The 115343-nt window shown below is 41.0% G+C and carries 86 protein-coding genes, 1 tRNA gene and 7 pseudogenes; 36 read left to right on the top strand and 58 right to left on the bottom strand.

The genetic code is table 11. The annotated features are described in order from the left end of the window. Positions 1 to 19: 19 nt before the first annotated feature. The 4 genes from AACU32_RS18665 to AACU32_RS18650 all read right to left on the bottom strand — a co-directional run bounded on the left by AACU32_RS18665 (position 20) and on the right by AACU32_RS18650 (position 3206). The gene (locus AACU32_RS18665; RefSeq protein ID WP_096602184.1) at positions 20 to 886 is read right to left on the bottom strand and encodes a hypothetical protein; all 867 of its coding nucleotides are present in this window, start codon (positions 884 to 886) and stop codon (positions 20 to 22) included. Positions 887 to 888: 2 nt separating this feature from the next. After that, on the bottom strand, positions 889 to 1200 hold the full coding sequence (locus AACU32_RS18660; RefSeq protein ID WP_096602182.1) for a DUF1622 domain-containing protein: 312 nt from the start codon (positions 1198 to 1200) through the stop codon (positions 889 to 891). Next, the gene (locus AACU32_RS18655) at positions 1187 to 1528 is read right to left on the bottom strand and encodes a DUF1622 domain-containing protein (protein WP_339378064.1); all 342 of its coding nucleotides are present in this window, start codon (positions 1526 to 1528) and stop codon (positions 1187 to 1189) included. Before AACU32_RS18655 ends, AACU32_RS18660 begins: the two co-directional genes overlap by 14 nt. 121 nt (positions 1529 to 1649) lie before the next feature. After that, positions 1650 to 3206, bottom strand: coding sequence for a GMC oxidoreductase (locus tag AACU32_RS18650; RefSeq protein ID WP_096602178.1), 1557 nt, complete (start codon positions 3204 to 3206; stop codon positions 1650 to 1652). Between the two features lie 424 nt (positions 3207 to 3630). Between AACU32_RS18650 and AACU32_RS18645 the strand changes: the two genes are divergently transcribed. Then, the gene (locus AACU32_RS18645) at positions 3631 to 4410 is read left to right on the top strand and encodes a hypothetical protein (protein WP_096602176.1); all 780 of its coding nucleotides are present in this window, start codon (positions 3631 to 3633) and stop codon (positions 4408 to 4410) included. Positions 4411 to 4629: 219 nt separating this feature from the next. Here AACU32_RS18645 and AACU32_RS18640 read toward each other — a convergent pair whose 3' ends face one another. The 11 genes from AACU32_RS18640 to AACU32_RS18590 form a co-directional block, all read right to left on the bottom strand. Beyond that, positions 4630 to 5019, bottom strand: coding sequence for a type II toxin-antitoxin system VapC family toxin (locus AACU32_RS18640; protein ID WP_096602174.1), 390 nt, complete (start codon positions 5017 to 5019; stop codon positions 4630 to 4632). Further along, the gene (locus AACU32_RS18635; protein WP_096602173.1) at positions 5009 to 5236 is read right to left on the bottom strand and encodes a hypothetical protein; all 228 of its coding nucleotides are present in this window, start codon (positions 5234 to 5236) and stop codon (positions 5009 to 5011) included. The genes AACU32_RS18640 and AACU32_RS18635 overlap by 11 nt, the downstream gene beginning before the upstream one ends. A 108-nt stretch (positions 5237 to 5344) precedes the next feature. After that, a complete protein-coding gene (locus tag AACU32_RS18630; RefSeq protein ID WP_339378063.1) occupies positions 5345 to 6697 on the bottom strand; it encodes a 2Fe-2S iron-sulfur cluster-binding protein in 1353 nt (450 codons plus the stop codon). Between the two features lie 43 nt (positions 6698 to 6740). Further along, positions 6741 to 7559 carry an MIP/aquaporin family protein gene (locus tag AACU32_RS18625; protein WP_339378062.1) on the bottom strand — a complete coding sequence of 273 codons (819 nt, stop codon included), beginning with the start codon at positions 7557 to 7559 and terminating at the stop codon, positions 6741 to 6743. Then, positions 7559 to 8356 carry a glucose 1-dehydrogenase gene (locus AACU32_RS18620; RefSeq protein ID WP_096602171.1) on the bottom strand — a complete coding sequence of 266 codons (798 nt, stop codon included), beginning with the start codon at positions 8354 to 8356 and terminating at the stop codon, positions 7559 to 7561. Before AACU32_RS18620 ends, AACU32_RS18625 begins: the two co-directional genes overlap by 1 nt. Before the next feature lie 278 nt (positions 8357 to 8634). Then, positions 8635 to 14784, bottom strand: coding sequence for an ATP-binding sensor histidine kinase (locus AACU32_RS18615; protein WP_096602169.1), 6150 nt, complete (start codon positions 14782 to 14784; stop codon positions 8635 to 8637). Between the two features lie 100 nt (positions 14785 to 14884). Then, on the bottom strand, positions 14885 to 16456 hold the full coding sequence (locus tag AACU32_RS18610) for a Na+/H+ antiporter (RefSeq protein WP_096602167.1): 1572 nt from the start codon (positions 16454 to 16456) through the stop codon (positions 14885 to 14887). A 256-nt stretch (positions 16457 to 16712) separates the two neighbouring features. Further along, positions 16713 to 18056, bottom strand: a complete 1344-nt coding sequence (locus AACU32_RS18605; RefSeq protein ID WP_096602165.1) for an SCP2 sterol-binding domain-containing protein — start codon at positions 18054 to 18056, stop codon at positions 16713 to 16715. Between the two features lie 90 nt (positions 18057 to 18146). Beyond that, the gene (locus AACU32_RS18600; protein WP_339378061.1) at positions 18147 to 18605 is read right to left on the bottom strand and encodes a methyltransferase family protein; all 459 of its coding nucleotides are present in this window, start codon (positions 18603 to 18605) and stop codon (positions 18147 to 18149) included. Between the two features lie 144 nt (positions 18606 to 18749). After that, entirely contained in the window at positions 18750 to 19208 is a 459-nt protein-coding gene (locus AACU32_RS18595; RefSeq protein WP_096602162.1) for a MarR family winged helix-turn-helix transcriptional regulator, read from the bottom strand. Positions 19209 to 19526: 318 nt separating this feature from the next. Continuing rightward, entirely contained in the window at positions 19527 to 19883 is a 357-nt protein-coding gene (locus AACU32_RS18590) for a response regulator (RefSeq protein WP_096602160.1), read from the bottom strand. A 289-nt stretch (positions 19884 to 20172) separates the two neighbouring features. Between AACU32_RS18590 and AACU32_RS18585 the strand changes: the two are divergent. The 3 genes and pseudogenes from AACU32_RS18585 to AACU32_RS18575 form a co-directional block, all read left to right on the top strand. After that, a pseudogene (locus tag AACU32_RS18585) lies at positions 20173 to 21723 on the top strand (ATP-binding protein); the annotation flags it as partial. 350 nt (positions 21724 to 22073) lie between these two features. Next, the gene (locus AACU32_RS18580; RefSeq protein ID WP_096602156.1) at positions 22074 to 22841 is read left to right on the top strand and encodes a response regulator; all 768 of its coding nucleotides are present in this window, start codon (positions 22074 to 22076) and stop codon (positions 22839 to 22841) included. Positions 22842 to 22884: 43 nt separating this feature from the next. Next, a complete protein-coding gene (locus tag AACU32_RS18575) occupies positions 22885 to 23931 on the top strand; it encodes an AI-2E family transporter (RefSeq protein ID WP_096602154.1) in 1047 nt (348 codons plus the stop codon). Between the two features lie 53 nt (positions 23932 to 23984). Here the strand turns inward: AACU32_RS18575 and AACU32_RS18570 are convergent, their stop codons facing one another. From AACU32_RS18570 to AACU32_RS18550, 5 genes are read right to left on the bottom strand one after another with little or no spacing between them, the layout of a single operon-like run. Beyond that, the gene (locus tag AACU32_RS18570) at positions 23985 to 24584 is read right to left on the bottom strand and encodes a hypothetical protein (RefSeq protein WP_096602152.1); all 600 of its coding nucleotides are present in this window, start codon (positions 24582 to 24584) and stop codon (positions 23985 to 23987) included. Continuing rightward, on the bottom strand, positions 24581 to 25927 hold the full coding sequence (locus tag AACU32_RS18565; protein ID WP_096602150.1) for a DUF2254 domain-containing protein: 1347 nt from the start codon (positions 25925 to 25927) through the stop codon (positions 24581 to 24583). Before AACU32_RS18565 ends, AACU32_RS18570 begins: the two co-directional genes overlap by 4 nt. Next, complete coding sequence (locus AACU32_RS18560) at positions 25924 to 26931, bottom strand: mechanosensitive ion channel family protein (RefSeq protein ID WP_096602148.1); 1008 nt, start codon at positions 26929 to 26931, stop codon at positions 25924 to 25926. The genes AACU32_RS18565 and AACU32_RS18560 overlap by 4 nt, the downstream gene beginning before the upstream one ends. Before the next feature lie 33 nt (positions 26932 to 26964). Continuing rightward, on the bottom strand, positions 26965 to 27780 hold the full coding sequence (locus tag AACU32_RS18555; protein WP_096602146.1) for an ion transporter: 816 nt from the start codon (positions 27778 to 27780) through the stop codon (positions 26965 to 26967). Between the two features lie 8 nt (positions 27781 to 27788). Continuing rightward, entirely contained in the window at positions 27789 to 29072 is a 1284-nt protein-coding gene (locus tag AACU32_RS18550; protein WP_096602144.1) for a TIGR00341 family protein, read from the bottom strand. A gap of 494 nt (positions 29073 to 29566) precedes the next feature. Between AACU32_RS18550 and AACU32_RS18545 the strand changes: the two genes are divergently transcribed. Next, the gene (locus AACU32_RS18545; protein WP_096602142.1) at positions 29567 to 30481 is read left to right on the top strand and encodes an S-layer homology domain-containing protein; all 915 of its coding nucleotides are present in this window, start codon (positions 29567 to 29569) and stop codon (positions 30479 to 30481) included. Between the two features lie 133 nt (positions 30482 to 30614). On the opposite strand, the pseudogene AACU32_RS18540 reads toward AACU32_RS18545, so the two are convergent. Next, positions 30615 to 31649 (bottom strand): annotated as a pseudogene (locus AACU32_RS18540) (DUF389 domain-containing protein). A gap of 1198 nt (positions 31650 to 32847) precedes the next feature. Between AACU32_RS18540 and AACU32_RS18535 the strand changes: the two are divergent. The 3 genes and pseudogenes from AACU32_RS18535 to AACU32_RS18525 form a co-directional block, all read left to right on the top strand. After that, a complete protein-coding gene (locus tag AACU32_RS18535; protein ID WP_339378059.1) occupies positions 32848 to 33168 on the top strand; it encodes a Pb-reticulocyte-binding protein in 321 nt (106 codons plus the stop codon). Between the two features lie 157 nt (positions 33169 to 33325). Next, positions 33326 to 33715, top strand: a complete 390-nt coding sequence (locus AACU32_RS18530) for a hypothetical protein (RefSeq protein WP_096602140.1) — start codon at positions 33326 to 33328, stop codon at positions 33713 to 33715. Positions 33716 to 33905: 190 nt separating this feature from the next. Next, positions 33906 to 34316 (top strand): annotated as a pseudogene (locus AACU32_RS18525) (hypothetical protein); the annotation flags it as partial. On the opposite strand, the gene AACU32_RS18520 reads toward AACU32_RS18525, so the two are convergent. The 4 genes from AACU32_RS18520 to AACU32_RS18505 form a co-directional block, all read right to left on the bottom strand. Further along, the gene (locus tag AACU32_RS18520; protein WP_096608067.1) at positions 34303 to 34596 is read right to left on the bottom strand and encodes an HNH endonuclease; all 294 of its coding nucleotides are present in this window, start codon (positions 34594 to 34596) and stop codon (positions 34303 to 34305) included. The pseudogene AACU32_RS18525 and the gene AACU32_RS18520 sit on opposite strands and share 14 nt — an antisense overlap. Before the next feature lie 1176 nt (positions 34597 to 35772). Continuing rightward, the gene (locus AACU32_RS18515; protein ID WP_339378058.1) at positions 35773 to 36120 is read right to left on the bottom strand and encodes a TnsD family Tn7-like transposition protein; all 348 of its coding nucleotides are present in this window, start codon (positions 36118 to 36120) and stop codon (positions 35773 to 35775) included. A gap of 191 nt (positions 36121 to 36311) precedes the next feature. Further along, positions 36312 to 36725, bottom strand: coding sequence for a hypothetical protein (locus AACU32_RS18510; protein WP_096602136.1), 414 nt, complete (start codon positions 36723 to 36725; stop codon positions 36312 to 36314). Next, the gene (locus AACU32_RS18505) at positions 36725 to 37513 is read right to left on the bottom strand and encodes a ParM/StbA family protein (protein ID WP_339378057.1); all 789 of its coding nucleotides are present in this window, start codon (positions 37511 to 37513) and stop codon (positions 36725 to 36727) included. Before AACU32_RS18505 ends, AACU32_RS18510 begins: the two co-directional genes overlap by 1 nt. Before the next feature lie 46 nt (positions 37514 to 37559). On the opposite strand from AACU32_RS18505, the gene AACU32_RS18500 reads away from it, so the two are divergent. Further along, on the top strand, positions 37560 to 37889 hold the full coding sequence (locus AACU32_RS18500; protein ID WP_096602134.1) for a hypothetical protein: 330 nt from the start codon (positions 37560 to 37562) through the stop codon (positions 37887 to 37889). A gap of 50 nt (positions 37890 to 37939) precedes the next feature. On the opposite strand, the gene AACU32_RS18495 is transcribed toward AACU32_RS18500, so the two are convergent. From AACU32_RS18495 to AACU32_RS18430, 14 genes are all read right to left on the bottom strand, one after another. Continuing rightward, a complete protein-coding gene (locus tag AACU32_RS18495; RefSeq protein ID WP_339378056.1) occupies positions 37940 to 38164 on the bottom strand; it encodes a hypothetical protein in 225 nt (74 codons plus the stop codon). 10 nt (positions 38165 to 38174) lie between these two features. Further along, positions 38175 to 39497: a type IV secretory system conjugative DNA transfer family protein gene (locus tag AACU32_RS18490; RefSeq protein WP_096602130.1), complete on the bottom strand. Its 1323-nt coding sequence runs from the start codon at positions 39495 to 39497 to the stop codon at positions 38175 to 38177. Between the two features lie 4 nt (positions 39498 to 39501). After that, positions 39502 to 40056 carry a histidine kinase gene (locus tag AACU32_RS18485; RefSeq protein ID WP_339378055.1) on the bottom strand — a complete coding sequence of 185 codons (555 nt, stop codon included), beginning with the start codon at positions 40054 to 40056 and terminating at the stop codon, positions 39502 to 39504. 20 nt (positions 40057 to 40076) lie between these two features. Further along, positions 40077 to 41903, bottom strand: a complete 1827-nt coding sequence (locus AACU32_RS18480; protein WP_096602126.1) for a hypothetical protein — start codon at positions 41901 to 41903, stop codon at positions 40077 to 40079. 40 nt (positions 41904 to 41943) lie between these two features. After that, the gene (locus AACU32_RS18475; RefSeq protein ID WP_339378054.1) at positions 41944 to 42591 is read right to left on the bottom strand and encodes a hypothetical protein; all 648 of its coding nucleotides are present in this window, start codon (positions 42589 to 42591) and stop codon (positions 41944 to 41946) included. A gap of 111 nt (positions 42592 to 42702) precedes the next feature. Further along, positions 42703 to 44319, bottom strand: coding sequence for a TrbI/VirB10 family protein (locus tag AACU32_RS18470; RefSeq protein ID WP_096602122.1), 1617 nt, complete (start codon positions 44317 to 44319; stop codon positions 42703 to 42705). Beyond that, the gene (locus AACU32_RS18465) at positions 44319 to 45107 is read right to left on the bottom strand and encodes a hypothetical protein (protein WP_096602121.1); all 789 of its coding nucleotides are present in this window, start codon (positions 45105 to 45107) and stop codon (positions 44319 to 44321) included. The genes AACU32_RS18470 and AACU32_RS18465 overlap by 1 nt, the downstream gene beginning before the upstream one ends. Positions 45108 to 45117: 10 nt before the next feature. Next, positions 45118 to 46143 (bottom strand): hypothetical protein, encoded by a 1026-nt coding sequence (locus AACU32_RS18460; protein ID WP_096602119.1) that lies wholly within the window; start codon positions 46141 to 46143, stop codon positions 45118 to 45120. Between the two features lie 16 nt (positions 46144 to 46159). Next, a complete protein-coding gene (locus tag AACU32_RS18455) occupies positions 46160 to 46873 on the bottom strand; it encodes a hypothetical protein (RefSeq protein WP_096602117.1) in 714 nt (237 codons plus the stop codon). A gap of 8 nt (positions 46874 to 46881) precedes the next feature. Further along, on the bottom strand, positions 46882 to 49602 hold the full coding sequence (locus AACU32_RS18450) for a hypothetical protein (RefSeq protein ID WP_096602115.1): 2721 nt from the start codon (positions 49600 to 49602) through the stop codon (positions 46882 to 46884). 11 nt (positions 49603 to 49613) lie between these two features. After that, positions 49614 to 49949 (bottom strand): hypothetical protein, encoded by a 336-nt coding sequence (locus AACU32_RS18445; RefSeq protein WP_096602113.1) that lies wholly within the window; start codon positions 49947 to 49949, stop codon positions 49614 to 49616. 22 nt (positions 49950 to 49971) lie between these two features. Next, a complete protein-coding gene (locus AACU32_RS18440; RefSeq protein WP_339378052.1) occupies positions 49972 to 50556 on the bottom strand; it encodes a hypothetical protein in 585 nt (194 codons plus the stop codon). A gap of 622 nt (positions 50557 to 51178) precedes the next feature. Continuing rightward, positions 51179 to 52201, bottom strand: coding sequence for a ParB/RepB/Spo0J family partition protein (locus AACU32_RS18435; protein ID WP_096602109.1), 1023 nt, complete (start codon positions 52199 to 52201; stop codon positions 51179 to 51181). A 192-nt stretch (positions 52202 to 52393) separates the two neighbouring features. Next, positions 52394 to 52522, bottom strand: coding sequence for a hypothetical protein (locus AACU32_RS18430; protein ID WP_339378051.1), 129 nt, complete (start codon positions 52520 to 52522; stop codon positions 52394 to 52396). 216 nt (positions 52523 to 52738) lie between these two features. Here AACU32_RS18430 and AACU32_RS18425 point away from each other — a divergent pair, with 216 nt between their 5' ends. Continuing rightward, the gene (locus AACU32_RS18425) at positions 52739 to 53092 is read left to right on the top strand and encodes a helix-turn-helix domain-containing protein (RefSeq protein ID WP_096602103.1); all 354 of its coding nucleotides are present in this window, start codon (positions 52739 to 52741) and stop codon (positions 53090 to 53092) included. Positions 53093 to 53195: 103 nt separating this feature from the next. On the opposite strand, the gene AACU32_RS18420 is transcribed toward AACU32_RS18425, so the two are convergent. Continuing rightward, positions 53196 to 53417 (bottom strand): hypothetical protein, encoded by a 222-nt coding sequence (locus AACU32_RS18420; protein ID WP_339378049.1) that lies wholly within the window; start codon positions 53415 to 53417, stop codon positions 53196 to 53198. 1054 nt (positions 53418 to 54471) lie between these two features. On the opposite strand from AACU32_RS18420, the gene AACU32_RS18415 reads away from it, so the two are divergent. After that, the gene (locus AACU32_RS18415) at positions 54472 to 54732 is read left to right on the top strand and encodes a hypothetical protein (RefSeq protein WP_045872712.1); all 261 of its coding nucleotides are present in this window, start codon (positions 54472 to 54474) and stop codon (positions 54730 to 54732) included. Here AACU32_RS18415 and AACU32_RS18410 read toward each other — a convergent pair. The 4 genes from AACU32_RS18410 to AACU32_RS18395 all read right to left on the bottom strand — a co-directional run bounded on the left by AACU32_RS18410 (position 54725) and on the right by AACU32_RS18395 (position 57752). Then, positions 54725 to 55846, bottom strand: a complete 1122-nt coding sequence (locus AACU32_RS18410) for a tyrosine-type recombinase/integrase (protein ID WP_096602099.1) — start codon at positions 55844 to 55846, stop codon at positions 54725 to 54727. The two genes, AACU32_RS18415 and AACU32_RS18410, sit on opposite strands and share 8 nt — an antisense overlap. A 152-nt stretch (positions 55847 to 55998) precedes the next feature. After that, positions 55999 to 56071 (bottom strand) — tRNA-Ala (locus AACU32_RS18405). Between the two features lie 56 nt (positions 56072 to 56127). Then, positions 56128 to 56850, bottom strand: a complete 723-nt coding sequence (locus AACU32_RS18400; RefSeq protein ID WP_096602097.1) for an HAD family hydrolase — start codon at positions 56848 to 56850, stop codon at positions 56128 to 56130. Further along, on the bottom strand, positions 56847 to 57752 hold the full coding sequence (locus AACU32_RS18395; protein ID WP_096602095.1) for a class I SAM-dependent methyltransferase: 906 nt from the start codon (positions 57750 to 57752) through the stop codon (positions 56847 to 56849). The genes AACU32_RS18400 and AACU32_RS18395 overlap by 4 nt, the downstream gene beginning before the upstream one ends. A gap of 281 nt (positions 57753 to 58033) precedes the next feature. Here AACU32_RS18395 and AACU32_RS18390 point away from each other — a divergent pair. From AACU32_RS18390 to AACU32_RS18370, 5 genes and pseudogenes are all read left to right on the top strand, one after another. Further along, a pseudogene (locus tag AACU32_RS18390) lies at positions 58034 to 58507 on the top strand (RtcB family protein); the annotation flags it as partial. Between the two features lie 363 nt (positions 58508 to 58870). Beyond that, positions 58871 to 59539: an LAGLIDADG family homing endonuclease gene (locus AACU32_RS18385; RefSeq protein ID WP_096602093.1), complete on the top strand. Its 669-nt coding sequence runs from the start codon at positions 58871 to 58873 to the stop codon at positions 59537 to 59539. Then, positions 59539 to 60258 (top strand): annotated as a pseudogene (locus AACU32_RS18380) (RtcB family protein); the annotation flags it as partial. The gene AACU32_RS18385 and the pseudogene AACU32_RS18380, both read left to right, overlap by 1 nt. Positions 60259 to 60347: 89 nt before the next feature. Beyond that, positions 60348 to 61229: an ATP-grasp domain-containing protein gene (locus AACU32_RS18375; protein WP_096602091.1), complete on the top strand. Its 882-nt coding sequence runs from the start codon at positions 60348 to 60350 to the stop codon at positions 61227 to 61229. A gap of 144 nt (positions 61230 to 61373) precedes the next feature. Continuing rightward, the gene (locus tag AACU32_RS18370; RefSeq protein WP_096602089.1) at positions 61374 to 62891 is read left to right on the top strand and encodes a thioredoxin-like domain-containing protein; all 1518 of its coding nucleotides are present in this window, start codon (positions 61374 to 61376) and stop codon (positions 62889 to 62891) included. Positions 62892 to 63063: 172 nt separating this feature from the next. Here AACU32_RS18370 and AACU32_RS18365 read toward each other — a convergent pair. Next, a pseudogene (locus tag AACU32_RS18365) lies at positions 63064 to 63429 on the bottom strand (DUF4352 domain-containing protein); the annotation flags it as partial. A 573-nt stretch (positions 63430 to 64002) separates the two neighbouring features. On the opposite strand from AACU32_RS18365, the gene AACU32_RS18360 reads away from it, so the two are divergent. The 6 genes from AACU32_RS18360 (at position 64003) to AACU32_RS18335 (ending at position 72904) form a co-directional block, all read left to right on the top strand. Next, positions 64003 to 64338: a KGK domain-containing protein gene (locus AACU32_RS18360; RefSeq protein ID WP_096602085.1), complete on the top strand. Its 336-nt coding sequence runs from the start codon at positions 64003 to 64005 to the stop codon at positions 64336 to 64338. Between the two features lie 76 nt (positions 64339 to 64414). Continuing rightward, positions 64415 to 64765: a DUF952 domain-containing protein gene (locus tag AACU32_RS18355; RefSeq protein ID WP_096602079.1), complete on the top strand. Its 351-nt coding sequence runs from the start codon at positions 64415 to 64417 to the stop codon at positions 64763 to 64765. 38 nt (positions 64766 to 64803) lie between these two features. Further along, positions 64804 to 64992 carry a DUF4089 domain-containing protein gene (locus AACU32_RS18350; RefSeq protein ID WP_096602076.1) on the top strand — a complete coding sequence of 63 codons (189 nt, stop codon included), beginning with the start codon at positions 64804 to 64806 and terminating at the stop codon, positions 64990 to 64992. Then, the gene (locus tag AACU32_RS18345; RefSeq protein WP_096602073.1) at positions 64989 to 66362 is read left to right on the top strand and encodes an AtzE family amidohydrolase; all 1374 of its coding nucleotides are present in this window, start codon (positions 64989 to 64991) and stop codon (positions 66360 to 66362) included. The genes AACU32_RS18350 and AACU32_RS18345 overlap by 4 nt, the downstream gene beginning before the upstream one ends. A gap of 368 nt (positions 66363 to 66730) precedes the next feature. Continuing rightward, positions 66731 to 70984: a PAS domain-containing protein gene (locus AACU32_RS18340; RefSeq protein ID WP_096602070.1), complete on the top strand. Its 4254-nt coding sequence runs from the start codon at positions 66731 to 66733 to the stop codon at positions 70982 to 70984. Between the two features lie 402 nt (positions 70985 to 71386). Continuing rightward, positions 71387 to 72904 (top strand): EAL domain-containing protein, encoded by a 1518-nt coding sequence (locus AACU32_RS18335; RefSeq protein ID WP_096602067.1) that lies wholly within the window; start codon positions 71387 to 71389, stop codon positions 72902 to 72904. 391 nt (positions 72905 to 73295) lie between these two features. Here the strand turns inward: AACU32_RS18335 and AACU32_RS18330 are convergent, their stop codons facing one another. Further along, entirely contained in the window at positions 73296 to 76061 is a 2766-nt protein-coding gene (locus AACU32_RS18330; protein ID WP_096602064.1) for a CHAT domain-containing protein, read from the bottom strand. Positions 76062 to 76779: 718 nt separating this feature from the next. Between AACU32_RS18330 and AACU32_RS18325 the strand changes: the two genes are divergently transcribed. Both AACU32_RS18325 and AACU32_RS18320 read left to right on the top strand, forming a co-directional pair. After that, positions 76780 to 80892: a BTAD domain-containing putative transcriptional regulator gene (locus AACU32_RS18325; RefSeq protein ID WP_096602058.1), complete on the top strand. Its 4113-nt coding sequence runs from the start codon at positions 76780 to 76782 to the stop codon at positions 80890 to 80892. 335 nt (positions 80893 to 81227) lie between these two features. Further along, on the top strand, positions 81228 to 82532 hold the full coding sequence (locus AACU32_RS18320; RefSeq protein ID WP_096602055.1) for a phthiocerol/phthiodiolone dimycocerosyl transferase family protein: 1305 nt from the start codon (positions 81228 to 81230) through the stop codon (positions 82530 to 82532). 324 nt (positions 82533 to 82856) lie between these two features. Here AACU32_RS18320 and AACU32_RS18315 read toward each other — a convergent pair whose 3' ends face one another. After that, the gene (locus AACU32_RS18315; protein ID WP_096602052.1) at positions 82857 to 83462 is read right to left on the bottom strand and encodes a DedA family protein; all 606 of its coding nucleotides are present in this window, start codon (positions 83460 to 83462) and stop codon (positions 82857 to 82859) included. A gap of 149 nt (positions 83463 to 83611) precedes the next feature. On the opposite strand from AACU32_RS18315, the gene AACU32_RS18310 reads away from it, so the two are divergent. Together AACU32_RS18310 and AACU32_RS18305 are read left to right on the top strand one after the other, a co-directional pair. Beyond that, entirely contained in the window at positions 83612 to 84394 is a 783-nt protein-coding gene (locus tag AACU32_RS18310) for an ABC transporter permease (RefSeq protein ID WP_096602049.1), read from the top strand. A 427-nt stretch (positions 84395 to 84821) separates the two neighbouring features. Further along, positions 84822 to 85079, top strand: a complete 258-nt coding sequence (locus AACU32_RS18305; protein WP_339378048.1) for a hypothetical protein — start codon at positions 84822 to 84824, stop codon at positions 85077 to 85079. Here the strand turns inward: AACU32_RS18305 and AACU32_RS18300 are convergent. Beyond that, positions 85066 to 85587 (bottom strand): annotated as a pseudogene (locus tag AACU32_RS18300) (Uma2 family endonuclease); the annotation flags it as partial. The gene AACU32_RS18305 and the pseudogene AACU32_RS18300 sit on opposite strands and share 14 nt — an antisense overlap. A gap of 134 nt (positions 85588 to 85721) precedes the next feature. On the opposite strand from AACU32_RS18300, the gene AACU32_RS18295 reads away from it, so the two are divergent. The 4 genes from AACU32_RS18295 (at position 85722) to AACU32_RS18280 (ending at position 88557) form a co-directional block, all read left to right on the top strand. Further along, positions 85722 to 86444 carry a pyridoxine 5'-phosphate synthase gene (locus AACU32_RS18295; protein WP_096608066.1) on the top strand — a complete coding sequence of 241 codons (723 nt, stop codon included), beginning with the start codon at positions 85722 to 85724 and terminating at the stop codon, positions 86442 to 86444. A gap of 179 nt (positions 86445 to 86623) precedes the next feature. Beyond that, positions 86624 to 87340 carry a SnoaL-like polyketide cyclase gene (locus AACU32_RS18290; protein WP_096602046.1) on the top strand — a complete coding sequence of 239 codons (717 nt, stop codon included), beginning with the start codon at positions 86624 to 86626 and terminating at the stop codon, positions 87338 to 87340. 63 nt (positions 87341 to 87403) lie between these two features. After that, positions 87404 to 87733: an MgPME-cyclase complex family protein gene (locus tag AACU32_RS18285; protein ID WP_096608065.1), complete on the top strand. Its 330-nt coding sequence runs from the start codon at positions 87404 to 87406 to the stop codon at positions 87731 to 87733. Between the two features lie 182 nt (positions 87734 to 87915). Beyond that, the gene (locus AACU32_RS18280) at positions 87916 to 88557 is read left to right on the top strand and encodes a hypothetical protein (protein WP_096608064.1); all 642 of its coding nucleotides are present in this window, start codon (positions 87916 to 87918) and stop codon (positions 88555 to 88557) included. A 121-nt stretch (positions 88558 to 88678) separates the two neighbouring features. Here AACU32_RS18280 and AACU32_RS18275 read toward each other — a convergent pair whose 3' ends face one another. The 3 genes from AACU32_RS18275 to folD form a co-directional block, all read right to left on the bottom strand. After that, complete coding sequence (locus AACU32_RS18275; RefSeq protein ID WP_096602043.1) at positions 88679 to 89146, bottom strand: divergent PAP2 family protein; 468 nt, start codon at positions 89144 to 89146, stop codon at positions 88679 to 88681. A 146-nt stretch (positions 89147 to 89292) separates the two neighbouring features. Then, positions 89293 to 90222: a geranylgeranyl diphosphate synthase CrtE gene (gene crtE, locus AACU32_RS18270; RefSeq protein ID WP_096602040.1), complete on the bottom strand. Its 930-nt coding sequence runs from the start codon at positions 90220 to 90222 to the stop codon at positions 89293 to 89295. A gap of 118 nt (positions 90223 to 90340) precedes the next feature. Next, entirely contained in the window at positions 90341 to 91231 is an 891-nt protein-coding gene (gene folD / locus AACU32_RS18265; RefSeq protein WP_096602037.1) for a bifunctional methylenetetrahydrofolate dehydrogenase/methenyltetrahydrofolate cyclohydrolase FolD, read from the bottom strand. A 267-nt stretch (positions 91232 to 91498) separates the two neighbouring features. Here folD and AACU32_RS18260 point away from each other — a divergent pair, with 267 nt between their 5' ends. The 3 genes from AACU32_RS18260 to AACU32_RS18250 all read left to right on the top strand — a co-directional run bounded on the left by AACU32_RS18260 (position 91499) and on the right by AACU32_RS18250 (position 93994). Beyond that, entirely contained in the window at positions 91499 to 91903 is a 405-nt protein-coding gene (locus tag AACU32_RS18260; protein ID WP_096602034.1) for a hypothetical protein, read from the top strand. Positions 91904 to 92391: 488 nt separating this feature from the next. Next, positions 92392 to 92820 carry an NUDIX hydrolase gene (locus tag AACU32_RS18255; protein WP_096602032.1) on the top strand — a complete coding sequence of 143 codons (429 nt, stop codon included), beginning with the start codon at positions 92392 to 92394 and terminating at the stop codon, positions 92818 to 92820. Between the two features lie 139 nt (positions 92821 to 92959). Then, on the top strand, positions 92960 to 93994 hold the full coding sequence (locus AACU32_RS18250; RefSeq protein WP_445223228.1) for an AI-2E family transporter: 1035 nt from the start codon (positions 92960 to 92962) through the stop codon (positions 93992 to 93994). Between the two features lie 313 nt (positions 93995 to 94307). Here the strand turns inward: AACU32_RS18250 and AACU32_RS18245 are convergent, their stop codons facing one another. From AACU32_RS18245 to AACU32_RS18235, 3 genes are all read right to left on the bottom strand, one after another. Continuing rightward, positions 94308 to 95684, bottom strand: a complete 1377-nt coding sequence (locus AACU32_RS18245) for an ATP-binding protein (RefSeq protein ID WP_339378046.1) — start codon at positions 95682 to 95684, stop codon at positions 94308 to 94310. A gap of 424 nt (positions 95685 to 96108) precedes the next feature. After that, positions 96109 to 99723, bottom strand: coding sequence for a CHAT domain-containing tetratricopeptide repeat protein (locus AACU32_RS18240; protein WP_096602026.1), 3615 nt, complete (start codon positions 99721 to 99723; stop codon positions 96109 to 96111). Between the two features lie 263 nt (positions 99724 to 99986). Next, on the bottom strand, positions 99987 to 103721 hold the full coding sequence (locus AACU32_RS18235; protein ID WP_096602024.1) for a CHAT domain-containing tetratricopeptide repeat protein: 3735 nt from the start codon (positions 103719 to 103721) through the stop codon (positions 99987 to 99989). Between the two features lie 213 nt (positions 103722 to 103934). Between AACU32_RS18235 and AACU32_RS18230 the strand changes: the two genes are divergently transcribed. Both AACU32_RS18230 and AACU32_RS18225 read left to right on the top strand, forming a co-directional pair. Further along, positions 103935 to 104309 (top strand): type II toxin-antitoxin system RelE/ParE family toxin, encoded by a 375-nt coding sequence (locus AACU32_RS18230; RefSeq protein WP_096602020.1) that lies wholly within the window; start codon positions 103935 to 103937, stop codon positions 104307 to 104309. Further along, on the top strand, positions 104306 to 104632 hold the full coding sequence (locus tag AACU32_RS18225; protein WP_096602017.1) for a helix-turn-helix domain-containing protein: 327 nt from the start codon (positions 104306 to 104308) through the stop codon (positions 104630 to 104632). The genes AACU32_RS18230 and AACU32_RS18225 overlap by 4 nt, the downstream gene beginning before the upstream one ends. Before the next feature lie 44 nt (positions 104633 to 104676). On the opposite strand, the gene AACU32_RS18220 is transcribed toward AACU32_RS18225, so the two are convergent. Next, complete coding sequence (locus AACU32_RS18220; RefSeq protein ID WP_096602014.1) at positions 104677 to 105063, bottom strand: hypothetical protein; 387 nt, start codon at positions 105061 to 105063, stop codon at positions 104677 to 104679. A gap of 53 nt (positions 105064 to 105116) precedes the next feature. Between AACU32_RS18220 and mutS the strand changes: the two genes are divergently transcribed. Next, the gene (gene mutS, locus AACU32_RS18215) at positions 105117 to 107759 is read left to right on the top strand and encodes a DNA mismatch repair protein MutS (RefSeq protein ID WP_096602011.1); all 2643 of its coding nucleotides are present in this window, start codon (positions 105117 to 105119) and stop codon (positions 107757 to 107759) included. A gap of 393 nt (positions 107760 to 108152) precedes the next feature. On the opposite strand, the gene adhE is transcribed toward mutS, so the two are convergent. The 3 genes from adhE to pflB form a co-directional block, all read right to left on the bottom strand. Next, positions 108153 to 110834, bottom strand: a complete 2682-nt coding sequence (adhE, locus tag AACU32_RS18210; RefSeq protein ID WP_096602008.1) for a bifunctional acetaldehyde-CoA/alcohol dehydrogenase — start codon at positions 110832 to 110834, stop codon at positions 108153 to 108155. Positions 110835 to 110971: 137 nt separating this feature from the next. Then, positions 110972 to 111775 (bottom strand): pyruvate formate-lyase-activating protein, encoded by an 804-nt coding sequence (pflA, locus tag AACU32_RS18205; RefSeq protein ID WP_096602005.1) that lies wholly within the window; start codon positions 111773 to 111775, stop codon positions 110972 to 110974. Positions 111776 to 112418: 643 nt separating this feature from the next. Further along, positions 112419 to 114647, bottom strand: a complete 2229-nt coding sequence (gene pflB / locus AACU32_RS18200) for a formate C-acetyltransferase (protein WP_096602002.1) — start codon at positions 114645 to 114647, stop codon at positions 112419 to 112421. Positions 114648 to 115343 lie beyond the last annotated feature (696 nt).

The following is a 115343-nucleotide window of genomic DNA, read 5'->3' as shown; positions in this document are numbered from 1 at the left end:
CAAGTAGGACTGTGAATCATCAGAGTTTTGATGCTTGAAGCAAGGCTTTTGAAGCTGGGAAAGCAGAGTTTAAAAAAGCTGTGATTTGCTGGCGCTGCATATCTGGTTCACTAGTTAATTTAGAAGCAGTTAGAACTGCACCAACCCAGTTTTGAGTGTGCCAAAAACCATTACCATCAAGGGGTAGAAGATTTTCAGAGTTGGGGTAAGGATAAGGAGAAACATACCAATACGGTTCGTTGTAGCTGGTATCTCCTGGTGACATCCCAATTCCTACAGTCATCGGTTCTCCGTTTTTAGTGCCACCAAGAGTAATGAGTGTGGCGATATCAAAGTGATGAGGCCAAATATGGATAGCAGATGCTTCCTCTGTGATCGCAACTATTTCTTGTAAAATTTGATTGGTATTGGCGTAGTAATTTGCTAGTTCCTGTCGTCCAAATTGTCCACTGTTAGCATCGAAAGTTGCACCATAAGCAATAACATGGTCTGGAAAATCTGCTCGTGGATAGGTAGGAAGCTCAATATTGCTAACATTAACACCTAATTTAGCAATCTCCTGTTTGTGCCAATCCAAAGCATCTTTCATGGTTTGTTGATGTAGGGGAAAAGTTGCAATTGTATCACTTTGTTTATCTAAAATTATTGCAGTGAGGCTAACTGGATCTAGTGCAACTCGAAAGGGTTTTATTGTCCGAATTAACTTTCCGACAAACACTTCTAATTCAGGATGCCATTGCAAACTTGTGTGACTGTAGTCTGGTAGGGGTTCTGCAAGAGCAGATCCAATAATACTAATGAACTGAACTGCATAGTGCATTTGCAATCTAGTTTCAATCAATTCTTGGGGTTTATTTTTGCCTATAGGTTGCCATAGATTACTCATAATTAACTTCCTTTGATTACAATAATCCGTGCTTTTTCCCAAACAAAAATTTTCTTGAGAAAGGTGCGGAGTGCAAGTAAAAATCCAAAAATCAGAATTTGTTGCCAGGTTCTCAGGTCTATCATCCTTAACAGAGAAGCGGAAAGCATAAAACTCAAACTGTTAATTACTCCTTCAGCAACCATAAGCCTTGAACGGTCAACATGGCGATGAGGAATCAGAAAAAGCGTGGCAGTGATAACATAAGCAGCAATCATTAAAGCTCCAATTATCTGAATTATCCCTGCCCATACAGAGAAACTAAAAAGATTCATTGGTCACAATATTATTTTTCTTTGTGGCTTGCTCGATTTCTTTACTTAAGAAGTAATTAAGAACTGTTCTTAAAGCAATGATGGCAGCCAATTTACCAATATCATCCCAAGTTGGAGCAATTGTGCTACGCAGGATATCAGCAGCCAGTGCAAATTCAAGGGAAAGAGCCAACCATTTACCAAGTGATAATCGAATTTGCTCTTTAGCACGATCCATATTTTTACGGTAATTAAAATAAAGCATTATGGTTTTGACTGTGGCTTCTAAGACCGCAAAACCAATGATGATCCCAGTCAAACTATCAATTAATGTTGCTAACGAAGTCATCAAATTGGTAATTAGATATTCCATAATGCTTGATTTCATTCATTCCGAAAAATGTTATCAAAAACTATTATTGAACCACAGAGAACGCAGAGAACACAGAGTCAGAGAAAAGAGAGAGTGATTATTTCATTCTTTCTATCAAGCGATCGCCTACTCGCAAAGCGTTGGCAATAATTGTTAGTGTAGGATTAACAGCACCACTAGAACAAAAGAAGCTGCCATCAACAATGTAAAGGTTATCTATATCATGTGTGCGGCAATCTAGATCTAACACTGAAGTTTTAGGATCTTCGCCAAAACGTGCAGTACCAACCTGATGTCCTACGCCATCTAATGGTAATTTACCTGTATAAGTTTTGCCTGCTCCCACAAAATAGGCACAATTCGGCATGATTTCTTGACCGCACTCAATGGACTTGATAATCTCAATCCAGCGTGTTTCTAGACGGTTATAGGATTCGCTGTTGTTTTCAGTATATTCAAGGATAATTTTGTCGCCATCAACACGCACATGGTTATTGGGGTTGGGTAAGTCTTCCACCGTTAACCACCAGTCAATCGAATGAGTTGCAACTTGTTCAGGTGTCAGAGGTGCATAAGCCTCTGGATTACCTTCTAGTGCTTCTTTGCTGACTTTACCCAGAGTTTGGATTTGTCCCATTGGGTAGTCGTAACCTTCTTCACCCCAGTAAAAATCATTGATAGAGAGGGTTTTCTGGAAGAGAGTCGGGTTAGGCTTTTTGGATACGCCAATGATGGAACCAAGTACATGCTTCATGAAATTACGCCCCAATAAACCAGAACTATTGGCTAGTCCGTTGGGGTGTTTTTCGTTTGCAGATTTGAGAAGCAGAACAGAGGAGTTGATCGCACCACAGGCGATCGCTACAATATCCCCTGAAAACATCCGCACTTCGCCTTGTACATCCACTTCTACCCTGGTGATTTCTCGCCCAGAGGGACTAGTGTGTAATTTCAGTACTTTGGCTTCCGTCAGCAATGTGACATTCTCCTGTGCCATTACTGGACGAACTGCACTGACTTCAGCATCGGATTTAGCTTGTACCAAGCAGGGATAACCATCACAAGTGTTGCAACGAATACACGAACTCAGGTAACGCTGGGCTTCATTTAAGTGAATACCTACAGGGGTGTGATAGGGATGTAGTCCTTTTGAGTGCAACACATCATTGATTTCTTGAATGCGGGGTTCGTGACTAACCGCAGGATAGGGATATTCTTGACTACGAAATGGTTCTGTTGGGTCTTCCCCACTTTGACCATGCACTTGATAAAGCTTTTCTGCTTGGACGTAATAGGGTTCAAAATCCTGATACTTCAGCGGCCATTCTGGCGAAATGCCGTCTTTATGCTGGAATTTCTCAAAATCCTTTTCTCGCAAGCGGAATAATGCTGCACCGTAAACTTTAGTATTTCCACCGACAAAGTAACTCATGCCAGGGTGTAGTTCGTTACCGTTTTTGTCGTACCAGACTTCAGAATTGTGGTAGCGATCGCTATGAAAAACTGTCTTTGTGTCCCAATTAGCTTTTTCTCTGGGTAAAAATGGCCCACGTTCCAGTACTAATATTTTCTTGCCACTCTGGGCTAATTTGTAAGTGAGGGTTCCGCCACCTGCGCCTGTGCCAATGATGATAACATCGTAATGTTCAGACATACTGCTATCTCCTTGATTTGAAATCATCATCAGACAGGACAGCAGTAGGAGAATTATAAACTGCTAAGGATTTGAGTATGGGAATGCTAAGAGTTTGACTAAAGTATTCTTATTGAGATTTCAGCAGAAATTAAGCTGGAGAGATGAGAGTGCGATGGATGCGATCGCCTACCAACATCTTGATATACTGTCCAATCAAAATTATGAGGTAACGGTCGTGCTCACCGGATGCAGATGATTTTTGCTACTCAACCGACCATATTAATGCATTCCGGTGCAGCAAGGTTGTTAGGCATGTATAGGCTTAATAAAGATGTGAGCTATCAGGCTTCCTATCTTAACTCAGCCTAAGAAGTTGCCTCACAGTATGATTGTATCGGATGTGTAAAAAGCGTGATTAATTTAGATCAGATTTGTCAATTCTATGGATAATTCCCGATCTGTATATGGGCGGAGTGGTTCTCGATCATATGATGAGTGTCCGGTGCCTGTTCCCCCCGAAACTCTTGCTAACACTCTTGCAGAACTTGCAGATGCACGGGGATTAGATGTGGTTTCGCGAGCATTACGCACTCGTGGAGTTAGCATTACCCTTGAAGAGTACGATAACTGGGACGGTGGGATATGGACATGGCTAATCACAGTGTCTCTATCTCCACGAGATTGGGCTGTGTTTAATGGCACAGAAGAACGAACCACAGTTGAGAAAGATCTGGCTGAACTCGCCAACGCTATTGTGGTCAGTGATGCTCATAATTTTATGGTTCGGCTTTCAGCAATAGCTATTTCGTCCTCCAAGGGCTTGACAAATCAAGGGCGTGCACACTCTTCTAATCTAGCGACTATCGAGTATGAAGGATTGCTATTTAGATCTCAGCCAGAAGTCCTGCTATTCGTTGCTTTACGTGATACAGGGTTGCCAGTAATACCATTACCCGTCGTAACATCCAACCAACCCCGCTTTAAGCGGATTGAACCTGATTTCGTTCTTATTTGTAGGGGTATGACGTTCGTCGTAGAGGTGGACGGCGATCGCTGGCACCAAGAATCACCATCCGCAGCACAAGAACGCTTACGTCACTTGGAAGATCAGGGTGTAAGAATCATTCGTGTATCTGCTGAGAACTGTAAATCGAGCGATTCTGCTAAGGAAACTGCAAAGAATATCCTATCGAGGATTGAACGAATGTTGGAGAGTCGCTAGCCTAACTATTTATTATACGGAAAGTTTCCATATAATCTTTTACTCGATGACGATATACAAGGATTACATACACCTCTTGTCATAATATACGGAAATTTTCTTTAAAACATCCATATTCGGATATTATGCAGAATTTTTCCGTATAACCACCCTGATCGAGGGGATTATATGGAATTTTTCCGCATAACATCCTTAAATTATGACATCAGTAAGATTTACTCACCAAGTGATTGCATGAAGGTTTTCAACCTCTTGAAAATGAGCATCGCGTGTAACCAAAGTCAGGTTATGCTGAAGAGTCAGGGCTGCAATCCAGATATCGTTTTCTGGCAAAGGTCGCCCTTTAAGACGTAGCTTATTTTTTACTTCCCCATAATAACGAGCAGTCTCGACATCACATCCAAGTACAGTACTGTTGGCTATAAATTCATCGATACGCTCTAAATTCTCTTTTGAGCGTCCTGATTTTCTTGCACCATAACACAACTCACCAACGGCAACACTGGGAATGAAAACCTCGTCTGCTTGTGCAAGCATATTTTTGACAGCTATCTCCGAAGCAAAAATCGCAATGATAATATTTGTATCCAGCAAGTATCTACCACTCATCGATATCAATCTGCTCACAATTTTGTTCAATTGCTTCGCGCATTAACTGGATATCATCTGGTGATATTGTCCCTGCAAAACGCAGTAATTGATGACCTGGAACACCTTGAACAGTTGAACCAGCCAAACCGCGTGCAAATTCGAGTACCTGTTGCTGTAGGTTTTCAGGCATGACCTTCAGTTGTTCAACCACTTTATCAAGAATAGATGTGTCCATTTTGCTGTTTGCCCAACATTTTAAACATATTCTAACTCGGCTAAATTTGACAGCAAGTGATGAAAGCAGTGGGGTTAGAGGTGTTAAACGATGCTCTTGGAACGGAAGCTAAATATCCAACACCACCCTAGAACTTCCCGGTTGAGAAATACAAATCAACACCGAACCCCGATCAATTGCAGCCGTTGGTTCTTCCTGATAAGCAACCTCACCAGCACTGATTTTACACATACAAGTCCCACAAATTCCCGCCCGACAACTAAAGGGAGGATTAATATCATTTGCTTCGGCAAATTCCAAAATACTACCATCTCCCTGCTGCCAATTTAGGGTTTGACCAGATTTTGCAAAAACAATCTCGGCTTGTTGCACTTCCTCACCTGTAGTTGCAGTAAGGGATTGACTGTCGGATGCAACTTTCATCGGTTTCCCAAAAGACTCAAAGAAGACTCTACTATCAGGTACTCCCGATTCCTTCAACCCTGCCATAATTGACATCATAAAAGATGGAGAACCACATAGAAAATACTCAGCTTCTTGTTGTACTAATTCTTTAATTAAAGTAGCATCAACATAACCAATACTGTGATAATGTCCCTCATCTTCAGGCGTGGGACGACTGTAGCGATAATGCACATTTAGGTGAGGATTTTGTTGGGCTAACTCTGTCACTTCATCATAAAAAGCATGGAATTTGCCATCTCTAGCACCATGTATAAACCAAATTGGGCGGTTAGGGTGCAAACGAGTTACGGCTTTTGCCATACTCATCATTGGCGTAATCCCGACACCATTGCTAATCAGTACCGCAGGAATGGATTTTTGCACATCTAAAACAAACTTACCATTTGGTGGTTTCGCCGGAATTATCGAACCTTCGTGAATGCGATCGTGCATAAAATTAGACGCTATACCAGGCGGTACATCTAATCCTTTTGGGGCAGGTTCACGTTTAATCGAAAGACGATAATATGTACAAGGTTCTGGATAATCAGAAAGAGAATAAGTACGAATTACAGGTTTGTCTTGTCCGGGGATATCCAGTTTGATAGTTAAAAATTGACCTGGTTGAAAATTAGGAATTTCGCCTTTGTCTTCTGGTTGCAAGTAGAATGAGGTAATTTCTTCGCTTTCTTTTACCTTGCGAACAACCACAAAATTTCGCCAATCTTGCCAATTCTTGCTATGGGATTTTACCTCTGTAGATACTGATATTTCCTGACTGGCTTTGCTTGTTAAGACTAAGCCAAAGATAGCACCACAACCTGTTCCTAATAGTGAGGAATAAACACCAACTTGAGCAGCAGATTTATCTTTTGGATTAATTAATCCAATAGCCACACCAGAAACTATGGTAACTACTGAAAATGCGATACTTGCAGTCGCAGCACTTCTGATAATGGGATTCTGAATTCGTCGGATATTTTCTAACATTTCCTGTTCCTGTTTATCTGTTGGCACTAGTTAGGGACGGGGTAGGCGAGCCTCCTTTGGAGGAGCTTCGCTAACGCTTTAGTATCCATTTGGTATCACCAAGCTTTTGCTGGCGGTAGCCACAGCGAAAGATACAGCGTTTGTTGTTGTGGTGATGCAATTTCGCGCACTTTACAGCATTTCTACCTCTGGTTCTCACGTATACCTCAGCAGCTGTGAGCATCCCTAAAAGTGGTGCGGTGAAATAAACCCAGATAGCTGTCCAATTTTGAGCCGGAATCGCCGATGCTAGAGTACGGGCTGGATTCATACTCATACCTGACAGTGGTGCTTCTACGGTGATGTAAGTTGCAATCAGCACTCCGGCAAATATGCCTGTAAATGGTGATAGTTTCGGGGTATTGGATACAAATAAGATCGTGAGCATTACCCCAAAGGAAATCACCAGTTCAGCCAAGAACGCCACACCTGCACCACCTACACCAGGAATTGTGATTATATAATTTATAGCTGGATCGGTAACTGCATTTTTAAACACCACTGCGGCTAATAGCAATCCCAACAATGCACCGACGAACTGAGCCAAAATGTAAAAAAGAGCATCCCACGGTTTAATTTTGCCGAGACGGAAGAAAGTTAAGGTGACAACTGGATTAATATGTGCGCCTGACTGCTTACCCCAAGGGGAATAAATAATACAAATAGCAGTCAATCCCATTGCCAAACCAATAATGAACCGCCGTAAAAGTGGGTCAGCAATTGCCTGTCGAATTGATGAAGCTGGATGCTCTAATAACGCAGTCACTACCGCCGCAGAAATCATAAAGATGCCCAGCCCCGCAGCTTCCATCAAATATTCGGGATAATGTTTCCGTAGTATTTGCATCATTATTGTTCTTGATAGTTCCAAAGCAATCCCCCATCTACAAAGAAAGTGCTACCTGTGATGTAGTCAGCCTCCGAGGAAGCGAGAAATGCTACTAGGGAAGCGACATCTTTTGGTTGACCCAAGCGACCGAGGGGAATGTTCTTGAGCAACGCGCCTAGTTTTTCTGGGTCATTCAACAGCTTAGTATTAATGGGAGTTTCAATTGCTCCTGGTGCTACATTGTTAATTGTGATTCCCAGTGCGCCCAATTCTACTGCCAGATTGCGGGTAAACATTTTCATTCCGCCTTTGCTGACGCAGTAAGCTGTGAAGTTGGGAAAGGGCAAATCTTCATGTACCGAACTGATGTTGATAATCTTTCCGGGACGTTTGGTTTCCAGCAGGTGGTTCACAAATGCTTGGGTTGCAAAAAATACACCTTTTAAATTGATATTGAGAACCGCATCATAATCTGCTTCGGTCACTTCCCAGAAAGGAGCATGTTTTTCAATTCCGGCATTGTTTACCAAAATATCCAGCTTGCCAAAGTGTCCAACGCTCTCTGCAATCAGTTCGCGCACCATATCCACATTGCCTAAGTCTGATTGAACCGTATAAGCCTGGGAATTTGGACACTCTGCTAGATAGCACTTACCACCGATCGCTTTCACTTTTTCTAGAGTTTCTTCAGCGCCTTCTGGGTGAGAGCGGTAGTTAATCACAACATCTGCTCCTGCTTGAGCTAAACGTAGAACTATTCCTTGTCCGATACCTTGACTACTGCCTGTAACCAAAGCGACTTTACCTGCAAGTGTCATGAGTGTTCTCCTGATAAATGTTTAGGGGTTGATGACACTCATGATTATGATCGCAAGCCGCGATCGCCAGATGATTGATTTCCCAGAAGTCGATGCCAAAATGCTAATATTTCGGTGAGAAATCTTTTAGTTTATTTTCAGCAAGTTTTAATTTTGACCTGATTGAGATCGGAATCCAGGCTCTAAGTACCGCTTTGTGTAAAATCGTGGCGAATTGAGGGTTGAAATTTAAACGCAAAGGGGCGCGGAGGTAAGCGCAAAGGTACGCGGAGAATTCGCTACGAATTAATGAAATGTTGTACTAAGGGTAGTTGCACTTTGACGATTGTTCCTGTGACTGCCGATGACTCAATGCTGAATTCTCCATCATGGGCTTCGACAATTCGCTTGACGATCGCCAATCCTAAGCCAGTTCCACTTGCTTTGGTGGTAAAAAAGGGCTTGGTCAGCTGCGGTAAAATATCAGCCGGAATGGGTGTGCCCTGGTTGTGAATCTGAATGCAAACTTGCTGATTTTCAGTTACTTGTATCCCAACTGTGATAGTTTCTCCAACATTTACGGCTTCACAAGCATTAGTGACTAAATTAATCAATACCTGCTTGATTTTATCGCCATCTGCCAGAACGTTTAGAGGTTGAGTAGCAGCAACAAACTTCAGATGTTTTCCGGAAGCGACAGGAATTGTTTTTAATGGATTTAATGTTGCCAAAATAAAGCTATTTAGCTCTAAGGGCGATCGCTGGAGGATTTGCTGTCTGGAATAGAGCAGAATTTGATTTAACAAGCGTTTCAGGCGATCTGCTTCATCCAGTGACAAAGAAAGATACTCTTGAAACCGCTCGGAAAGTTGCAGCTTTTTGAAGGCATTTAAGCCCATTGAAATGGTGGTTAAGGGATTCCGGACTTCGTGGACAATCATGGCTGCCAGCTCACCGATTTCGGCTAGTCGCTCTAATGCCTTTTCCGCCTGTTTCAGCATGGTAATATCAGTTGCAACTGCCAACAGACATGGCTCATCTTCTAGATGAATCATCTCGGCTGAATAGAGAGCAGGAAAGATTTCCCCCGATTTTCTGCGAAACTTGACTTCCAGATTAATCACACTGCCTTGCTGGTGCAGTAGTTGCTCAATTGTGTCTCGCTCCTCTGGCTTTGCCCAAACTCCCAAGTCGAGGGCGTTATGTCCAATGATCTCCTCTTGACTGTAGCCCAGCATCTTGAGACAACTATTATTCACCTCAATGTAACAACCATCCTTCATTGTGCTGATGGCGATCGCATCGGGAGAGGAGCGAAAGGCTGTGGAAAACTTGGTTTCTGAAACTCTCAGGGCATCTTCCGCCTGTTTGCGCTCCATCTCAGCCGCCGCTCGTGCAGCAAAAATTTCCAACACAGCTTGAGTCCGAGATTCATTTTCCAGGGGGCGATCGTCCACTACTGCCAGATGTCCCAGGAGGTTACCAGTTGAGTCGAGTAACGGAATTCCAGCATAGCTTTGTGCCTGCATTGCCTGCAAATCTCGATCGTCAGGAAAAAAGGACTGGATCTGCTTTGGAAAGCACTGGGAGGCTCTGCTGTGGAAAATTTGTTCGCAGGGTGTACCATGCAAATCGTACTCAAACTCGTCTCCAAACCCATCTCCCCGCCAAATAGCAAAGCTACGCACACGGGTCGGCTCAGTGTCCATACATTCGCTGATGAAGGCGTAACGGACACCGATCGCTTGTGCCAGAGAGCGCACCAGTGAGCGAAAGAAGTCTGCTCCGGTGACTGAAGCCGTACCTTCCACAATCATTCGCAGGGTTTGCTCTGATCGTTGGCGTTCTAAAATTTCAGTCTGGAGGAGATCGTTGGTTTGAGTGAGTTCTGCGGTTCTTTCTTGTACCCGTAGCTCCAATTGATTATAGAGTTGAGCGTTATCAATGGAAATTGCGGCCTGGGTGGAAAGGAACTGCAAAATTTCTAGCCGTTGTGGTGTAAAGGCATCTGTTGTTAAGTTGTTTTCCAGATACAAAATACCAGAGAGCTTTCCCTGGTGCAGCAAAGGAGTGCAAAGGATTGATTTTGGTTGATGTTTGCGGATGTAAGCGTCTTGGTTGAAGCGGTAGTTTTGGGTGGCATGATTGAGTACCACGCTTTCTTGGGTACGAGCGACATAGTTGACGATCGCTAAAGGCACCCGATTTGTGTCTGCTTCAATGTTAATCGAAAGGGCTGGCAAAATCGCAACACGGTTTGCGTCTACATTACCTTCAGCTGCGATTTGCAATTTACCATTATTTTCCAGTAGTAAGTAGCCCCGTTGCGCTCCAGCATTTTCTATGAGAATAGTCATCAATTTGTCCAGCAGTTTGTCCAGCACAATTTCGTCAGAGAGTGCCTGCGCTGCTTTCATCAGGGCTACCAGATCAAAGGCTGCTGTTTCGGTACTGGTGGAAGAGGTGTGCTGGCTGCGAGTAATTGTGGAGGTGCTTTCAGTCCGGCGATCAAAAAATTGCGGATATCGTTGATCGAGATCGTTGACTTTCGCGGTTGCACCCCATCTGAGATAGCAGTAACGCGCATCCAACAAGTAGGCGCGGGCAATTTTTAGTTTACCCTTGGCTAAATAAAATCTACCCGCAAGTTCGTTTGCTAGGGCTTCTTCATTCAGGTATTCATGGGACTGAGCAAGTTCGATGGCGCGATCATAGGCATCGATCGCTTCTGTATCCTGACATAAAATCCGGTATCGTTCTGCCTCAACAAGGTGAAACTTATGCAGATAATTCATTGGTGCATAGTTTGCCCAATGTGCCATTTTTTGCTGATTTGCATTGACTTTTTGGAGAATCTGCTGCTGTACAGTTTGGGAAACTTGAGGAAAAACAGCAATTATGGCAAGTGAATCGTAGAAGTAGAAAACGGGAACGACTAATAACCCAATGGCACCTTCACAGAGGAGATGATCGGCTGCTGCTGCATATTCTGCTGCTTGTTGAGCATTCTGGAATAAATAAGAGAGAATCAATTTATTCAAATACAGATGAAAAAGAATATATTTATCATTGGCAGCAATCAGTTGGGGTAAGCTTTCCACCTCATTGAAGCTTTTACCCAGCAAATTAGCAGGATTTGCGGATTTTTCCCTCAGATTGAGAACTGACTGCCGATAAATGCGCGTTAAATTCAAGGGAAGTACTTGCTTGAATTGCGCGATCGCATTTTCATAACTTGCCATTTCCTGCTCAAGTTGTGTCAGTTCTCGACCAATTAAATAGGAGTGGTAGAAGCGGAAGGCGATCGCAAAGGTCGCATACTCTAAATCCCCAGTTTCTAAACCACACTGGTAGGCTTCCAGTAAAGGATTCAGCGTTTCTTTCAAATGTTCTTGCCAGTGTCGCAGATACATATTCACCAGCAGATTTGTTTTGGGGATAAACTCTTTTGAGTTTAATTGCGACTGTAGTTTCACAGCTAATTGAGCGAACTGATAGGCCACATCAATATTTTCTTCCACAGCACACTGAATCATGCCATAGTCTGCATAACCAAAGGCTGATCCGGGAGCATTGCCATAAAGAATTGAAAGCTGCACCTTCTGAAAAACCATCAACTCCCAAAGTTCTGGTACCAGGAAATAGGTAGGAGTACAAACGCTGGCAATCATCTGCATCGCTGCTAACTTATGCGGATCGGTCATGCTCGGCAACTGAGCTAAATCCTCGATCTGTTTTTCTGCCAAAATACGTTTTGTCTCAGATAGTTCTTGAGAAATGCTTTCCTGGTCGGGAAGTATGGGGATTTTAATGCCTAATAAATCTAGAGCTTCCAGAGCAATTTGGATTGCCTCCATAAATCGGTCTTGAGCAATACAAGCCTGAATTTTGACCAGATAGACATTCGTTTTTTCTAATGCGGTTGTGGCGTGATGCAGAACTTCTTGAATTTGTTGCTCCATCTGCTCGAAGTCACCGGCAAGATAAGCTGCCTTTGCTGTCGATTCACATAATGCCAAAGTCAGATCATAGGCTGTCTGCCAGCTATCTTTTGATAGCAAAGATCGCCCAATATTCAGATAATTTAACGAAGATTCATAGGCGATCGCAGTTTTGGCTTTTTGTCCGGCGACTAAATTCAGCCAGGCTAGCTCATCTTTTTGCGCCTGTTCTGCAATCATTGTTGTAGCAATGTTGAGATGGTCAACAATCTCAAAAATTTTGTCTTCCAGATGTTCTTTTGGCGTTACTCGCCGCAGGTATTGACCAATTTCTAAATGATATTGAACTCGTTTGTTTTCAGAAATTAGAGAATAGGCAGACTGTTGAATGCGATCGTGCATAAATTTGTAACTGACATCAAAATCAATCTCAGTTATTTGAGCAGATGAATCAAGATATTTATAGTCATCCCCAAGTGGTGTAATTAAGTTTGCTTGTGAGGCAAGGTGTAAGGCTTGGTTGATTTCGAGCAGCAATAATTGCTCACTAACAATCACTAAGGTTTGCAGATTAAATTGACTACCAATACAAGCTGCTAAAGCGAGAATCTGCTGAGTTTGGGCGGGAACTTCCTGAATTCGCTCTGTGACTAACTCCATCACATTATCGGCAAGTCGTGCAGTCTGAATCTGCTTTAAATGCGTATCCCATATCCCCTGTTGAACATTAAAATTAATCAGCTTTTCCTGATGCAGACATCTCAAAAATTCATTCACAAAGAATGGATTTCCATTTGTTTTTTGCAGTGTTAATTCTGCTAATGGTAAAGATTTTTCCGAGCCACAATGCAGAGTATCTTGAAGCAGACAATTCACATCGGCTAATCCTAACGGAGATAATGCAATGTGATGAACAGTTCCTTTGGCTTGTTGAATTTCCTGGAGCGATCGCGCTAATGGATGATCGGCATCAACTTCAGTGTCTCGATAAGCGCCGATCACAAGCAACTGTTGATCGTTCATGATGGTGATCCAGCGCTGGATCAATTGCAGAGATGCACTATCTGCCCACTGTAAATCATCTAAAAAAATCACCAATGGATGAATTGGTTTAATATCAATGGTGAAAGGTTGAGTGAATACGCGGATGAACTTCTCCAATGCTAAATAAAATCGGTTTTGCGCCTCCGCAGGTGGCAGTGCGATGGCGGAACGCCCAGCTTCGCTGATCGCCTCTGGTTGCTTGCCAATCAGGAATTCCAGATCGGGAATTACATCAACGACAATCTGGGCATTATCACCTAAAGCGGCTAACAATTTCTCTCGCCAGTCAACAATCTGCTCTTGCGATTCACTCAATAACTGTCGAATCAGTTCTCGAAAGGCTTGAATCAGCGCGAAATACGGGATGTTACGTTGCAGTTGCTCATACTTGCCAGTAATAAAATATCCATTTTGATGAGTCACTGGTTTGTAGAGTTCTTGCACCAAAGTCGTTTTGCCAATACCAGGATAGCCAGAAACGAGAATGAGTTCAGCAGCAGCTTTCGGAGTAGATATGACTTGCTCAAATACCTTTAGCAGGCTCTCTACCTCGCTAGCTCTACCATATAGTTTTTGCGGAATTTGAAATGTACTAGCAATATCCCAGCGCCCGACAGCAAAGGATTCAATTCGTTGGGTTTGCTTGTGCTGGTTACAGCACTCTTGCAAATCTGCCCAAATACCATGTGCGCTTTGATAACGGTCTTCGGCATTTTTTGCTAGCAGTTTCATTACCAAGTCAGAAACTGGCTCAGGAACGGCTGGATTGGCTTCATGAGGCGGAAGTGGCTGTTTAGCAATATGGCAGTGAACGAGTTCCAGAGCATCGGTGGCTGCAAAGGGGAGGCGATCGCACAACAACTGATAAAACGTTACACCCAAAGAATAAAAGTCTGTGCGATAGTCCATTGCCCGGTTCATCCGTCCGGTTTGCTCTGGTGACATATATGCCAGTGTGCCCTCCAAAACATTCAGATTCCGCAGCGTGGGATTTTCCCGCGACAGGACAGTGGCAATTCCAAAGTCAATAATCTTCACCTGCCCAGTTGTGCGATTTAGCACAATATTTGATGGGTTAATGTCCTTGTGGATGAGGTTATGTTGGTGAATTTCGCCAAGAATAGATGTCACCTGAATCGCTAGGGTGAGGAACTCTTCCAAGTTAAACCTGCGCTCAAGCAACCATGTTTGCAGGGATTCGCCACCAAAATCTTCTAGAACCAGGACAGGGCTTTGCCGATAAGTCTCCAATGCATAGGCTTTAATGACACCTTCTGCTTTCAAATTTTGCAGTATGTCATATTCCATCTGAAATCGGGCGATCGCCACAGGGGAAGGATACTCCTGCCGCAACACCTTCAGTAGCACAGATTTCCGATCTGAATGACGTTGTGCACGGTAGATCAGGGATCTAGAACTTTCACAGAGTTTTTCCAAAACCTGGTAACCCGAAACACTGAGCATATAGCTTAACGGTCAGAAATTTGAACCTGATTTGAATTGTCTCTTTTGCCAGCTTAAAAATAAAGCTTTCGTATTAACTCTTTATTGAAAGCAGCGAGCTTCAATTCTCTTCATCCACTCTGTTATGGGTTGTTTGCAAAAAAGATGACAATTCTTTATTTAACTTACCTGCGCGGACAAACTCAGCATAGGTATCAGCTTCAATTGCCAGCAGTTCCCCTCGCAGTTCTTCGGTTGTAAATTCTTGTAAATTTGGATATTCATCGAGTAACTTATCAATTTCTGCTTGCAAACAGGTAATTTCACTTGAAAGTAGCGTCTTCTGGTAACGATAAAACTCTGGCTGAATGCCGGGACGCTTTTGTGCTGTTTCTAAATATTCCAGCACCCTTTGGAGAGCAACTTGACGGGCAATTGCTTCCGTATATTTTTGACGTAGCGGTTGCGAACCTAAAAGTTGGAGTTTTTCTAATAATGCTTGGGTGCTTAAACCCTGCACTAACAATGTAAATAAAACTACTCCAAAGACTGTGGCAATAATTTCTTCTCTTTGCGGCAGTATAGCTGGTACACTCAAAGCCAAAGCTATAGAAACAGAGCCACGTAATCCACCCCAAGTCAATACAGCTTGTTCAGCTAAAGGAATTTCGGATTTAGCCAACCAGTTACTAACACTACTTAAAGCATAAATAGATATCGCCCTTGCCAAAGTCATCGCAGCAATTGTGAGTGCAATAGTTTTGAGGTTATTTCCTAATACAGCAAAGTGAATCTGATCGCCAATTAACAAAAACACAATCGAATTCACAAAAAAAGCTAGAAATTCCCAAAATTCAGTCACAATGATCCGCGTGCGCGGGTTCATGCCGATGCGCGAGCCAAAGTTGCCTAAAATTAAAGCTGTAGTAACAACTCCAATCACTCCAGAACCACCTAAATATTCTGTAATTAGGTAAGTGCTGTAGGCAGAAACCAGGGTAAGAGATTGTTCTACTAATGGTAAATCGAAACGTTGTGTTAGATAGGAAATACCAAACCCAATTAATCCTCCAACGCTGATACCAATGCCTACTACTTGAAAAAATTCTAATAAAGCAGACTGTAAATCAAGTTTGGCAGTACCTAACGGCAGAGCAACTAATAAGCCAAAAGCCACAACAGCCATACCATCATTAAATAAACTTTCTCCTTCCATCAGCGTTCTTAGACGTTTGCTTGCTCCTAGTTGCCGAAATAGAGCCGTTACCGAAACCGGATCGGTTGCTGATAGACTAGCTCCAACTAATAGAGCAATATTCAGTTCAAGTCCAGCGAATTGATGAAGGCCAAATGCTACTCCAGCAATAGAAATTATCACTCCTATTACTGCATACAAACAAATAGGTAAGAAATCCCGTTTTAAATCTGACCATTTCAAATTCCAAGCAGCTTCAAACAGCAGTGGCGGTAAGAAAATCATCAGAATCAATTCAGGAGAGAGATTAACCAATCGTACATTCACGAATGCTAATCCTAATCCCACTATGACCAGTAATAGTGTATAAGGAATGCGGCGCAACCAACTAAAAATTTGTGGTAGTGTAGCAACACCCAATGAGACAGATAGTACTAGTAAAAATTGCTTGAGTTGTTCTGCAATTACGACTTCACCAGTGGTAGAATCTAATGCCATAAGGGTATTGCAGTTAAATAGAATATTTAGCATCAAGTAAATATAGAGAGATTATCAAACTCCCAACATTTTACCCCGATGGATGCTGTACTTATAGCAATCTTATCTTGCACCGTAATATACTTCTTTGGTCTGAGAATCTAGAGACTGTCACCTTTTCTTTTTTTTCAGCAAGCCCTAATTATTCCCATTCCAGGCGATCGCTCGACAGACACGACCAACAGCGATCGCCTCTCACCACATTTAACTGAATATTTCAGGTAGGAAAACATTTACCAAATGCCTGAAGTAGCTTAAGAGAACCACTAACCCGAATTTTACACCGCAGCAATGCCCAAATTAGGTTTTGTTCCTTGCCAAGAAAACCCAGCCAAGTTTTGCTATCTGCGGTGACAGAAATATCTGCTTTCCCAAGATGTCCTTCTTGAACTCGTACCATTTTATTTTGAATCGTCACTGTTGCAAGACGAGACTCAGCACCAGTAAAGGTAAAGTGATAAACTGCATTCAATCCCTGTGACTGGTTGCGTTGAAACAACAGTGGTAGCCCAAACAAAAATCCTTGAATCGATTGAGGACGAATGCCACTGCTCACAAGCTTCACCGTTTTATTGGGAAAATGTTTGGCAACATAGTTTTCGGCATCCGATCCCGGCACTACATAGATGGTTTCGGTTTTGTCCTGCAATGGCTTGACCACATCTTTAATAAATGCTTTGCGATCGCTCAAGAATGGGGCAATTACATCCGATCCCGCCGGACATGCCGCAATACAGTAGGCTGCTTTGTAGTTCGGCTTGAAAGACAAGCTTTGCCACATTGAGGCTGATTCAGAAGCACTGACTTTTTGGCGATAATCACTAGCACTTTTGCTGTCAGCGATCGTCTCTGTCCAATCTGTGAATCCGCCCATGAACTCGCGGTAATTATGAGTGTAACAAGCTGAAAAGCTAAAGCTACCGTCAGCCCCGATCGCGCCTACAGGACAAGCCGCAACACACAATTTGCACTCAATGCAGGGATTGTAATCGATCGGGTGGGCGTACTCAGTTACTTCTGTATCGATTAAAACTGTACCGAGGGCAATGAAATTACCAAACTTAGGATGAATCACATTTCGATGAATTCCTATGTGTCCTAATCCTGCTTCAACAGCCACAGGTTTATGAGATATAACCCAGGCTTTTTTGTCTGGATAACGATCCATTTCCATTGGGAATGCCACTGACGGATTCAAGGCTCGGACACCAATCTGCGCGAATGCTTTGACGAGGTTTCGAGCTACTTCATCTGCATGGTCGTAATTGGCATGAAATTCCAGATTAGCGATTGATCGCGCTGGAGTGCGAACGTTTTCCCGATTCATGCAGCAGACAAAGCTAATCAATGTTTTGGTGGGTGGAAATACTGCCAGAATTTCGGCATGTTGGTCGGCGATCGCGGGTCGATAAATTTCCACAAATCCTACATCATCAGCACCCGCATCCAAACAAAGTGTTCGGAGTGAATCAGAATTCAAAGCGACTGTGCTTGTTTTTGGGTTGTTTGTAGACTGCTCACGCCACCATCTCACGGTAGGATGGTTATCAAATTTAGCCATAGAAGCCTCTAGCGTTGATAATTGTTTTTATTGATGTCGCTCATCAACTTTTCTCCATAGAGTAATTTTCAATTGGTTTGAATGGGTAATTTATACCCAGCGACGCACTCGTGCCTTGTACCGTAAGTATTCATCGCCAAATTTACGCTCCAAGTAACTTTCTTCGCGCTGAACGACTCCGATTTGCACAATCACTAAAAGGGGCAATAATAGTAGTAATGCCCAGAGCGCACTAAATAGCAACGCGATGCCGATGTAAAGCAGAGTCAGAGACAAATAAATTGGGTTGCGACTTAACCTAAAAACTCCGTCCGAAACGATCGCTGTTGTCGGACGTGAAGGGTTAACCTCTGTCTGTGCGCGATTCATCGTCCGAAAAGCTGAAGTTCCTATCAAACCCGCGCAAATAATTGCTAATACTCCCAAAACTAGTGCTACCGATCGCGATAAAAAGTCGATTGGAAACACGAAACTAAGTACTAATCCGATTAATAATGTTCCAGCATAGAGTGCTGGCGGAAAAGCAATTACTCCAGGATTATCCGACATGCCCTGTTCCATGATGAGCTACCTTTTGTAATGATTTTGCTAATAATGCTGTGAGAGGAAAGATGATTTTTTTGAATGCTTATCATCAACTGCCAACATAGAGAAATTAAGTGCATATACACTTTTTGGAGAAAAATTTTAGACTTAACGCAAGAGTGCTGTTGCTTCCACTAAATGCGCCAACAAAGTGTTCCATCGTTGCTGTCCAAGCACTTCCTCAACCATGCTTTGAGCTTGTTTCCACAATGGTAAAGCTTTCGCTAAGACAGCTTCTCCGGCTTCGGTCAAGGCAATTATACGAGTTCGCTGGTCTTGTCCAGGTTCAGATTTTAACCATCCTTCGCGTTCAAGGGGCTTGAGATTCCTGGTTAAGGTCGTGCGATCCATCACTAGCATCTCCGCTAACTCGTTGATTGTGGCTGATTTTGCGATCGCTACAGCAGCCAGAATGGTGAACTGAGTCACTAGCAATCCGCTCGGCTTGAGTACTTCATCAAAGTGTTGTGTCATAACACGAGAAGCCTTTCGGATATTGAAACAGGCGCACGCTAAACCCACTTGATCTAAAAGATCGGTATTGATTGAGTTAGTGTGTTTATCCATAGCTTAAGTGTATATGCACTTAATTTTGATGTCAAGTGGCTGCATGAAATTTTCTGCTCACTCTCAGGCTAAAAACATCCTTGTTGGAACTCTGGTAAGGCAATACTACCGAATGGCACTAAGATAACGGCGAATCCATTATTTATCAGGCTTTTGGGTGTGGGGAGTGTGGGAAGCATAAATTCTCTTTCCTCCCACACCTCCCACACCCACTCCAGGCAAAGGTTTCACATGAATCTTAGTGCCATTCGCGATACTACATATTTCATTAATTTTCTCTTAGTCCGCACAGGCGGACGAGAGTTTGTGTAGCCACTGTTAGAAACGACGACGGCGCACGGGTGCTATATTACTGCGTAAAGCTTGCCACGTCAGCGCTCCTACTCTACCATCAGCAACTATTCTGTGCGATCGCTGAAATGCTACTACTGCTTTAGTGGTTCTAGGGCCAATTTGATTAGCTTGTAGTTTCTCAAAAGTTGTCAAACCATCCATATCAGGCATCATTACGTCCAAAAGGATGGCATCGGGTTGAGATGATTGAGCTAAGAGTAATCCTTGATTACCTGAAGTAGCAGTCAACACCTTCCAGCCGCCCATAATTTCTAGACAAGTCTGAATCAATTGACGGATGTCATCTTCATCATCAATAACTAAGATTTGCTTAGAGGTCATTGTTATTATCTTCCTATTTTAATTATTCTTATTCCTGAGTTATTTAATTCTTTCGGTGTAATGAGGGTATTGTTTAGATATACCATTTTCTTAAGATTGATTTTTATGGTAAAACTTGAAAGTGGAAAACTAGGGTAGAAGTTTAATAAATAGATAGCATAAACAGAAGTAATATAAAATGTGGAGATTAACGCGATGGGCTTTGCCCCGCCTTTGGCGATTCTCCTACGGAGACGCTACGCGATGGTCTCCGACCGACCGGAGGTCATCGCAACTACAAGGCTATAGCATTGCATTATTAACGGTTTTACTAGCTTTACTGCTGACACTGCTTCTATGGCAGCTACACAGGCTGAATTCCATTTATCCACTGTTTTTAGCTGCTGTCATGGTTAGTTCCTGGTATGGTGGCTTAAACCCAGGACTGTTAGCAACTTTTTTCTCTGCTATCGTCTGCGCCTACTTCCTTTTACTCCCTTTCTATTCTTTGTCTGTTGCTGGGTTTGGTGCGTTGGGGTTGCTTCAGTTTGTGCTAGTAGCATTGTTGATTACCTTACTTAACACTGCACTACGTCAGGCGCGATCGCAAGCTCAAAAAAACGCGCGAGTAGCCCAACAAAATTACGAGTCTCTACTTCAAATTCAAGACAGTCTGCGTCAGAGTGAAGAACGTTATCGGTTGCTAATAGAAGGAGTAACTAATTACGCAATTTTCATGTTAGATCCAAACGGTAACTTTACTAGCTGGAACATTGGATCTGAACGTATTTTAGGCTATCAAGAAGCAGAAATTATTGGTCAACCTTTTGAGCGCATTTTTTCACCAGAAGCAATTGAGCGCGGACAACCACAACAAGCATTGAGCAAAGCCGTAACTGAAGGTTTTTCTAAAGAAAATCGTTGGCATCTCCGCAAAGATGGGACATTTTTTTGGGCGCATTGTGTAATCACACCTTTACGAGATGAAAATGGAAATCTGCGCGGATTCTCTAAAATTATGCAAGATATTACTGAGCGCAAACAAGCAGAAGAAGAAAAAGAGCAATTGCTGCTGCGAGAACAAGCTGCACGCGCTGTTAGCGAAGCGGCGCAAAGTGCAGCAGAAGCTGCAAACCGTTCCAAGGATGAATTTTTAGCAATAGTTTCCCATGAATTACGTACCCCCATGACTGCAATTATTGGTTGGGCGGGGATGTTGCAAACGGGTGCGCTAGATGAAGCTAAAGCAACTCTTGCACTTGAGACAATTGAACGCAATGCTAATTTGCAAATGCAACTTATTGAAGACCTACTTGATATTTCGCGTATTGTTAGAGGAGAAATTTCACTCTCGATTGATTTGGTAGATTTAGTAGAAGTAATTACATCTGCGCTCGAGGTTGTACAATCATTGGCAGATGCAAAGGATATTCAAATTGAAACTATACTTGATACTTCAATAGAAAAAATTTCGGGTGACTCAGATCGCTTGCAACAAGTTGTGTTAAATCTACTCACCAATGCGATCAAATTTACACCCAACGGCGGACGGGTTAAGGTGCGGTTGTCAAAAGAAATAGACGCGATTAATTGTGTCTCTAAAGAAGAGTTTTCCCAATGTTCAATTCATAACTATGTTCAAATTGAAGTGAGTGATACGGGTAAGGGTATCAGTGCTGACTTTTTACCTCACGTTTTTGAGCGCTTTTGCCAAGCAGATAGTAGTCATACTCGGTCAGATAAAGGACTAGGTTTAGGGCTAGCGATCGCCCGTCATATAATAGAACTGCATAGTGGCACAATCCAAGCCCAGAGCCAAGGAATAGGTGAAGGATCGACATTTACAGTCAAATTGCCCGTTTGACCTTAAACGGATGTAGGATTTACGATCGGAGTCGGTTACAACTTTACTGGGTTCTAAAAAAGACTGTAATAGCCATCTGGCAAATGATTGTAGATAGTTTTCTACTGTCTTTGGAAGGAAGTTTTCTACGAATTTAGAGTGATTAAGAATAGCGATCGCGTAAAGAATGAATGTAACCAGACTCAAAACCAACAGTAGAAAGTCGTGAGCATCATTAATGGGATGATTGCAAAAATATTCTTAAACCTTGCCTTTGATAGATGTTATATAAAACTGAAAAGGAGATAACCTAAGTTATATAAATTTGATGACAGTGCTTAAGGTTGCTTCTCCAAGCAAACATTTTCATGAGAATTCTGTTAATTGAAGACGATGATTTGCTTGCTCAAGCTGTAGCTACAGCTCTTACCAAACAAAATTATGTGGTTGATATTGCTGCTGATGGTGAAGCTGGTTGGAAATTGATAAGTGTTTGTAACTATGACCTAATTTTGCTAGATGTGATTCTGCCAAAGCTGGAGCTACTGGATCTTGATATTCACAAAGATAGCTTGAAGTTATTAACAGAATTATCCCAGCGATCGCCACTGCCAGAAATACCAGTGTTAGTTTTTACAGAGCGAAATAATTTTAGCTATCGCGTTGAGGTTGCACGAGCTGGCGGACGTGCTTTTTTACAAAAATCTATGCCTCCTAGCCAAATTTTAGAGTCAGTTAGTCAAATATTACAACAAACTTGTATTACCGAAGCGAGAGTAATGGTTGTAGACGACGATTCGCAGACATTAACTTTTATACAACAATCTTTAGAACCATTAGGACTGACTCTAAAAACTCTTGAAGACTCAAGATATTTCTGGGATACTCTGACAGAATTTTCTCCAGATTTGCTAATTTTAGATGTGGAAATGCCTTATATCAATGGCATTGAACTTTGTCAGGTATTACGTAACGATCCATACTACAAATTTTTAACAGTGCTGTTTCTGGTTGATAATTTAAACACAGATATTGTCGAGCAAATATTTGCAATCGGTGCTGATGATTGTATAAGCAAAAATGCTAAAAACTCACAACTAATTACTCGTTTATTGAACCGTCTCAAACGAATATAACTAGTTAGAAAAATAGCTTAAGTAAATAAAAATAACCAAACACATGAATAACCCTCAACATCAGCCAAATGAAAAAACTTTCTGGAGTAAATTTAGTACTAATACACTAGTTCGTTTCTTACTGTTTGCTGCTTGTGGTTGGGTATTAGTAAAAGTTTTTTGGTATTTCAAAGATGTAGTTTTTATATTTACCTTTGCAACAATTTTAGCACTCATTCTTAACTATCCTGTACGCTACCTAGAACGGTTCTTGAAGAGAGGTCTTGCCTTGGGTACAGTTATAGTCATCAGTCTATTAACAATCATTTTTCTATTTGTATTTGTTGGTAATGTATTAATTACACAACTACAACAATTAGCAGGTTTGTTATTACAAATTATTAGTTCTACTAACAATCCTATTAATCAATTACAAAGCGTATTAGCCACTCGAAATATTCCCATAAATTTAGAGGCAGTAGAAACACAAATTCGCAACTGGTTTGTGTATGGCGTGAATATGATTTTAGGCTTTTTGCCCAATTTCTTAGAAAGTTATGTCGGATTTATCATTATTATTGTAATTGCCTTTTTTATGCTGACTGATGGAGAGCAAATCTGGCAACTGATTCTTAAGATGATTCCCCATAATCAACGCGATCGCTTTGCAAAATCTATTCAAAAGAACTTCATTGGTTTCTTGCGAGGTCAATTGCTAATCTCATTTATTCTGAGTATTGCTACTTTTTTAGTTTTCGCACTTCTGCGTGTTCCATTCCCGTTTTTGCTAGCTATAACTGTGGGACTTTTTGACCTGATTCCCGGTATTGGAGCTACACTAGGAGTTACCTTAGTTTCTCTAATTATCTTAGTACAAAGTGGTTGGATTGTTGCTATTAAAGTATTGATAGCTTGCATAGTTTTGCAACAGATTCAAGATAATTTTATTGCACCTCGTGTAATGCAAAGTACAGTTCACTTAAATCCTATAGTAGTATTTTTTGCTCTTTTAATTGGTACAAAAATAGCTGGATTATTAGGAGTATTCCTTTCTATCCCCATCGCTGGAGTTATTGTAAGCTTGTTAGATATTGAGGAATTAGCAAACTAATTAAAAAATTGAAAATTAACTTATTTATTTGAATAAATAAGAAATTGTGTAATTCAAATGTATGTCTTAGTTTCGGAATTGCTTACATTTGTATTACGATTTATCCAATTTCGTAACCCCCAAAAACTAATTAAAGCTGCTAATCCTGCCCCCAGAGAGTCCATAATTAAATCGATAATGGTGTCATCCAAGCTTTCAATCACTTGAGTATTAAGAATTTTACCGGCAGACCATTCTGTAACTTCCCACAAAGCACCAATGGCAATTCCAAAACTGGTAATTGTCACTAGATATAAGAGTGTATGATTACGAAATATATTCAGCATTGAACCATAGACTAAAAAACTGAGCGCGAGGGTAATTGCAAAAGTAGTATAACCATGAACAATCTCATCATAAGGGCCTGGCATACCAAAGAAATCCCATACCCAACCAGTAGCATTTAGCAATGCAGCCAAGACAAATAGAAAATCAAACAAGGTAGGTAATTTATCATCTTGAATGACAAATACAAAGGATGCAATAAGGAAGATTGCAAGACCAAAGGCATTTGTCCATTTACCTTGAACTGCTGCGGCTATGACAAGAATTGTTAATAGAGCTTGTCCTATCCACGCAATAATTCGATAACCTTTCCAATTGAGATTTTTCATTTTTTTCTTTCAGCTAAAGTCTGATTTCTTAAAGCTTGAATAACATTGTCATATTGCTTTTGCACATCCTGGCGGTCTAGTTCTTCTGGTAAACCGTCTTGGCTACCGCGCAAAATCATCTCTGCATGACGCTGTAAAACTACTTGGTATTTGGGATTGTTGGTGTAAGTTGCAATATTCTCGATCGCTTCTAATAAACGAATGGTTACTGATGTATCAGAGCGTGCATATTGGCGAATTCCATTAAAGGCACTATCAACCAATCCCTCAAATGTTACCCCAAAAGCGATCGCACGTAATTTATGATCTTTATCGTAGCGGTAAGGTGAAGGAAAATCTTTTTGGGCTAAACGGGATAGTCCAGCGCCTAGTCTATCAACACAGCGAATTGCGGTAAATGGGTCATTAATCCCTGGAGAAAGCGCACGTAGGGCAATTTCTACTAACTGATCGATGGGAAACTCAATATCTTGTTGTTCGCTACGTTCTTTACCCAAAATAAAGCAATCATTGATTTGTTTGGTTAATTTTTTATTAACAAATTTACCAGGAAAAACCATAACTAAATGACTGTCCTTAACAATAAACTTTCCTGGTCGAGACTCAACGCGCAATAAAAGATTGTTTTTTCGGGCAATTTTCATCAATTCTTCGTCGTCAATTGCTTGTATGTAACCATTCTTATTAACTATTACAGGACTTGCAACCAAGTCAAAATTGTCAGGTATTTCTGCAACTTCTTGTCCCAATGGGATGCTACGCCCGATTTTTTGGGGAAACAAGCGATCAATGGCTTTATCTAAGTCATCACTAACGTTTTCAATGATGTGCGAAGCCTGAATTATTGTAGAAGCATGATCGATAAAATAAATCAAAACTCCGATGCTAATAATTGCTAGTAAAATACCGCAGGTAACTGAAAGTTGCGGTACAAACTGACTATATCCATCTCCCTCACCATGAATAGTCCGAAGTATGAGCAAGCAGTAGATAAACGTACTTATAAATGTGCCAAGGACAACTTGATTGCCAGTGTCCTGCATGAAATTACGCAGGAGACGGGGGCCAAAATTGGAAGCAGCTAACTGAAGCGCCACGATTGTAATTGAAAAGGCAGTAGCAGCAACGCTAATCATTGAACCTGCAACTGCTCCTAAAACCGATCGAGCTCCATCTGCTCCACCAGTGTAGCTCCACCAATAACTAAGACCCGCCTTACCTGTGCGATCGAGCATTAACATTATGAATGCCAACGCAGTGGTAAGTATAGCCATAGTTGAGGGAATGAACCAGTAACTTGAGTGGAGCGTATCCCACAGTTTACCTAATTTGACATTTTTCATGTTTCATTATTGACCTTTGCAGAATCTACCTTACTATTGTTATCATCTTGCTTTTGAGCGAGTAACCTGAGAGAACTGCTAATACTGCGGGGTTTTGGTACTTCACCTTTACCAGATGGCCAACCTTCACGCTGACGAGAGCGATCGCCATCTGTCTCTTCGGTCTGATCGTGGAATAAAATTTGTTGAGTTGGGAAGGGTAAATCAATACCATTTGCGACGAGCGTTTTCTTAATAGCAGTAATCACTTTATCCCGCGAAATCAGATTATCTGCCCGTCGTGGTGGATGAACCCACCAGCGCACCCGAATATTGACAGTACTTCCGGCTAGTTCCATTACTAGTACATCAGGAGCTGGATCTTTTAAAACCTGATCTACGCTATGCATTGCGTCTAGCATTAACTGCTTGGCTAGATCAATATCGTCGCCGTAGCCAATGCCGACATCATACTCTAATCTGCGGTTATCAAAGGCAGTATTCACGGTGACAGAATTGGTAAATAATTCCGAGTTAGGAATCACAATCCGCCGACCATCGTAGGTTCTGATTGTTGTTGCTCTTGTTTGGATATTTTCAACTGTTCCCTCAAAGCCTTTAAACACAATTTGGTCGTCAATTTGAAAAGGTTCAGTCAATAAAATTAAAATCCCAGCTAAAAAGTTTTGCAGAATATCACGAAAAGCAAAACCAATTGCTACCCCGCTAATTCCCAAAAGTTGTACTAAATCGCCAGCTTTAAATGAGGGAATTACAATAGAAAGAGCGATAAACAACCCAATCAAAATTGTTATGCCTTGAGCTAATCTTCCCAGCACTAATCCAAGATTACGGGCGGAGCGACGGTTACGAGTTAACCGCTTAACCACTACCTTAATTCTGCCAGCAACAAAGAAAAATAGTATAAAGACAATTAACCCTAAGACAATGTTTGGTAACAAAGCTATAAACCCGTTAATCATGCTTTGAACTTTATCCCAAGCTGCGGAGATTTCTGCATTCATAAACTTTCCTCAATTAATTAATATTTGCTAACTTCAACGCTGTGAATTTTGATGCAATAATTCTTGAATTTCCCCTCGCAACGCTGCGATTTCACTCTGAAGCATTTGAATAGATTTCGCTCCAGCTAACTCGGCTTCATCATCATCGGCATCACGGCCAATAAAAAACGTCGCTAAAGTTGCAGTGACATAGCCAAACACGGCAAACGCATATAACGCTAAGAAAAAACAAAGCACCCGTCCTTCGGGCGTTTTGGGCGAATAGTCAGAACCCATCGTTGTCATGAGCATTGCTGTCCACCAGAAAGCAGTGCTGTAATCGTGCAGCCCTGATTCCCCAGGAACTTCGTTTTCAAAGGCATACATCCCTGCTGCTCCTATTACAGTCACGATCGCAGTTAATGCCACAACATAACCAAACCCTCGACGGCTAATACTTGCTCCTAAAACCCGCATTCCTCGGTTAGCACGAGTCATGACTCGCAACAGTTGTAGCCCTCGTACAACCCTGGTTGTTCGTAGTATCCGTATAACTCGTATAATCCGAAAACTACGCAGTGCTGGCAACATTAGAGAAATAGCTGTTAGCCAGTTGTTTTTGATATAAAAAATTTTATGAGGAGCGATCGCTACTTTCAGGAGAAAATCTAAGATAAAAATAATCCAAATAGTGATGCTAACGGCTTCCAGGAAAGGGTTTAACCCCCAGACTATCTCGATGATGAATAGTGCCAGCCATACAAAACCCAGCACCAGCATTGGAATTTCTAGCCAATCTTCCAACTGTTGCAAGACTTCGCCGCGTTCTTTTTCTAGGGCTTGCTTTTGGGAAAGCTTCAGACTACTCATAAATGGGCTTATTGTTTACTCGCAGGTGGTTCTAGCACGTTGACATCAACTAAAGGTGTGACATTTAAATCCTGTTTCAATAATTGAGCTTGAATTGATTGGGTGAGGCTAGAGCCTATTTCTTCATTAGACGCTGTAACCCCCGGTTGACGCTGCACATAAACAACAGATAGCAGGGTATCCTGACCTGTAATGTTGGATCGTGTGAAGCGCACATTCGACTCGACCAATTTTGCTAAACCAACTTGCTCTACAGTTTTCTGGACTTGGGCGTTAGCACGTTGGGCAAGGCTAGAGCGTTGGAGATTGGGAGAATTGGAGAACTGCCAAGTTAGTAAAAGAGCCAATGCGATAACAGTGATCGCCAAGGCAATAGTAAATACCCGTTTTTTACCACGCTGATAGCGAGTTGCTTGAGGAGACAGCCCATAAATTCGGAACAAGAGGGCTGCTGAAAAGTTGATGCCACATAGTTGCAAAAACAGTAAGAACAGTCCCGAAATTGCCATATCCCACCGACCAATTGCACTTGCCATACCCACAATTCCCGCAGGTGGAGCTAAGGAAGCGGCAACTAACATTCCGGTTGCTGCCCCAGAGACTAAACTACTCCGTTCTGACTGAACCAAGGTGAGCGCCCCTGCTGCTCCGGCTGCCAATGGTAAAATCACTGCCACTGCCGAAATCTGGCTACTGTCTAACATTAAACTAGTAGGAATTTCTTGCCTTAAGATTAGGCTAAGTAGGCAAGTGGTGGCAATTGTGACTGATAAAGCAGAAAAATATCGTAAAATACTCCGCCCTAAGAGTTTGCGATCGCCCCATGCAGTTGCGATCGCTGTATTCATCGCCGGGCCTGCAAACGGAGCAATCAGCATTGCCGCCACTAATAAGTAAGTTGTATTAGTATACAAGCCAATCCAGACCACAAAGCCTGCAAGCGATGCATAACTAAGAAAACCTCGCCAAGAGCCAACACTTTGCAAACCAGAAAGAAAAATCTCAATCGGACTGCGTTCTTCCACATCCACAACTTGCTGGGCTGCTTCCGATGCAGGTGGTTGCAAAGCGATCGCACCAGTTGGTATGAGCGTGATGTGTACTTTGGGCAAGTCTTGCAATTCCTCTAGAACTTTCCCAACTTCTCGATTAGAAACGTGAACAATCACCACATCAATGGGTTCTTCTGCATTTCCTTCAAATCGTGCCACATTTGTGCCGTTATGAGATTTGGCAATATCAATAACTGCTTTTCCATTTCCCCGTGGTACTTGGATAATGAGTTGACGCATTTTACCCTCCTACAGCTAACCATGTTGCTTTTTAAGGCGATAACTCTACTACCCAAAGAAATATTTTTCAAAAAATGTATCTCATACTCAATCAACATTGTTTTGATTTATCGCTTCGTTTGGGAAAATTGGTATAACAAAAAATTTCATCCCATTATCGTTTTAGTTTTACATTAAATCTAAATAGTGGAACAAACGTGAAGGAATCAGCTATATTTTTTCCTTTCTTACCCCAGTGTTTAATTTTTATTCTCTATATTGAAAAATTTGAGTTTGTTATAAGTTATTATTCAAACACAAATTCAAACACTTAATTTTTTTGGTATTGCTTAATTCATTAAATATCTCTTGATGAATAAGCAGAATCAGCCTATAGTAGTATTTTAATATGTATATGAAATTTCTCCCCGAAATCTCCCCGAAATCTGCACTATTTAATAATAATATTGAAGCATTAGAAGAATAAATTTTTAAAAAAAAAGGGGGCATAGATCGTGATGCAGTTAACGAAGGTAGTGTCAGCAGGTGTATCTTTACTATCTTTAAATTTAATAGTACTTGCAGTTGGAGCATTAGATACCTATGCTCAATCCTCATATGTAACTACTTTTAGCGATGTTAAATCTAGTTATTGGGCAGAGCCATTTATTCAGGGTTTGGCTGCAAGAAACATTGTAACTGGATATCCTGATGGTACATTTAGACCAGAACAACGAGTAGACCGAGATGAGTTTGCAGCAATCATTCGTAAAGCTTTTGACCAACCAGCAATTCGTCAAATAGAAAGTGGTGCTGTATATAAAGATGTTCCTACTAACTATTGGGCTACTCGTCCCATTGAAGAAGCATATCAACAAGGTTTTATGTCGGGTTATGCTGGTGGTTATTTTCGTCCCAATCAACCGGTTTCTAAGGTGGAGGCTATAGTTGCCTTAAACAAAGGGTTGAATTTAACTACTAGTGCATCAGCAGTTACTGTCCGCACAGTCGAGCAGAGAGTAGTTCCTGAACAAACCACACAAAAAGCTGTAAAAAGACGTATTTTCATGCCCCTTGGATTTACTACTTTGATGCAACCGTTATTAATACCAAAAGCCCAGGCTGTACCAACTGATGCTCTAAATCTTAATCGTCCTGCATCATTTATTATTACTAACACTTACGCAGATGCCAAGAAGATTCCGCAATATGCAGTTGGAGATGTAGCAGCAGCAACTGAAAGAAATATAGTGGTGAATTATCCAAATACCAAAGTTCTTAATCCAAGGAAACCTGCCACGCGCGGAGAGATTACAGCTTTAATTTATCAAACTTTAGTTTCCCAAGGAAAAATCGAACCACTTGCTATTAATTCATCTGCTAGTCAATATATTGTTCGTACTCCTATCAGAAACCAAAAGGCTAAATAAATAGTGATGTGTCTTTAATATAGGCTAATATATCGGTGGAGTTTTACAAGCTAATTACTGGGCAATTTTTGAGATTAAAAGTTAATTCTGAATAGGTTGCGAACGCCATCTTTAAATTCGGTTGATATCTATTTTATTTGTGAGGATAATCTGATTTTTCTCCTCTGACTTCTTTCACCTGACTAACTTCAAAAATTAGGGAAAAACGTTGCCCAGTTTCTTTTTCAAGAAACGCTTCTAAAAGACTTACTTGCTTTGATGTTACAGGTGATTGTGCGCTAACGCTCAAGCGAACTTGAGGCGGATTACTCAGCCAATTAGTATCAGTTTTCAGTAGTTCCAAACGCTGAAAAGTTACAGTTCGGTTCAGCAGTGCTTTTCTCAAATGGGTTTCGAGTTCTGCTTGTCTAACTAATCGGGTAAAGCTGACAGTTAAAGGTATCAGTAAAGCGCCTGTTAATGCTAATGCCCATAGCAGCGCTTTTTGGGCGCGATCGACAGGAGAATAGCCAGTGAATAAAAATGTCAGCATACAAGCAAGGCTAATACCCAAAAGGTTCGTCAGGTAGAGCAAACTCGCTCCTAAGCTGAGTGACAAGTTAAATTTTGCTAGACCTAAACCGATGACACAAATTGGGGGCATAAGGGCAACAGCTATTGCTGTCCCTGCCACACTAGCAGAGATTTTTGAATTAACCTTAGCGTAGCCACTGATAAAACCTGCTGCGATCGCAATACCCAAATCAAGCAGATTAGGTTTGGAGCGAGATAGCACTTCACTGCCGAAACTAGGTAGATTAACGATCCAACCTATACTGCAAGAAATTAAAAGTGCTAGTAATGTGCCTAAGAATACTGCTATTACGCCTTTACGAAATAGGTTGATATTTCCAATTAATGCACCAAAGGCTAAACCTCGAATTGGCAACATTAGAGGTGCGATAATCATTGCGCCGATAATTACAGCAGTGCTATTGGCAAGTAGACCAAATGTAGCGAGCCTCTTTCAGAGGAGCTTCGCTAACGCACATGAGCCAATAATCAAAATCAAATATGTTGCATCGAGACTAGACTCTTCCAATAATTCATGTACCAACTGTTTGAGTTGTGATGGTTCAACCCTTTTGCGCTTAAACCCCCTAAAGCGATTGCGAATATTATTTATCAAAACTCCTCCAAATCAAATGATCTTAGATTCTGAATTCGAGAACACCGATTCAGTATTCGGAATCATGACGAAAAAACCAGGTTTCATGAGTTGTAAAAGGAATATTTCGTTGTAGGAGACGTTAAAACAGGGTTTTCAGTCTCGTATTTTATTAGTGAATCGGTGTTCTAGGATTTTAAACAAAAGCTTTATAAAAAATATCCATCTCAAGACAAAAATTAAACTTCACACCTTGAATAATTTGGCAATGATTTCCCCTGGATGGCTATTACTTCAAGTCAGTCTCGACTGGTTTGAGCAATCTGTAGTCAGATTCGAGCAATTCCGTCTACCCGAAAAGAAAACTGAACAGCAGTAATTAGCACTGATTATTGGCAAGGATGGTCATGATTTATTATCAGCGATTTATGCAACCACAAACCCTTCATACTTACAGAACATAGATTCAGTAGAAATTTTACACTGTGTTTGGGGACAGCAATATTATTTAGTTGATAATGTAGGGTTGATGGCAACCGCAATATCGATACAGAGTGACTGCAAATACTACATGAAAAGATTCGAGTAATTTAACAGTTTTTTGGTGGTTCCTTTGAGTAGAAAGAGCCGGACTGGACTTGTATTAGTACAGGTAGGCGGAAATAAACAGACCATATTGGTAGGGCAAACGCATCTAAATTACTCTTGATCACAACGAAGGTTAAGAACCAACGAAAAAATCAGGATTTCGCGTTTGATTATTTTTAAAGCCCCAAAGCGATGCCTGCGGCGGGCTACGCCAACGCCTAAGTTATTCGCAATAAGCAAGAGTTAATGACATTATTTTTAACTCTATTGAGAATAGACTTTACTTATTGACATGATGCGGCCGCCCTAAGCATATTGGTGGGATAATAAATAATCAAGCTAAAAGAAGTTTCGGGGGCGTTTTTAACTATGTGGACAATTAGCGACATCAACGCTTCAGGAAACTTTTCGACAAGCCTGTGCATATGCTGTATTGCTTTCTGGCACTATTCACACTACCTCAATCTGTCAAGGTAGACAGATTTATTGAGCGTTTCGTATTCTTTCTTCAATTCTTGATTCTTACATACGCTCTGTCATCAAAGATAGTATTTATTTTATTATCTAATATTCAAATTATTTCGGAAATAATTCAATAATATTGCATAACAAAACTAACCAATATAGTTTGATGATTTATACTTCTTGCTTTTTCTTTTTTGGCTTACGCCTGAAGGTAACTGAAGGTATTCAGAAGCAATTAACTATGATTCAGGCAATAGATTTTGAACAAACATTTGTTACCCATCTCGAAAAATTTATGGGTAAAGCAGACAAATTCATCAAGTTTTATTATACGGGTATAAGTGAAGAAACTCATCTAAAAGAAATAATGCTGGCGGTGAAAAATCTCGCACTTGATGCAGACTTACAACAGCTAGAAGCTGAGTATCAGATGTGCAGCGAAAGAAAAGATTTCATGGCTGACTGCGATGATTCAGCTTGGTGGTAATCTGTTCCAATGATGGGCTGAAATTTAACACAATATTAAGTTGAATTTAGTAAGTCGAAATTCAGAATTTTCAAAATAGTTCTGACTTTCGACTTGCTACTTCTCTTAATTCGTTGGCTTACGCCATTTGGTTAATGAAGTTTACGAAATATTGTATATGCCGTCACGCAAATCTTCTACCCCTACTCTTCAACCGATAGATGGTTCAATATTAGGTGAGTATGCCGTGAGCAACTACTCGGAGCGTGTCTACTCAAAAGTTTACTATTCTATCCGTTCTCTTTGTGGACTTGTTGCCAAACGAACGCTCAAAGACACTTTTGATTGGGATGAATTTAAAGAACGCTTTACCAGTGATTTTGGTAATGTTGAAGAAAAGCGATACACTCTAGAACAACTTCTTGAATATGCAAATCGCAAGTTTGGTAAAAGCCTTGAAGATTTGATAGTTCAAAATCAAATATCTTGGCAACGTAGACAAGAATACGCCGAGCGCAATCATATGCATTACCAATCAGAGACGATTGAAGATAGCACTCACTACTAATCCCAAAAACTCATAGTAGCAATTTTCAAAGCCTCCAGTATGATTCCCTACCGGAGGCTTTTTATTAAAAGCAATTTATCTCATCAATTCAACGCTTTTAATAACTAGATAGCTGTGGCTATTTGTCTACTAGATTACTCGCTTCATAACTTGCCAACTCATCAATATTCAACTATCTGCTGTTATCAATATGCTACAGAACAGCTATATTGTTTGGTCAGGAGCTTCTCTATTGGACGGTTCTGAGATAGCCCTGATTTTGACCGGATTTGTTTACCCTACATCCAATCGCAAAACTGGAAGATTGATTCAATCTTGGATTTTGCAGCAAGAATTTGTGCCCACGTCAGCAGCAAAAAACGGTTTAGACCAAGGTATTTGTGGGAACTGTCCCTTGAAATTAAGTCAAAGCGGTAGCTGCTACGTTAATCTGTTGCCTATCAACAATATTTACCGCAAGTATAAAACCGGAACTTACCCAAAACTGGGTACAAATGAAATAGAAGTGTTAAAACGATATCGCGATCCGGTGAGAATTGGCTCTTATGGAGACCCAACAGCAGTACCAATAGAGGTGTGGGAGCCAATCATTTTACAATCATCATGCTCGCATCCTCATTCCAAGAAAAATGTTCTTTCCATAGCTGAAGTTGGGGATGAAACAAAGGAACTACCTGCTCTGTAACTGGGTCGATAATATTTTGACGGTCGGCTTTGTAACGATTGCAGTTCGGACAAGCTAAACAGAGATTTTCCCAAACTGTTTCCCCTCCTGCCGAACGCGGTACAATATGTTCAAATTCAAAGGTTGTTGCTGTCAGTGCTTCCACAGTCCGACAATAAATACCTACAAAACTAAATCCTTGAAGTTTTCTACCCATAGCAGCCAGTCTCCCTTGTAAAAAATTGACTGACTGCTTATTTACTACTCCCAATATTTGATTATCAAGATAAGCAACAACAGTTGGTGTTTTACGCTCTTGAGTTTGACGCACATCCAAAGTAATATTTACTTGCTCACCCAGCCATTGACGAGTTGCAAAAGCATATTGATTAACGCTATCAATTTGCAATTTATGGTCAGGATTTTTCAAACTGGTAACAATAAAGCTCGTACTGGGAGCAGAAGTAATAGCTGCAATTGCCTCACATCCGGCTAGTAAATGAGGAGAACGAGCATCCAGTGTACCGAGCTTTTTACCCTCTAAAATTACCCAACGAGCAGTTTTAGTTGAGTCACGAGGATGCACGCTATCCTCAAATTTAATCGCCACTTTTTCACTCTGAAAATTTTTCAGAGCATACTCATTAAATTGAGTCCCGATGACCCTCATCTGGGTAAACTGTAACTGCTGGAGTTGACCTATAACTTCATCTGAAAAAATAGCAAACGCCACACCTGCTCTTTTGAGTCCCAGATAATTTTGACTTGATTCAGTATGACTGACATCGTGAATAGCTGCTGCAAGTTGTAATCTTTCTGCTGACAGTGTTTCTTGTCTAATTGACTCAACATATTCCCTAGTTTGCTGTTTTAAAGCATCAACCATCCCATCACTAATACCGAAATGAAATTCAACCTTACCTTGCTTGATTGACATTCCCGGCTTGAGGTCGTGTTCTTTCATTGATTTTATGCTAATTGTGCCGATAGCAATATACACATCCTGACCATCAGGGGTGATAAATTTCGCTTGAGCAAACAAGGTATGAGGCATTTTTTCAGTTGGATTTCTTGCACCAATCTTAATAGTGAGTTCCGAAGATTTCCAGAAATGAATATTTTTAGCAGCAGGAAACTTAATTAAATTAGTAACCTCTAATTCCTTGGCAGTAGTTGGAGAAGTAATTACAAGATATGGACCAGACTCTATTTTTTGCTCATCGCTAACATCGCCAGGATTATTTGGTTAAATTGCCGCATCGTTGTCGCGTTGATCTGCGGTAGTAGGCATTGCAGGAGTGATAAAATATCTGGCATGGGCTGCTTGTAGTTTTTGAGTTGTCGTTGTGAGAGACAATAACTCTACTACGAAACGCCCTACCTCTTCATCCTCTTATTTTGGCAACGGTATTGAAGGATGGTTCACCTTATTTCTATTTAAAGATTTGACAATTTGGGATAACCAATTACTACGCTTGTTTTCATCCACCTGACATTGAAGTAAATTCAATAATTCAGATGAATAATATTGTTTAAATTTCCTTACCAATTGACCTACATGAACAGCACCATTGTAGGTAGCTAGCCCAGAGTTAGCTAATAGCCAAATATAACGATTGTGTAAAGATTCAAAGTCAGGTAATACCCCAGATTGAGATAATAAAGTTGTAGCATCGTGGGCAATAGAAAGCAGAAATTTTTGATTTGAATCAGATAAATCTAAGCGACGGGGTGTTGTCAAAAGTATTGATTGCTGGGCAGAAAAATACTCACTGCAATTGCTATGATTACGGGCTGGGGCTTTACTTAATTCCAAAAAAACATGATGGATTGGGCAAACTTCTACTCCAGATAATTGGTGAAGGCGATGCCAATATGTCTCACCAAATTATTAGTGGATAAAGATGTCTTTGTAGAGACAAAATTTTCTGGCTACAAAAAATTACTCAAACCTGTATCGTCGTAAGCATGATTTCCTGCATGAGTGCGAAGCTCATTAATAGATGTAGCTTGAAGGGTTGTTCCACTTTCGTTTGCAATCTTTAATGGACTTAATTGAGTAAATTGCATTTGAACTTCTAAGCAAGTATCTTCCAAGCCTGCTAACTCCAAAATCTCTTTTGTCTGCTTTCTTAAAGCCTGGACTGAAGCACGCGCCACACGCCGCATCTGCTCTCTTGTCAGGGAATCCCCAGCTATTGCATAAGGTAGCCAAAATGACCGCAGCGCCAAAAGTATCATCTCGGTTTTACTAGTAATTTGATTGTCTTGGATATACTCCATCAGTTGCACATCCATTTGCTTACGTGGTTGATATCGCCAGCGAAAATCTATTTGCTCAGACATTACAGACCTCTGGATCTCGCCTTGTTAGTAGGAAGAAGACGTTTGTTGACTTGTTCTGAAAAATATAAAAATACGATGTAAACATCAGCCAGCCTAGTTCTCAAACCGAAACTATCAATTTGTTCGGGTATTTCTGCACCCACTCCCCACAAACAAGGAGTTCCTGGATAGTGCAAGTTCAACTCTTTTCTTAGATAGTCCGCAGTACCACCGCAAAATAAGATTTCGTCTACCGAACTGATAGAAATTACTTGGTCTAACCAACTTATCAGTACAGCAGCATACTCACTTCTGCCAAGCTTTACCGCTTTTTGAAGTTGCTGTAATTCATGCTGTTTATTGGCATGATTCGTACTTCTCAATAATCGGAAAAAAGGAGTTGCGGATACATCACTACCAGCAGCAACCACAGCCGGAGCTAATTGTGAAGCAGTTTGCCCAGATGTTTTGGCCAGTATTTTCTCTAAAAGTCGAATCATTCCTAAATCAGAAGTCTTACCATCAGTTGCTACTATGCCTTTATTGCTGATTAACACTGATGCATTTCTGTAACCTATCATCGCTAGGGCAATGACTTTTGTTTTGATAGCTTGTCCTAATTTCTTTTGGTAAGCCAGATAAATTTCTGCTCCTTCTGGTAAGCATTTAAACTCGATTAACTCCACTCGCATTCTTCCAGTTGGTGTTACAAAGTCAGCAAGTACAGTTAGAAGTTGTTTGTAGAAACTTTCTTTATTCTCTAACTCCCCTGGTGGTAGCAAACAAGCAAGTGCAAGCCGACATTTCATCCCCAATTTCAGCTTTTGTGAAACTACCCAAATAGCAGATACCGTTTTGGCGGATAATTTTAGCTTTGTTATTGTTCCTCTTGATGCTACTGCAACGAAAGAATTTCAAGATTTGATCTATGTGGCAATTAAAGAAAATACAAATGAAGTACTCGAAGCAGCATGTATAGCAAATTCTCCCAAAATATATAATGACCAAGAGGCGAAGGATCAAATAAAACAAAAGTTTCCGGATGCTTCGTTTGAAATTTTACCAGGGTACTTTTGGAAATCAGAATTAAGAAGTTTTTTAAGCACTGTACGCTGTTTCACAATTGGTAGTAAAGAGATATTTTTACTTCCAAAAGGAGACGTAATTGATAATTTTGATGAATAAATTACCTCGCCTATCTTTAGCATCAATAATTACATTACCATCAGGGGTTGCTAATTACTTGGCTCTTGAGCATTTCTATTACATTCATAAGATAAACAGCCGTGAATTCTCCCAACCAATAAGCCATATTGGTCAAATACCTCGATAACTTCTGGGCAATAATTTCTATCTATTAGTGGTAGTTCAATGGCTTCTATAATCATTTCGAGCCATTCAGGATAGCGTGACAAAACAGAGAAAACATCTGGACTGCAATTAACTGGATATGCTTGCATAATTAGACTTCTAAAATACATTGGAAAGTTCTTCAGGAGATGCCAGAGAACTTGATTCGGGAACAGGAAATAACTGTTGTGCTAACTCCCGACGTTCTAAAAATTGTTGAGAGCGTTCATCATCGCTTATTTGTAACGAATTATTTTGAATTAGTCTCTCACGCACAAAATCCCACTTACTTTCCGACCACTTCATCTCATCAATATCAGATGAAGGAACCTTCACTCCTTGCAGCAGAGGAACATACGCTTCTGTGCCACGAGTGTATGCAGGGTTAATAATTACAGCCCTTCCTGTACCCATCTTGGCAAACTGTGCCGGTTCAAATAAATGTCGCTTTTGGTGATGTTCGTTAGAACTACGAGAACCGCCTCCTTTGCCAGTACTGCGAGATTTAGAACTAAATTTAATCTCCATTTCACCCAAGTAATCACTGAAAAGCTTTGCAGATTCTGGGTCTTGGGGGTTGAAAATAAACTTGGTTGCAGTCCCACCTAGAATTGCCCGTGCCATCATCAAATCGCAATATTTATCCTCACCTGTTAGGGTTTTAATTGCTTTAGTAACGAGCAAAATACCTTCAACTAAACTATCTCCAGCTTCCTCGAAAAACTTATCACTGCTAGCATGAACACCTCTGTCGAAGTTGCGAGAGATGACTTGGGTAAGTTGTCCAGCCGCGATCGCATCTTCCTCATCCCTCAACAAGTCCAACGGATTGCAAGTTTCGCTCTCAGAGAACCCCGGCGCAAATACTTTAACGGTGTAACCTCGTTTAATTGCATAGGCTACAGCTCGTTTAGTCTGTGCCGGAAATTTGAAATCGTAGAGCAACATGGGAAAACCCTGGTCAAAAGCACTACGAATTAGAGGGTCTATTACGGAGAAGGTTTTACCAGAACCAGCTGCACCAATAACGGCTATTCCCCTCTGAGCATCAGGTACATATAAAGTTGAATTGGGGGAAATGAATTGCTTGTAAAAAGTTGGTTTGGTTTTGAGTAACCCAGCCTCATACCATTGTTTTTGAAGAGTAATTCTGATGTCACCAGGAGTACCAACATACAATGCGACAGAATTACGAGTTGGTTTTGATATCTGTTTTTTAGCTTTATGTGCAGCTAATGATTTTTCTCGACTACCTCCCCAATAACTAGTGGCAACTTTACCTTTAGAATTTCTGCCTGATAAAACTTGAAAAATAGCCATTACTGCAAAACAACCCAGCAATATCAGTCCCGATGGTGATTTCATTAAGTCTGTCAATCTTTCTATCTGTAAGCTTTGGACTGGGGCAGGTTTTACTTGCTGTACTTGTAAATAATTACTCATAGTTTTAATATTCTAATGCACCAACATCTGTCCAAGTCTCGCCAAAGCGCGTGTATCGACCAGAATCAAAGCAATAATCAGTACGAGATACCATATTTTCCATGTCTGTTGTCTGCGTAAAAATTAAGCAAGGAAAAGCTTGTAGATCGCGGCTTGAAACCTTAATCAAATCTTCTTTTGGCGGTAAGTGAGGATTAGCTATAACTTGCAAAAGTAGTTTTCCTGATTCGTGATAAACCTGATACAAACACCCACTTGCACCACAAAGTTGAGGTGAACGAAAATCAAATACAAATACATGGACACCATTACTAGAGGTAATTGGCATTACTTTTACAGCTTGATCATCAAGCTTATTTGTAGAAGCATTAGCTAGTACTTTTTTAAATAGGGGTGCATTCACAATCTCTTTGGCAGGTTTCCAAGTAGGTGTACGACTTTTATTGGATGAGGAATTAAATACCCATAAAAAACAGGCTAGTGTTAAGCTCAAAAAAGCTAAAATTAACATCAAAATTATCAAAAGTTTTATATTATATGTTTTCAGTTGTTTTGGCATAGCTAACTACCCAGCAAAAATTATTTTAAGCAGCCCATTGATTCCATAGCTTTTGAATATTTATGAGCTACGTTACTGCCATATTCTTTGACTGAATTTTCTTCCCTAACATCACTAATCAACTCATCAGCAGGAATACCCACACCAGCAAAATGTATTTGAGCAGCACGTTCAATTAACCTGTCTCCACTAAAAGGCTTGACTGTAGATGGGTCAATTTGTTGCGATGCGGTTGACAATAAATTATTCGTTTCAATTTCAATTAAAGATTGCTGCTCGGTGGGTGAAAAGTACTGCATCATTTCCTCACCAGTCACTTCTTTACCTGTATCCAACTTGGTGAGGAATTGTGATCCACCAGATTTACTTGATATAATCTTCCTTACATCAGAACGATAGGACATCAATTCCATTGCACCCAGCGCTCGACCGCAATTACCATTCGAGTCACAAACATAACTACCCACAGCGTTGTAGTTATCTTCAGTACTCAACAGTGCATTACTCAAAGCATCAATATTAATACCTGATGAATGAAGCTTTTTACAATCACCTTTCGCTGCTGGTATTAAATTAGATAGCGCATTTCCAGATGTTATCGGAGGCTTATTAAAAGTAAATCCACTACTTTTTAATCCTGTGGGAGTAGAGACAGAATTTTTACTCTCATCAATAGCACCTAAAAATATCGGTTCTTTCTCCCTATAACTCATGAAAGGCACAGGGCCAATAAAGTAGGGTGTACATCCCAAATCAATAAAATTATTCCGCATACAAGCTCGGAAGAATAAAGCTTGGGTAATCATTCCATCTACTTCCGAGACATCCCATATAGCCACCTTGAACGCATCACCGAAAGGTTGTCTCCCTGTGGGTTCTTTTCCACTATTAACAGAACCCAAAATACCTTTACCACCTTTGACTAACTGATACTTACCGCTAACCCAAGCTTTACCGTTGACAGCAGGTGAACCAGATAATTCAGTATGGGAGCAATCTTGAGCGCATGGCACAGCAAAGCCTTCTTTATCGCTTCCTGAAATAGTACGATTTCGCTGTTGTTCGTTGGTTGCAAAAGCAATATCAACTATTCCGACTTCCGTACCTACAGGGTTGATGGGATTGGGGAACTGGGAAAATGGTACGTTTGCTAGTCCAGGTATTTCGTCAATGTAAACTCCTTGCCATTTTTCAAAACTACCAATGGGAGTTGTGGATAATCCAGGAATTGAATTCAGGTTGTAAGATTTTAAATTCAATGATGATAAACTTAATTTACCCAAGTGGGGAGATTGTTGTAGTAAATTTCCTATAGTTTGATTGGTATCGAAGGAATTGGATAAGTATTGATCAAGTAAATCAAGAACAGATTTAACGTCGGAAACATGAAATTCTTTTAAATCAGGAATAGCTTTCACCAAACTTTCTAAGGTTTGAAACTTCATCACACCAAAGCTTTCTAAGTTCAGTTTCTGTAAATCCAAGTCAACAATTTGGGCGATATCTGTAAGTGAAAACTTTTGGAGTTTCAAAGAATCTTGAAAATCACCTAGCATTGTAAATGAATTTGGCTTTTGTCCCGCATTCCAACTACGAGAGGGGTTATATCCCAATTTTTCTGTCACTCCTGGAGGTATTTGAAATGAGCCAGATTCGTTAATTGCTGGCATTTTAGAAAAAGTAATTTGGTTCCAATCTGGTAAACGGGTATTTTGCCAAGATATTGTGGGAATCTCTGGTTGTTTTGATATGCCTTGTTGCTGCCATGTAATGATAATTGCACTAAAGATTAATATTGATAGGCTTAATCCTGGCATCAATGCCAAATACTTATTTGAGAATTTCATTGTCTTTGAATAAATATTTTTTCAGAAAAATGTTAAATATTTAGCGTAAACTACCGATTTGTGAGTTACTTCCTAGCTCGATTAAGCGATTGACTAACCGTAAGGAAATTCCACTTCTACGAGCAGCATCATTGATTAAATATCCCGACTTTATTAACATCAAAAAACTCTTTACTCGTCTTTGTAAGCGAGAGTTAGGTAAAATTAAACGTTGTTGCTGGGCAATTTCTAGCCCCGAACTAATCACTTGTAGATTTGTGATATTGGTGGCGCTAGGCAAATTTCTAATTTCAGGTTCTTCTCTTAAACTTGGTGTAACCTCAACGATGTGATACTTAGGAACTGTATCGCCCATTGCTACGCGAAATACATAAACTCTTCGTCCAGAGTTACTCTTTGTTATTACCGTTAGCAAACTGCTATTTGTCTTGGGTAGTTGTGGTATTTTGAGCAGGTTGATTCGCCGTAAATGCAGTACAGTTGCACCTGATTGTTCGCACTCCTGTGCTAAACCTGATAGACAACCATCGACATCTAATGAAGCGAAAGCCGGATTATCCAGCCAAACTTTCTCGACTATCTCGCCACTCTTGATAAATGAAATATTCACCCCATAGCCGGATGACAATTCAATCAGAGGTATATTACTACTGTTACCAGTCGCTATATCTTGTGAAATATTCCTCACTCCTTTTTTTAAATAATTTTCACCTCTCGCTGATTGCCAAAAAACAGTAAAAGTCAGAACAGTCGAAATAACACTCAAATTTTGTAAAAAAGCCTTCATAACTAAAAGTGTTTACAACTGAAATGATTGATTAACAAAGACTTGAATATCTGTACCAGCACGGATGTACCACACTTCCTCTCGTTGCTGAATTTCTGCAAGTGCTTGTTGATTGCGCTGAAGAATTTGTTGAGTGAGCGGTTCAAATCCACCTTCTAAAACTGCTCCCAAAATATTTTCGCTACCTCCACTGATAGAAGAAAAAGTATTTGTACCACCTAACCAACTAGATGTTGATATTTGTTGAGATTTGGGTTGATTTAATACCTTACCGACTTTGGCAAGGGAACCTACTATAAATGTTTCAGCATCACGGGAAGCAATTTCTCCACCTTTGTCACTCCATTTCGATGCGATTAAAGGTTGACCGGAATTACCACGAATACTAATTGCTCCTGGTGGAAGCAGATATTCCTTACCATCAATTAAAACCTGTGTTGCTTCGAGTTGAACAAGTCCTGATTTTTGAATATCAGTCACCTGAGCAACAATTTGAGAACCTTTTGGTAAAGTGATCAAACAATCTTCTTTCGTTAAAGGTTCAATAAGTTGGATAACAAATTTTTCACCTGATGTTGTAGTTTGTGATTTGTTAGAAGAGTTATTAGTTGAATGTTTACTCCAAATTAGCGGAGTTACTAACTTTCCAGATGCAGATGCACCAACTTGTAATTGTTGTATCGGTTCGCCATTGATAACTGCTGCTTCTTCTGTATACAAGGGTTCAGGTTCAATGCTCTGAGTAGATGCTATTGAAACCAAGGTAGTACGGGGAATTTTTATTGATGAATTTGGTTGTTCATTGGTTATAGTATCCAAAGTTTTACCGTTTGCTGGCTCGTTAGTTATAGATGCAATTTGCGTATGACCATAACTGCCCAAGCGACTAATTTTTTCCCATTCCTCTATTGGGTCAACAGATTCTTTTGTGTTTGGAGATGCTGCGTTTATGGTGGCTTGAAATCTAGGAACAGAAGCAACACGAGGCAAATCATATCTACTGCTTTCTTGTATTGGGTTACGAACAGAAGAAACCTGGGCTGGGCGTACTTCTGCGTCAGAAATTCGATTAATCCGGTTGTTTGAATCATTCCTGTGAGAAACTTTGCGTTGAATTGTTGTTTTAAGGCTTTTAGAACGCTCCAGCGATTGCATTTTTTCTACTTGACTGCCTAAAGCTAATTCTCCTTTGAGCTTTCCTGTTTCTGTTTCTTGAGGATTTGCGTTATCAGCCATTTCTAGTTTTGGTTTGTCAGCTTCTTGATTAGCAATTGTTGGTGCTACTCTGGGTTTACCAAACATAATGCTATTTAAAACAGTTGCCCCAGCACCAAATACCACAAGCATAACCAATCCAACTGCGCCAAACTTTGCAAAGGGATTACCGTAGAATGTGGGCTGAGTTTTACCTATTTGGGGGTCATCAAATAGTTCATGAGTTGCAATTGTATTTTGAATAGATTCCTTATTTTCAGTCTCCGCAACTTCACTGCCAACAGATGTTTCTTCAGCAGAGGAGATTGAATTCTCTAGCTGACTTTGGTGATGAAAACCAAGTAATTGAGCCAGACTGGACTCATCCCAATTTGTACTTGACTCATAGCTTTGGTTTACATTATTCTCCTGCATTACAAATTCTCCTGTGCTAAATCCCGAATCGCATAAATTTCTAAGCCACTCGCACGCACCTGGTAAATTACTGCTGCTAAACCATCAACTTGATTTGGCGATTGTGGTGGGACAACTGCCCTAATAAATATTTCTTTATTAAATGGAATTATTTCCCCTAAATTGCTATTCTGAGCAAAAACTGTCAGGTTAGCAACCATTTTTACTTTCCATTTACCCTCGGAGATTTTTATTGGTGATTGAATTGAAAGCGGGACTAAAACTACTTGTGTCTTGCCTTGAAAAACTCCTGATGGTGTAATCGCAGCCAGCACTTTTAAAAACTCTTTACGGAAATCTTCTGATAACGCATAAGATGCTTGCCATGCTGCTGATGTAATCTTACTACCTCTAAATTCTCTGTTGCCAATATTTACACCGGGGTCAGGTTTTGGTTTAGCTGCTTCTTCAACAGTAGTAGGTGGTAGCGTTCCCGACCAATTCATCATCAAAGTCATTGTGTCAGAAACAAAATGCAGAATTACTTGAGGAGTGCGTTCTAGACTACCAATAGGTGCAACTTTAATTGCAGAACCTGTCTCTAGTTGTACTAAACTTGGAGGCGCTTTTTTATTTAACTGTGAATAGGAACCATACAATAATAAAAGTACGAAAAAAGTAATGAGGTGTAATCCAAAAGTACCTAAAGCAAATAATGCTAATGCGTCACCAGTTGAAACACTTTTTGAAGCACGATTTAAAAATCGCAATCGATTTTTTTGTGTAGACTCTGAATCTAAAATAGCCATAAACAATGTTTTAGGATTTATTAACTATCCTCATCACAACTGAAGAAAGCCCAAAACTCGCCAGACTGGAGAAACTTCTAAAAATTGCCATTCCTCCACCCGCAGCTAAAACTACAGATAAAATTGGGGCGAGAATACCAATTGCAAAAGCAAAAATCATTGGGTCGTTGTTGTTAGCATTCAGCACTATTGTGGCGACCAAACCAGAAATAATATTGAAACAAAGCTTAATCATTCCGACGGAAAAGAATCCTGTTAACCATGCAAAAATTGCTTTATTACCGACTGGGAGTAATGAACCTCCTACTGCAAGCGGGCCTAATAGGGCAGTCAGTAATAAGCAAACTTCGACTATCCATTGAAACGAGATCGCCAATGCTAGCAACCAACCCCGCACTGTTAGCTGAAAAATGTTGGTGTTAAAAAAATCGCTGACTCCTTTGAGCCAATCAGGGCGATTGTCGTTATCTAGCTGGGATTCTATGTCCTTAGCTTGCTTGGAAGCATTTTGAAGACATTGGGCTTGTTGCGTTGGGTCAGCGATCGCATTACATTGAGCGATCAATGATTGAATAGCATCTCCCTTTCCCGTCTTGAGCATGACTTGCTGATAAGCTTCTTGCAACTGAATAGAAGCAGATGTCGAAGCTAAAAGAGTTTGATTCGTTTGGTTAATAATTCCTCTAAGTCCTTGGGTGACGGCTGCTAATGGTTGAGCATTGTTGGCAAGTAGGACGATGACTACGATGGGCCAGATTATTTCTGTAAATCCCCTGGAACTGTCACCATCTATCATTTCTTTCGTCCATTGGACGATGAAAATTAGGAGAGTACCAACTGCGAAGAAGATGCCGAGATTTGCGATCGCACTATACAATCCTCCACTTAAAACATCGTTCCACAGCTTATCTATTGACTTGGCAACAGCTTCACTCGCAGCTACACCATCTTCGGTGATTGTGGAAGCTGCTTGTCCAGGGTTCGGCACTTGAGCTTGGGAAAGAATTAGTCCGTATCTCAAAAAATAGTAGAACATCCGGGTGCATCTTCAACTAAAATAGTCGTGCTTGAGATGCAGTTCTCAAATTGCTGAAGCCTTGACCTACAGTTTCTTTTTGACGTACTTGATTTTGACCATCCAATGAGCGGGAAATATTAGTCAAGTTAAGATTCGCCAAATCTTGAGATTGTTTTGATTTCAATCCATCAGTTCTCATTGCTCCTAAAATTCCGGCTATTTGGGTATTTTGTTGAGCCATCCTTTTCATCACATTTTGGGTAACAACATCATCTTGAGCAGCACTAGCATCAGCCTGAACTTGTTCAATCGAAGTTTGGGTTTTTTCAACTTGCTTTTTTGTAAGTTCTTGCCCTTCTTTACTCAAAGTTGTATCTGAATCAGCACGGGTAATTTGACGGTCAATTTCATTGGTTACTTTGTCAACGCTATTAACTGCGCTATTATTTGAAGCTGCAATCTCTTCAATTTTTTCTCTCGTTTCTGTTGCATCAGGTAAACCCAATGCCCCAACTGATTCATTAACTGCTGCTTGTAAATCTCCTTGTACAGATTTTGATAAATTACCTAATTTGCGAGAGACTATTGAGTTAATATATTTATCTAGAGAGCTTAATTGCTCTTGCCATTGCTCAAATACTTTTGCTAGGGGATTCGATATCTCTAATGCATCAGCACTTGAAACGCCAATTGTTGATATTATGGCTATGCCAACTATGCTTATTGTCAATTTATTGAGGTTGTTCATACTCTGAACTACTTTGTTTTTACTAGTTGCCTAGAAAGCTCTGTCAAAGCAACAAATTTATCTGGATACTTCGACAAAGCTTGTGTTCTCTGCTCTTGCTCTGAAGGATTATTTGCCACTACCGCTAATAAGTTAAATGCTGGATAATAACGACAAAAAGTAAATATTCCGTTATCATCCAGCAGCCATTGTGAATAAAAACCCTCCTTTTTAGGAAAGAAACTTTCTGTGGCATTACGAGAAATAATCTCCTGGGGATACTTCAAAATGCTTGTAAAACTATCAACAGCAGTCGGTTGAATACGTCCAATCAAACGAGTGGTTAAGTTTTGAAAAATCTTGGAACCTGATGGAGATTTTGCGATCGTATCGGGGTCTTGAGCGGATAAAATTACTCTGATTCCAGCTTTTGCACCATTGGCACAAAGTCTGCCAACCAAGGCGGAGATCGCATCAAATTCAAATAAAATTGGGCTTTCATCAATGAAAAAGATGCTTGCCGGAGATGCTAAAGCTCTTCGTAATGCAGCACTGTAAGCACTCAGACTCAAAATTGCTGCATCTTCATCGTTGGAAAGGTTACGTAATGCAAATATCAATAGTCGTGCATCGCTGCGGAAAGTGGAAGGTTGCGCCAATGCTTGTCCCACTCGGCTAGAAAGCCAGAATCGTAAACGCAGCCTTATAGTTTCCAAACCTGCTTTGATATCGCCAGTTAGGGAATCTAAGCGTAATCGTTCGTGGGAGCAGAAACTTAGAAAGTCTTGCAATGTCGGCATTACAGACCATTCATCCGAGCCAAAGCCGTTAGTGTATGCAGCCGCATAGCGATCGCGGATTAAATCATCACTAAAAAATGCTTTCAAAGCCAAAGCAATAAGCGATCGCACGTTATCTGTAAGCACATTCGATTCCTGACTACCTCTGCGGTTTCCTGAAACCATTGCCAGGATCGCATTAGCGAGAAAATCTTTATAATCCTCAAATCTTTCCTGCTGCAACTTTGGTGGTAAATCCCGTAAATTTGGTAACTCGAACAAGTTACTTGATTCCTTCCCAATATCGAAATATGCACCATCCTTACCCATAAATTGGGTGTAGTCCGTAAAAGTGCTAGTTCCATCTGGTTTCGGATAATCCATTGCTACCACAGGCATTCCATGAGCCAAGGCTTGCGTAATAATCCCCGATGCCAAAACACTTTTGCCTGCACGGGTGGTAGCCAATAATCCCAAGTTTTTGTGTTGGTTGTACAAATCGAGAAATACTGGCGTTCCTCCTTCTTCTGCGATTAACTCAAAACCGCTACTATCCCAAGCTTTGGTTCGCACTAGTGGCATCAATCCTGGTACTTCACCACTTAAGTAAAGCAACCTACGATTAAAAGGTGCAGTCATTAAGCGTTCCCAAACTACTGGTAAAGTTTGTAACCAAATTCGCCAGGGATATTCGGTTTCTCTAACAACCCAAGCTGGACGCAGAAAGCAGGATTGCAAGTAACGGCAAGCTTCGTCTAATTGTTCGCGGGTTTTGCGGTATACCAAAAATACTGTCGCTACGTGAATGGGAACAGCACCTTCATAAAGTTCCTCTTGTGCAGCAACAGATTTTTTGATGTTAAGTAGCGATTTTACATCAACTGAGTTTTTATTCTGTGCAAGTGCGGCTGATGTGTTTGCCTGTTTCGTCAAACGCTGCATATTAGTTTTCACCAACGTTTCCGAAGCTCGCATCAACTGACAGTAAATCTCGGTGTCATAAACTCTTTCTCTTGATAAAACCTCCCATAAATAATTCATTTGTCGTTCTTTATCCGCCCAACCACCGGGTTTATTTACAAAAGTAAGGGCTGCAATGTATTTTTCTTTGAGATGTACCCAACATCTATCTGCAATAGGAATGGAGGATTCGGACTCCATGAGGAAAGATGTGGGGGCGACATCTGAGTAAATTTCCTCTCGCAGTCCGTTTTCATCGAGAATTAAAAGTTGGGGAATTGGACGGGGTGGTGTGTTGTTAAATCGCTGCCATAGTTCTGACCAAAGTTTATCGGCATTCATTGGGTGGATATCTAGCCCCATTTTGTTTGATAGTAATTGCTCCCATAATTGGAATCCGTCAGTAAAAGATGCGTGTAATAATCGTTCGATGGCGATAAATTGTAGTTCGTTGATTTCTCCTGTAAATGATTTCCAAGAACGCTCTAATTTTGAGAGGATTTTTTCAATTGCATCACTTGTACCAGTGCTATTGGTTTCAACTGTGTAGGTGCAATAAAGACGTAGCTTTTTCGGTTTGCGAACTCCTTGAATCGTGAGTTTTTGTGTCCTACAGCGTTCTCCTAGCAAGAGATATTGCAGTTCTTTGTTAGGGGCAATATCGCTCAAATTCTTCAGTTGTTGCTGTCGTGATGTGTCGTTGGTAAACGAACTAAGATGGATGGTTAAACGTTCCCCGGATGGTAAATCCTTCAATCCTGATTCAATCGCATCAAACACGGGGTCAATTTGTTCGTTGCGTAATGTGGAATGAATACCTGTACATTCAAATCCAAATTGAATCAAAAAATTGTCAACACCTTTGCGTAGAAGATAAGCACCAATTGAACGCCCTTGTAGATTTATTTGCAACATTGTCACTAGTGCAAATGCATCTTCAAGAGGTGTTAGTCGAATTTTTCTCTCTCCATTTTCTACAATCCGTTTACCAACTTTTGATTTGATACTCACATCGCAACCTACTATTTTCTAATTTGATTCTCTGGTTTCGGATTAGTGATAGTTGAATCTACAATCGGCTGGTATAAACAGCGAATCCTTGTCCAATGGGGAGTAGCAACAAATTTGGATAAAATACGCCAAGCGCCATTGGCTGTAAGTATCCACCAAGTTGCAATTCCCCAAGCTGCTGCTGCACAAGTCCAAACCCAATTCAGTCTAAATAAACCATGTGCCAAGTAGTAAGAAAGTCCACAAATTATTGCCCAAGGGATTAATTGATCTGATGGAAATAGTCCAATATTTGGTACTTTTCCCACTGTGCCATTAACTTTACGGTATTTTGATTTATCCTCCATAGTTTTATCCTCCAGTTTTAGTTCAGGTTCCAGTACCACCTCCAATAATTAAATTTGCCAGAATATCACCCATTGTCACCGCAATCAAAATAATCATCGGTGTCCGGGCTAAATTTTGCCAATCTTCATCCTGACGAGCTGCTTGGACAACACGTACCAAAGAAATTCCCAAGTACAGTATGAATAATCCTCTCAGGACGTTAAACGATAAAGTAATTGCTTCTTGAGCACCTGTAAATTGCCCTGTCATCCAAGTTTCTGCATTTTGCAAAAATTGTGCTTGTACGGTCGTTGAAAGAGCATCTAGAAGTAAGAATGCACCCAAAACTGTTAATGCAGATGAAGTTATTTTGTATTTTCCAGAAAATTTGGCGATGGTATGGAATAAACCGTCCAACTCGCGCCGAAAAAATATTGCGCTCGTTCCCAATGTCGAAATAGCCAATGTCGTAATTCCAATCAAACTTGGGTTAATGACTACATCTATGATTGTTGTGGTAGTTGCCGTCAGGATTAACCCAGATGAACGAGCGTGATTTCCTTGACGTAAGTCACAATCTTTGGACGGTTTCGAGAGCATAGGAATCAAAAAAAATTCTATATCCATAATTAACTTTCGATTGATTGCATTTACATCAACCAATTGCCGGATATTTAACTCATATGTTTATAGGGTTAAATAATTTATTTATTGAGTCAAAATATTGACTTTTAATTTATGTATAGATACCCAAAAAATAGTTATTGCGTATAATTTTATCTTCAAAAAGTATATTATTACGTGGTTATTTTGATAAAAATTTACTAGCAAATACCCGTAGTATACATAGAAATATATTTTATCTTTGGAAGCAAAAGGCAAGAGGAAAACTGACCTCTGACAAATGCTGTGACTCGAGAGAACAAGAGTTTAAGACCCCCACTGAACGAAGTTCAGTGGACTCAGAACATGAGGGGTTAGAATCCCTTTCTGTTTTGTCCCTTCTGCCTCCTGCCTCCTTTAATTGTCTATATTGCTGGAAGGACAGTAACTTAAATATTTAAACTTACAACTTCCTGTGGTATGCCCACAAACAGGACAAGGATTTTTTTTGCTGGAATGCTTGCCTTTTTTCGCAGTTCCTGGCATGAGTTTCAGCTCTTGAATACGGCAATTTTAGCTAGCCAAAGTATAGAAATGAAGTTCTTTTGTTATAAAATTGGCTCAATTGGAGATTTATAGCTATTTTTTAGACCTTTAAGGGTATTTTCGCCGATTGGGCAGCTTGTAAAAGATGATGACAAGTCCAGTCCACTAAAGTCATTCCTGATGCTCGTGCTGCGTCCTCAAACATTGTTTGTAAGTGCAATGGCAATGTGAGTGTGAAATACGAGTTCTTTGGTAGAGATTGACAACTGTCAGATTCACTTACATTCCAGCGATATTGCCATCCAAGACATTCCTCGCCTCTTGTTTGAGCATCCTTCTCTAGAAAGCTCAACAAACCGAATTTATAGCAATAGAAGGTGTGGTTATCCTTCACCTGTTCTTTACTGCAAAATTGACAATTCCAACAACTGCGTTTAGGGTCATCTGTTTGTTTTGCACTTTGGGATGGATGTGCTTTTATCAGTTTGGTTGCTGCATCCACACTTTGCTCATTTAAGGCTTTTCGTAAATCACTAGCGGATTTGTCATTACCTTGTTGTCGGAGCTTATCTATTGCTGTGACTACCTTTTTAGCCTTGGAATAGTTACGACCACTACCTAAACCTACAAGCTTTGCTACTTGATCGCGGGTTTGTCCTGGAGACGATACAGGAAAATTTTCCTGAAGCGTTGTTTCTGCACTCCTGCCTAATTTTTTATTAGTAGTAGCTGCTGCTATTTGTTGTCGTTGCTTGGCTTTGGCTTTTTCGATTCGTTCCCAAGCAATGGCTTCACGCACTTTTTGTTCGTTCGTTTTTTTGCGGGCAGCATTTTCCAACAATAGCGCTTCTATTTCAGCTTCTTGATGAGGAAATTCTCTTACTTCGACTGGAATGCGATTCCAACCCAATAACAGTGCAGCTTTCCAATAAGGATGTCCGTTAACGATGGTATTTTCAATGGTTATCAGTAGTGGTCTAGGGTACTGAGCGTTTTTAATTAATCCCATCACATCAGAAACATCCTCTGCTTCTCCATAAATCGACAAATACAACGGATGGGGTTTTATCGAGTTGGGGTCAACTGATTGAAAAATTGAATTGGGTTGGGAAGTCACACTCATAGAAACCCTTATTTTGTAAAGAATTGCCAAAAATCCTGATGCCAGTTACTCTTCACGTCATCAGAAATGCCAGATGTAGTAAAGTAAAATCGAGATAGTTCTCTGGCCCAATAGCTATGAAAATCTTGCCGCTTCATCAAATCCGGAAAAATCTGCCAGCCTCACCAGCTGTTTCTTGGTTGAGTGGCAAGATTAGGTGGGGAAAAATCGCCCCACAAGATCCAAACTCCAACCCAAATATTCCTTTGTGATGGGGCGATTTTTCCGGAGGCTGGCAGATTTTTCTAGGTTTTTACCCAACCCTTCCTCGTCCTGTGTCATGGATTGGCATAGTTAAACGCAATTAGTATAAAAAGTTCATAAGTCTCAAAAACGAGGCATCTGACTTTTTATAACTACGCAAAAATCTCGATTGACTGATTATTTAGTCATATATGTCTAATTAGTTGGACACTTATTCTTAGTAATTTACCGCATTAGGTACGCTCTGATTAGCTTTGACACTAAAATCACACCGAAAAAGTATAAAATCTTAATATGGCAACCAAGGCAGAAAGATTAGCGGAACTCATTAAAGGGCTACGAGGTGCTACATCACAACGTCGTTTCTCTCAACAGTTGGGTGTGAGTAAATCTTGCGTTAATTTCTGGGAATCTGGCTTGGCTTTCCCTGATACTGAAAATCTTGAGAAGCTGGCAGCTTTAAAAGGATGGACGCTGGCAGAATTGCAAACCTACCTGGTAAAAGGAGAGTTGCCGTCTGACGATACATTACAGCAGATTATTACTAAATTGCGATCGCTCCCCACTGAGGCTGTGGTTCAAGTAGTTTCTGTGGGAGTAGAAACCTTAGCAAGCAGAAGCCAGTCTGTACAGGCAGTTATTAAGTAAGTTTGACTTGGGTGAATAGTAGTGATGCCAGCCTTGACATAATTTATGCTCAGTAAAGTCGTTTTTGGCAATATAACTCAGTCGCTTTCTGACGACAGTTTAGTTACGATACAACAGTTTCTAGCAACGACAGTTTTAAATCATCGTCATCTTGATGAATGGATACAGGTAACTGCAAAGTGGTGATACTGGATGAACGAAAACTTTTTTTCAGTGGCTTTGATAGACAGTTTTGCAGCTTGACTAATCGACGCTGCAAGGAGATTCCTTTGTCAGCGATCAAAATGCGTACTGCCAAAGCACGGGTTTTTCTGCTCTTCATCATGATTTGATTGTGTGAGTGTTCAGTAATTTTTGCCTAGTGCGGTAGTCGTGTTTAAATACACGAATGCTTCCCTGTATGAGAAATAATTGAACGATTTCCTTTGTTGCGTTTGATACTTATTACAAGATTTTGCCTAGCCTAAATCCTAAAAAAATCTACCAAAAGTAATAAATAGTGTTGAATAATTTATTGCTCTCTCTTTGGGTAGATGCATGAAGTATATTCTTGACTGAGACATTGTGTATATTTTATACAAGCATTTAACAGAAGATTTTCAATAGAACTACACAAACTAATATGTGGTTAATTGTCAAAGATGATTTTTCTAATTTACACTAAAAATATATATAACAAGAACTTACGTAACACTTGTGAGCAAGGATATTCACCTTGTATTCTTCATCTAAAAATCGAACAAAATTTAATTAATAATTCATTCTAAAATCTATCTTGAAAAAATACAGGTTACAATCGAATGTGTAAATAATGAAACATCTTACATGAACAGTATTATTTTTATCTTAGTGATATAGGTAGCAAATTAATTTTCTATAATTGCTGAAAGCTATTTGCAGCAAGATACTAATGAATTAGCAATTCAGGATACTAGAATGTCATAAAATTTCAGTGTTCGGTTATTATTTATCACTTTAACTACTTAATTTTAAAAAGCATATGTGATCCTTGATCGCCCTAAGACCTTCTCTAAAAGGTTTCACATTACATAAATATCATTGAGCTTAAGTATTAAAAAAATTAAAGCAGAAGCATAATATACATCTTGAGAAAAATCTAATTATTTTAGATCCAAAAAAAATTGTCAAAAAATAGATAAATTATGTATAAATGAAGCAAAGTGCAGGGTTCATCTACAACAGCTTCACTTAAGAGATTCAAGTTGTGCCTTTTGTCTAAATGATAGTTACATCTCAAAGTGTCGGGAGCATCATCGCATAGCGTTGCCGGATAGGGACATTGTGTATTGAAATTATCTCACTTTGAACGTGGGGCTAAATTTGGCATTCGATTATAGAGTTTACCTTTGATGCAACCAATGGAGTATCATTTCGTCTCTACCTCTAAAATTCAAGAGCGTTTAGGTATTTCTGCAAAAGCTCTGGCTGAGTATATCAACAGAGGATTACTAATCGCAGGAGTACATTTCTCTGTTCTTCCTGGAGGACATAAGCGCTATAACGTAGAGTTGTTAACTGACTGGCTTGCTAACCAGCAAGATCCTACTTCCCATCAACGGGCTATAGATTACTATCTCAAGTCATTGCCTTGCAATCAAGCAAGGAAACGAGCTAACTAAGAAAATCGTGAGTTTTGGGTTGGTGAATTACAATCCCAGCATATGAATCTAGGAGCACTTTAACATCGTGCCCTGTGGACTGAGCAATCACCACAGGATTTTCACCATTTTGAAGCCAATGGGAAATTAATGTAGAACGAGTTGTGTATGGTTTTCGATATGGAACTTTTACTGATTGCAATATTGCTTTCCATACTCGTTTGCAAAAATTATTATCGTTCATTGGGCCACCTTTCGGTGCTGGGAAAACTAAAGCTTCGTCTTTCCATTGCGATCCACGCCGATTCAGCAAAATCTCCTGCACACGTTGAGAAAGTTTTACATATCTAGCCTTCTCATTTTTTGTATCCTTACGTGTTCCTCTGACAAAGGATTCTCCAATCCACATTACAGAGCAATCGTCTGAAAGGTGCTTCCACTGTAGCCCGATCGCTTCTCCAGGTCTACAGCCAGTCAAAAACATGAACTCCACATAGTCTGCATAGTGGCAATAGTGTGGGTGATTACGAAAGCCTTCAAGAATTGCCAGACATTCTTGTTTAGTAAAAGGTTTTGGGCGAGCTTTTGGGGGAACTTTTAATGCTGAAAGTACTTCAGCCCAAGGGTTGGGGTTGCTTTCTCTAAGCATCTTCTGTTTGATTGCCCAATTCCAACAGGACTTCAAAACCGATAAGCGATCGCGAACTGTAATCGGCTTTTGTCGTTCCAAAAGAAATTGCTTAAACTTCTCAGCATGTGTTTCGTTAATGTCGTGTGCAAGCTTATTTTTGAAAACTTCGCTTAGGTGATCGGCAATGATTTTGTACTTAGTCAGCGTTTGGGTATCTAAAGAACTACGTTTGCTGTCGGTAAATCGTTCCATTAACTCTGACGCATTTAAACGGTCGGTTCTTTGATCATCTGGTTTGTACTTGTTGAGAGTGCGGTCGAAGTTGTTGCTGATAATATCATTAGCGATAGTAGCTGCTTTGCTGGTAGCTACGTTACGAGCTGTAACTCCATCTGGTAGCCCCAAGTATAGATAGTAAGCTTTTCCTTCGTATAACCAATACAGTCTCAACCGACCGTTGCTAGACTGAACCTTGACTAATTCTTTGCTGGATTTGCGTGGCATATTTGCCCCGATTCTAGATAATCTTTATCTAGTAATTATCTAGGATTATCCAGATTTGCCACATTTTCAGCTATAATTATTGACAATAGAGGCATCTAAAATTCCTGGTTCAAAAACCTGGAAACCCTACGCCTGTATAGATTTGAGCTTAATGGAGAATAGGAGACTCGAACCCCTGACCTCTGCGGTGCGATCGCAGCACTCTACCAACTGAGCTAATTCCCCTTATTTTAAGATTTTGGTTATCCTAATCTTTTTTTTCACCATTTTTTATTATATCATTACTCTGCCTTTGATTTTAACTCTTTTTGAGAAAAAATTTCTATCACTCGTTCTAGTTCCAAATCTGTCAGATAATCCACAGTCCAGTTACAGCAACGCTGTAGCATATGAAATGGGTACGTATTCGCCACACCCAATACCTGCATTTGCGCTGCTTTTGCGGCTTGGATACCTGCGGGGGTATCTTCAATGGCTAAACATTCCTGTGGTTGCAGATTTAAATCAGGGTATTTTTGGTTGAGACGTTTTACAGCCAAGAGATAACCATCGGGTTTTGGTTTGCTGGTAGTGATATCATCACCAGCGACTATCACAGAAAAATGTTCGGCTAGGTTAGCGCCCTCCAGTACTAAATCTATTTCCTTGGCAATTGCACCACTAACTAGCCCTAATTTGAGATGGCGCGAACGCACTTGAAATATCAAGTCGTCTAAACCTGAATACAAAGGCAATTTTTCTAATTTCTCTAGTTCTAAGATATAGTTCTGCGCCTTGCGGTTGAGTAACTGAGTTAAATATTCTTCACTGACGACTCTACCACGATTATCTAACAATTCTTGGAAAAAAGCGCGATCGCTCCTTCCTAAAGAAGCTTGACGCTCTTTGTCACGTAGGGGTTGGAGATTTTCCGCAATCAAAATCTCATCGATCAATTTCAGGTGGATTCGCTCATCGTTAATGATAACACCATTAAAATCAAATAAAACTGCTTTTAAACTCATGCTCTTATGCCAAAAACTGGGGAACCTAAATCCTCCAAATCACTGCTATCTGTGGATTTTGATACGTACTGACGAACTTTTTTGTGAATAGTGACATCTGCTTTAGACAAAGGTTTAACGCCGCTATTTACCTGATGTATCCACCAAACATCCTGGGTGGGTAAGGTTGCAAATCCGGCTTTACCCATACTTTCATCCAGATTAAAAGTGGCATACTCGCGAAGATATGGCTCCTCAATAACATCATTGAGCCATTCTAGCTGACGCAGGGCCTTTTGATGACTATCTAAAATCAATAGTTGTCCACCTACTACGAGTAAACGAAAACATTCTTGCACAATTGCTTGGGATACAGTCGTAGGGATTTCCCGAAATAGTAAACTAGTTGTGACTAAATCAAAAGCCGCATCAGGGAAGGCTGTTTTTTGTGCATTACCATGTCGCCAAAGTATATCTAAACCAGCACTTGTGGCTTTATGATCTGCTATAACCAACATATAAGCAGATAAATCTAATCCGATTACCTCCGCTTGGGGGAAAGCGTGTTTCAACATCAAGGTAGTCGAACCTGTACCGCAACCCAAGTCAAGTATGCGTCGGGGTTGAACCTGAATTGCATTAATCAAAGCTTGACGTACCAGGGTTTCGTTAGGCGGCAACAGGTATTGCATAATTGCATCGTAGGAAACTACTACCTTGGGATTGAGATAACCGCCCTCAATGCCGCGAAATTTATGGTTACTGTAGTAAGAGGGAATGACAACATCGGATCGTTGAAAGCGATCGCTCTGTTTTTTCCAGTCTATACTTAGTGCATAACGTTCTAACCCCTCTTCATCAATCAAAAATCGGACTACAGGGGATAAAAAACGTTCCCAGAATAGATTTTGCGGAATCGCCATAGGATTGGGCTGTTACAACCACGGTAATATTCTTTACAAATTTTAATATATTTCTCGCGATCGCAGTTGCTTATTGCTTAAGTTGACAGATGTAAATCATGTATACTACATTTGTAGTATATCAGTTAAAGCTGCAAAAAACTGCAACAGCCTCCAGAACCTTGAGGAAGCCAAGCAAAAACCCACAAATAATGTAAATTTATACAATTTATCATGACCAATAACCGTGATTTTACTTTACATTTCCAACTACACTGACAAAACTCGAAATAACGAAAATTATGCCCTACGAAAAGTTAGAAATTACTACCCCAACACCAGTATTATCTTGGGCGAATCACCCTTTAGGGACAGATGAAACCAAGATGGCGAAGAATGTAGCCTCATTGCCATTTGTCTTTAAACACGTAGCATTGATGCCAGATGTGCATTTAGGTAAAGGTGCTTTAGTTGGTTCTGTACTAGCCACAAAAGAAGCCATTATTCCTGCTGCTGTAGGGGTCGATATTGGTTGCGGAATGGCTGCGATCAAAATGCCATTTACTGGTGAAAAACTAGAAGGAAAACTAAAGAAAATTCGCTTAGATATTGAAGCAGCAATTCCTACTGGATTCAACGAAAACAAAGAGGTTGAAAAATCTGTTACTAATTGGCAACGTTGGAGTGATTTTAAAGATTTGCATCGCGGTGTGCAAAATCTTGAAAGTAAAGCGATGAAACAAATGGGTTCTCTGGGAGGGGGTAAAAGATTGCTCCTTACTGTAGTAATGCAGTAATCAAAACTCGTCCAAATCGGTGAAGGCTGAGATTGCTAATACCGAGGGAAGCGGTAAAACGCCCCGTAGAGAGCAGAGGGACTTGAGCATCCTATTTATTTAGGATGAAGGTGTGCTCCGAACTATACCGAATAAGAAGGTATAGAATCAAGCAGAAATGACTTGATCGATTGCAAATTTCATCTATGATATTATGGTTTCATGTAACCCACTGATATCAATCTCGACAATCCCTATTACGCCTACTTATTTGGGTTCATTCAAACTGATGGTCATCTGTACAATAACACTCGTGATCGAGGTCGTCTAAGTATAGAAGTCAACAAGAGAGATGAACATATATTGTGGGCTTTCAAGAGTCTAGTACCGTTTCATTCTTCAATCACTGAGCGTGTACGTAACACTAACTTTAGTGCTAATCATACATCAGTTATTTGGAGAGTTTATGATAAACGATTTCGAGATTATCTTGAATCATGGGGTTTATCAAATGGTTGTAAGTCGGAGTTAATCAAACCTCCTAGTTGTAGCTTCTCAAAAGTAGATTACTTTAGAGGTCTCATAGACGGAGATGGATCACTAGGGCTGACTTCCAAAGGGTTTCCCTTTCTCTCTTTGGTTACTTCTAGCTCACATATTGTTGTTGAGTACAGAGAATTAATTAGCCAAATTACTGGCAAAGTCAAGACTTCTAAGAGAAATACTAGAGATAGCATTTACAACATAGTCGTGTACAAAGAAGATGCTCAACTATTAGCAAAGCATTTGTACTACGATGGCTGTCTAGCTTTAACTAGAAAGCTCATCAAAGCTAATGAAGTCTTAAGTTGGAGCCGTCCTCCTAATATGAAGTGTATCAAGAACCGAAAATCTTGGACACCTGAAGAAGATGAGTACATTACTAACCATTCAGTTGAGTGTTCGATGAAAGTGCTAGGCAGAAGTCGAAACAGTATTGAAATAAGACTGTGGAGATTAAATAAGCAAAGCAAGCAATCAGTAACAAATTGAACCATTTTATCGAGGTTTGTCTCGATACAGAGAACTACGTTTGGTTGATGCTGCATTCTGGTTCGCGCAACATTGGCAATAATTTAGCCCAGTGCCATATTAATTCAGCTAAAGAATTAGCAAAAATGGTAGGTAATAACTTACCCGATCCAGATTTAGCGCATTTTGTAGCTGGTACACCAGAATTTGAGGCTTACTGGAATGATTTACAATGGGCGCAGGAATATGCGCGTTTCAATCGTGATGTAATGATGGCAAGATTTAAGCGCATTATCGAAAAACATCTGACAGGAGGTAAAGCAACTAAACCCTTATTACAAGTAAATTGTCATCACAATTATGCCGAAAAGGAAGTACATTTTGGCGAAGATGTGTATGTTACTCGTAAAGGTGCAGTTCGTGCCCAAATTGAAGACTATGGGATAATTCCTGGCTCAATGGGAGCGAAATCTTTCATTGTTAAAGGTAAAGGTAATGCTCATAGTTTCTGTTCTTGCAGTCACGGTGCAGGGCGTTTGTTGTCTAGAAATAAGGCAAAAAATGTCTACACACTTGATGATTTAATTGAGCAAACTAAGGGTGTAGAATGCCGGAAAGATGAGGATATCTTAGATGAAATTCCCGGTGCTTATAAGCCGATAGAACAAGTAATGGCAAATCAAGCAGATTTGGTTGAAGTTGTAGCCACACTCAAGCAAGTCTTGTGTGTTAAGGGATAAATTACGTAAGGGCACAGGATTGCTGTGCCCTTTTGATAATTTAATATTCAAAGTGTGTATTTAATTTAAATGAAATACACTGTAAATAAATGATTGTTTTAAGCGAATCTACCGAACAAATAGAAGCATCCGCCAGCGCGAATGAAAATAAATTCATGACTGATGCTGCTCAAATATTGGGCTTCAAAGTCTACCATATACCGAGAGATTTTGAACGTTGTGGCACAGCAGAAAATGCTTTATGGCATATTCCTGAATATGCTCAAGAAACTGCTGGAATTTGGGTAGGATATATTCCTGAGTTAGAGCGGTACGAAGCTATATATCAAGCGGCTTTGGCTAAGAAGATAAAATTACTCAACACTCCGTTAGAGCATCAGACAGCACTAGAATTTGATTTGTTTTACCCGCATTTACAAGGATTAACGCCCGATAGTGTAGTTATTACATCGACGCAGGAATGTATCAAAGCAGGTGAATTATTAGGATTTCCTGTATTTATTAAAGGCGCGGTGCAATCAAGAAAGCAACAAGGATGGGAGTCTTGCGTAGCGAATAATCAAGACGAATTAGTCAAGTTAACAGAATGGTTATTAAAACTCAAATATGGTTCACGAGGTAGAGTGATTGTCAGAAAGTTAGTGAAGCTGCGATATCGACGTTTAGCGCCTAATGGTTTTCCTATGGGAAGAGAATTTAGATGCTTTATTTATAATCATCAAATTCTCAATTATGGATATTATTGGGATGGTAAGGATGATTTGAGCAAGTTATCTCCACAAGAAGAAAAGCAAGTTTTAAACTTGGCACTTCTAGCATCTGAACGTCTTGGAGTTCCCTATGTGGCAATTGATATTGGGCAATTAGAAACTGGAGAATGGATTGTAATAGAAACAGCAGATGCTCAATTTGCTGGGATTTGTCACATTCCTGCACTTGAATTATGGAGTAAATTAAAAGATATTTATTAAAGCATATAGGGGAAATTAATATTCAGAGATGAACCGCCAAGTACGCCAAGTACGCCAAGGAAGATAAAAGTACTCATTATGTGAAAGTTTATAGAAAATTGGTATTATATATTTTGTTATTTTATTAGGAATATATAACTATTTATGATACCCCGTGTCAGAGCGCCAGAACTACCACAAAATTATTCTTGGTTTAATACAGAGAAACCATTATCTATTAAACAACTCAAGGGTAGAGTTATAATATTAGATTTTTGGACATACTGTTGTATTAACTGTTTACATATCTTACCAGACTTGAAATATTTAGAACAAAAATATCAAGATAGCCTGACAGTTATTGGTGTCCACTCTGCGAAATTTGATAATGAAAAAGAAACGGAAAATATTCGTCAAGCAATATTACGCTATGACATCGAACATCCTGTTATAGTAGATAGTGGTTTTCGGGTTTGGCAAGAATATGCTGTACGTGCATGGCCTACCTTGATGATTATTGATCCTGAAAGTTATGTCATTGGTTATGTTTCTGGTGAAGGACATCGTGAAGCTTTAGATGAACTAATTACCAAGCTAATTCAAGAACATCAACAAAAAGGTACAATTAATTTCCAAGAACTCAGTCTGAATTTAGAAAAACAACGCCAACCATTAATTACACCTCTGGCTTTTCCTGGTAAAGTTTTAGCGACTTCAGCAGGTTTATTTATTGCTGATTCTGGACATCATCGTTTAGTGATGAGTAGTTTTGCTGGGGAAATTCTGCATGTAATTGGTACAGGGAAATCTGGTTTAATTGATGGTAATTTTAGTGAGGCACAATTTTCTGCACCTCAAGGAATGGTATTTGATGCAGATGAACAAATTCTTTATGTTGCTGATACAGAAAATCATGCTTTACGGCGAGTGGATTTGCAGCGCCAGGTTGTAGAAACGATTGCGGGAACTGGTGAACAAAGTCGGAATATTCGTCCTCATGGTGGCGCTGGTTTGGAGATTCAGTTAAATTCTCCTTGGGATTTGGTAAAGGTAGGAAATACCCTGTTGATTGCAATGGCGGGAAATCATCAAATCTGGGAAATGGATTTAGCAACTGGGGTAATTAAAACTTATGCTGGTATGGGTGCAGAAGCTTGTATTGATGGTTCGTTGAATGAATCTGCTTTTGCTCAACCTAGTGGTATTAGTAGTAATGGCGAAGAGTTATTTATTGCTGACAGTGAAGTAAGTTCAATTCGCGGTGTGGGAATAGTGGAACCGCGTTTAGTGAGAACGGTGTGCGGTAGTGGTGATTTATTTGGCTTTGGCGATGTGGATGGACAAGGTGAAAATGTGCGGTTACAGCATTGTTTGGGGGTGGAGTATTCTGAGAATTATTTATGGGTAGCTGATAGTTACAATCATAAGATTAAATTAGTGAGTCCTAGCACGGGGAATTGTCAAACAATTTTGGGTGATGGTGCGATGGGTTTGCAGGATGGTGTGGGGAAGAATACGCGATTTTTTGAACCTTCGGGATTGAGTGTTATGGGGTCAAATTTATATATTGCTGATACTAATAATCATGTAATTCGCTGTGTGGATTTGAATAAGTTTGAGGTGACGACGTTGAAGTTTAAGAGTTTGTGTGCGCCGGATGTTTGTGTGCCGGCTAATTTGTAGGATTATGTTTCACGCAGAGGCGCGCAGGGTAGTACAAGAACCCCACCCCCAACCCCCTCCCCGCAAGCGAGGAGGGGGCTATGATATATCTCATGTGATGAGGAAAAGCTATAAAGTAAAAATAATTCAAGGTGCGTTAGCCTTCGGCATAACACACCCTAAGAATTGTTGATTAGAGTTTTAAAGCTATATCTTCCAACTTCTCATTAGTAATTATAAATTTATCTGCCTTGATACCTTTAGGAGTATCGAATAGTAAATCTATAGAACGAGCTTCACCTGGAGCAAAAGGTTTACCTGCCAAATTAATATCATATTTGCTCTCTCTCTCTTTAGTATCGTATTTGTTGCCTTTTGAGTCAACTAACTTTGAAAGTACAAGATAAACCCATGCATCTTCTTGTCGTTGTCTTTTACCACTTGTGTTTTTAAGGGTTACGGAAACCACTGTCCAAACTTCGGCTGCTTCATATGTTCGGTACTTTCCTTCAATTTTCTGTCCTGCATATTTAATACCTGTAACTTTAATTTCCCAACCTTTAAGATTAACTTTGCCTTTGACTGCTTTTGAAGTTGCTTCAACTTTAGGAGTATCAGCAGCATTTGCTTGAGATGATGAAGGCTCTACTTTTGCTTACTGCGAAGGTGTACAGGCTGAAATTATCAGTAATAATGCTGCAATAGATAGGTATTTAAGGTTCTTCATGCTTGCACTCTGGTTAGATATCAAAACTTCTTTCTGTCTTTTGAAAGGTTCGTTATTATAGTTCCCAGAATTTTATCAACATTAACAAATGATAAAATTTACTAGGCTGAAGCCTATCTTCTACATCACCCAATGCGAACAATGGAAATCAGCCAAATATTTTCTGTGATTGCGTTCGCGTAGCGTCTCGTAGAGAGGAACGAAGCAATCGCAAAGACTGGGATTGCTTCGTTCCTCGCAATGACATCTTACGTTTAAGTATGCCCGTCTACTTATTTCACGCAAAGGCGCAAAGGCGCAAAGTTTTTTAGGTGGTTTATTTCAGTATTTTTACCGGATTGATGTGAAAAAATGCGGATTAAAATATTTAGTTAAAATTATCACCTAGACATTGGGTACATTGTGATGAATAATAACTTTACTCCCCTAGATTGTGATGACGACATCATTCTAATTGCTACAGACAGTTTTACGGTAAGTAGGTTAAAAGAGTTGGTTATAAAAGGAATTAGAGAAAAGCAACCTTTGAATTGTGGTAGTAACGTTACTGTTGCAACTTTATATTTTATTTCTCACTTTCAAAGTTTTAAAATTTATGAGCAAGATATTTCTATAGATTTAATCAAGTTCCAAGTTGTAAAACAATGTAAATTATTAAAAATAGGCAGTAAAGGTTGGGAGTCAGGAGAAATAACAATAATTTTGTCTATTTCACCCAATGGAAAAAAAAAGATAATGTAGATCTAGAATTTTATTCCAATGAGCTAACTGAACCTGAATCGCCTTTAGATGATATTCGCAAAATGATGCAAACAACATGAAAAACATTCTCCATATTACGCAAGCTGAACAATGGGAAGATGCAAAAATTATCGGTAGCTATCGGGCTGATTCTCTGGATATTGAGGGGTTTATCCATTGTTCGGAAGCTAATCAAATAGTTAAGGTGGCTAATAGGTTTTTCTTTAATCAAAAGGGTTTGGTATTACTATTTATTGATGCTGATAAAGTTCAGGCGGAAGTTCGTTATGAGGAGGCGGAAATCGGTGAGTTATTTCCGCATATTTATGGGGAGTTAAATATTGATGCTGTGTTTGGGGCGATCGCTTTTGACTCTGGAGAAGATGGTATGTTTGAGTTGCCGCCAGAGGTTGTAGATTTAGGTTAAGGAACTGCACCAGGCGCAGAGGGCGCGGAGGAGGAGGGATGGAGAGTCAAGGGTTTGATGTGGGTGAGTATGTGGATCGGATGGCGTTGCTGGTGGATTTGCGGTTGCGGGATGAGTATCGTGATGGGGTGGTGGCAAATTTTGAGAGAATTAAAGCGATCGCTTCTCTTGTTAATGAATTCCCTATACCGGAAGATATTGAAGTTGCACCCATATTTGAACCATGAATGATGCTGTATCCATAGCTGCGGCTGTGCGTGAGGGTAAAATTAGCGCGGTGGAGGTGACTCAGGCGGCGTTGGCTAAAATTGCTGCACGCGATCGCGAATTGAATTGTTTTACGGCGATAATTGCGGAAGCGGCTTTAGCAGATGCAAGCAGAATTGACGGGGAAGTTGCCCAAGGTAATGATCCTGGGGTGTTGGCTGGTGTGCCTTTTGCAGCGAAGAATCTCTACAATATCGCTGGGTTGACGACTTTAGCCGGTGCGAAAATTAATGCGGAAAATCCCCCAGCTAAGGAAGATGCAACAGCAGTGGCGCGGTTGAAGCAGGCTGGTGCGGTGTTGGTTGGTGCTGTAAATATGGATGAGTACGCCTATGGGTTTGTGACGGAAAATTCCCATTATGGTGCAACTCACAATCCCCATGATTTACAGCGTGTGGCTGGGGGTTCTTCTGGTGGTTCAGCTGCGGCGGTGGCGGCGGATTTGGTTCCGTTAACGCTGGGTTCTGATACTAATGGTTCGATTCGTGTGCCGGCGGCTTTTTGCGGGATTTTTGGTTTAAAACCGACTTATGGTAGGTTGTCTCAGGCTGGGGTAGCTTTATTTTCTACCAGTCTCGATCATGTTGGACATTTTGCGCGTTCGGTAAGGGATATTGCTACAGTATTTGATATCCTCCAAGGTGCAGACGATCGCGATCCGGTATGTACAAAACGTCCCCCTCAATTATGTTTACCACAACTCAATCAAGATATATCTGGTATCAAAATTGCGATTGCTGATGAGTATTTTGCTAGGGGTGCAGCGCCGGAAGCATTGGCAGCATTAGAACAGGTAGCAAAAGCTTTAGATGTGAATGAGTATGTGACGATACCAGAGTCAGCCAGGGCTAGAGCAGCAGCATTTGTGATTACAGCCAGTGAAGGGGCAAATCTGCATTTAGATAAATTGCGATCGCGTCCCGAAGATTTTGATATTGCTACGCGCGATCGCTTTTTGGCTGGGGCGTTAATCCCCAATCAATGGTATTTGCAAGCACAGCGGTTTAGAAGATGGTATCGCGATCGCCTCCGGGAAATATTTAAAAATGTCGATATCATTCTTGCGCCCACTACACCAATTGCTGCTCCATTAATTGGGCAACAAACTATGATTTTAGATGGTGAGGAATTGTTAGTTCGTCCCCATCTCGGCTTATTTACCCAACCATTATCTTTTATTGGTTTACCTGTGTTATCGGTGCCAATTGTGCGCCCAAATTCTCTACCTTTAGGTGTGCAATTAATCGCTGCACCCTACAATGAAGCGTTAATTTTAAAAGTTGCATCTGTGCTGGAAGCCAAAGGTGTGGTATCAGCACCAGTGGTTTAACGCTGGGCAGAAGTCCCCAGCAAGGGAAAAATCCGACATGTAGCAAATACAACTACCCAAAATAGCCTTGATCTGTAATATCAAGTCCGGGTAATTAGTTATGATTCCCATAGTCACTGCACCCCACCCCTTAATCCCCTCCCCGCTTGCGGGGAGGGGAGACAAAGCGTCGCTTTGTCGGGGTGGGGTTCTTGGGATTTAGTAAGTAATCAAGCGGACATGATATAAGACAAAAGCACAAAAAGCATACCTCTTGCGGTTGTTGGTGAGTAGTTCATGAATTACAAGTTCAGTCTTAAGGGAGTTCCCGATAAGGGCGGAATTTGAATTCAATAGAAAAGACCGTGTATGCATACGGATGAAAATTCATGAAACGCGACGCCAGTGGTAAGTTTGTTAGCAATTGGAAGGAAGAAATAAAACAACGGGTTAGCTTATCTCTGACGAATACAGCTTGGCGATCGCTCGATGAGGCGGCTCATAAGCGAGGAATTTCTCGTTCGGAGATGATTGAATTTATTGCCCGTAGCTTTGGTGATGAAGCCGATCCCGATGATAATTGTTTTAGGTGTATTACGCAGCCGGAAGCGATCGCCAATTTACAACGTCAAAAACAAGATTTAGAAGCTTTATTAGACAATGCGCCCGATGCGATCGCTCGGTTCGATGCGCAAATTCGTTACCTCTATGTTAACCGGGTTGTGGAGGAAGTTCTGGGATGTTCCCGAGATGTACTACTTGGTAAATCGCTGGCGGAAGTTATCTCAGATCCAATTTATCGGTTTTGGGAAGAGCATTTAAGACTGGTGTTTGCGACAGCTCAACAACAAGAGATTGAATTTGAATTTACCACTCCGTTTGGGATACGATTCTATCAGGCTCGGTTAGTTCCAGAATTAGATAGTGAAGGAACGCCCATATCAGTTGTCGTCATTAGCCGAGATATTACCGCCAGCCGGGAAGCCCAACAACAGCACAGTCAACTGTTTGCGGCTCAAGAAACTGAGCGCCAAGTAACAACGATTCTGGAAAGTATTACGGATGCCTTTGTCGCTTTTGATAGCAATTGGCGCTACACCTATGTAAATCAGGCAGCGGCGAAAATTCTTCAGAAAACGCCAGATGAAATCCTGGGAAAGCATGTTTGGCTTGAGGTATTTCCGGAGTTAGTAGGTAGTATATCGTATCAAGAAATCCATCGCGCAGTTGCCGAACAAGTCCCTGTTTCTTGGGAAGAATTTGGTGAGCCTGTTCAGTGTTGGATAGAAGTTCATGCCTATCCATCTGCTGAAGGTGTGGCGATTTATTTCCGTGATATCACACAACGCAAACAAGCCCAGGCGGAACAGGAACGATTATTGCAAGAGTTGGAAACCGAACGCAAGCGGTTTGAAGCGGTGTTGCGACAAATGCCAGCAGGTGTGATGATTGCTGATGCTGCTTCTGGCAAACTGGTTCTGACTAACGAACAAGCCAAACAGATTCTGGGGTACGGCTATGAACAGTCGCTAGAACTGGAGGAATATGAGCTGATTGTGCCATTTACAGCCCTGCGCGGTAATGGCGAGATCTATGCTACTAATGAGTATCCCTTGGTGCGATCGCTCTTGAGGGGTGAAGCGATCGCCAACGAAGAAATCGAGCTACATCACAGTGATGGTAGCCATATTTTTATTACTGTCAATTCTGCACCAATTCGCAATCAGCAAAATCAAATTGTGGCAGCTGTTACCGTCTTCCAAGATATCACCGCACGCAAGCAGGCGGAAGCCAAGCTAAGACAGCAAGCTGAGATTTTAACAAATCAGCAGCGGTGGTTAGAAACAGTCTTAGATTTGATGCCCACACCAATGGTGTTTATTGAACCAGAGACAGCAAAAATCACCTTCGCCAACCGGATGGCGAATGAATTAGCAGGCGGTGACTTAGCGAAACACAAATCTGTTGGCGAATATCCCCAAGCTTCTTATTGCACCGATGACAACGGGGTGCGCATTCCCACCGCCAGAATGCCTGCGGTACTCATCGCCCAAGGAGAACGGTTACAAAACTATCAGGTAAACTGGCATTCTTCTAAGGGAATACGCGCAACTTTATGCTGGGGTGAAACCTTACCCGCCATGTATGGGCATCCGGCTATAGGCATTTGTATGTTTCAGGATGTAACTCGACTCAAAGAAATTGAAGACAACCAGAGGCACACAGAAGAACGCCTACAGCTTGCTTTATCTTCGGCGCAAATAATTGCTTGGGACATAGATTTGCTCGCCAATCATGTAGTATGTTCGCCCAATGCCGTGGATGTATGGGGCATTCAAGCAGGGACAGTAGAAGGTTTTTTTGCGATTATTCATCCAGACGATCGCCCACAGGTAATACAAACGGTGCAACGCGCGATCGCCGGCGAACCAATCTACAATTTAGAATATCGGGTAATTACCCCAGACGGGGCGATCCGCTGGTACAACGGGCAAGGGCAAGTTTATCGCGATCAAACTGGGCGGGCAATCCGCATGACTGGCGTTTCCGTGGAAATCACCCAACGCAAGCAAGCTGAACAGGAAAGAGAACTGGCACAGCGCCAACTGACAACGATTTTTGAAACTTCTCCGGTAGGAATTGCGCTGTTAGATGGCCAGCAGCGATATATTGCCATTAATCAAGCTTTAGCCACAATCAACGGACTCAAGCGCGAACAACACTTTGGGCGTTCAATTGCCGAAGTTTTTGGTGAATCCGATGCCAATATAGTGGAAATTTTTCACTCGATTTACACCACAGGCAATCCCTTTATCTGCCCCAATTTAGCAATCAACGTTCCCGCACGTAGCGATCGCTCCCCCGGTTACTACAATGTATACTATCTACCCACAAAAACCTCAACACATCAGGTAGAACAGGTATTAGCCTATGTTTTAGATGTCACAGAGCAAGTAAAGTTAGAGCATGGTCAACGCTTTCTATCTCAAGCGAGTGCAGTCCTGGCTTCATCCCTGGATTACCAAACTACCTTAGAGCAAGTAGCACAGCTGATAGTACCTGAGTTGGCAGATTGGTGTACAATCCACATGGTTACAGAAGATGGTGGAATTGAGCAGATTGCGATCGCCCACACCGACCCAGCCAAACTCGAATGGGCGCATCAAATTAACGAGAAATATCCCCTGAATCCCGAAGAGCCGCGTGGTGCAGCATTGACATTGCGAACCGGGCGATCGGATTTTTTAACCGATATTCCCGATGAATTACTTGTCCAAGCCGCCCGCGATTCAGAACATTTAGAAATTTTGCGCGAGGTTGGGTTTAAATCGGTAATGACAGTACCGCTACGCACCCAAACCCGAATTTTCGGTGTCATTTCCTTTATTGCTGCCGAATCTGGCAAACAATATGACCAGAGCCATTTACAACTAGCAGAAGAACTAGCTCACCGAGCTTCCTTAGCAATTGACAATGCCCAATTGTACCGCACAGCGCAACGAGATCGCGCCAAAGCCGAAGCCGCCAACCGCATCAAAGACGAATTTCTCGCCGTTCTCTCCCACGAATTGCGATCGCCCCTGAATCCGATTCTCGGCTGGACAAGAATGCTCCGGACTCAGCGCCTAAATCCCACAAAAGTCAACCTCGCCTTAGAAACAATCGAACGCAACGCCCAGCTGCAAGCCCAATTAATTGAGGATTTGTTGGATGTCTCCCGCATTCTCCAAGGCAAAATTACTTTAAATATCGCTCCCGTTAATTTAGTTGCCACAATTGAAGCAGCCACAGAAACAGTCAGACTAGCAGCAGCAGCCAAAAGCATTCAAATCCAGACTAAAATCAACCAAATCACCGGCAGCGTTGCTGGGGATAGTAACCGCCTGCAACAAATTGTCTGGAATTTAATCTCCAATGCTGTGAAGTTTACACCTTCAGGGGGAAGAATTGAAGTAAAATTAGAGCAGGTTGACATGTATGCGCAAATTCAAGTCAAAGATACAGGAACTGGTATCAGCCGAGAATTTTTACCTCATGTGTTTGAATACTTCCGCCAAGAAGACGGTACAAGTACACGTAAATTTGGCGGACTGGGTTTGGGACTAGCGATTGTCCGCCATTTAACTGAACTGCATGGCGGAACCGTTCACGCAGAGAGTTTAGGACAGAATTTAGGTGCAACATTCACCGTGCGACTACCTTTAAATCCAATCGCCCAGAAACTATCAGGCGGGAGCAGTCATTCACTACCAACCAACCTCACAGATATTCAAATATTGGTTGTAGATGATGATAGAGATATGCGTGAATTAGCAGCTTTCATCCTCACCCAAGCAGGCGCACATGTCACCACAGCCGCTTGTGCAACCCAAGCATTGAGTATGTTGAATCAATCTCTCCCCGATTTGCTACTATGTGATATCGGGATGCCAGACACTGATGGTTATTCCCTGATGCGGCAAATTAGAAAATGCTCACCCGAACAGGGAGGAACCATCAAAGCGATCGCCCTGACTGCTTACGCCGGAGAAATCAACCAGCAACAAGCCTTAGCCGCCGGATTTCAGATCCATATCACCAAACCGATTGATCCCGATGAGTTAGTGCAAACAATTGTGCAATTGCTGAATCGCGATCGCTAACGGATGGCACAATAAGAGCGATCGCTCTTCCAGTTCCCTCCTCTCACGCAGAAGGAGAGAAAGGACTTTGGCAGGAGTGTTGAATAAAGCTAACAATCGGGAAACTATAAGCACATGCTAGCCATTCATATCATGTCCGGGTAATTAGTTATGATTCCCATAGTCATTGCACCCCACCCCTTAATCCCCTCCCCGCAAGCGGGGAGGGGAGACAAAGCGTAGCTTTGGCGGGGTGGGGTTCTTCGGATTTAGTAAGTAATCAAAAGGACATGATATCACGGGAAAATCCCACAACCAAACATAAAAAACTCTCTTTCCCATGCCCCTTGACCCATGCCCCATGCCCATTTTCCAGTAAAGAAGATATACTACTTTTGTGCTTTTCTTTACATGGTATTAAGTATGACATTTACACCAAAGCTGGAAGATATTCAATACAATAACTTAAAAGAAGTCAAGTTAGGCAGAGTACAACCATCAGGAGATATATACAATCTGGAATTACCAATATTTCAACTACGTAGTTTTCTCGAACCCTACGAAACTTTGCTCGGTAATTTAATACAACAATTAACCGATTTAGTTAATCATAGTTTAAATCTAAACTTTGATAATGCTCATCATATTTTAAATATTATTAGACAAACTTCTGAAGTTGATTTTGTATTCATATTGGGCATCGAACAACAAGATAATTGGTATGTTAAATCACATAGCAAACCCGATCCAAATCTAGACCATAACTTTTATTTTAATACTTTCAACTCACATATTTTACCTACTATTTCCCGATTAGCAATTTTTAACCCTGGTTATCATGGTATTTATCGACTACATGAAGATAAAAATGGTGAGAGCAGAGCTTTTGTACTTATACCTTTAAAAAGTCTACCCGAAGCTGAGGTAATTGTGGTTTGTGGTATCCCCCAAGATTCCTATCTTTTGGGAGATATATACGGGCGGATATTATCAAGCTTTTATCACGCTTGTCATAAATTCTCGTATAATCCGGCATTAGTAGAAGCAGCTATTCTTGATGATCTAAAGAAAGATTTTGGATTTGTGGCAGCAAATTTATATGAACGCAGATTTCAACTATTTTGTGAGCGTCTGCAAAGAATGATAGTTTATTTTGAACCAGTTCTGCATTTAGATGCTGACGAATTATTTATCAGCAGTTGGGAAGCTTTAGCCAGAGATCCCGATACCTTAACCGCGCCTGTAGATTTATTTCAGGCTGCGGAAATGTGGGGGCCAAGATTTACCATTGAACTCGACCAATATTTTCTCAGAACTGCTACTTATAGTTATCAAGAAGCGAGAAAAAAATCCCAACAAAACAGATCTAAAGATATAGTACCATTATCAGTTAACGTTTATCCAGAATCTTTAATCAGAACTGCTTATTTTCAAACAGTCCGTCAAGTTCTGCAAGAAAAAACGATTACATCTAGAAATCTCATCTTGGAAATTTCTGAAAAAACCGAAATCCCACAATTTAATGATGGTGTGCGGTTGAATTCACCTTTAAGATTTTTCAAGCATAAATTGCTGGAATATGTGAAACAATTACATATTAGATTTGCCATTGATGACTTTGGAGTTGGTTACGCTTCAGTTTCTCGTTTAGCCGGATTGAACCCATCCCATGTCAAAATCGATCGCAATATTTTGGATCATCAACCTTGTGATATAATTATTCGCTTTGTGCATGAATTAGTAGGAGCAAATAATCTCAATCCCTCGAATGTAATTGTCGAAGGTATAGACGAAACTACGCCGATTAGCTTACATCGGCTACAAGAAATTGGTGTGAAATATATTCAAGGACATATTGTCGGTAAACCCAGTCCAGAAATTTATCGGTTGAGTAAAGAAAAGTACGATGACTTGAGAAGAATGATTTTAGAGGATGTCTGAAAACTTTTTAGTGTTGTATTTAAGACCTGTAGATCCCCCTAAATCCCCCTTAAAAAGGGGGACTTTAACGGGAGCATCCCAAATGTGTAAATTTATTTTTTTGTGGTGCGGGCATCTTGCCCGCTGCTTTAGCATTAGGGAGCAAGATGCTCCCACTACAAATTTATTTTGGCAAAATTGGGATGCTCCCACTTTAACTCTGGTTCCCCCCTTTTTAAGGGGGGCTAGGGGGGATCAAGCGCAATATTTAATACTTCTCAGACATCCTCTTAGAACAGCCATGAGGGGGAGGGGGGATGAGGGAGTGTGGGGAGTGTGGGGAGTTTTCTTCCCAATGCCCAATGCCCAATGCCCAATGCCCAATGCCCCATGCCCCATGCCCAATTACAAACTACCTTTCCCCAATCAAGGTAAAAGCCGCCCAATCGCCGGGGGAAGGAAACTTTTCCTTGGTCTTTAACATCGCCTGACGCAAGGCCAGCGCCTTATCTGGTTGAGTTTGCAAACTCTTATAAAATTCCACCATTAAATATTGTGTGGGTGTATCCCGTACTTGCCACAGGGAAACCAGCACACTGGGAACACCGGCAGAAATTAATGAACGGGATAACCCAATCACACCATCACCGGAAAGTTTTCCTTGACCAGTTTCACAAGCACTTAAAACTACTAATTGGGCATTGATTTTTAAATCTAAAATTTCCTCAGCTTTAAGTAAACCATCATCATTACCCGATGGTGCAAGGGCTATCCAACTACCCAAACCCCGGTAATCATCCGCCCAACCATGAGTAGCTAGATGAATCACATCTACTGTTGATAAGCGTTGCAGAATGTTGGCTTTAGTCGCATCTTTACCCAGAATCGCTTGAGTTTTTAATAAATTGGCAATCGTCATTGCTTCAAGTTCTGCCCCTGGTAGTGAATCTAACTGCTTTGCAGGTTCCCCTGGTTCCGTAGAAACTACAGGCATAGCCGGATTACCGACAATTAAGGCATTATGATAATTAGTTATTCTCCCGTGCCCTAATTTATGAGTAAAATCTAACACCTGAATTGCTGGAGTAGTGAGAATAGTATGTTTTTCAATTAAGTACTTACCTTGTTGATCACGCAAAGCTGGGAAAGGCACTAGGAATAAAGAATCTTGAGGGATGAAAATAACTCGCTCGCTAGGGTTTTTTGGTAACAAATCAGCGATATCTTTAATTAAAATATCATGCAATTTTTCTAATGGTTTTTTAACTTTATTGCCGCGACCTCTAGCCGCACTAATGCCTATGCGACTATTAGTAACTAATTCATATAAGGTTGTATTAAATTTTTGCCACAGGGGTTTAAGGTCGGTTTTGCGGAATGTGACTTCACCATTTGGCTTGACAACCCAAATATAAAGTTCTGATTCTTTGATTTTTTGTTGACCAGCTACTTGAAAATTATCGTAAATAATAGAATATTCAACGAGAGTGGCATTTTGCTGTTTGGCAATTTGTTGAATCTCAGCAATTGTTGGTGCTGGGGTCGATTTATCTGTTTGTTTACTATTAGATAGGCGAGATGCTAACAATTCAACAAACGCCCTAGCGCGACTGCGTTCAGCAATTTCTAAAGCAGCATCGGTTTTATTTTGGGCGATGAGGACTTGTTGTAAAATTCTGTAGGTGCTGCTTTGGGTGTCAAAAAATGAGACTTTGTTATTATCAACTAACTTTTGATCTCGCAGAGATTCTTTAACTTTAATTCCCGCATACAGAGTTTTCTCTGCGGCGGTCTTATTACCTTGTTTGTAGAAAGCAAGTCCGAGATTGTTTAAAGACTTTCCCTCACCTAATGGATCTTTGATTTGCTGGGCGATCGCTAAACTCTGCTGATAGTACTCAATGGCTTTAGCGTAGTCTCCTAAAGCATTGTAAGCATTACCAAGATTACCCAAAGACCCACCCTCGCCTAATGGATCTTTGATTTGTCGGGCGATCGCTAAACTCTTTGAGTGGTATTCAATCGCTTTTGGGTAGTCTCCCAAAGCATAGTAAGCAGTACCGAGATTACCTAGGGCGTTTCCCTCACCAGTACGGTCTTGAATTTCCTGGGCGATCGCTAAACTAGAAGAGTAATACTCAATCGCTTTTTTGTACTCACCCAAAGAAAAGTAAGCAATACCAAGATTAGCTAGGGACTGTCCCTCACTATTACGGTCTTTAATTTCCCGGACGATCGCTAAACTCTGCTGCTGGTACGCGATCGCTTTTGGGTAGTCTCCCAAAGCATTGTAAGCATTACCGAGATTACCCAGCACTGTACCCTCACCCTTACGGTCTTGAATTTCCTGAGCGATCGCTAAACTTCGCTGATAGTAATCAATGGCTTTTTTATAGTCTCCTAAAACATTGTAAACAATACCGAGATTACCCAGAGACTGTCCCTCACCATTACGGTCTTGGATTTGTTGGGCTAATGCTAAACTCTGCTGCTGGTAATCAATGGCTTTTTTGTAGTCTCCCAAAGCACCGTAAGCAGTACCGAGATTACCCAGCGCCGTAGCTTCGCCATGATGATCTTTAATTTGCTGGGCTAGTGCTAAATGCTGCTGATAGTATTCAACTGCTTTTTTGTAGTCTCCTAAACCATCGTAAGCATTACCGAGATTACCCAGATCCGCACCTTCGCCTAATGGATCGTCAATTTCCCGGGCGATCGCTAAACTTGAGGAGTAGTAATCAATGGCTTTTTTGTAATCTCCCAAAGAAAAGTAAACAATACCGAGATTACCCAAGGCGTTTCCCTCACCTCTACGGTCTTTGATTTGTTGGGCGATCGCTAATCTCTGCTGCTGGTACTCAATGGCTTTTTTATATTCTCCCAAATCTCGGTAAGCAATACCGATATTACCTAGCGTCTTTCCCTCGCCTAATGGATCTTTAATTTCTCGGTAAATAATCAGCGCTTGTTGCCATAATTGTAATGCCGCTGCAAATTGACTGCTTTCATACTGCTGATTACCTTGCTCAAACAGTCTATCAGCTTGGGCTTTAGACACCGATGGGGTTTGCGCTAACACCTGGGTAATTCCCCCAATTGCGCTTCGGTTAATCGGTGCTTGTGCAATGGTGCTGAGTAAGGCGATCAGGGTAATAAGTGCGATTTTGTGTATCTTCATCGGTATTACTGAGGTGATCCTATCAGTAACATATATATTTGTGATGACTCAAAGTATTCAGTTTTGTCGTTGGGTATTGGGCATGGGGCATTGGGCATTGGGCATGGGGCATTGGTGAAGATATAAGAATAATTATCGGCGGGATATTCGCGAAATTGGATTGCAGAAATAGTAATTGGGTTCTCCGATATAGTAATTGGGTTCTCCGATATAGTAATTGGGTTCTCCGATATAACAATTGGGTTCTCCGATATAACAATTGGGTTCTCCGATATAACAATTGGGTTCTCCGATATAACAATTGGGTTCTCCGATATAGTAATTGGGTTCTCCGATATAACAATTGGGTTCGCCGATATAACAATTGGGTTCTCCGATATAACAATTGGGTTCGCCGATATAACAATTGAGTTCTCCGATATAACAATTGGGTTCTCCGATATAGTAATTGGGTTCTCCATTTCAATAAATGCTTATACTTTTAGCAAAGTATTAAAGTAAAACTTATCAATTTCAACATCATAGCAACAGGCATTTGTAGGGGCACAACAATGTTGTGCCCTCAACGCGTGGTCTTAATCACTTCATCAAGAATCAGCTTGTAGCGTTACTCAGCCTTTCAGGGCACAGCAGTGCTGTGCCCCTACGGTGGATGTGGTTTAAATCACTGTTTAATTCTATTATGTGAATACATTGCCTGAAATCTTCGGCAGCGAATATGCCTTTAACCTTGCACATCAAGCTATTAGGTGGATTCTCCCTTTCTTATGGGGGGAAGCCTGTGGCTGGTATGCGCACAGAACGTTTACAAGCATTACTAGCTTATCTCGTGCTGCATCGCCATACGCCGCAAAGTCGTCAGCGCTTGGCTTTCCAATTGTGGACAGATTCAACCGATACTCAAGCCCGGACTAATTTGCGTCGGGAATTACATCAGCTGCGTCAGGTACTCCCCGATGCTGACAGCTTTATTTTAGCTGATGCCAAAACTTTGCAATGGCAGTCTGATGCATTATTTATACTTGATGTTGAGCAATTTGCACAAGCATTAGCAACAGCAGAAGCCGCTCAGGCAGCAAAAGATATTGAAAATGCAATACAATATTTTACTCAAGCAAGCAGTATATACACTGGAGAATTACTACCTGATTTTGAGGATGAGTGGATTGTACTATTGCGGGAACAACTGCGACATAAATATATCTGCGCTCTGGAATCTTTAATACAGTTGTTAGAAGCCCAAGGTAATTATCGTGTAGCAATTCAATCTGCACAACGTTTGCTGGAAATTGAGCCGTTACATGAAATCAGCTATCTAAGTTTAATGCGGCTACATTCGCTTTTAGGCGATCGCACTTCCGCACTTCGCGTTTACCATCGTTGCATGACAATTTTACGCGAAGAATTAGGCATCGATCCCAGCCCTAGTACTCGCCAGTTGTATGAGGAATTACTCCGCGACGAATCCGGTGATCTGGGCACTTCGACTTCTCTGCGAGACGCTACGCGAACGCTCAGTGCCCAGGGAGCAGAGAAAAATGACACAGCCGTTTCCCCCTCATCCCCCCCATCCCCCACTAGCGATTGGGGTGAAGCAATTGATGTATCTATATTTTACGGGCGCGAATTGGAACGGAGAAGGCTTCAGGAATGGATTATCAAAGATAACTGTCGTTTGATTGCGTTGCTGGGAATGGGTGGAATTGGGAAAACTGCATTAGCAGTGAAGATTGCCCAAGAATTAGTGGAAAATGGGGAAAGGGCTGTTGATTTTGTAATTTGGCGATCGCTGCGGAATGCTCCACCATTTGAAACTTTAATCAATGATTGGGTGTTGTTTCTTTCCCAGCAACAAGAGTCACAGACTGATTTACCGACTTTACTGGCTTATCTTCGTCGCCACCGTTGTCTGTTAATTTTAGATAATGTGGAAACTTTGTTTCAGGCGGGAAATCGTTCGGGAGAATATCGTATTGGGTATGAGCGATACGGTGAACTGTTCAACGTCATTGGGGAAACTATACACCAAAGTTGCTTATTATTGACTAGCCGAGAGAAACCTGGGGAAGTGGCTACTTTAGAAAGTCTAGATTCTAAAGTGCGATCGCTCAAGTTGTCAGGTTCACCAGAAGCCGCACAGGCTTTGTTAGCCGCGAAAAGATTAGTCGGCTCACAGACGCAAAAGCAGATATTATGCGATCGCTATGATAATAGTCCTTTAGCAGTGAAAATTGTTGCTACTTCAATTCAAGAACTATTTGATGGGGATATCAGTGAATTTCAAAAGCATGACACAGTTATTTTTAACGGAATTCGTCGGCTATTAGATCAGCAATTTGAGCGACTTTCACCATTAGAACAAACTATCATGTACTGGTTAGCCATTAACCGGGAATGGACAACTATTACTCAGTTACAAGAAGATATTGTTTCGCCCATCTCCACAGGCAGGTTATTGGAAGCTTTAGAATATTTGAATGGTCGCTCTCTTATCGAGAAAAAATTGAGCAGCTATACTCAACAATCTGTTGTCATGGAATATGTGACTGACCGATTGCTTGAGCAAATTATCAATGAATTGACTACGGGAAAACTTTCCCTATTCCTCAGCTATGCACTAATCAAAACAACAGTCAAAGATTATGTGCGCGAAAGTCAAGTTCGGCTAATTTTGCAGCCAATTATCGAACAAATCAGCCGAATTTTTCCTTCAAAATCAGGACTAAAAGCGCAAATTCAGGAAATTACCGAGTTACTGCGACAACCAGAAAATAAATTATCAGGGTATGGTGGCGGAAATCTGCTCAATCTTTGTCGTTATTTACAAATCGATTTAACCAGCTATGATTTTTCTAATTTAAGAATTTGCCACGCTTACCTTCCCAGACTAGATTTACATCAAGTTAGCTTTGCTGATTGTGATTTTGCTAAGTCTGTTTTTACCCACAGCTTCGGCGGAATTACAGCTTTAGCCTTCAGTCCCAACAGCGAACTTTTAGCCACAGGTGATGGTAAAGGCGATATTTATCTATGGCAAATTGCTAATAGCGATCGCCTGACTATAAATATAGGTCAACCATTCTTAATTCTCAAAGGACATCATAACTGGATCTGGTCACTGAGCTTTAGTCCTGATGGGCAAACAATCGCCAGTGGTAGTGAAGATGGAACAGCGCGACTGTGGAATCTCAGCACAGGTGAATGCTTAAGAATTTTATCGGGACATACGGGGATAGTCTCTTCAGTCGCCTTTAGTCCAGATGGTAGTGCGATCGCCACTGGTAGCGCTGATTTTACCATGAGATTATGGGATGCCAATACAGGTGAGTGTTTGCAAGTTTTCTTAGGGCATAATCATCAAGTACGCTCAGTTGCTTTTAGTAGCAATGGTAAAATCCTTGCTAGCGGTAGTAGTGACTCAATTGTCCGGCTGTGGAAAGTCTCTACTGGTGAACCTTTAAAAGTTTTAACCGGACACACCAGCGAAGTGTGGTCAGTCGCCTTTGCTGCTGATAAAAATATCCTCGCCAGTGGTAGCTATGACCAAACTATCAAGCTGTGGGATATTTCTGAAGGTAAGTGCTTAAAAACTCTGACCGGACATCAAAGTATGGTGTGGTCTATAGCTATCAGTCCAGATGGGCAATTCCTGGCTAGTGGTAGTGACGATCAAACTATCAAGCTATGGGATATTTGTGAAGGTAAGTGCTTAAAAACCCTGACCGGACATCATAGCATGGTGTGGGCTGTGGCTTTTAGTCCAGATGGGCAATTCCTCGCTAGTGGTAGTGACGATCAAACTGTGAAATTATGGGATTTAAATACCAAGCAAGTTTTAAGGACATTGCACGGATATGCAATGCAAGTGTGGTCAGTCGCTTTTAGTCCTGACGATCAAATCTTAGCTAGTGCTAATACTGGTTCAGTCAGTCTGTGGAATGTAAACACAGGGCGATGCTGGAAAATATTACAGAAAGATACCAATTGGTCAACATCAGTAGCTTTCAGTCCCAATGGTCAACTTCTCGCCAGTAACGGTTCTGAACCAACCGTGAGAATTTGGGATATCAGCACAGGTGAATGTCTGAAAATATTGCAGGGACACCAAGGCTGGGTAGTAGCATCTATCTTCAGTCCGGTAGCAGAAATTCTGGTAACTTGCAGTTTTGATCGCACGCTCAAAATCTGGGATATTCCTGAAGGTAAATGTATAAAAACATTAGCAGGACATACAAATTGGATTTGGTCTGTAGCTTTTAGTCCTGACGGACAAACCTTAGCTAGTGGTGGTTTTGATAAGACAATTAAAATTTGGGATATCCGTAATGGTGAGTGCTTAAAAACCTTGCAAGGACATACCAACTGGATTTGGTCTGTAGCTTTTAGTCCTGACGGTCGAAGATTAGCTAGTGGTAGTACCGACCAAACCATTAAACTCTGGGATATTGCCACAGGTGATTGTGTGAAAACGCTACAGGGACACACCAATCAAATTTTTCAAATCAAGTTTAGCCCGAATCAGCGAATGCTAGCAAGTTGCAGCACTGACCAAACAATCAGACTGTGGAATATTGATTCTGGGGAATGTCTAGCGATTTTACGCGGACATACAAATCAAATCCGGGCGATTGCTTTCAGTGCAGATGGACAATTGATTGCCAGTGGCGGCGCGGATGAGACAATTAAGCTTTGGGACGTAAATACAGGTAAGTGCTTGCAGACCTTGCAGAGCGATCGCCCCTATGCAAACATGAACATCACAGGCGTGACAGGCTTAACCGACGCACAAAAAGCCACCTTGAAATTGCTGGGTGCGATCGTCCCTTCGTAAGCTAATGCGCGTCTAAATTGCATAACTACTAATAAGGACTGTTAACAGTCAACAGTCAACAGTCATCAGTCATCAGTCATCAGTCAACAGCCCTCACAATGGATTATGCAACTTAAAAGCAGAATAGCTTAATTATGACGGTTTCGGATCGCTTTGGGAACGGTTGGCGATCGCTTCCTTCGCTAACTTAATAAATGAAACACAGAGAGCAAAAAAATTGAGTTTTTTCATATTTTGTTCTCTAAAAAAAATTATTACTCTCTTGCAATTTATGTAAGGTGGGCATTTCCCACCCTACTTTCTACTGACAACTGACAACTGACAACTGACAAATTATGCATCGACCTCTTAGCATTACCGAACACAATTTTTGGTTATACGATCAAGTCGCAATATTTAATTTTGCCATGACTGCCCAAATAGCAGGAGATATTAATATTAGCAAATTAGAACAAGCACTTGATTTTGTTCAGCAAAGACATCCATTATTAAGAGTAGGTATTGTTCTCGACACAGCCAGGAAACCTTGGTTTCAAGAATATTGCGCGAAAATTCCTTTGCGAGTTGTACAGCGTTTAGGAGAAGAACATTGGCAACAAGAAGTTGAAAAAGAAATTACCCAACCATTTGATTGGAGACAAGCGCCGCTAATCCGAGTAGTACTAGTTCATTCTCCTGAAGTTTCCGAACTGATTGTTACTGTTCATCACTCAATTGGAGATGCTTTAGCGTCTGTTTACTTGCTGAGGGATATTTTGCAAGCAGTCGGTTTACCAAATAGCGAACGAAATATATTACCTCTACGTCCTGGTTGTGAAGACATGATTGCAGAAAAGCTTTGGGGTTTCCACAATCTACCCAGCCTAGAAAACATTAATACTGAAGTTTCACCCTCAATTATTAATGATTTTACCAATGCAGCAGCAAATACATTTGTAGATTGGCGTTGTCTTCGCCTACTGGCTTGGTCATTGTCAGCAGCAGAAACGACTTCGTTAATTTCACGGTGTCGGGAAGAACAAACTACTGTACATGCTGCTATTTGTGCGGCTTTTCTCTTGGCGGTTTCTCAAGATAGCGGACAGCAGTTTGAACTTAAATGTATATCGCCGATTAACGTCCGAGGTTTCCTAGCACCTTTGATAGCAGAAGATTATGGCTATTATGCGGCTGTGGGGATAACTAGGAATAGCGTTACCCCTGATCTTACACTTTGGGACATAGCGCGATCGCTCAAATCGCAACTTCATCAGCAAATGACACTAGAACACATAGCTGAAAAAATTGCCCCAAGCCAAGCTTTTTTGAATACAAATCCTAGCCCCCAGCAGCTACAGCAAGGATTTGTTGAAGGCTATAATCATGACATTGTAGTCTCTAATCTTGGGCGTTTAAATATCCCCCAACAGTTTGGCGACATCCAACTAAAAGCAATCTATGGGCCTGCTGTAACAACATACATGAAAAACGAACGTCTCATAGGCGTTGCTACCCTAGGCGATAAAATGTTTTTCACCTTTACCTATTTAGACCCAGAAACTTCACCAGAGAAAGCTGTGCAAATTCAGCAAACAGCAATGGAACAACTCAAGCAAGCGCAAGCACTGAAAAATGAAGTATTAAGTATGAAATACCTCTAGTACTCTGTTACATAAACAATGCTTAGTTTGGGCTGGGAAAAGGAGAAAGGGGAAAGGGGAAATGTTAAAGGTTTTTCCCTTCACCCCTTTCCCCTTATTAATATAGTTAATACCAATTTAATGTGAAGTTGCACATATCATGATCCCCCTAAATCCACGCCACTTGCTACAACGGGGGGAACCCCCGCAACGCAGTGGCTCCCCTTTTTAAGGGGGACTTTAATTCTTTCCCCCCCTTTTTTAAGGGGGGCTAGGGGGGATCGAATTCTATGCAACTTCATAAAGAATTGGTATAAGCTTATTTCTGTTAATCTACTTAAATTTTCATTCTTTATTAGCTCTAGTTTCTTGAATTACATGAAAAATCGATGGTAGCAAAGAAACAACAATAATCAAACCAATAATCGGTAATAAATATTTATCTACTTGTTCCGGTGGTAAAGATTTTCCTAAGAAGAATCCTAACAAAGTAATCCCAAATGTCCACACAAAGCCACCAACTAAGTTATAAGACATAAATGTCCGATAATGCATAGAACCAACACCTGCAACAATTGGGGCAAAAGTTCGCACAATCGGTACAAACCGCGCTAAAACAATTGTTTTCTTCCCATGTTTATCATAAAAATTTTGGGTTTTCACAATATGTTTTTTATGAAATAACCATGAATCTTCTTTACTAAATAATTTTCTACCAAATCTAAATCCAGTAGCATAGCCTACATTATCACCAAGAACTGCACAAACAAACGCACCAAAAATTAACACCCAAATGTTGAGTAAGTGCTGAGAAGCGACAAATCCAGCAGTAAACAGCAAGCTATCTCCAGGTAGAAAAAAGCCAATCAGCAAGCCAGACTCAGCAAATATAATTCCCCATACACCAAAATAGCCGAGTGATTTAATTAGTTCTGGTAAATCCAAATGCATATAATATCGAACCTTTTACGCATAAACATACAACATCTTAACGTTAGGCTATTTTGAGGAATGCAAACTAATATTAAGATTACGTGAATATATTGTTTTTTAGACAAAGTATTCATGACAACTAGTAGATTTTGGGTTAAGGGTGCAAAATGCAGAGATATTGGAAAGTCCTCAGACTATTTTGGAGTACTGCGATCGCTGCTGAGATGGAATATCGTGTTAACTTTATCGTTGCTACCATCACCAGCTTGGGAAATCTCGCAGGTAGCCTGTTTGGGCTATTCTTGTTTTATCGCACTGGCTACACTTTTGCTGGCTGGTCATGGAATGCAGCTTTAGTTGTTCTCGGCATTTTTACACTCTTACAAGGTTTTTCTTCTACCTTTCTCGCCCCAAATTTGAATAGCATTGTCCGCCATGTGCAAGAAGGTACTTTAGACTTTGTTTTACTTAAACCTATCCGCAGTCAGTTTTGGCTATCTACTCACACCATATCGCCTTGGGGAGTACCCGATTTAGTTTTTGGTACTGCGATTATTGGCTATGCAGGTAAACGCCTTGGCTTGAGTATCAACAACTACCTAGCCAGTGCAGTTCCCTTATTGTTGGGTTTGGTGATTCTTTATAGCCTGTGGTTTATGCTAGGCGCGACAAGCATCTGGTTTGTGAAAATCTACAACGTTACCGAAGTACTACGGGGTTTACTAGAAGCTGGAAGATATCCCATCGCCGCTTACCCTACTGCTTACCGCTTTTTCTTTACCTTCGTAGTACCAGTAGCTTTTTTAACTACAGTTCCAGCGGAAGCCATGCTAGGTCGGGGACAGATTACCTGGGTCATAGGTGCAGTGGTATTGGCATTAGGGCTATTTTTGGTTTCCATCTGGTTTTGGCGGTTTGCCTTGCGTTTTTATACCAGTGCTTCGAGTTAGAGACAAAAAGCGATCGCAAATAGTCGAAGTCAAAAATTAAGTTTTGCAACTCGTAAATCAACTTTTGCGATTCGTACAATTAAGTTTTGCAACTCGTAAATCAACTTTTGCGACTTGTAAACTAACTTTTGCGACTCGTAAATCAACTTTTGCGACTCGTACAATTAAGTTTTGCGATTCGTAAACTAGCTTTTGCGACTTGTAAACTAGCTTTTGCGACTCGTAAACTAAGTTTCTGACTTACTTTTTAGAGCGATCGCTCAGACCAGAGCGCTCCTATTGATCGCAATTTCCAGTTAAATTTTCCAAATATTTGTCAAAATCTTAGAAAGTCTTCAGGAACTTTATATAGCAGATATGATTTCAATATAAATATCGTGGAAATCACTGTTGACAGTCAACTGCTTTAAACCTGAAAGGATACAAAATGAGTTCTGAATCTAAAGTCAAACTGACCATCGCTCTTGCCAATCCCGATTTGGATGCAGAGGAACAGGAACAGGAAGCACGAAATCTCCTGGAAGAGATAAAAGACTTAGATGTAGAAAGTGCAGAACTCGTAGCTGTGACAGAAATACCCGAAGGCGCAAAGTCTGTTGGAGGTTTTTTGGTAGGAGTGTTGCGAGCAGAGGTAAGCCTTGCCAATTTTAAGAAACTGTTGGGGGTTTTGCGCGATCGCTCTTAGTTAAAGGCTGGTATTGTTGATTATCATCTAAATGCCATCCCTGCAAAGAATTCGGGTCAAAGGGGTCATAAACAAAGTAATCTGAGGTATGAAAAGTTTGTTCGTAAAGATTTTTCTTGATACCTTTGTCGATTGCGGCGGTAGATGGTGACATTAATTCCACAATTACATCAGGATAACGACCATTTTCTTCCCACACTACCCATCCTTGTCGAGAATTATTACCGTCAACATTCAGTACAGCAAAAAAATCCGGCCCGCGAAAGTCACGGTTACGAACTTGGGTACTGCTGTAGTAAATAAACATATTTCCCCCAGTAAAATAATCATTGCGGTCAGCCCAAGCTTGCTGCAATGACCGAATTAGGGTATTCATCGCAATGCGGTGGCGATTTGATTCCAAGGGTTCACCATCATCAAATATTAAATCTGTAGGTGGCATGGGGGGTTCCCAGTCCACAACGGCTGTTGGTTGCAATATCGCTGCTGGGTTGTTTTCAGTAGTCATGAGCGATCGCCTTTCTCTTGAAGCCTTAAAATTCCATCTTAATGCTCTCAAAGCTGACTAAAAAACCCGCAGTCTTAACCCAGATTTCCGGTAAAATCAAGATCCTAAAGACTGTGGATCGGGAGAAACTAGGGGTGTCTACACTTGGCGTAAATATTGACCATATCGCTACCATCCGCCAAGCACGGCGAACGGTGGAACCTGACCCCGTAGCGGCGGCTGTGCTGGCTGAATTAGGCGGTGCGGATGGCATTACGGTGCATCTACGGGAAGATAGAAGACATATTCAAGACAGGGATGTGCGAATCTTACGCCAAACTGTAAGAACGCACTTAAATTTAGAAATGGCCGCTACTGAAGAAATGGTAGCGATCGCTCTCGATGTCAAACCTGATTATGTAACTTTAGTACCAGAAAAACGGGAGGAAGTAACAACAGAAGGTGGTTTAGATATTGTGGGGCAAATTGCTAAAATAGGGGAGATAGTTGATAAATTGCAAAATGCTGGCATTCCAGTTAGTCTATTTATCGATGCCGAACCGTCACAAATTGCAGCATCTGCCAAAGTGCAAGCAAAGTTCATTGAATTGCATACTGGCCAATATGCTGAGGCTGTCGATGAAACTAGTCGCAAGCAAGAGTTAGCCGTATTAGCTAAGGGGTGCGAGCAAGCGATTCAAGCAGGATTGCGAGTTAATGCTGGTCATGGTCTGACCTACTGGAATGTTTATCCTGTGGCTAGTCTTCCCGGAATGGAAGAACTCAACATCGGTCATACCATCATCTCTCGCGCCGCTTTAGTTGGTTTAGAAAGAGCTGTCCGGGAAATGAAACAAGCAATCCGAGGAGAACTTTGAACTAGACACGGAGAAAAGATTCCACTCATATTGGTCGTAGCACTCTCCGCGTCACCGCGTCTAAGCATCTTTGCGTCATCTTCGCCAACAGTGAACTGATTAACAATGCAAAAGCTCAGAGGGGTCAATAACTGCGTAATCTGTGAAATTTGGGAGCAAAATCTTCAGCAAAGACTTCTATGAGCGCAACACAATCTAACAGTCTGCCACTTTGGGTACAGGATCGAGATAAAGTTATTGAAGGAAGTACTGATGCCCAATGGCGCTATCAGACACCTCCTGATTATTCTCGGTCTAAAGAGAATTTGGCGAAAGAAAGTACACGTAATCACTTAGAGGGAACCCTGGAAGCGATCGTGCAAAACCTGGTAAGAACCTTTGAGATGGAAGTGTCTTTCAAAACTAACCCACAACAGTGGTTATCTGTTGTGAATGACAAGTTTCGTGTAAGTACTAATGGAGGTCAAGAATACACAGCTACAGATTTATCAGCCCAAGGTACTTACAATTTATTTATGGCTGATTCAGCGCATTACAAAGCCTCGGCTGAAAGCTTTGAATCCTCAGGTGAAATCTTCCATTCCACATTTCCCCAAGGATTTCCTTGGGAGGTTTTGGAAGTGTACTCCGGCCCGCCAACTGTGACATTCAAGTGGCGACACTGGGGACATTTTAACGGTGCATACAAAGACTATGCACCAACTGGAGAGACAGTAGAAATTATCGGCACGAGCGTTGCTAGAGTTACCGATGACTTGCAGATAATTTCTTTGGAACACTACTTTGACAATACGCTGTTTTTAGAAAAACTAACAGCTGGCGGTAAACTGCCAAGTAGTAACAAAGCCAGTGCTTGTCCCTTCGCTTCTTGGTTTAAAAAAGTCAAGAATAGTTAATTTTTCAGGGTACAGTATATAGACTGTACCCGGTAATTAATCATTAACAACCACAGGATGAAAATGAAAACATACTATTACGTTTTGGCTAGTCAACAATTTTTAATACACGAAGAACCCATCGAAGAGGTTATCAAAGAACGTACCCGTCACTATCACGAACAAGAAAAAGAAATTGATTTTTGGTTGGTGAAGCAGCCAGCTTTTTTAGAAGCACCAGAAATGGCAGAGATTAAAGCCAACTGTCCCCAACCTGCGGCGGCAATTATTTCTACCAATGCGCAATTTATTACCTGGCTAAAACTGCGCTTAGAATATGTGATCGTGGGAGAATTTTCAGCACCTTCTGATACGATTTCTAACCCCATAGCATCTCTAGCTACCGTATCATAATATACTTATGGGCATGGGGCATGGGGCATTGGGCATGGGGCATGGGGCATTGGGCATTGGGAAGAAAACTCCCCACACTCCCCACACTCCCTTGTCCTCCTTCTCCCCCCCTGCTCCCCCGCTCCCCTGCCTCCTGGGGGAACAAAATCTATCTTGATGAAATCTTTAAAAAAATCCTCTTTATGTCTCTTACTGTTGTGCAGAGATTTCCGAATTTACCACATGCTGTAGTATTAGCGATCGCCGGATTGATCAGTTGTATGAGTTCTGTTACCGCTCAACAAGCGCTTTCTGCTTGTCAACCGCCCAATCCTGGTGAGTTTCTGTTATTGATAGTTAGTCCTACAGCAGATAATCAGAAGCAGCTGCGCAATGCTCTACCTGCTGAAATTAAAAGCTCTACCTGCCAATACTTATCAGATACAGTGACGCGAATCGGGGGGTTTTACAAAATTGATGATGCTCAACGATGGGCGAGATATATCAACAATATTGTCGGGTTATCTGGCATTATCACCACTAAACCCGCAGATACACCGCCACCGCAAACAGTGACCTATAATCCTCAAGCTCTGGGAGAAGGTTATGCGGTATTGGTAGATTATTTCAACCGTCCAGAACTTGTATCTAATGTAGAACAAGTAGTCGGGGGTGATGTGGGATTTGCTTCCTACGGACAACGCCCTTACTTGCTGGCAGTGTATACCACTAACCAAAAAGAAGCATACAATACATTACAAAAGCTCAACGAACGTGGCTTTGTTGCCTATCTAGTAGATAGTCGTAAGGTAATCCTACTGCGGTCAAATGTGCGGGCACAGTAATTAGGTATTTGTCATTTGTCATTGGTTAAGAAGGCAATAGGCAATAGTTCTTGTCTCCCTTGTCCTCCTTGCCTCCCTGCTCCTCTCCACCCCTGCTTTTTCATTGCTACAGCCTTCTACGTCAAAGACTAGTGACTAAGAAAGACCTAGCTAACCAAGTGATGGTTATGCCCAAAGCCGAACCAGCTATAACTTGAACTGGTGTGTGTCCCAGCAATTCTTTGAGGCGGTCTTGGCTAAAGTCATGCTTGTCATCAAATAATTCATCTATCATTTGATTGAGAATCCGAGCTTGTTTCCCAGCGGCTTGGCGAACTCCAGCGGCATCATACATAACAATGATGGCAAAAACAGTGGCCAGGGCAAAATCAGGAGATGCCCAGCCGAGAGTTTGGCCGACACCGGTGGCGAGAGATGTAACTAGAGCCGAGTGGGCACTTGGCATACCTCCAGTGGTGACTAGAACACGCACATTCAGTTTGCGATTTTTGACTAGCTCGATGACGAGCTTTAGAGATTGAGCAATTAAACAAGCTACCAGAGCAACCAGCAGCACCCGGTTGTCTAAGATGTTGCCTATGTCCTGCATGGTATTTTGGGGAAGTTAGTAAATATTAGCAGCTGTTATTTTTTTTGGAAACTACAAGATGCGACTCAAAAACCAATGAGAAGTTACCCTACGGGCGACGATGTGGGCAGAATCCAAAATTGGGATAATTCCCCGTAGGGGTTGACTTAGTTATTGCGACTGATAATAAAATGAGCGATCGCCTTTAATGGTTGTGCTTTGTCTCCAAAGGAATCTAATTCTGCACAAGCTGCTTCAATTAGCTGTTGGGCTTTGGTACGGGATTCTTCAATTCCCCACAGGCTGGGATAAGTTACTTTCTGGGCTTTCAAATCCTTCCCAGCCGTTTTACCTAATTGTTCTTGGGTTGCGGTGATATCCAAAATATCATCGACAATTTGGAATGCCAGACCAATATTCTGAGCATACCGAGTCAGTTTTTGTAAATCTTCTGGGGATACTCCAGTTAAGATACCGCCACAAACCACACAAGCTTCTAAAAGCGCGGCTGTTTTGTGATTGTGAATAAAATTCAGTGTTTCCTCTGAAATATCCGATTTACCTTCCGATTCTAAATCGACCACTTGACCACCAACCAAACCAGCAGCCCCTAAAGCCCTGCCGAGACGCGCCACGACTTGCAATACCCTATCTCTAGGCACATCTAGGGGTGTCTGGGTGGCAACAAACTCAAAAGCCAAAGCTAACAAGCCATCACCAGCTAAAATTGCTACATCTTCACCATAAACCTTGTGATTTGTCAACTTACCCCGACGGTAATCGTCATTATCCATCGCTGGTAGGTCATCGTGAATCAAGGACATAGTATGGATCATTTCCACAGCACAAGCAGCCGGCATGGCCATTTCGATTGTGCCGCCAGTCATTTCACAGGTAGCAAGGCAAAGGATGGGACGTACACGCTTACCACCAGCTAACAAAGAGTAGCGCATTGCTTCATAAATTTTTTCGGGATAGACGATGGGAATAGCCCGATCCAAAGCAGTTTCGCAAAGCTGTTGTCGCTCTTTGAGATAAGCTGATAGGTTAAACGTGGCTGTCTGGGGCGTTTTTTTAAAGTTATCAGTTGCTACCATTCTTAAAATTCCTGAAATTTTGGTATTTTTGTCATATACGTCACAATTTTAAGGGGCTTTGGTACTCAAAGTGCGAGTAATTAAGAGTTAAGAATTAGGAACCATCACTCATAATTCATCATTCATCATTGTTAATTCCTAGCCGCCTTAAATAGCTGGCAAATGTATTTTGCAACAACATAGCGACAGTCATAGGACCAACACCGCCAGGAACTGGGGTGAGAAACTCTGCTACGCCAGATGTTGATTCCCAATCGACATCGCCGACTAAACGACTTTTGCCATTGGGATCGGTGACGCGATTCATCCCCACATCTACCACAACCGCGCCCGGTTTCACCATTTCTCCTGTAATCAATCCCGGAATTCCGACCGCTGCAATCAGAATATCGGCATTTTGGGTGATGGCTTTTAAATCGTGCGATCGCGAGTGAGCAATGGTCACCGTCGCATCAGCTTCTAGAAGCATCAACGCCATTGGTTTACCTACCAAAATACTACGTCCTACCACCACTGCTTGTTTTCCCTGTAAAGGAATTTTATATTCTGCCAACAGCCGCATCACACCTGCGGGGGTACAACTGCGTAAACCTGCTTCTTGGCGCACCAGTCGCCCCAAATTCACTGGGTGCAATCCGTCAGCATCTTTGTCGGGATCAATTTGATTTAGCAAGGTAACAGCATCTAAGTGTTTGGGTAGAGGTAACTGTACCAGAATGCCATCTACCTGTTCATCTTGATTGAGTGCCGCAATTACATCTTCTAGTTCTGCTTGGGTAGTTTCTGTGGGGAAATGCTTACCAAAGGAAGCAATACCCACCTTAGCGCAGGCTCGCTCCTTATTTCGCACATAAGCAGCCGACGCTGGATTATCACCAACCATCAATACAGCTAAACCAGGAGGACGACCGATTTCTGGTTGTAAATTTGTAATACGCTCTAAAAGTGTGTGGTGAATTTTTTCAGCTAAAGCTTTACCATCAAGAAGTTTGGCAGTTTTTGTTTCCATGAGAATTCAGAGCAAATTCGCCTTAAATCTAAAGTCCAACATCTAGCCGTTTGTAGCGGAGTCAACAGTCATCAATAAACCTTGGCTATTGACTATGATGGTCTTGCTATTTTATGGCGTAGCGTTGTGCAAACAGCAAAATCATGCTGCCTTATTTTCTCAGATTAACTGCATCATCTCCAATATCTTCTGGGGGCAGGGGGACAAAGAGGACAAGGGGGACAAATGACAAATGACAACTGACAACTGACAACTGACTATTAACAAATGACCAAACAAAAATTTTCGCAAACTCACAGCATTATTCGCTACCGCTTAGGATTGTTGTTACTGCTGGTATTAGGACTTTGCAGTTGTGGTACGGTAACACAACCTGGTTTTACAGTCGGTAATTTCCGTATAGGGAGTAATATCACCCCAATTCGGGAAATTAAGCCAGAACAAACCAATCAGGCTAAAGTTTACATTCAAGGTAAGGTAGAAAGGCAAGTGCCGCTTTTGAAGCGGTGGGCTTATCAAATCGATGACTCAACCGGCAAAATTTGGGTTATTACTAGTCAAAATAAGTTGGCAAAAGGAGAGCAAGTTGTCATTAAAGGCAAAATTAAGTATCAAAGCATACCCTTGGCGGGAAAAGAGTTGGGAGAAATATATCTCGAAGAAGATTCGTGAAGTACCCCAACTAAGCAACGCTCAAGTTGGGGCTTCCAACCAAGACAAAACTTAGGACGGTCTTACTCGTCATGCGGAGTTTCCCACTTCATTGGCAGTTGCCACGTTAGATATATCACAAAGATATCCGACACCAAAGTCGGTGATGGTCTGACACTCCCTCAGTAGGCAGTCGCCCGTCTTCCACAGGCAATAAATTGTCTTTGTGCCGTTTGGTTTTCACGGACTAAGGTTGGTACTCCAACCTTCATGAATACCACAAGGTATCTTGCACTCTTGTTTTTTGGATGCCAATTAGCAAACGGTGGGCGAGTTCATCAACGTGCAAGGACTACTTCTCTAAACACCTGGCTAACAGTCAACAGCCCATGCACTACCATGCAGACCTATGTTAGTTGTTTTTATATTTAGCATAAGTATGTACGTAATGCGAACATACTTATAAGCCGATTTTGTTAAAGATGGCGCGATTTACTAAATAAAAATTTATGAGTAATCAACAGGTGGAGGTTGCGATCGCAATTCTCTACCAACAAAACAAGTTTCTCATGCAACTGCGGGATAACATACCTACTATTCTCTACCCTGGTTACTGGGCGCTGTTTGGTGGACATATCGAGTCGGGCGAAACGCCAGATATTGCTGTCAAGCGAGAAATTTTAGAAGAAATTGCCTACGATTTCCCTAATTTCTCTGAATTTGCCTGTTATTGGGATGACAAAGTGATCCGTCATGTCTTTCATGCACCACTCTTGGTAAGTTTAGATCAACTGGTTTTAAATGAAGGCTGGGACATGGGTTTGTTGACACCGGAAGATATTCGCCAAGGTAACTGTTATTCGCAAAACGCTGGTGAAATTAGACCTTTAGGGCCGATGCATCAGCGAATCATGCTGGATTTTATTGATAGTCAATAGTTAGTTGTCAGTTGTCAGTTGTCAGCAGTCAACAATCAACCGTCAACAGTCAACAGTTCCCCCTTTTGTGGAGTTACCAATGCAATCAGTAAACAAACTACCGCGATGGTTAAGTATCGGATTGGCGTTTCCCGTCGCCATTCTCAACGGTTGGCTATTACTTCAGGTTGTGCAGTATTTTCAACCGCTAGTAAGTATTTTTGCCGCCGCTGTCTTATTAGCTTTTGTGTTGAATTATCCTATTCAGTTTCTGCAAGAACGTGGGGTACAACGCAACCTGGCTATTGTGGTAGTGTTACTTTTGGCTGTGGTAATCTTAGTGGGTTTAGGTATCACCTTAGTCCCGCTGATTATCGAACAGCTCAATGAATTAGCTAACATTCTCCCCTATTGGATTGATTCTGCGGGTGAACAAATCCAAGCTTTCCAAAACTGGGCGGCGACACAACAACTACCAGTAAATTTAACTGGTTTAGCCACTCAAGTATTAGAAAGATTGTCTAATCAACTGCAATCCTTCACTGGCAGAATTCTCTCTGTTGCGTTTGATACGATTGGGGTAGTAGTTAATGTACTGTTGACAGTGGTGCTAACTGTCTACATGGTATTAAATGGCGATCGCCTTTGGGATGGACTTTTTCAGTGGTTACCGCCGCACATTGGCCCGAAAGTGCGGGAATTATTGCGCGAGGATTTCCATAATTATTTTATTGGTCAGGCCACATTAGGTGCTGTCTTAGGGTCGGCGATTACATTAGCATTTTTCTCACTACAAGTTCCCTTAGCTCTACTTTTTGGCATTGGTATTGGTTTTTTCTCACTCTTCCCATTTGGTACGGGTATAGGTATAGCTATAGTCAGTTTTTTGGTGGCTTTACAAAATATTTGGTTAGGGGTAGAAGTATTAGGTATAGCTGTAGCCATTGACCAAGTTAATGCGAATTTTATTGCGCCTCGGATTTTGGGGAATTTGACTGGCTTAAATCCTGTATGGGTTGTAATTTCTTTATTAATAGGCGCTAAATTAGGCGGAGTTTTAGGTTTATTAATTGCTATACCTATCGCCAGTTTTATTAAAGATATTGTAGATAGTTGGCGTGATGGCGCATTTAGTCAAATAGTTGTCTCTAATGACAATATCAAACATTCAACTCCTGTTCAGGTGGGAGACTAGTAGTAAACCTTGTCCATTTTGAAATCTGGAGTAGTGCGGGACCCAAAGCCCGCTACTACTTTCTCTAGCAGCAGGGAGCAAGATGCTCCCACTACTTTTAAAATTATGGTTCTCAAAATAGATGTGGTTTAATACCGTTTCACTTAAAGGTTGATACAACTAGGGAGCAGAAGAAGCAGAAGAAGCAGAGGTATTTTATTTGTATTTCTCCTAAGCGTGAAATGGTATAAGTAGGCGTTAATATTTCCATGCTGAACCCGCAGGGTGTGGTATAGATAATCGTAGGGGCACAACTACAGGTTTAATTTGCTATTCACGAATCAAGGTGTATAGGAATTGTAATAATAAACTCAGTGCCTTTTCCGACAACAGATAAACATTGCAATTGACCGCCATGTTTATCGACAACAATTTGATAGCTGATAGATAAGCTTAATCCTGTACCTTTACCAATGCTTTTAGTAGTGAAGAAAGGGTCAAATAATCGCTTTTGCATATCTTTGGGTATTCCCAAACCATTATCGGCAATGCGAATAATTATATGGTTATCATCTATAGATTCAGTACGAATCTGAATTAGGGGAGATTTTGGCTCGGAAGATGGTAAAATTGAATAATCATAATTGTTAAAAATAGCATCTATAGCATTGGCTAAAATATTCATGAATGCCTGATTGAGTAGACCAGGATAGCATTCGACTAATGGGAGTTTTTCATACTCTTTAACAACGGTAATTAGTTGACCTGTTTGCTGATTTTCTAGGCGGCTTTGTAATAGTAGTAAAGTACTATCAATCCCTTCATGGATATCAACTGTTTTTTTCTCGGATTCATCAAGACGGGAGAAATTTCGTAAAGCCAGAACTATCTCGTGGATACGTTCAGTACCTACTTTCATCGACTTGAGCAGATCCAGAAAATCATCTCTTAAAAATTCTAGTTCAATATCAGCGATCGCATCTTGAATTTCTGCGGCTGGTTCAGGATAATACTTTTGGTAGAGACTGACTAAATCAAGTAAATCCTGACTGTAGTTGAGCGCATGAACTAAGTTCCCGGCAATAAAGCTGACAGGGTTGTTGATTTCGTGGGCAATACCCGCAACAAGTTGCCCTAAAGCTGCCATTTTATCATTTTGCAGTAATCTTGTATAGTTATTCTTCAAGTTACGAAAGCCGGCTTTAGCTATTCTTGATTGTTCTTCTACTTGCTCTAGTTGCGCCAGTGTTAATACCTGAATTTGGGAGTAGGCTAAAAGTAATTGGTGAAAATCTAAGAGTTTATAATTACCCAATTTAGTTTTTACTAAAATCGGCTCATAGGCTAATTGGGATGGACGCTGTAATGCTAGCTGAATTGCTTCGACTATGGATGTATCTTCAGAAATTATACACACTTCTAAGTCGAGAAATTTCAGGAGATTTTCGGTAGGACGTTTGGCAAAGAGTGCAAAACTATAGGGGCGACTCATGTGTTCAAAAAATCTTTGCCGAGAAATCATTCCTACATATTCTTGATTACAAGTCAGAATGATTCCTGGTAGTAAAGGCTGTTGCTCAAACAGTATATTTAGATCCTTGGCCGGATGAGCTACTTCAACGTAAACTGACCAAAGTGGTAATTCTTGCAAAGTTGACTCTAATTGCAAATTCAGATCATTACCATTTTTGATGGTATCTATAGCCAGCATACTTTCAATCCTTTACTGTTGAAATAATATTCCTAGTGACACGGCAAGTAACGTACTGTAATAATTGCAAAATTAATCAAACGTTATGAATTTATATTTCCCTCATAATTCGCCAATCTCACATGGCTGGGAAAATACTGTCTATTTAGATAAACGTTGGATGCGCTGTAGGGCTACCTACTTGATCTCAGAGAACGATGTATGCTTTAAATTAGAGAAAATATTTAAAAATCAAAGCTTAGACCGTGGTCAAAATTACCTGAGAAGGCTCTGAAGAACTATCAGAAAAACTCACATATTTGTGAGCGAGGTAGTTTGCGATCGCATTTTCACATCAATATATTTCTAGACGCTGTGGGGGTATGCAGGTTTAAGGAAAAATTGAGAGTTTGAAACACAGATCGGTGGGTTTTGTCTGTTGACATCATCGCCACTCACCTTGTAAGGTAAAAGCCGCCCAGACATCAGTTCGAGAATATTTGGGATTGGGACTGCGCCACATTTCTAATTGTGCAGCCCTTAGCGCCGCTACAGGTGGTAAATTCTCTTTGAGCATTTTTGTGTAAAATTTCGTCATTAATTCTGCTGTTCCTTTGTCGTCTACACTCCATAAACTGACAGCAACTCTTGGACTACCTGCATACATAAATCCTCTTGTTAATCCTACTAAACCTTCACCTTTTACTTGTTCTCCAAGTCCGGTTTCACAAGCACTTAACACCACTAATTCTGCTGGTAAGTTGAGGTTGAAAATATCCTGAATTTGAAGAAAACCATCTTCGGCATTTCCTTTTGAATCTACCAAAGACAGGACTACACTAGAACACTTAGGATTGTTAGTATCGAAAAATCCGTGAGTTGCAAAGTGGACAATTTGGTATTGACTCATTTGTGAATTCGTTACGGTAGTACGATTAGCATCAAAATCAAAAGCTGATTTGCTTGCTGATTTGGGAACTAAACTCAAAATATTTGTGGCTTCTGTGTGCGTCCCTTCAAGGCGAGAAAAGCTAAGATTTGAATCACAGCTTGAACGTCTCAGTGCTAAAGTATTTAACTCAGGAGAATTGGAATTTTTTCCTCTATTTTGACCACCTTGAGCTACACTTAGCTTTAAGCGATTATCATCTTTACTAAATACCGGATCTGCCAACACAGCTAATTTTTTCCCAGCCACATGGCGGTTTTTAGTTTCATTTCGCACCACCGCAATTGTAGAAGCCGAAGGCGCATTGACAATTTCATGTTCTACTAATAACGGTTGTAATTTTGTTTGGGTTGGATTTGGCAATGCTGCAAAGGGAATGTATTGTAAAATGCCATCAGCCACAATCAACAATCGCTTATTTCCTAATTCTTCTGCTACAGGCTGAAGCAACATTTGACTTAATTTAGTGGCAACTTTTTCAGGATTTTCAGCATTTGTTCCAGGTTGAACTGTAATTCCGCCTCGTGAATATAATTCCCCGCCACCTTTGATATTTTGATAAAACTTCTTAGCAGCAGTTTCAATATCTTCACCTTTGGGTAATTCATAACTTTTCATTCCTGTCTTTGTCACTAACCAAAGATAACTGTGTTCTTTACCAAGGGAATATTGTAAAAGAATAGTGTTGTCATCAAGAACTGAGGATTGAATTTCTGCGAGTTTCTTCAGGAGTTTGGGTTGGGTAATTGCTGCATAACCTGGACTTTTAGCGCGGATAGAAGCTAAGACTTGCTGATATTTTTCTGAAAGTTCCTCAATTTCTTTATTTAATTCATCTACTTGTTCTGGGGGTTTTTTACTTGATAAAAGTTCAATCCGGATTTTCCTTCTAGCATCAATTTGTTGCTGTAGACTACGTTCCTCTTCTAAGAGTTTTGCATCTACGCCTTTACGGATATCTGCATGGGCTTCAGTGAGGAGTTCTAGCAGACTGCGGGCGCGGGAGCTTTCGCTGGTGTCGAAGGCAAGGGCGTTGTATCCTTTTGATGGGTCTTGTTTGTGCAGTTCCATCAGGATATCAATTTTCAGTTGATAATAATCTTGTACTGTGGCAAAAAAGGAAGTTTTTAAATCTTCACTAGCAACTTCTTTGCGGATGTTTTCGATAAATTCGATTGCTTTATTTATCTTGGTTAAAGCTTGTTGAAGTTCGTTATTTTGGCGTTGTAATTTGGCGATATTGTAGAGACTTTGGGCTTGTTGAGAAAGTAAGCCCATTTCACCATAGAGAGTTAATTGTTCTTCATAAGTTTGAATGGCTTTTTCGGGTTGTTTGAGGGCGGCGTAAGCTTCAGCCGTTGTAGTCATTACATAACCTTCTGTCTGCTTATAGCCAGATCCTTGGGCTGATTTTCTGGCTTTTTGAGAGTCTTCTAGAGCTTGAGAATAATTTCCTTGTTTTATCTCAACTTGAGCGCGGATATTAAGTGTACTCGCTTCAAATAATAATTTCTGCTCATCAACCCCTAAATTATGAGATAAATTTAGAGTCTGGTTAGCAAAACTAATTGCTTGTTGATTATCTCCCACCGCCAGGTAATATTGACTAATACGTTCTCGTAAATAAGCTTCATTGTTACAGTCTCCCGTGTCTGTGGAGACTTTTAATGCTTTGTTGTAATAATTCAGAGATTGTGGATTATTTTGCAACTTGCGATAAACATCACCCATCCACATGAGAGTATCAGTTTCACTGCTGTGTTTACCAATATCTTGCCATATAGATAATGCTTTTTCATAAGTATGTAAACTCTCGGTATATGCGCCTAAAGATGAGTAAACATTAGCGATAGTTATCAAAGTATCAGCTTCATCTGGACGAGCTTTAATCTGACGTTGAATGACTAAGGCTTGATTGAGTTTATTAATCGCTTCTTGTTTTTTCCCTTGCTGGTTTAAAATATTAGCAATATCGGTTAGTGTCTTTGCTTCTTCTGGCTTACCGCCCATCTTTTGCCGCAGTGTAAGTGCTTGTTGATGAAATTTCAGGGCTTTTCTATAATCTCCAATTCTGGTAAGCCAACTACCAAGATCTGATAAGGCTTCCGCTTCAGCAGGAGGAATTTCTTGTGTGCGATATTTTTGGATTTGTTGGTTGTAGAATTCAATAAGATTATTGGTAGCTGCGTCTGAATTAGGAGTTTTTGATTGCTGTGGTGTATTCTTGGGTTTTTTGAGTTGGGAAGGCTTTTTTAATGATGCTAATTTATCTTCACAACTTGCGGCGTTTAACCCAACGTACAACAGATCGTATAGCTTTCTATTTCTCTTAAATTCAGGATCGAGAATATTAGCCTGCTTGATGTAATCAAAGCTTTTGTTGATTTCACCTGAAGTGAAGTTAAAAAAAGCAATCTTATCGAGTGATTCAGCTTGTTGCATGACATCACCTTTTCCTTTCCAGAAAGCCAAAGCTTTGTTGTAATACTCAAGTGCTTTGTTTTGTTCACCTAATTCACCATAAATATGTGCAACTGAGCTATAAACGATAGCTGAACTTTCAGGGTACAGTGAGGCATATTGCAGCAGGTTGTCAATCGCCTTTTGATATTCTCCTATTTGCTTATAGATCAAGCTAAGTGAAGTAGTGACTCCACCTTCACATTCGCGATCGCCTAAAGCTTGACAAATAGGTATGGCTTTCTCAACATATTCCAAAGCTTTAGAATAATCACCCCTAAGAAAGTATAAGCCAGCAATTCGATTTAAGGTTAGGGCTTCTTTTTTGCGATCGCCTGCTAAACGCCAATATTTTAGGGCTTCTTCCCATTTAGGAATGATTTTGCTCAATAAGGGTGCTTTCTGTTTACCTAATTGTCCGGCTTCTGCTTCTGCTTTTTGGGCTGCTGCGCGGTTGCTGTCTGGGGTGTTGGTTTGGGTTGGGAGTTGCGGGGGTGGGGTTGAAGGTGTCGGTTTGGGATCGGCGTTGACGCTTTCTGAACACAAGGATAGACACAGCAACAGGATTAATCCCAGAGGGTGCGCTTGAGGTGTTTTGGTGTTAACGGTTTTCAGGACAAATTTGCCCCATTTTGAACAATTTTTAAGCATAGCTGTACTTTCTCAATTTCATATTTACGTAGATTTCTGGAGGAATGAGATTAACTCTCAAAGCCAGGTAGCGATCGCATTTTTACATCAATATATTTCTAGACGCTGTGGAGGTATGCACTTTTACAGAAATTTTCAGAGATTTTGACGGTAAAAATCAAGCTAGCAGAGAAGAAACCCCCATTTCCCAAAAGCTGTAGGGACGGGTTAAGCAATATTCTCGTGGGTAATTGAGCATATCTGTGAACCCGCCCCTACTTGAACTATCGCCATTCACCCAAAAAGGTAAACGCCGCCCAATAATTGGGATTACGCCATTTCTCTTGCTCCCACATTTTTAACTGCGCCGCCCGCAATGCTTGATTTGCCGTTTTGTTTTGCTGCCACATTTGCTGGTAAAATTCTTGCATAAAGAAAGATGTGCCTTCATCGCTAACTTGCCATAAGGACACTACTAATCTCTCTGCACCTGCATACATTAATCCTCTGGTTAAACCTACTAAGCCTTCGCCTTGAATTTCTTTACCTAAGCCGGTTTCGCAAGCACTCAAAACAATTAAATCTGCGGGATAATCGAGGTTAAATAAGTCTGCTAACCGTAGATAGCCGCGAATATCTTTACCTTGTTCGTTTACCAAAGAAAGTACAATCCCTGATAATTCTGGGTTAGCATCATTCACAAAGCCGTGGGTAGCAAAGTGTAAAATTTGGAATTGCTTGAGATTGCTGCTGGTAGCTGCGGTGTAATTTGCGGCAAAATCTAAGAGTTGCACGCCTTGAGATTTCGGTACTAGGTTAAAAATTGTCTTAGCTTCTGTGCGTGTACCGAAAAGTCGCGGCCAAATATCACGATTGAGAATATCAGCAGAACGCCTGAGTTCAGAACGTTCTAGCTCTAAGTCAAGGTTATTTTGCTTTTGCAGTTGTTTATTTTGGGCGGTGGTAATTCGCTCATCGTTAGCGTTGTATACTGGGTCTGCGAGGATAGCTAAGGCTTGGGGTGCGGGTGGACGTTTGGCGAGTTCTTGACGTTGAATTGCGATCGCACTTGCGGATGGTAAACTAACAATTTCGTGGTTTACTAATAAAGGCTGGTAATTCAAATTCTCCGGTTCGGCTGATGAACAGACACGAATACCACCTGCATTAGAACAGACAACATCTTTTGGTTTGTCTTTCACTTCCTGTGGTGTAGAATTCGGTTGAGAGTTTAAATCAGCCAAGGCTGCAAAGGGAATATATTGCAATGCACCATCCGCGACAATGACTAAGCGTTTTTTGCCTAATTTATCTTTCACAGGTGCGAGAATCTGTTGACTGAGTTCTTTGGCGGCGATATCTATCTGGCGATTTTTGATACCAGCGCAGGGATTTTCTTTATTAGTTGCAGAAGGCGGTTTAGAACTGTATTTACTAATCAGGCAAAATAAATTGATAGCGCTTTTTTCTATCTCTGCTTTTTTGGGAAGTTCGTAAGTATCGAGAGAATTGGGAGAAACTACCCACAGAAAGCTGCGTTCATTACCCAAGGAATATTGTAACAGCAGGGTATCTTTATCGAGTTGTTGCTGAATTTGCGGTAAAGTCAGGGGTTGGGGATACTTGAGGTTAGCGTATTGTGGGCTAGTTTCGCGGATTTTTGTTTCTAGTTGCTTTTGTTGACTGAGGAGTTCATCGATTTCTGCTTGTAATTTCTCAGCATTGGCTTTAAAAATGGGGTTTTGAATTTTATCGCTGTTAACTATTTCAAACCTGACTTTTTCCTTACCATCAATTAAAGCTTGTATGCGGCGTTCTTCGGCTAAAAGTTCGGGGTTTGCACCTTTGCGGATATTGGCGCGGGCTTCGGTTAAGAGTTCTACTAATCCTCTAGCGCGAGAGCGATCGCTTGTTTGAATTGCTTGGGCATCGTATCCTTTTGATGGTTCTTTTTTGTGCAGTTCCATCAATAAATCGATTTGGAATTTATAGTAATTTTGGACTGTAGCGAAGTAGGAAGTACGCAAATCTGAGTTTTTGACGTTGCTGCGGATATTTTCGATGATTTCAATTGCTGCTTCGATGTTGGGAAGTGCGGCGTTGAGGTTTCCTAGTTTGCGTTGGTTAACAGCAATACCATACAGTGCATCTGCTTCTGCTTTACTGTCTTTTAACTCTCGCCGTATTTTCAATTCTTCATTCAAAATATTTATGGCTTGTCGATAATTTTTCTGTAGTTCATAAGTTACGCTCATGTCACCTAACATTTGAGCTTCCCAAATACGCAATCCGGCTTTGCGATAATGCGCTAAAAGGTTATGAGATATATCTAATGACTTTTGATAATCCCCTTTGGCACGATATACTGTTGCTAATGCATAAAGAGAAAATTCCTCATAATAAGATTTTTCTTTAGATAATTTTAATGCACGATTAGCTAGTTCTAATGCTTTGGGATAATCCTTTAATGATGTGTATATTTTCGTCATACCCCAAATTACTTGGATTTCAGATTGATAATCATCTTTGTTTAATAAAGATAGTGCTTTTTGATAATATTGAAGTGCCTCATTGTACTTGTCTTGCCATTCGTAAAGGCTGGCGATAGAGTTTAAAGTTCTAATTTCTGCCGTTTTATTGGGTGTAAGCTTATAAATATCTAGTGCTTTGTTGTAAGTTTCAAGACTTAACTTATAATCTCCTAAATTTCTATAAACATATGCAATATCACGAAGTATACGAGCTTCATCCCTAGGATTTGGTATAGAACGTTGAAGTTCTAAAGTTTTATTATATTCATCCAGTGCCTTTTGATAATTAGCCTGTGATAAATGGATATCAGCTTTTTGTCCTAGAGTAAATGCGTAGTTATCTTTATCATCAATTTGAAGCTCTAGCGCCTTGTCTACAAATTCCAGTGCTTTTTCATAATTACCTGAAAAATTTTTGTGAACATTAGCAATCATCACGAAAGTCCTAGATAGCATCCGGGTGTTTCCCGCTTGCTGAAAAAGTTTTCCTGCTTGTTGATAGTAATCAATTGCTGTGCGATAATCTGCTTGTCCAGCATAAATTTCCCCTATATCAGCAATCGTGTTAGCTTGATCTGATAAATTAAAACCTGCCTGTTGTTGTAGTTTTAATGCTTCTTTTAAAGATTCCACTGCATTTTTTGCATTACCCAATTTATCTTGTAGGGCTGCAATGTCACGAATAATTTCTATTTCTGCTTTAAAATCATTTCTTTGACGCTGAATTTTTAAAGCCTGTTCATAATAATCAAGAGCTGTTTTAGGTTCACCTGATAATGAATAAATCGCACCTATACGCCAAAGAGTATAGGCTTCTCCTGCCAAATCTTTTAACGGTTCACGATAGAGTTTTAATGCTTCATTTCGATAATTTAAAGCTTTTTTAGTATCACCTAGTTTCATGTGAATAGTAGCAATACTGTTAAAAGTGCTAGCTAAACGACGATATTCTTGGTTTGCTAAAAATATTGACTTGGCTTTTTCTAAGTAGGTAAGCCCTTCTTTTGGCTCGTTTATGTTATTGTAATTAATGCCAATAGAAGCCAGTAAACTTGCTTCAATCAGTGTTTTTTTTAGTTCGCGTGAGATTTTTAATGCTTGTTGCAGATACTCTATGGCGGTTTTGTACTCATCAATAAAATTATATAAATTAGCAATATAGGCTAATATATTAACTTCTTCTTCTCTCAGTCCTAGTTTTTGGGCAATTTTCAAAGCTTGTTGAGATTTATTTATCGCTTGTTCAGATGCTTCTCTAGTCTCTTTCTTCTCTAACTCCTCTGCTTCTTCAACTAGCTTTACACCCTGCTGGTATAACTTTTGTTGCTCCGCATTCAAGGGAACTGACGGCGTAGGCGCTGGTTGCTGGGCAATTTTTACCCCATAACTCCCCACATTGGCGGCTGTTGACTCGGATAATAAAAGCAGGGCGAAAAATAAAGCCGCAGCGCGAGAAGCCAATGCAGGAAGTTTTTTATGCTTTTTCATGAGGATTTATACTGATTTTTGCTACAAATCAATATAGTTCTCGGCGGTGTGGGGGTATGCAGGTTTACAGAAACTTTAAGAAAATACGCTGTAGGGGCACGGCATCCATAATCTCTCGGCAATACAGAAATTTTATCGGTGCCGTGCCCCTACTTGTTGGCTCATTTATTTTTTGGTATTGTCTATCTGGTTTTATAAGAAATTTCATATAAAATGACAGATGAACAAGATATTACCGAGGTTCCTTTACGTCCAATTGTTTGGATGGGAGACTCTCGTAAAAATATCCGTGAGTTTCCTGAACAAGTGCGTGCATCTGTAGGCTATGCATTGCAATTGGTGCAAGCAGGGGAAACTCCAATAGATGCTAAACCGTTTAAAGGTATTGGTAGCGGTGTATATGAAATCGTCAAACGCTATGATACGGATACTTACAGAGTAGTTTACGCTGTAAAGATTGGGGAAAAAATTTATGTACTGCACGCTTTTCAAAAGAAATCAAAACGGGGGATTAAAACCCCACAGTCGGACATTGATTTGATTAAAAAACGCTATCAAGACGCGCTGGAAAGAGAGAAACAAGCATGACAGAAGAAACAATTTTTGAAGAAAGCAGTGGTAACGTATTCGCTGACCTTGGGCTGGAAGATGCCGATGAACTTCTTACCCGTGGTAAAATCGGCATTGTGGTACTACGTCTGTTGAAACAACGCAACCTCAAGCAACGCGAAATAAGTCAACTGTTAGGAATTCCACAGCCAGAAGTATCTCATTTAATGAAGGGAGAGTTTCAACGCTTCAGTGAGGGTAAACTCCTAATGTTTCTTAAGCGACTTGATACTGAAATCACTTTACATCTTCGCCCACGTAATGCAGAAAACCAATCTGCTGAAACTGTTATATCGCTGTAAATCGGCACAATAAAACCTTGAGTGATGCCTGCGACGGGCTACGCCTACGCAATTACTATATCGCCAAACCCAATTACTGTATTTGAGATCCCAATTGCTATATCGGAGAACCCAATTGCTATTTCCGAGATCCCAATTGCTATATCGGAGAACCCAATTGCTATTTCCGAGATCCCAATTGCTATATCGGAGAACCCAATTGCTATTTCCGAGATCCCAATTGCTATATCGGAGAACCCAATTGCTATTTCCGAGATCCCAATTACTGTATTTGAGATCCCAATTGCTATATCGGAGAACCCAATTGCTATTTCCGAGATCCCAATTACTGTATTTGAGATCCCAATTACTATATCGGAGAACCCAATTGCTATTTCCAAGAATCCATTAGACAAATCGCCAATGCCCAATGCCCCATGCCCAATGCCCAAAAAGACGCTATCATCAGATCCTGTGGCATCTCCCTGCGTAACTCCTAGGATTTATGACCGCTTCTGACTTTGACTTTCAGCCAACGGAACCAAGTAACTCTACTGCGCCGCATTCGGATACGCGGCTAGTAGACCGCAGCAGGCTGAGTAAAATGTATCAGCATTATGTAGAAGTGAAGGATAAGTATCCCCATGCGCTGCTGCTGTATCGGGTGGGTGATTTCTTTGAAACTTTTTTCCAAGATGCTGTAACTGTCTCGCGGGAACTGGAATTAGTTCTGACTAGCAAACACGGCGGTGAAGTTGGGCGGGTGGCGATGACTGGTGTCCCTCACCATGCTTGGGAACGCTACACTACCCAACTGGTGGAGAAAGGCTATGCGGTAGTAATTTGCGACCAAGTGGAAGATGCTTCGGAAGCTGTAGGTTTGGTGCGTCGGGAAGTAACCCGCATCCTCACACCGGGGACTTTGCTAGAAGAAGGAATGTTAAAAGCAAGTCGCAATAATTACTTAGCTGCTGTGGTAATTGCGGCTAATCATTGGGGTTTAGCTTATGCAGATATTTCAACTGGGGAATTTCAGACAACTCAAGGTAGTGATTTAGAACACCTCACCCAAGAATTAATGCGGTTGCAGCCTTCGGAGGTGCTGTTTCCCACCAACGCCCCGGATTTAGGGACTTTACTCCGTCCGGGAGAGACTTCGCCCCATTTACCCCAATGTTTACCACCAACTTTTTGTTATAGTTTGCGATCGCAATCGCCATTTTCCGCAGGGGAAGCTAGAAGTAGATTATTGCAGAAATTTAAAGTGCGATCGCTCGAAGGTTTGGGTTGTGAACACCTACCCCTAGCTGTGCGCGCTGCTGGTGGGTTGTTGGAATATCTGGAAGATACCCAAAAAGAAAATTCTGTTCCCCTGCAATTATTACGCACCTATACCGTCACCGACTATTTAATAGTTGACCATCAAACCCGCCGCAACTTAGAAATTACCCAAACTGTCCGCGATGGAACTTTTCATGGTTCCCTACTTTGGGCGTTAGATAGAACTAGTACCGCAATGGGCGGGCGGGCGTTACGGCGGTGGTTATTGCAACCATTAATTGATATTAAAGGCATTCGCGCCAGACAAGATACCATTCAAGAATTAATAGAAAATACAGCCTTACGTCAAGACTTGCGCCAGTTACTGCGACAAATTTATGATTTAGAAAGGTTAACAGGTAGGGCTGGTTCTGGTACAGCGAACGCGAAAGATTTAATGGCTTTAGCAGATTCTCTCTCCCGCTTACCAGAATTATCTGAGTTAGTGGTAGAAGCCAATTCTCCGTTTTTAAAAGCTTTGCAGAAAGTGCCATCTATATTAGAAGAATTGGCTGCAAAAATCCACGCCCATATAGTAGAGTCACCACCCATACATATTAAAGAAGGTGGCGTAATTCGTGCAGGTGTTAATACTTTACTAGATGAAAGAAAAGCCACCGTAGAAGCGGATCAACAATGGATTGCAAATTTAGAAGTTGACGAAAGAGCCAGAACAGGCATCCCCACATTAAAGGTAGGATATAATAAAACCTTTGGATACTATATTAGTATTTCCCGTGCCAAAGCCGACCAAGTACCGGCTAACTACATTCGCAAACAAACCCTGACGAATGAAGAACGATACATTACCCCAGAATTAAAAGAACGGGAAGCCAGAATTCTCTCAGCTCGTGATGATTTAAATCAGTTGGAATATGAAATTTTTGTCGCCTTGCGGGAAGAAGTAGGCGAACAAGCCGAAATCATTCGCAACCTTTCGCGGGCGGTAGCAGCAGCCGATGTCTTGTGTGGTTTAGCAGAGTTAGCCGTAAATCAAGCTTATTGTCGCCCCGAAATGCTACCGGGAAGAGAAATCGAAATTATCGAAGGAAGACACCCAGTAGTAGAACAATCTTTACCTGCTGGCTTCTTCGTCCCCAATTCCACCCAGTTGGGAGGGAAAGAAGACGGGGAGACGCGGAGAGGGGGAGACGCGGAGACTGAAAATTTCTTTGCGTCCCCGCGTCCCACTGTCCCCGCGTCCACTTCTCATCCCGACCTAATTATCCTCACCGGGCCAAATGCGAGTGGAAAGAGTTGTTATTTGCGTCAGGTAGGATTAATTCAATTAATGGCGCAGACCGGGAGTTTTGTACCTGCCAGATTTGCTAAATTGGGAGTATGCGATCGCATTTTCACCCGTGTAGGTGCAGTGGATGACTTAGCCACAGGTCAATCTACCTTTATGGTAGAGATGAATGAAACCGCAAATATTCTCAACCATGCAACCTCAAGGTCATTAGTGCTATTAGATGAAATTGGGCGAGGAACAGCCACCTTTGATGGACTTTCCATAGCTTGGGCGGTAGCTGAATATTTAGCCACAGATATCAAAGCCAGAACAATTTTTGCCACCCATTACCACGAATTAAACGAACTCGCCGCGATGTTAACCAATGTCGCTAATTATCAAGTGACAGTCAAAGAACTACCCGACCAAATAATCTTTTTGCACCAAGTCCAACCAGGAGGCGCAGATAAATCTTACGGAATCGAAGCCGGAAGACTCGCCGGTTTACCTGCGGTAGTAATTCAAAGAGCAAAACAAGTCATGGGACAGATAGAAAAACACAGTAAAATTGCGATGGGTTTACGGGAAAATTTATAGGGGCTAGGGGCTAGGGGAAAAATCTTCTCTGAAACATCCAATCTCTTATTTTCTCTGCGCCCTTGGCGTTCTTGGCGGTTCAAAATAATACCAATTTCCAACAACAAACCCACAAATTAGGTAGGGGCACAACATTGTTCATTGGTGTCAACTTAAGTCAAAACGCTTATTCCACAGGCATTTTACCCCACCCCTCAATCCCCTCCCCGTAAACGGGGAGGGGACGTTTTGCGTCAGCAAAACTGGGGTGGGGTAGCGCGGATCTTGATGGTACGTGATTTTGTATCAAATCACATCCTGGCAAGGGTTTCACGTTAAGTTGACACAGGTGAACAATGTTGTGCCCTTAATCATCATTTATATGTCGCCAAAATTATGGGAATTGATATTACCCTACACCTCCACCGTTTCACCCACATCACCGGCGAAAAACTCCGGCGTATTGTGATAAAGTACCGCATCAATCCGACAACCTTGATAAGCTAAAACATATAACTCTTTCAAGTCCTTCATCAGCGGATAGCGGGGATTTGCACCCGTGCATTGGTCATCAAATGCTTGTTCCGCCATTTCTTCTACTTTGGCGTAGAACTCCTTATCTTCATCACCCAACGCCTGTTTAATCGTCGCCGGAATATCAATTTGTTGTTTGAGATTTTCAATCGCCGCAATCAATAATTCCACTTTTTCATCGGCTGTATTTCCACCCAAATGTAGGTGGTCAGCTATTTGCGCATACCTATCTTTCGCATTAGGATATCTATATTGGGGAAATATTGCTTGCTTAAAGGGAATATCCGTAGCGTTATAGCGGATAACATGGGAAATCATCAAAGCATTAGCCAGTCCGTGGGGAACGTGAAAAGTAGCACCGAGTTTGTGTGCCATTGAGTGACAAATACCCAAGAAGGCATTGGCAAAAGCCATCCCGGCAATTGTCGCAGCATAATGTACCTTTTCTCTTGCTTTCGGGTCATTGGCACCATTTTGGTAAGCACTGGGTAAATATTTAAACAATAATCTAATTGCTTGCAGCGCCAAACCATCGGTAAATTCGCTTGCCATTACTGATACGTAGGATTCTAAGGCATGAGTTAAAGCATCAATCCCACCGTATGCTGTGAGTTTTTTCGGCATATTGGCGACGAGTTCCGGATCGGCGATCGCAATATTCGGAGTTAGGGCATAATCTGCTAAGGGGTATTTCATGCCGACGCTGTCATCTGTCACCACAGCAAAGGGTGTCACTTCCGAACCAGTTCCCGAAGTTGTGGGAATCGCCACCATGATGGCTTTTTGTCCCAAAGGCGGTAATTCATAAACTCGCTTGCGGATATCCATAAACCGCATCGCCAAACCTTCAAATTCCACATCGGGTTGTTCATACATCAACCACATGACTTTAGCCGCGTCCATTGGCGAACCACCACCAATAGCAATAATCACATCTGGTTGATAGCTTCTGAGTAAAGCCAATCCTTTATTTACATTAGATAACGTCGGATCAGGTTCAACATCGTGGAATACGTCATGCTTCACACCAATTTCGTCTAACACCTGGGTGACTTTATCGACGATTCCTAAATCAAATAATTGTTTATCGGTAACAATAAAAGCCCGTTCCTTCCCAACTAAATCCCGTAAAGCTACAGGTAAACACCCATATTTGAAATAGACTTTGGGTGGAACACGGAACCACAACATATTTTGTCGCCGTTGGGATACCGTTTTAATATTTACTAGGTGATGAGGTGTGACGTTATCGGAAATTGTATTACCTCCCCAAGTCCCACAACCTAAAGTTAAAGATGGGTCAAGTTTAAAGTTATATAAATCCCCAATCGCCCCTTGAGAAGATGGAGTATTAATCAGGACTCTTCCTGTTTTCATCTTATTCTCAAAATAAGCAATATCATCCAGATTAGCGGGATTTGTATACAATACCGATGTATGTCCCAATCCCCCAAATTCTACTAATTGTTCAGCTTTCTCGACAGCTTCAGGGAAAGTTGCGGCGCGATACATAGCCAAAATTGGCGATAATTTCTCATATGCAAAAGCCTCACTATCGGCTACTGTTTCCACTTCACCAATCAAGACTTTATAAACCTTTGGTGCTGGGGAAGCATCGTCATTGGATAGAGAAATTCCCGCTAACCTAGCTAAATTCTCCACCGACTGTCCGACAATCGCCGGATTTAATCTGCCTTCTTTCAAAATTATCTGACCCAGCTTTTGTTTTTCCTCATCATTGAGAAAATATGCCCCACGACTGATAAATTCCTGCTTGACTTTTGCGTAAATCTCATCAACGACAACAACTGATTGTTCGGAAGCGCAAATCATGCCATTGTCAAAAGTTTTACTTAACAAAATTGAACTAACAGCAGTTTGAATGTGGGCGCTACTATCAATTACCGCTGGAGTATTACCAGCACCAACACCTAAAGATGGATGACCGGAAGAATAAGCAGCGCGTACCATTCCCGGCCCGCCAGTAGCTAAAATTAATTTAACTTCTGGATGCTGCATTAAAGCTTTAGATAACTCTACAGTTGGCTCATCAATCCAACCAATAATATCTTCTGGCGCACCTGCCGCAATTGCCGCTTTCAGGACAATTTTAGCTGCTTCCATAGTGCATTTTTTTGATTTGGGATGGGGTGAAAAAATAATTGCATTTCTTGTTTTTAAAGCAATTAAGGCTTTAAAAATGGTTGTCGCTGTCGGATTAGTTACAGGGACAATTCCGGCAACAATTCCTACAGGTTCTGATATTTTTTGAATACCAAATGTATGGTCTTCTTCAATGATGCCGCAGGTTTTTTCGTGTTTGTATTTATTGTAAATAAATTCGGAAGCAAAGTGGTTTTTAATTACTTTATCTTCCACAATTCCCATACCTGTTTCGGTAACTGCCAATTTTGCTAAGGGAATCCGTTCGGCGTTAGCTGCTAATGCAGCCTTCTTAAAGATGACATCAACTTGTTCTTGAGAGTAATTGGCATATTTTGCCTGTGCAGCTTTTACCCGTTGCACAAGTAATTCTAATTCTTCGAGATTGGTAACTTTCATATGTTTATCCTCTTGCGGAATTTACTACAGATATTTCACTCGTGCGCCATTCATCCAATTAGGAATCAATCATCAATCGCATCAAATGACCAATGACTAATGACAGCCATCACCAATATTTTGATTGCACCGATTACTCAAATCGCAAATATTCCTCGACTGCGAAAAATATCTAATGTTGCTTGTACTTGTTCTGGAGATGGTGGAAGAGTATCTGCCAATAAGTATTCAAACCCTAATTCCTGCCATTTGTATTCCCCCATTTTATGAAATGGTAAAACTTCGACTCTTTGCACATTATTGAATGGGGCAATAAAATCAGCTAAACCGCTAATATTTTCTGGGTCATCAGTGAGACCGGGAACTAAAACAAATCGAATCCAAGCAGGCTTATGAATGACATTGAGATATTTAGCTAAGGCTAATGTTGGTTCAATTTTACGACCTGTAACTTTAGTGTAAGTTTCCGGGTCAAATGATTTAATGTCAAGCAGGACTAAATCGACAAACTCTAGTACAGATTTCGCCGATTCTAAATCACAAAAACCAGAAGTATCTAACGCTGTATGTATCCCTAATTCTTGACAACGCTTAAAGATTTCTCGCACAAATCCCGGTTGCATTAATGGTTCGCCACCAGTGATTGTTACACCACCGCCAGAAGATTTCATATAAGATTGATACTTCTGAATTTCGGTCAATATTTCATCAACACTGGTTTGTTTTCCATGTTCCAGATAACGACAATCAGAATTGCTGCAATAAAGACAGCGTAGCGGACAACCAGATGTGAAAATTACGAATCGAATACCAGGCCCGTCAACTGTTCCACAACTTTCTACTGAATGTATATAGCCAGAATTAATAATTGCTGGAACTATGTGACTATTTTCTAGCTTGTAATTTTCGCTGGTAAAAGTTGGGAATTTTAGATTGTGCATGAATTTTACCTAATTTGACAGCACCCATCAACCTGTCTTTTGCCTCTCATCTATGAGTTATAGATAACAAATGTGAGGAACTTGTGTGGATAGACTGCTGTACACAATCAATTTTAGAAATAAAATTTTGGTTCCTATGATCCCCATTCGATATATATCAAAATAGGGGTATTGTGACCTGAATTTGAATTCAAAAACTTACCATATTTTAATTTTTTTGTCAGTGATAAAAGCTAAATATCTAGCAATTCTATATCAATTGTGAAAAATATCCGTTGTGGCTGTTGACTGTTAACAGTTGACCGCTATATCCAAAAATTATGAATTAATGACAATTTGAAAAAAATCTGTAGGGGCGGGGTCTCCCCGCCCTTTACTTTGCCAAAATCCATATGTTATACCAATTCAAATAATGTTTGCGACACATCAATATATTCTAGAGGGCACGGCAGTGTTCCCTACCATCTGTCGCATTCTTTTTTCAAATTGGTATTACCCTCATTAATTGAATCGGTATAACATGATTTTTTAGTGCTTTTGTGCGCTTTCCCAAACAATATCCCCGAATTTTCTCGAAAGTCGGGGATATAATCAACTAGCATTTTAACTGTTTAGACAGGTAGGTTTTAGGCTGTTCTCAAACCTAAAATCGGTCGTGGAATGTCCGCTGAATCACATCAAGCTGCTGTTCTCGCGTCAATTTAATAAAGTTCACCGCATAACCGGAAACCCTAATAGTTAGCTGCGGATATAACTCTGGATGATCCATTGCATCAAGTAACATTTCCCGCTTCAGGACGTTAACGTTGATGTGGTGTCCGCCATCATGGAAGTAACCATCCAACATTCCCACAAGGTTGCTGATTTGATCAACTTCTAACTTACCTAAAGCCGATGGAACAACGGAGAATGTGTTGGAAATTCCATCTTGTGCGTATTGGTAAGGAATTTTCGCTACCGATTCTAAAGAAGCGATCGCACCTTTACTATCCCGTCCATGCATAGGATTTGCACCTGGCGCAAAGGGTTCACCGGCTTTTCTCCCGTCGGGTGTGTTACCTGTTTTCTTCCCGTAGACAACGTTGGAAGTAATTGTTAATACTGATTGCGTTGGTGTGGCTTGGCGATAAGTTGGATGTTTACGCAGTTCGTTCATGAATGTGGTAACTAAATTTACCGCTATTTCATCAACTTGATTGTTGTTATTGCCATATTTGGGGAAATCGCCGGTAATTTCATAATCAACGGCTAATCCGGCTTCATTCCGCAAAACTTTGACTTTTGCATACTTAATTGCCGATAAAGCATCTGTAACCACCGATAACCCGGCAATCCCGCAAGCCATTGTCCGGAGAATGTCGCGATCGTGCAGTGCCATTTCGATGCGTTCGTAGCAGTATTTATCGTGCATGTAATGGATGACGTTGAGGGTATTAATATACGCCTTAGCCAACCACGCCATCATGATTTCTAGCTGATCCCACACCTGTTGGTAATCCAGATATTCGGAAGTGATCGGTGCGATCGCACTTGCAACTTGTTCGCCAGAATTTTCATCCTTACCGCCGTTGATCGCATACAGCAAACACTTAGCCAGATTAACTCTCGCCCCGAAAAACTGCATTTGCTTACCAATGCGCATGGCGGAAACGCAACAGGCGATCGCATAATCATCTCCCCAGTATGAACGCATCAAATCATCGTTCTCATACTGTATTGAACTAGTATGAATTGAAACTTTGCTACAAAAACGTTTAAAGTTATCTGGCAAGTGTTCCGACCACAACACCGTTAAATTAGGCTCTGGTGCTGCGCCTAAATTATACAAAGTATGCAGAATCCGGAAACTATTTTTCGTCACCAAAGGTCTACCATCTTCACCCACACCGCCAACACATTCCGTTACCCAAGTGGGATCGCCAGAGAAGAGTTGATTGTAGTCGGGTGTCCGCAAAAATCTCACCATGCGCAATTTCATCACAAAATGATCGATGAGTTCTTGCAGTTCGGATTCGGTGATTTTCCCTTGTTGTAAATCCCGTTCAAAGTAGATATCTAGAAAAGTAGAAACTCTTCCCAAAGACATCGCCGCACCGTTTTGTTCTTTAACTGCTGCGAGGTAGCCAAAATATAACCACTGCACAGCCTCCTTCGCCGTCGCTGCGGGTTGGCTAATATCAAACCCGTAGCTTCCAGCCATTGTCTTCAATTCAAACAGTGCTTTGATTTGTTCGGAAATTTCTTCCCGCAGGCGAATTGTCGCTTCGTCGATGACATCTAATTCTAAAGATGTGAGTTGTGCTTTTTTGTCTGTGATGAGAGCATCAACACCATACAAAGCCACTCGCCGATAATCCCCAATGATTCTGCCCCGTCCGTAAGCGTCTGGTAATCCGGTGATAATACCATAGTGGCGGCATAAGCGCATTTCGCGGGTATAGCCATCAAATACCCCATCGTTATGGGTTTTGCGGTATTTGGTAAATATCTCCGCAGTTTGGGGATTGATTTCGTAACCGTAAGCTTTTAATGCATCTTTCACTACGCGAATTCCACCTAAAGGCATAATCGCACGTTTCAGAGGTTTTTCCGTTTGCAATCCCACTATTTGCTCAAGTTCGCGGTTAATATAACCCGGTTGATGAGAGGTAATTGTCGAAACAACTTCTGTATCTGCATCTAGAATGCCTTTTTCGCGTTCAACCGCCATTAAGTCTTTGACTTGTTCCCAGAGTGCTTGAGTTGTTGGAGTTGCACCTGTTAAAAAAGATTCATCGCCACTGTAAAGGGTGTAATTTTTTTGGATGAAATCACGAACATTGATTTCTTCTATCCATTTGCCACTTTTGAAACCTTGCCATTGTGCCAACATCTGAGATTCCCCCCAGTTGATGAAGCTGATTATTGACTGCGGTATCTGGTTTGTGGATAACGTAGCACATTCGATTTTGATATTAACCCATTTTTTAGGTGTTCAATTTTTATGAGTCAAGTGAGATGTAGCAACCTTGATGGTTTTGGGCAAAAATTAAATTTTTATATGTAGCAATAGTTGCATTTAGCTGAAAGGCAGTTTGCGACTTGTAAATTAAGTTTTTGACTCGTATGTTAACTTGTGCGATTCGTAAACTTAGTTTCTGAGTCGTAAATTAACTTTACAACTCGTAAACTTAGTTTCTGACTCGTATTTCAACTTTGCGACTCGTAAATTAGGTTTTTGACACATAAATTAGGTTTACAGCAGTTTTCATGTATTTAGACCACAATGAAAAACTCTACCCACAAGGCGATGGAGTTTCCCACCGACTGCCAATGAAGATAAAAGAAATCTACCCCTGTTTAGTTAATTTCAAACAGAGGTAGGTTAGCGTGGAGAGGAGAAATCAATTAGCAATGAAAATTTATCGATTATTAGCGAATAAATTAGTTACCAACAGTCAATGCTTGTCCAGCTTGGCTGAAGATATCTTGAGCATTAACCAAGGTAACAGTACCAGCGCCAGCAGCACCTGCAAATGTCGATTGACCAACTGTTAAATTACTTTGATGAAAGCTGCTATTGGTATCT

This window comes from Calothrix sp. NIES-2100, from assembly GCF_963875285.1.
Lineage (GTDB): Bacteria > Cyanobacteriota > Cyanobacteriia > Cyanobacteriales > Nostocaceae > Aulosira.
This window is presented reverse-complemented; position numbering and strand designations above follow the sequence as displayed.

Coding starts and splice junctions, on each gene's coding strand:
- AACU32_RS18350 (WP_096602076.1), top strand. CDS start 64,804: ATGGAGAGTCAAGGGTTTGATGTGGGTGAGTATGTGGATCGGATGGCG.
- AACU32_RS18395 (WP_096602095.1), bottom strand. CDS start 57,752: ATGGCGATTCCGCAAAATCTATTCTGGGAACGTTTTTTATCCCCTGTA.
- AACU32_RS18505 (WP_339378057.1), bottom strand. CDS start 37,513: ATGAAATGTCGGCTTGCACTTGCTTGTTTGCTACCACCAGGGGAGTTA.
- adhE (WP_096602008.1), bottom strand. CDS start 110,834: ATGAAAGTTACCAATCTCGAAGAATTAGAATTACTTGTGCAACGGGTA.
- AACU32_RS18290 (WP_096602046.1), top strand. CDS start 86,624: ATGAGCGCAACACAATCTAACAGTCTGCCACTTTGGGTACAGGATCGA.
- AACU32_RS18415 (WP_045872712.1), top strand. CDS start 54,472: ATGGAGTATCATTTCGTCTCTACCTCTAAAATTCAAGAGCGTTTAGGT.
- pflB (WP_096602002.1), bottom strand. CDS start 114,647: ATGTTGGCACAATGGCAAGGTTTCAAAAGTGGCAAATGGATAGAAGAA.
- AACU32_RS18330 (WP_096602064.1), bottom strand. CDS start 76,061: ATGAAGATACACAAAATCGCACTTATTACCCTGATCGCCTTACTCAGC.
- AACU32_RS18465 (WP_096602121.1), bottom strand. CDS start 45,107: ATGGCTATTTTAGATTCAGAGTCTACACAAAAAAATCGATTGCGATTT.
- AACU32_RS18625 (WP_339378062.1), bottom strand. CDS start 7,559: ATGATGCAAATACTACGGAAACATTATCCCGAATATTTGATGGAAGCT.
- AACU32_RS18605 (WP_096602165.1), bottom strand. CDS start 18,056: ATGGCTAAATTTGATAACCATCCTACCGTGAGATGGTGGCGTGAGCAG.
- AACU32_RS18440 (WP_339378052.1), bottom strand. CDS start 50,556: ATGGATATAGAATTTTTTTTGATTCCTATGCTCTCGAAACCGTCCAAA.
- AACU32_RS18650 (WP_096602178.1), bottom strand. CDS start 3,206: ATGTCTGAACATTACGATGTTATCATCATTGGCACAGGCGCAGGTGGC.
- AACU32_RS18470 (WP_096602122.1), bottom strand. CDS start 44,319: ATGCAGGAGAATAATGTAAACCAAAGCTATGAGTCAAGTACAAATTGG.
- AACU32_RS18430 (WP_339378051.1), bottom strand. CDS start 52,522: ATGACACAGGACGAGGAAGGGTTGGGTAAAAACCTAGAAAAATCTGCC.
- AACU32_RS18280 (WP_096608064.1), top strand. CDS start 87,916: ATGTCTCTTACTGTTGTGCAGAGATTTCCGAATTTACCACATGCTGTA.
- AACU32_RS18570 (WP_096602152.1), bottom strand. CDS start 24,584: ATGAAAAATCTCAATTGGAAAGGTTATCGAATTATTGCGTGGATAGGA.
- AACU32_RS18445 (WP_096602113.1), bottom strand. CDS start 49,949: ATGGAGGATAAATCAAAATACCGTAAAGTTAATGGCACAGTGGGAAAA.
- AACU32_RS18460 (WP_096602119.1), bottom strand. CDS start 46,143: ATGTTCTACTATTTTTTGAGATACGGACTAATTCTTTCCCAAGCTCAA.
- AACU32_RS18480 (WP_096602126.1), bottom strand. CDS start 41,903: ATGAAATTCTCAAATAAGTATTTGGCATTGATGCCAGGATTAAGCCTA.
- AACU32_RS18340 (WP_096602070.1), top strand. CDS start 66,731: ATGAAACGCGACGCCAGTGGTAAGTTTGTTAGCAATTGGAAGGAAGAA.
- AACU32_RS18275 (WP_096602043.1), bottom strand. CDS start 89,146: ATGCAGGACATAGGCAACATCTTAGACAACCGGGTGCTGCTGGTTGCT.
- AACU32_RS18580 (WP_096602156.1), top strand. CDS start 22,074: ATGAGAATTCTGTTAATTGAAGACGATGATTTGCTTGCTCAAGCTGTA.
- AACU32_RS18285 (WP_096608065.1), top strand. CDS start 87,404: ATGAAAACATACTATTACGTTTTGGCTAGTCAACAATTTTTAATACAC.
- AACU32_RS18555 (WP_096602146.1), bottom strand. CDS start 27,780: ATGAGTAGTCTGAAGCTTTCCCAAAAGCAAGCCCTAGAAAAAGAACGC.
- mutS (WP_096602011.1), top strand. CDS start 105,117: ATGACCGCTTCTGACTTTGACTTTCAGCCAACGGAACCAAGTAACTCT.
- AACU32_RS18600 (WP_339378061.1), bottom strand. CDS start 18,605: ATGTCGGATAATCCTGGAGTAATTGCTTTTCCGCCAGCACTCTATGCT.
- crtE (WP_096602040.1), bottom strand. CDS start 90,222: ATGGTAGCAACTGATAACTTTAAAAAAACGCCCCAGACAGCCACGTTT.
- AACU32_RS18530 (WP_096602140.1), top strand. CDS start 33,326: ATGCCGTCACGCAAATCTTCTACCCCTACTCTTCAACCGATAGATGGT.
- AACU32_RS18260 (WP_096602034.1), top strand. CDS start 91,499: ATGACCAAACAAAAATTTTCGCAAACTCACAGCATTATTCGCTACCGC.
- AACU32_RS18610 (WP_096602167.1), bottom strand. CDS start 16,456: ATGGCATTAGATTCTACCACTGGTGAAGTCGTAATTGCAGAACAACTC.
- AACU32_RS18425 (WP_096602103.1), top strand. CDS start 52,739: ATGGCAACCAAGGCAGAAAGATTAGCGGAACTCATTAAAGGGCTACGA.
- AACU32_RS18660 (WP_096602182.1), bottom strand. CDS start 1,200: ATGAATCTTTTTAGTTTCTCTGTATGGGCAGGGATAATTCAGATAATT.
- AACU32_RS18615 (WP_096602169.1), bottom strand. CDS start 14,784: ATGCTCAGTGTTTCGGGTTACCAGGTTTTGGAAAAACTCTGTGAAAGT.
- AACU32_RS18520 (WP_096608067.1), bottom strand. CDS start 34,596: ATGGGTAGAAAACTTCAAGGATTTAGTTTTGTAGGTATTTATTGTCGG.
- AACU32_RS18495 (WP_339378056.1), bottom strand. CDS start 38,164: ATGCAAGCATATCCAGTTAATTGCAGTCCAGATGTTTTCTCTGTTTTG.
- AACU32_RS18645 (WP_096602176.1), top strand. CDS start 3,631: ATGGATAATTCCCGATCTGTATATGGGCGGAGTGGTTCTCGATCATAT.
- AACU32_RS18485 (WP_339378055.1), bottom strand. CDS start 40,056: ATGCCAAAACAACTGAAAACATATAATATAAAACTTTTGATAATTTTG.
- AACU32_RS18565 (WP_096602150.1), bottom strand. CDS start 25,927: ATGAAAAATGTCAAATTAGGTAAACTGTGGGATACGCTCCACTCAAGT.
- AACU32_RS18410 (WP_096602099.1), bottom strand. CDS start 55,846: ATGCCACGCAAATCCAGCAAAGAATTAGTCAAGGTTCAGTCTAGCAAC.
- AACU32_RS18240 (WP_096602026.1), bottom strand. CDS start 99,723: ATGCTTAAAAATTGTTCAAAATGGGGCAAATTTGTCCTGAAAACCGTT.
- AACU32_RS18575 (WP_096602154.1), top strand. CDS start 22,885: ATGAATAACCCTCAACATCAGCCAAATGAAAAAACTTTCTGGAGTAAA.
- AACU32_RS18335 (WP_096602067.1), top strand. CDS start 71,387: ATGACATTTACACCAAAGCTGGAAGATATTCAATACAATAACTTAAAA.
- pflA (WP_096602005.1), bottom strand. CDS start 111,775: ATGCACAATCTAAAATTCCCAACTTTTACCAGCGAAAATTACAAGCTA.
- AACU32_RS18655 (WP_339378064.1), bottom strand. CDS start 1,528: ATGACTTCGTTAGCAACATTAATTGATAGTTTGACTGGGATCATCATT.
- AACU32_RS18315 (WP_096602052.1), bottom strand. CDS start 83,462: ATGCATTTGGATTTACCAGAACTAATTAAATCACTCGGCTATTTTGGT.
- AACU32_RS18560 (WP_096602148.1), bottom strand. CDS start 26,931: ATGAATGCAGAAATCTCCGCAGCTTGGGATAAAGTTCAAAGCATGATT.
- AACU32_RS18230 (WP_096602020.1), top strand. CDS start 103,935: ATGACAGATGAACAAGATATTACCGAGGTTCCTTTACGTCCAATTGTT.
- AACU32_RS18640 (WP_096602174.1), bottom strand. CDS start 5,019: ATGAGTGGTAGATACTTGCTGGATACAAATATTATCATTGCGATTTTT.
- AACU32_RS18235 (WP_096602024.1), bottom strand. CDS start 103,721: ATGAAAAAGCATAAAAAACTTCCTGCATTGGCTTCTCGCGCTGCGGCT.
- AACU32_RS18635 (WP_096602173.1), bottom strand. CDS start 5,236: ATGGACACATCTATTCTTGATAAAGTGGTTGAACAACTGAAGGTCATG.
- AACU32_RS18375 (WP_096602091.1), top strand. CDS start 60,348: ATGATTGTTTTAAGCGAATCTACCGAACAAATAGAAGCATCCGCCAGC.
- AACU32_RS18550 (WP_096602144.1), bottom strand. CDS start 29,072: ATGCGTCAACTCATTATCCAAGTACCACGGGGAAATGGAAAAGCAGTT.
- AACU32_RS18225 (WP_096602017.1), top strand. CDS start 104,306: ATGACAGAAGAAACAATTTTTGAAGAAAGCAGTGGTAACGTATTCGCT.
- AACU32_RS18535 (WP_339378059.1), top strand. CDS start 32,848: ATGATTTATACTTCTTGCTTTTTCTTTTTTGGCTTACGCCTGAAGGTA.
- AACU32_RS18310 (WP_096602049.1), top strand. CDS start 83,612: ATGCAGAGATATTGGAAAGTCCTCAGACTATTTTGGAGTACTGCGATC.
- AACU32_RS18400 (WP_096602097.1), bottom strand. CDS start 56,850: ATGAGTTTAAAAGCAGTTTTATTTGATTTTAATGGTGTTATCATTAAC.
- AACU32_RS18620 (WP_096602171.1), bottom strand. CDS start 8,356: ATGACACTTGCAGGTAAAGTCGCTTTGGTTACAGGCAGTAGTCAAGGT.
- AACU32_RS18370 (WP_096602089.1), top strand. CDS start 61,374: ATGATACCCCGTGTCAGAGCGCCAGAACTACCACAAAATTATTCTTGG.
- AACU32_RS18360 (WP_096602085.1), top strand. CDS start 64,003: ATGAATAATAACTTTACTCCCCTAGATTGTGATGACGACATCATTCTA.
- AACU32_RS18245 (WP_339378046.1), bottom strand. CDS start 95,684: ATGCTGGCTATAGATACCATCAAAAATGGTAATGATCTGAATTTGCAA.
- AACU32_RS18355 (WP_096602079.1), top strand. CDS start 64,415: ATGAAAAACATTCTCCATATTACGCAAGCTGAACAATGGGAAGATGCA.
- AACU32_RS18305 (WP_339378048.1), top strand. CDS start 84,822: ATGAGTTCTGAATCTAAAGTCAAACTGACCATCGCTCTTGCCAATCCC.
- AACU32_RS18665 (WP_096602184.1), bottom strand. CDS start 886: ATGAGTAATCTATGGCAACCTATAGGCAAAAATAAACCCCAAGAATTG.
- AACU32_RS18595 (WP_096602162.1), bottom strand. CDS start 19,208: ATGGATAAACACACTAACTCAATCAATACCGATCTTTTAGATCAAGTG.
- AACU32_RS18345 (WP_096602073.1), top strand. CDS start 64,989: ATGAATGATGCTGTATCCATAGCTGCGGCTGTGCGTGAGGGTAAAATT.
- AACU32_RS18490 (WP_096602130.1), bottom strand. CDS start 39,497: ATGAGTAATTATTTACAAGTACAGCAAGTAAAACCTGCCCCAGTCCAA.
- AACU32_RS18510 (WP_096602136.1), bottom strand. CDS start 36,725: ATGTCTGAGCAAATAGATTTTCGCTGGCGATATCAACCACGTAAGCAA.
- AACU32_RS18325 (WP_096602058.1), top strand. CDS start 76,780: ATGCCTTTAACCTTGCACATCAAGCTATTAGGTGGATTCTCCCTTTCT.
- AACU32_RS18320 (WP_096602055.1), top strand. CDS start 81,228: ATGCATCGACCTCTTAGCATTACCGAACACAATTTTTGGTTATACGAT.
- AACU32_RS18255 (WP_096602032.1), top strand. CDS start 92,392: ATGAGTAATCAACAGGTGGAGGTTGCGATCGCAATTCTCTACCAACAA.
- folD (WP_096602037.1), bottom strand. CDS start 91,231: ATGGAAACAAAAACTGCCAAACTTCTTGATGGTAAAGCTTTAGCTGAA.
- AACU32_RS18590 (WP_096602160.1), bottom strand. CDS start 19,883: ATGACCTCTAAGCAAATCTTAGTTATTGATGATGAAGATGACATCCGT.
- AACU32_RS18455 (WP_096602117.1), bottom strand. CDS start 46,873: ATGAACAACCTCAATAAATTGACAATAAGCATAGTTGGCATAGCCATA.
- AACU32_RS18420 (WP_339378049.1), bottom strand. CDS start 53,417: ATGATGAAGAGCAGAAAAACCCGTGCTTTGGCAGTACGCATTTTGATC.
- AACU32_RS18435 (WP_096602109.1), bottom strand. CDS start 52,201: ATGAGTGTGACTTCCCAACCCAATTCAATTTTTCAATCAGTTGACCCC.